The sequence below is a fragment of the Rheinheimera soli genome, assembly GCF_031457405.1.
GTDB classification, from domain to species: domain Bacteria; phylum Pseudomonadota; class Gammaproteobacteria; order Enterobacterales; family Alteromonadaceae; genus Pararheinheimera; species Pararheinheimera soli_A.
Window position 1 is genome coordinate 113,757 of record NZ_JAVDWR010000004.1, and the last position, 115,343, is coordinate 229,099.

Annotated in this window: 109 protein-coding genes (2 of these 109 cut by a window edge); 59 read left to right on the plus strand and 50 right to left on the minus strand. The window is 46.8% G+C overall.

Annotated features, from left to right (window positions below):
• Positions 1-353, minus strand: partial view of an HTH-type transcriptional activator IlvY gene (gene ilvY / locus J2W69_RS08560; protein ID WP_310276741.1) — the beginning only. It extends 565 nt beyond the left edge of the window; only the first 353 of its 918 coding nucleotides appear in the window; its start codon is at positions 351-353; its stop codon lies beyond the left edge, outside the window.
• Positions 354-501: 148 nt separating this feature from the next.
• Between ilvY and ilvC the strand changes: the two genes are divergently transcribed.
• Positions 502-1,977, plus strand: a complete 1,476-nt coding sequence (ilvC, locus tag J2W69_RS08565; protein ID WP_310276744.1) for a ketol-acid reductoisomerase — start codon at positions 502-504, stop codon at positions 1,975-1,977.
• A 94-nt stretch (positions 1,978-2,071) separates the two neighbouring features.
• Here the strand turns inward: ilvC and J2W69_RS08570 are convergent, their stop codons facing one another.
• Entirely contained in the window at positions 2,072-2,551 is a 480-nt protein-coding gene (locus tag J2W69_RS08570) for a hypothetical protein (protein ID WP_310276746.1), read from the minus strand.
• A gap of 129 nt (positions 2,552-2,680) precedes the next feature.
• Positions 2,681-4,189, minus strand: a complete 1,509-nt coding sequence (locus tag J2W69_RS08575) for a tyrosinase family protein (protein ID WP_310276749.1) — start codon at positions 4,187-4,189, stop codon at positions 2,681-2,683.
• Positions 4,190-4,564: 375 nt separating this feature from the next.
• Here J2W69_RS08575 and J2W69_RS08580 point away from each other — a divergent pair, with 375 nt between their 5' ends.
• The 3 genes from J2W69_RS08580 to J2W69_RS08590 all read left to right on the plus strand — a co-directional run bounded on the left by J2W69_RS08580 (position 4,565) and on the right by J2W69_RS08590 (position 7,184).
• Positions 4,565-4,990: a methylglyoxal synthase gene (locus tag J2W69_RS08580; protein WP_310276751.1), complete on the plus strand. Its 426-nt coding sequence runs from the start codon at positions 4,565-4,567 to the stop codon at positions 4,988-4,990.
• Positions 4,991-5,081: 91 nt separating this feature from the next.
• Entirely contained in the window at positions 5,082-6,146 is a 1,065-nt protein-coding gene (locus tag J2W69_RS08585) for a YjgN family protein (RefSeq protein ID WP_310276754.1), read from the plus strand.
• Between the two features lie 6 nt (positions 6,147-6,152).
• A complete protein-coding gene (locus tag J2W69_RS08590) occupies positions 6,153-7,184 on the plus strand; it encodes a M48 family metallopeptidase (protein WP_310276757.1) in 1,032 nt (343 codons plus the stop codon).
• 15 nt (positions 7,185-7,199) lie between these two features.
• On the opposite strand, the gene J2W69_RS08595 is transcribed toward J2W69_RS08590, so the two are convergent.
• Entirely contained in the window at positions 7,200-8,207 is a 1,008-nt protein-coding gene (locus J2W69_RS08595) for a zinc-binding alcohol dehydrogenase family protein (protein ID WP_310276760.1), read from the minus strand.
• 96 nt (positions 8,208-8,303) lie between these two features.
• Here J2W69_RS08595 and J2W69_RS08600 point away from each other — a divergent pair, with 96 nt between their 5' ends.
• Both J2W69_RS08600 and J2W69_RS08605 read left to right on the plus strand, forming a co-directional pair.
• Complete coding sequence (locus J2W69_RS08600; protein WP_310276764.1) at positions 8,304-9,209, plus strand: LysR family transcriptional regulator; 906 nt, start codon at positions 8,304-8,306, stop codon at positions 9,207-9,209.
• Between the two features lie 50 nt (positions 9,210-9,259).
• Positions 9,260-9,847: a GNAT family N-acetyltransferase gene (locus J2W69_RS08605; protein ID WP_310276768.1), complete on the plus strand. Its 588-nt coding sequence runs from the start codon at positions 9,260-9,262 to the stop codon at positions 9,845-9,847.
• Positions 9,848-9,903: 56 nt separating this feature from the next.
• On the opposite strand, the gene J2W69_RS08610 is transcribed toward J2W69_RS08605, so the two are convergent.
• Complete coding sequence (locus J2W69_RS08610) at positions 9,904-10,644, minus strand: DedA family protein (protein ID WP_310276771.1); 741 nt, start codon at positions 10,642-10,644, stop codon at positions 9,904-9,906.
• 271 nt (positions 10,645-10,915) lie between these two features.
• Here J2W69_RS08610 and J2W69_RS08615 point away from each other — a divergent pair, with 271 nt between their 5' ends.
• Both J2W69_RS08615 and J2W69_RS08620 read left to right on the plus strand, forming a co-directional pair.
• Complete coding sequence (locus J2W69_RS08615) at positions 10,916-12,943, plus strand: TonB-dependent siderophore receptor (RefSeq protein ID WP_310276775.1); 2,028 nt, start codon at positions 10,916-10,918, stop codon at positions 12,941-12,943.
• Entirely contained in the window at positions 12,933-14,084 is a 1,152-nt protein-coding gene (locus J2W69_RS08620; RefSeq protein ID WP_310276778.1) for an acetyltransferase domain-containing protein, read from the plus strand. The genes J2W69_RS08615 and J2W69_RS08620 overlap by 11 nt, the downstream gene beginning before the upstream one ends.
• A gap of 1 nt (position 14,085) precedes the next feature.
• Here J2W69_RS08620 and zapE read toward each other — a convergent pair whose 3' ends face one another.
• Both zapE and J2W69_RS08630 read right to left on the minus strand, forming a co-directional pair.
• Positions 14,086-15,213 carry a cell division protein ZapE gene (zapE, locus tag J2W69_RS08625; protein WP_310276781.1) on the minus strand — a complete coding sequence of 376 codons (1,128 nt, stop codon included), beginning with the start codon at positions 15,211-15,213 and terminating at the stop codon, positions 14,086-14,088.
• Positions 15,210-17,243, minus strand: coding sequence for a S9 family peptidase (locus tag J2W69_RS08630; protein ID WP_310276784.1), 2,034 nt, complete (start codon positions 17,241-17,243; stop codon positions 15,210-15,212). Before J2W69_RS08630 ends, zapE begins: the two co-directional genes overlap by 4 nt.
• 195 nt (positions 17,244-17,438) lie before the next feature.
• Between J2W69_RS08630 and J2W69_RS08635 the strand changes: the two genes are divergently transcribed.
• The 9 genes from J2W69_RS08635 to J2W69_RS08675 all read left to right on the plus strand — a co-directional run bounded on the left by J2W69_RS08635 (position 17,439) and on the right by J2W69_RS08675 (position 28,026).
• Positions 17,439-17,924 (plus strand): MarR family winged helix-turn-helix transcriptional regulator, encoded by a 486-nt coding sequence (locus tag J2W69_RS08635; protein WP_310276787.1) that lies wholly within the window; start codon positions 17,439-17,441, stop codon positions 17,922-17,924.
• Between the two features lie 68 nt (positions 17,925-17,992).
• The gene (locus J2W69_RS08640; RefSeq protein ID WP_310276790.1) at positions 17,993-18,502 is read left to right on the plus strand and encodes an arsinothricin resistance N-acetyltransferase ArsN1 family A; all 510 of its coding nucleotides are present in this window, start codon (positions 17,993-17,995) and stop codon (positions 18,500-18,502) included.
• Entirely contained in the window at positions 18,499-19,866 is a 1,368-nt protein-coding gene (locus J2W69_RS08645) for an FAD-dependent oxidoreductase (RefSeq protein WP_310276793.1), read from the plus strand. The genes J2W69_RS08640 and J2W69_RS08645 overlap by 4 nt, the downstream gene beginning before the upstream one ends.
• A gap of 307 nt (positions 19,867-20,173) precedes the next feature.
• On the plus strand, positions 20,174-20,554 hold the full coding sequence (locus tag J2W69_RS08650; RefSeq protein ID WP_310276796.1) for a BlaI/MecI/CopY family transcriptional regulator: 381 nt from the start codon (positions 20,174-20,176) through the stop codon (positions 20,552-20,554).
• Positions 20,547-21,758, plus strand: a complete 1,212-nt coding sequence (locus tag J2W69_RS08655) for a TonB family protein (RefSeq protein WP_310276799.1) — start codon at positions 20,547-20,549, stop codon at positions 21,756-21,758. Before J2W69_RS08650 ends, J2W69_RS08655 begins: the two co-directional genes overlap by 8 nt.
• 341 nt (positions 21,759-22,099) lie before the next feature.
• Complete coding sequence (locus tag J2W69_RS08660; protein WP_310276802.1) at positions 22,100-23,407, plus strand: jacalin-like lectin; 1,308 nt, start codon at positions 22,100-22,102, stop codon at positions 23,405-23,407.
• Between the two features lie 68 nt (positions 23,408-23,475).
• Positions 23,476-23,967: an RNA polymerase sigma factor gene (locus J2W69_RS08665; protein WP_310276805.1), complete on the plus strand. Its 492-nt coding sequence runs from the start codon at positions 23,476-23,478 to the stop codon at positions 23,965-23,967.
• A 24-nt stretch (positions 23,968-23,991) separates the two neighbouring features.
• Positions 23,992-24,999, plus strand: a complete 1,008-nt coding sequence (locus J2W69_RS08670) for a FecR family protein (RefSeq protein WP_310276808.1) — start codon at positions 23,992-23,994, stop codon at positions 24,997-24,999.
• A gap of 15 nt (positions 25,000-25,014) precedes the next feature.
• Positions 25,015-28,026, plus strand: coding sequence for a TonB-dependent receptor (locus tag J2W69_RS08675; RefSeq protein WP_310276811.1), 3,012 nt, complete (start codon positions 25,015-25,017; stop codon positions 28,024-28,026).
• A 243-nt stretch (positions 28,027-28,269) separates the two neighbouring features.
• On the opposite strand, the gene J2W69_RS08680 is transcribed toward J2W69_RS08675, so the two are convergent.
• Positions 28,270-28,542, minus strand: coding sequence for a DUF3297 family protein (locus J2W69_RS08680; protein WP_008899910.1), 273 nt, complete (start codon positions 28,540-28,542; stop codon positions 28,270-28,272).
• Positions 28,543-28,841: 299 nt separating this feature from the next.
• On the opposite strand from J2W69_RS08680, the gene J2W69_RS08685 reads away from it, so the two are divergent.
• From J2W69_RS08685 to J2W69_RS08715, 7 genes are all read left to right on the plus strand, one after another.
• Positions 28,842-29,312, plus strand: a complete 471-nt coding sequence (locus J2W69_RS08685; protein ID WP_310276816.1) for a BamJ family beta-barrel-assembly machinery protein — start codon at positions 28,842-28,844, stop codon at positions 29,310-29,312.
• Between the two features lie 174 nt (positions 29,313-29,486).
• Positions 29,487-30,572, plus strand: coding sequence for a hypothetical protein (locus J2W69_RS08690; RefSeq protein ID WP_310276820.1), 1,086 nt, complete (start codon positions 29,487-29,489; stop codon positions 30,570-30,572).
• Between the two features lie 172 nt (positions 30,573-30,744).
• A complete protein-coding gene (locus J2W69_RS08695; RefSeq protein ID WP_310276823.1) occupies positions 30,745-33,447 on the plus strand; it encodes a TonB-dependent receptor in 2,703 nt (900 codons plus the stop codon).
• Positions 33,448-33,526: 79 nt separating this feature from the next.
• Complete coding sequence (locus J2W69_RS08700) at positions 33,527-34,999, plus strand: CehA/McbA family metallohydrolase domain-containing protein (RefSeq protein ID WP_310276825.1); 1,473 nt, start codon at positions 33,527-33,529, stop codon at positions 34,997-34,999.
• 110 nt (positions 35,000-35,109) lie between these two features.
• The gene (locus tag J2W69_RS08705) at positions 35,110-36,177 is read left to right on the plus strand and encodes a helix-turn-helix domain-containing protein (protein WP_310276828.1); all 1,068 of its coding nucleotides are present in this window, start codon (positions 35,110-35,112) and stop codon (positions 36,175-36,177) included.
• A 123-nt stretch (positions 36,178-36,300) separates the two neighbouring features.
• Positions 36,301-37,680, plus strand: coding sequence for an amidohydrolase family protein (locus J2W69_RS08710; RefSeq protein ID WP_310276833.1), 1,380 nt, complete (start codon positions 36,301-36,303; stop codon positions 37,678-37,680).
• Positions 37,681-37,709: 29 nt separating this feature from the next.
• Positions 37,710-39,464 carry a S41 family peptidase gene (locus tag J2W69_RS08715; protein WP_310276836.1) on the plus strand — a complete coding sequence of 585 codons (1,755 nt, stop codon included), beginning with the start codon at positions 37,710-37,712 and terminating at the stop codon, positions 39,462-39,464.
• Positions 39,465-39,467: 3 nt separating this feature from the next.
• Here the strand turns inward: J2W69_RS08715 and J2W69_RS08720 are convergent, their stop codons facing one another.
• The 5 genes from J2W69_RS08720 to J2W69_RS08740 all read right to left on the minus strand — a co-directional run bounded on the left by J2W69_RS08720 (position 39,468) and on the right by J2W69_RS08740 (position 41,824).
• Positions 39,468-39,827: a VOC family protein gene (locus tag J2W69_RS08720; RefSeq protein ID WP_310276839.1), complete on the minus strand. Its 360-nt coding sequence runs from the start codon at positions 39,825-39,827 to the stop codon at positions 39,468-39,470.
• A gap of 49 nt (positions 39,828-39,876) precedes the next feature.
• Entirely contained in the window at positions 39,877-40,311 is a 435-nt protein-coding gene (locus J2W69_RS08725) for a hypothetical protein (protein WP_310276843.1), read from the minus strand.
• Positions 40,312-40,417: 106 nt separating this feature from the next.
• Positions 40,418-40,969 carry a DinB family protein gene (locus J2W69_RS08730; protein ID WP_310276845.1) on the minus strand — a complete coding sequence of 184 codons (552 nt, stop codon included), beginning with the start codon at positions 40,967-40,969 and terminating at the stop codon, positions 40,418-40,420.
• Between the two features lies 1 nt (position 40,970).
• The gene (locus J2W69_RS08735; RefSeq protein ID WP_310276848.1) at positions 40,971-41,372 is read right to left on the minus strand and encodes a VOC family protein; all 402 of its coding nucleotides are present in this window, start codon (positions 41,370-41,372) and stop codon (positions 40,971-40,973) included.
• Positions 41,369-41,824 carry a hypothetical protein gene (locus J2W69_RS08740; RefSeq protein ID WP_310276851.1) on the minus strand — a complete coding sequence of 152 codons (456 nt, stop codon included), beginning with the start codon at positions 41,822-41,824 and terminating at the stop codon, positions 41,369-41,371. Before J2W69_RS08740 ends, J2W69_RS08735 begins: the two co-directional genes overlap by 4 nt.
• Positions 41,825-41,905: 81 nt before the next feature.
• Between J2W69_RS08740 and J2W69_RS08745 the strand changes: the two genes are divergently transcribed.
• From J2W69_RS08745 to J2W69_RS08755, 3 genes are all read left to right on the plus strand, one after another.
• Positions 41,906-42,238: an iron chaperone gene (locus J2W69_RS08745; RefSeq protein ID WP_310276856.1), complete on the plus strand. Its 333-nt coding sequence runs from the start codon at positions 41,906-41,908 to the stop codon at positions 42,236-42,238.
• Positions 42,239-42,390: 152 nt separating this feature from the next.
• A complete protein-coding gene (locus tag J2W69_RS08750; protein WP_008899898.1) occupies positions 42,391-42,663 on the plus strand; it encodes a type II toxin-antitoxin system TacA family antitoxin in 273 nt (90 codons plus the stop codon).
• Positions 42,663-43,157, plus strand: coding sequence for a GNAT family N-acetyltransferase (locus J2W69_RS08755; RefSeq protein WP_473091923.1), 495 nt, complete (start codon positions 42,663-42,665; stop codon positions 43,155-43,157). Before J2W69_RS08750 ends, J2W69_RS08755 begins: the two co-directional genes overlap by 1 nt.
• Here J2W69_RS08755 and arsJ read toward each other — a convergent pair.
• The 5 genes from arsJ to J2W69_RS08780 are packed head-to-tail and all read right to left on the minus strand — an operon-like array spanning position 43,154 to position 47,381.
• Positions 43,154-44,374, minus strand: a complete 1,221-nt coding sequence (arsJ, locus tag J2W69_RS08760) for an organoarsenical effux MFS transporter ArsJ (RefSeq protein ID WP_310276861.1) — start codon at positions 44,372-44,374, stop codon at positions 43,154-43,156. The two genes, J2W69_RS08755 and arsJ, sit on opposite strands and share 4 nt — an antisense overlap.
• Positions 44,375-44,413: 39 nt before the next feature.
• Positions 44,414-45,427 carry an ArsJ-associated glyceraldehyde-3-phosphate dehydrogenase gene (locus tag J2W69_RS08765; RefSeq protein ID WP_310276864.1) on the minus strand — a complete coding sequence of 338 codons (1,014 nt, stop codon included), beginning with the start codon at positions 45,425-45,427 and terminating at the stop codon, positions 44,414-44,416.
• 35 nt (positions 45,428-45,462) lie between these two features.
• Positions 45,463-45,954 carry a phosphatase domain-containing putative toxin gene (locus J2W69_RS08770; protein WP_310276867.1) on the minus strand — a complete coding sequence of 164 codons (492 nt, stop codon included), beginning with the start codon at positions 45,952-45,954 and terminating at the stop codon, positions 45,463-45,465.
• Complete coding sequence (arsB, locus tag J2W69_RS08775; RefSeq protein ID WP_310276870.1) at positions 45,951-46,997, minus strand: ACR3 family arsenite efflux transporter; 1,047 nt, start codon at positions 46,995-46,997, stop codon at positions 45,951-45,953. The genes J2W69_RS08770 and arsB overlap by 4 nt, the downstream gene beginning before the upstream one ends.
• 33 nt (positions 46,998-47,030) lie before the next feature.
• Positions 47,031-47,381 (minus strand): metalloregulator ArsR/SmtB family transcription factor, encoded by a 351-nt coding sequence (locus tag J2W69_RS08780; protein WP_310276873.1) that lies wholly within the window; start codon positions 47,379-47,381, stop codon positions 47,031-47,033.
• A gap of 146 nt (positions 47,382-47,527) precedes the next feature.
• Between J2W69_RS08780 and J2W69_RS08785 the strand changes: the two genes are divergently transcribed.
• Positions 47,528-48,070, plus strand: coding sequence for a PH domain-containing protein (locus J2W69_RS08785; protein WP_310276876.1), 543 nt, complete (start codon positions 47,528-47,530; stop codon positions 48,068-48,070).
• On the plus strand, positions 48,057-49,529 hold the full coding sequence (locus tag J2W69_RS08790) for a PH domain-containing protein (protein ID WP_310276879.1): 1,473 nt from the start codon (positions 48,057-48,059) through the stop codon (positions 49,527-49,529). Before J2W69_RS08785 ends, J2W69_RS08790 begins: the two co-directional genes overlap by 14 nt.
• Here J2W69_RS08790 and J2W69_RS20635 read toward each other — a convergent pair.
• Positions 49,512-49,598, minus strand: a complete 87-nt coding sequence (locus J2W69_RS20635) for a DUF3303 family protein (protein WP_405047879.1) — start codon at positions 49,596-49,598, stop codon at positions 49,512-49,514. The two genes, J2W69_RS08790 and J2W69_RS20635, sit on opposite strands and share 18 nt — an antisense overlap.
• 62 nt (positions 49,599-49,660) lie before the next feature.
• The gene (locus J2W69_RS08795; RefSeq protein ID WP_310276882.1) at positions 49,661-50,212 is read right to left on the minus strand and encodes a YdeI/OmpD-associated family protein; all 552 of its coding nucleotides are present in this window, start codon (positions 50,210-50,212) and stop codon (positions 49,661-49,663) included.
• A 186-nt stretch (positions 50,213-50,398) separates the two neighbouring features.
• Here J2W69_RS08795 and J2W69_RS08800 point away from each other — a divergent pair, with 186 nt between their 5' ends.
• Positions 50,399-50,581, plus strand: a complete 183-nt coding sequence (locus J2W69_RS08800) for a hypothetical protein (RefSeq protein ID WP_310276885.1) — start codon at positions 50,399-50,401, stop codon at positions 50,579-50,581.
• A 456-nt stretch (positions 50,582-51,037) separates the two neighbouring features.
• Here J2W69_RS08800 and J2W69_RS08805 read toward each other — a convergent pair whose 3' ends face one another.
• The 5 genes from J2W69_RS08805 to J2W69_RS08825 form a co-directional block, all read right to left on the minus strand.
• Entirely contained in the window at positions 51,038-51,310 is a 273-nt protein-coding gene (locus J2W69_RS08805) for a type II toxin-antitoxin system RelE/ParE family toxin (protein WP_310276888.1), read from the minus strand.
• Between the two features lie 29 nt (positions 51,311-51,339).
• Positions 51,340-51,795, minus strand: coding sequence for a DMT family transporter (locus J2W69_RS08810; protein WP_310276891.1), 456 nt, complete (start codon positions 51,793-51,795; stop codon positions 51,340-51,342).
• Positions 51,796-51,872: 77 nt separating this feature from the next.
• Positions 51,873-52,109, minus strand: coding sequence for a DUF3303 domain-containing protein (locus J2W69_RS08815; protein ID WP_310276894.1), 237 nt, complete (start codon positions 52,107-52,109; stop codon positions 51,873-51,875).
• Between the two features lie 45 nt (positions 52,110-52,154).
• Entirely contained in the window at positions 52,155-52,349 is a 195-nt protein-coding gene (locus J2W69_RS08820) for a hypothetical protein (protein ID WP_310276898.1), read from the minus strand.
• Between the two features lie 107 nt (positions 52,350-52,456).
• The gene (locus J2W69_RS08825; RefSeq protein ID WP_310276901.1) at positions 52,457-52,861 is read right to left on the minus strand and encodes a DUF1801 domain-containing protein; all 405 of its coding nucleotides are present in this window, start codon (positions 52,859-52,861) and stop codon (positions 52,457-52,459) included.
• 303 nt (positions 52,862-53,164) lie between these two features.
• Here J2W69_RS08825 and J2W69_RS08830 point away from each other — a divergent pair, with 303 nt between their 5' ends.
• The 3 genes from J2W69_RS08830 to J2W69_RS08840 all read left to right on the plus strand — a co-directional run bounded on the left by J2W69_RS08830 (position 53,165) and on the right by J2W69_RS08840 (position 56,950).
• Positions 53,165-54,172 carry a Fe(3+) ABC transporter substrate-binding protein gene (locus J2W69_RS08830; RefSeq protein ID WP_310276904.1) on the plus strand — a complete coding sequence of 336 codons (1,008 nt, stop codon included), beginning with the start codon at positions 53,165-53,167 and terminating at the stop codon, positions 54,170-54,172.
• A 100-nt stretch (positions 54,173-54,272) separates the two neighbouring features.
• Complete coding sequence (locus J2W69_RS08835) at positions 54,273-55,904, plus strand: ABC transporter permease (protein WP_310276906.1); 1,632 nt, start codon at positions 54,273-54,275, stop codon at positions 55,902-55,904.
• Positions 55,901-56,950, plus strand: coding sequence for an ABC transporter ATP-binding protein (locus J2W69_RS08840; protein ID WP_310276909.1), 1,050 nt, complete (start codon positions 55,901-55,903; stop codon positions 56,948-56,950). The genes J2W69_RS08835 and J2W69_RS08840 overlap by 4 nt, the downstream gene beginning before the upstream one ends.
• Before the next feature lie 16 nt (positions 56,951-56,966).
• Here the strand turns inward: J2W69_RS08840 and J2W69_RS08845 are convergent, their stop codons facing one another.
• The 11 genes from J2W69_RS08845 to J2W69_RS08895 form a co-directional block, all read right to left on the minus strand.
• Positions 56,967-58,586 carry a methyl-accepting chemotaxis protein gene (locus J2W69_RS08845; RefSeq protein ID WP_310276911.1) on the minus strand — a complete coding sequence of 540 codons (1,620 nt, stop codon included), beginning with the start codon at positions 58,584-58,586 and terminating at the stop codon, positions 56,967-56,969.
• 328 nt (positions 58,587-58,914) lie between these two features.
• Complete coding sequence (locus tag J2W69_RS08850; RefSeq protein ID WP_310276914.1) at positions 58,915-59,607, minus strand: CTP synthase C-terminal region-related (seleno)protein; 693 nt, start codon at positions 59,605-59,607, stop codon at positions 58,915-58,917.
• 89 nt (positions 59,608-59,696) lie between these two features.
• Positions 59,697-60,212 carry a peptide deformylase gene (gene def / locus J2W69_RS08855; RefSeq protein WP_310276917.1) on the minus strand — a complete coding sequence of 172 codons (516 nt, stop codon included), beginning with the start codon at positions 60,210-60,212 and terminating at the stop codon, positions 59,697-59,699.
• A gap of 12 nt (positions 60,213-60,224) precedes the next feature.
• A complete protein-coding gene (locus J2W69_RS08860; protein ID WP_310276920.1) occupies positions 60,225-61,082 on the minus strand; it encodes an inositol monophosphatase family protein in 858 nt (285 codons plus the stop codon).
• 114 nt (positions 61,083-61,196) lie between these two features.
• Positions 61,197-61,532: a 5-carboxymethyl-2-hydroxymuconate Delta-isomerase gene (locus J2W69_RS08865; RefSeq protein ID WP_310276924.1), complete on the minus strand. Its 336-nt coding sequence runs from the start codon at positions 61,530-61,532 to the stop codon at positions 61,197-61,199.
• A 314-nt stretch (positions 61,533-61,846) separates the two neighbouring features.
• On the minus strand, positions 61,847-62,260 hold the full coding sequence (locus J2W69_RS08870) for a hypothetical protein (protein ID WP_310276927.1): 414 nt from the start codon (positions 62,258-62,260) through the stop codon (positions 61,847-61,849).
• A 121-nt stretch (positions 62,261-62,381) separates the two neighbouring features.
• The gene (locus tag J2W69_RS08875) at positions 62,382-62,969 is read right to left on the minus strand and encodes a hypothetical protein (protein WP_310276929.1); all 588 of its coding nucleotides are present in this window, start codon (positions 62,967-62,969) and stop codon (positions 62,382-62,384) included.
• A 68-nt stretch (positions 62,970-63,037) separates the two neighbouring features.
• A complete protein-coding gene (locus tag J2W69_RS08880) occupies positions 63,038-63,496 on the minus strand; it encodes a GNAT family N-acetyltransferase (protein WP_310276933.1) in 459 nt (152 codons plus the stop codon).
• Positions 63,497-63,623: 127 nt separating this feature from the next.
• Entirely contained in the window at positions 63,624-63,914 is a 291-nt protein-coding gene (locus tag J2W69_RS08885; protein ID WP_310276935.1) for a hypothetical protein, read from the minus strand.
• Between the two features lie 317 nt (positions 63,915-64,231).
• Entirely contained in the window at positions 64,232-65,380 is a 1,149-nt protein-coding gene (locus tag J2W69_RS08890; RefSeq protein WP_310276939.1) for an E22 family MetX-like putative esterase, read from the minus strand.
• Between the two features lie 26 nt (positions 65,381-65,406).
• Positions 65,407-66,708 (minus strand): GntP family permease, encoded by a 1,302-nt coding sequence (locus J2W69_RS08895; protein ID WP_310276943.1) that lies wholly within the window; start codon positions 66,706-66,708, stop codon positions 65,407-65,409.
• A 212-nt stretch (positions 66,709-66,920) separates the two neighbouring features.
• Here J2W69_RS08895 and J2W69_RS08900 point away from each other — a divergent pair, with 212 nt between their 5' ends.
• Positions 66,921-69,143, plus strand: a complete 2,223-nt coding sequence (locus J2W69_RS08900) for a TonB-dependent receptor (RefSeq protein ID WP_310276946.1) — start codon at positions 66,921-66,923, stop codon at positions 69,141-69,143.
• Positions 69,144-69,363: 220 nt separating this feature from the next.
• Entirely contained in the window at positions 69,364-70,011 is a 648-nt protein-coding gene (locus J2W69_RS08905; protein ID WP_310276949.1) for a response regulator transcription factor, read from the plus strand.
• A 124-nt stretch (positions 70,012-70,135) separates the two neighbouring features.
• Here the strand turns inward: J2W69_RS08905 and J2W69_RS08910 are convergent, their stop codons facing one another.
• On the minus strand, positions 70,136-70,927 hold the full coding sequence (locus J2W69_RS08910) for a glycoside hydrolase family 19 protein (protein WP_310276952.1): 792 nt from the start codon (positions 70,925-70,927) through the stop codon (positions 70,136-70,138).
• A 196-nt stretch (positions 70,928-71,123) separates the two neighbouring features.
• Positions 71,124-71,291: a hypothetical protein gene (locus J2W69_RS08915; protein ID WP_310276955.1), complete on the minus strand. Its 168-nt coding sequence runs from the start codon at positions 71,289-71,291 to the stop codon at positions 71,124-71,126.
• Positions 71,292-71,466: 175 nt separating this feature from the next.
• Between J2W69_RS08915 and J2W69_RS08920 the strand changes: the two genes are divergently transcribed.
• Positions 71,467-72,363: a LysR family transcriptional regulator gene (locus J2W69_RS08920; RefSeq protein ID WP_310276958.1), complete on the plus strand. Its 897-nt coding sequence runs from the start codon at positions 71,467-71,469 to the stop codon at positions 72,361-72,363.
• Here the strand turns inward: J2W69_RS08920 and J2W69_RS08925 are convergent.
• Positions 72,360-72,902 carry an NAD(P)H-dependent oxidoreductase gene (locus J2W69_RS08925; RefSeq protein ID WP_310276961.1) on the minus strand — a complete coding sequence of 181 codons (543 nt, stop codon included), beginning with the start codon at positions 72,900-72,902 and terminating at the stop codon, positions 72,360-72,362. The two genes, J2W69_RS08920 and J2W69_RS08925, sit on opposite strands and share 4 nt — an antisense overlap.
• A gap of 91 nt (positions 72,903-72,993) precedes the next feature.
• On the opposite strand from J2W69_RS08925, the gene J2W69_RS08930 reads away from it, so the two are divergent.
• Positions 72,994-73,911, plus strand: coding sequence for a LysR family transcriptional regulator (locus tag J2W69_RS08930; protein ID WP_310276964.1), 918 nt, complete (start codon positions 72,994-72,996; stop codon positions 73,909-73,911).
• 10 nt (positions 73,912-73,921) lie between these two features.
• Here J2W69_RS08930 and J2W69_RS08935 read toward each other — a convergent pair whose 3' ends face one another.
• Complete coding sequence (locus J2W69_RS08935) at positions 73,922-77,410, minus strand: PAS domain-containing hybrid sensor histidine kinase/response regulator (RefSeq protein ID WP_310276967.1); 3,489 nt, start codon at positions 77,408-77,410, stop codon at positions 73,922-73,924.
• Positions 77,411-77,502: 92 nt separating this feature from the next.
• Positions 77,503-78,252, minus strand: coding sequence for a 3-hydroxybutyrate dehydrogenase (locus tag J2W69_RS08940; protein WP_310276970.1), 750 nt, complete (start codon positions 78,250-78,252; stop codon positions 77,503-77,505).
• Between the two features lie 354 nt (positions 78,253-78,606).
• Between J2W69_RS08940 and J2W69_RS08945 the strand changes: the two genes are divergently transcribed.
• Positions 78,607-79,857, plus strand: coding sequence for a DUF819 family protein (locus J2W69_RS08945; RefSeq protein WP_310276973.1), 1,251 nt, complete (start codon positions 78,607-78,609; stop codon positions 79,855-79,857).
• A 77-nt stretch (positions 79,858-79,934) separates the two neighbouring features.
• On the opposite strand, the gene J2W69_RS08950 is transcribed toward J2W69_RS08945, so the two are convergent.
• Positions 79,935-80,960 (minus strand): LacI family DNA-binding transcriptional regulator, encoded by a 1,026-nt coding sequence (locus tag J2W69_RS08950; RefSeq protein WP_310276975.1) that lies wholly within the window; start codon positions 80,958-80,960, stop codon positions 79,935-79,937.
• A 484-nt stretch (positions 80,961-81,444) separates the two neighbouring features.
• Here J2W69_RS08950 and J2W69_RS08955 point away from each other — a divergent pair, with 484 nt between their 5' ends.
• The 6 genes from J2W69_RS08955 to J2W69_RS08980 all read left to right on the plus strand — a co-directional run bounded on the left by J2W69_RS08955 (position 81,445) and on the right by J2W69_RS08980 (position 90,466).
• Positions 81,445-84,009, plus strand: a complete 2,565-nt coding sequence (locus J2W69_RS08955; RefSeq protein ID WP_310276978.1) for a TonB-dependent receptor — start codon at positions 81,445-81,447, stop codon at positions 84,007-84,009.
• An 85-nt stretch (positions 84,010-84,094) separates the two neighbouring features.
• Entirely contained in the window at positions 84,095-85,642 is a 1,548-nt protein-coding gene (locus J2W69_RS08960) for a tryptophan halogenase family protein (RefSeq protein WP_310276982.1), read from the plus strand.
• Between the two features lie 28 nt (positions 85,643-85,670).
• Positions 85,671-86,366, plus strand: coding sequence for a SapC family protein (locus J2W69_RS08965; RefSeq protein WP_310276984.1), 696 nt, complete (start codon positions 85,671-85,673; stop codon positions 86,364-86,366).
• Between the two features lie 15 nt (positions 86,367-86,381).
• On the plus strand, positions 86,382-87,941 hold the full coding sequence (locus J2W69_RS08970) for a tryptophan halogenase family protein (RefSeq protein WP_310276987.1): 1,560 nt from the start codon (positions 86,382-86,384) through the stop codon (positions 87,939-87,941).
• Positions 87,942-88,195: 254 nt separating this feature from the next.
• Positions 88,196-88,915: a SapC family protein gene (locus J2W69_RS08975; RefSeq protein ID WP_310276990.1), complete on the plus strand. Its 720-nt coding sequence runs from the start codon at positions 88,196-88,198 to the stop codon at positions 88,913-88,915.
• A 564-nt stretch (positions 88,916-89,479) separates the two neighbouring features.
• Positions 89,480-90,466 carry a Gfo/Idh/MocA family protein gene (locus J2W69_RS08980; protein ID WP_310276993.1) on the plus strand — a complete coding sequence of 329 codons (987 nt, stop codon included), beginning with the start codon at positions 89,480-89,482 and terminating at the stop codon, positions 90,464-90,466.
• 29 nt (positions 90,467-90,495) lie between these two features.
• Here the strand turns inward: J2W69_RS08980 and J2W69_RS08985 are convergent, their stop codons facing one another.
• Positions 90,496-93,063, minus strand: a complete 2,568-nt coding sequence (locus J2W69_RS08985; protein ID WP_310276998.1) for a family 20 glycosylhydrolase — start codon at positions 93,061-93,063, stop codon at positions 90,496-90,498.
• A 360-nt stretch (positions 93,064-93,423) separates the two neighbouring features.
• On the opposite strand from J2W69_RS08985, the gene nagK reads away from it, so the two are divergent.
• The 5 genes from nagK to J2W69_RS09010 all read left to right on the plus strand — a co-directional run bounded on the left by nagK (position 93,424) and on the right by J2W69_RS09010 (position 98,982).
• Complete coding sequence (gene nagK, locus J2W69_RS08990; RefSeq protein ID WP_310277001.1) at positions 93,424-94,332, plus strand: N-acetylglucosamine kinase; 909 nt, start codon at positions 93,424-93,426, stop codon at positions 94,330-94,332.
• Positions 94,333-94,376: 44 nt separating this feature from the next.
• Positions 94,377-95,378, plus strand: coding sequence for a glucosamine-6-phosphate deaminase NagB-II (nagB-II, locus tag J2W69_RS08995; RefSeq protein ID WP_310277004.1), 1,002 nt, complete (start codon positions 94,377-94,379; stop codon positions 95,376-95,378).
• Positions 95,379-95,388: 10 nt separating this feature from the next.
• Positions 95,389-96,504 carry an N-acetylglucosamine-6-phosphate deacetylase gene (gene nagA, locus J2W69_RS09000; protein WP_310277008.1) on the plus strand — a complete coding sequence of 372 codons (1,116 nt, stop codon included), beginning with the start codon at positions 95,389-95,391 and terminating at the stop codon, positions 96,502-96,504.
• A gap of 63 nt (positions 96,505-96,567) precedes the next feature.
• The gene (nagP, locus tag J2W69_RS09005; RefSeq protein ID WP_310277011.1) at positions 96,568-97,872 is read left to right on the plus strand and encodes an N-acetylglucosamine MFS transporter NagP; all 1,305 of its coding nucleotides are present in this window, start codon (positions 96,568-96,570) and stop codon (positions 97,870-97,872) included.
• Positions 97,873-97,890: 18 nt separating this feature from the next.
• Positions 97,891-98,982, plus strand: a complete 1,092-nt coding sequence (locus J2W69_RS09010) for an acyltransferase family protein (RefSeq protein WP_310277014.1) — start codon at positions 97,891-97,893, stop codon at positions 98,980-98,982.
• Between the two features lie 132 nt (positions 98,983-99,114).
• Here J2W69_RS09010 and J2W69_RS09015 read toward each other — a convergent pair whose 3' ends face one another.
• Both J2W69_RS09015 and coaD read right to left on the minus strand, forming a co-directional pair.
• A complete protein-coding gene (locus J2W69_RS09015; protein ID WP_310277017.1) occupies positions 99,115-100,530 on the minus strand; it encodes a capsule assembly Wzi family protein in 1,416 nt (471 codons plus the stop codon).
• A gap of 24 nt (positions 100,531-100,554) precedes the next feature.
• Positions 100,555-101,040: a pantetheine-phosphate adenylyltransferase gene (gene coaD, locus J2W69_RS09020; protein WP_300927773.1), complete on the minus strand. Its 486-nt coding sequence runs from the start codon at positions 101,038-101,040 to the stop codon at positions 100,555-100,557.
• Between the two features lie 106 nt (positions 101,041-101,146).
• Here coaD and J2W69_RS09025 point away from each other — a divergent pair, with 106 nt between their 5' ends.
• The 8 genes from J2W69_RS09025 to J2W69_RS09060 all read left to right on the plus strand — a co-directional run bounded on the left by J2W69_RS09025 (position 101,147) and on the right by J2W69_RS09060 (position 110,619).
• A complete protein-coding gene (locus J2W69_RS09025; protein WP_310277020.1) occupies positions 101,147-101,806 on the plus strand; it encodes a TetR/AcrR family transcriptional regulator in 660 nt (219 codons plus the stop codon).
• Between the two features lie 136 nt (positions 101,807-101,942).
• A complete protein-coding gene (locus tag J2W69_RS09030; RefSeq protein WP_310277023.1) occupies positions 101,943-103,139 on the plus strand; it encodes a glycine C-acetyltransferase in 1,197 nt (398 codons plus the stop codon).
• A 7-nt stretch (positions 103,140-103,146) separates the two neighbouring features.
• Positions 103,147-104,172, plus strand: coding sequence for an L-threonine 3-dehydrogenase (tdh, locus tag J2W69_RS09035; RefSeq protein WP_473091924.1), 1,026 nt, complete (start codon positions 103,147-103,149; stop codon positions 104,170-104,172).
• 233 nt (positions 104,173-104,405) lie between these two features.
• Positions 104,406-106,451 (plus strand): TonB-dependent receptor plug domain-containing protein, encoded by a 2,046-nt coding sequence (locus J2W69_RS09040; RefSeq protein ID WP_310277026.1) that lies wholly within the window; start codon positions 104,406-104,408, stop codon positions 106,449-106,451.
• A 15-nt stretch (positions 106,452-106,466) separates the two neighbouring features.
• A complete protein-coding gene (locus tag J2W69_RS09045; RefSeq protein ID WP_310277029.1) occupies positions 106,467-107,090 on the plus strand; it encodes a PepSY domain-containing protein in 624 nt (207 codons plus the stop codon).
• Positions 107,069-108,181, plus strand: coding sequence for a 2Fe-2S iron-sulfur cluster-binding protein (locus J2W69_RS09050; protein WP_310277032.1), 1,113 nt, complete (start codon positions 107,069-107,071; stop codon positions 108,179-108,181). The genes J2W69_RS09045 and J2W69_RS09050 overlap by 22 nt, the downstream gene beginning before the upstream one ends.
• A 792-nt stretch (positions 108,182-108,973) precedes the next feature.
• The gene (locus J2W69_RS09055) at positions 108,974-109,324 is read left to right on the plus strand and encodes a hypothetical protein (protein ID WP_310277034.1); all 351 of its coding nucleotides are present in this window, start codon (positions 108,974-108,976) and stop codon (positions 109,322-109,324) included.
• Positions 109,324-110,619 carry a type II toxin-antitoxin system HipA family toxin gene (locus J2W69_RS09060; protein WP_310277036.1) on the plus strand — a complete coding sequence of 432 codons (1,296 nt, stop codon included), beginning with the start codon at positions 109,324-109,326 and terminating at the stop codon, positions 110,617-110,619. The genes J2W69_RS09055 and J2W69_RS09060 overlap by 1 nt, the downstream gene beginning before the upstream one ends.
• A gap of 322 nt (positions 110,620-110,941) precedes the next feature.
• Here the strand turns inward: J2W69_RS09060 and J2W69_RS09065 are convergent, their stop codons facing one another.
• The 5 genes from J2W69_RS09065 to J2W69_RS09085 all read right to left on the minus strand — a co-directional run bounded on the left by J2W69_RS09065 (position 110,942) and on the right by J2W69_RS09085 (position 114,746).
• Positions 110,942-111,916, minus strand: coding sequence for a tRNA-dihydrouridine synthase (locus tag J2W69_RS09065; protein WP_310277039.1), 975 nt, complete (start codon positions 111,914-111,916; stop codon positions 110,942-110,944).
• A 158-nt stretch (positions 111,917-112,074) separates the two neighbouring features.
• Positions 112,075-112,947, minus strand: coding sequence for an HDOD domain-containing protein (locus J2W69_RS09070; RefSeq protein ID WP_310277042.1), 873 nt, complete (start codon positions 112,945-112,947; stop codon positions 112,075-112,077).
• Between the two features lie 106 nt (positions 112,948-113,053).
• Positions 113,054-114,043, minus strand: coding sequence for a tetratricopeptide repeat protein (locus J2W69_RS09075; RefSeq protein WP_310277044.1), 990 nt, complete (start codon positions 114,041-114,043; stop codon positions 113,054-113,056).
• 55 nt (positions 114,044-114,098) lie between these two features.
• A complete protein-coding gene (locus J2W69_RS09080; protein WP_310277046.1) occupies positions 114,099-114,233 on the minus strand; it encodes a DUF2256 domain-containing protein in 135 nt (44 codons plus the stop codon).
• A 48-nt stretch (positions 114,234-114,281) separates the two neighbouring features.
• Complete coding sequence (locus J2W69_RS09085; protein WP_310277048.1) at positions 114,282-114,746, minus strand: hypothetical protein; 465 nt, start codon at positions 114,744-114,746, stop codon at positions 114,282-114,284.
• Positions 114,747-114,981: 235 nt separating this feature from the next.
• Here J2W69_RS09085 and glpE point away from each other — a divergent pair, with 235 nt between their 5' ends.
• Complete coding sequence (gene glpE / locus J2W69_RS09090) at positions 114,982-115,308, plus strand: thiosulfate sulfurtransferase GlpE (RefSeq protein WP_310277050.1); 327 nt, start codon at positions 114,982-114,984, stop codon at positions 115,306-115,308.
• Positions 115,301-115,343 carry the 5' portion of a rhomboid family intramembrane serine protease gene (locus J2W69_RS09095; protein WP_310277053.1) on the plus strand. 806 nt of this gene lie beyond the right edge of the window, so 43 of the gene's 849 nt are visible here — the first part of the coding sequence; its start codon is at positions 115,301-115,303; the stop codon falls past the right edge of the window. The genes glpE and J2W69_RS09095 overlap by 8 nt, the downstream gene beginning before the upstream one ends.

Consider the following 115,343-nt stretch of genomic DNA (forward strand, 5'->3'; position numbering starts at 1 on the left):
GGCAGATGGCTGAAGCTGGCGGTGACAGTGCAAAACAGCCGGATTTCACCGCTTAGCGACGCACTGGTTTCACTCAGAGCAATTTGCAGCTGATGCCATTGCTCTAAATAATTTTTCACGAAACTCTGCACTTTTTGGCCCGCCAAGGTCAGCCGCACCGATCTGTTATCGCGTTGAAATAATTCGACGCTTAACTCTTCTTCCATTCGCTGGATCACCCGGCTTAAGGTGGAAGGGCTGACATACATTTGTTCGCTGGTGCGGGCGAAGTTCAGGCTGCTGGCCAGATGCAAAAAAAGCTGAGCGTTGCGAATATCCATGTCAGTCTCTGTAGCAAAGAGTTGGTGTTGCATAAAGTGAAATACTGTATTGTGAATATATCACTTCACGCAATCATTGCACTGTTTTATTCTCGGTAGCATCAAAACAGTGCATGACCTCTCTGCCCTGTTACGCTGAGCCCAACAGATAGCCAGCTAAAAGAATTCGTCAGGATTTGTTATGAGTAACTACTTCAATACATTAAATTTGCGTCAGCAGTTAAAACAGTTAGGTAAATGCCGTTTTATGGCCAAAGAAGAGTTTGCTAAAGGCTCTGAGTTATTAAAAGGCTGGAAAGTGGTGATCGTAGGTTGTGGCGCTCAGGGCTTAAACCAGGGCCTGAATATGCGTGACTCAGGCATTGATATCTCTTATGCCTTACGTGCCGAAGCTATTGCCGCCAAACGTAAGTCGTTCCAGAATGCTTCTGACAATGGTTTTAAAGTAGGTACTTACGAAGAGTTAATCCCCACTGCAGATTTAGTATTAAACCTGACACCGGATAAGCAGCATACGTCAGTGGTTAAAGCTGTGATGCCGCTGATGAAACAAGGTGCAACTTTAGCTTATTCGCACGGTTTCAACATTGTTGAAGAAGGCACACAAATTCGTAAAGACATCACAGTAGTGATGGTGGCGCCTAAGTGTCCTGGTACTGAAGTACGTGAAGAATACAAAAGGGGTTTTGGTGTTCCAACATTGATTGCTGTGCACCCTGAAAACGACCCTAAAGGTTTAGGTTTAGAAATTGCCAAGGCCTATGCTTCTGCAACAGGGGGCGACCGTGCCGGTGTTCTGGAATCGTCTTTTGTCGCCGAAGTGAAGTCGGATTTAATGGGCGAACAAACCATTTTATGTGGCATGTTGCAAACCGGCTCTATTCTGGCGTACGACAAGTTAGTCGCCGAAGGTGTGGAAGCAGGTTACGCAGCCAGGTTAATCCAGTTTGGCTGGGAGACTGTGACTGAAGCTTTAAAACACGGTGGTATCACTCATATGATGGACCGTTTGTCGAACCCGGCCAAAATCAAAGCTTATGATTTAGCTGAAGAGTTAAAAGTAACTTTACGTCCGCTGTTTGAAAAACATATGGACGATATCATCAGCGGTGAATTCTCCCGCACTATGATGGCCGACTGGGCCAATGATGATAAGCAACTGTTTGGCTGGCGTGAAGAAACCCGTCAATCTGGTTTTGAGAATGCACCAGTATCCAGTGAACAAATTCCTGAACAGGATTACTTCGACCGCGGTATTTTGTTTGTCGCTATGGTCAAAGCCGGTGTAGAGCTGGCGTTTGAAACCATGGTTGCTGCGGGTATTGTCGAAGAATCGGCTTACTACGAGTCATTGCATGAAACGCCGTTGATCGCCAACACCATAGCGCGTAAACGTTTGTACGAAATGAACGTGGTGATTTCAGACACTGCTGAATACGGTAATTACCTGTTCAGTAACGCTGCAGTGCCGTTGTTACGTGATTTCGTTAACACCTTAAGCACTGACTATGTAGGCAAGGGCTTAAGCTCTGCTGCCAATGGTGTAGACAATATTCGCCTGATTGCTGTGAATGAAGCAATACGCCAGCACCCTGTAGAGCTGGTTGGCAAAAAGTTAAGGGGCTATATGACCGCGATGAAAAAAATCGTCGGTTGATAGATTAACCCCAAGTACCGAGTTTTTACGTGGACCTTGGTTGTTTGCCCGGCTTTGCCGGGCTTTTTTTAACTGATATTTAACAGCTAACGAGTTAACTCCCTGAACTTATCTGAATTGGGTTCCAGCGAATTGCAACATCCTTTGGCACCAGGTGCTCTGCTGACTCCGACACTGATTCCTGAATGAGTTCAAAACAGACCCGACCCTGGCTATCCGGGATCAGTTGCTGGCCCTGCAGTGTCAACTGGACCTGTTGAGGCAATACAGAACCCTGCTCCTGTCTGTCTGGCTGCAGACCAAAGCTGTGCAGCAACAGACGGTCGCCATCTTCCCCCACTAAGAAAAGCTGAAACGCAGAACTGTAACGGTTTGAAGCCTGCTGATTACGTATTTGGATCTGCAGCCGGATATCGCCCTTTGAAACTCCGGCTTCTGTGGCAGGGTCAAGCCCGAGACATAAAGTGGCCGGCAAGCGGGCATTTTGCAATGCTGCGACCTTCTGGTCTGAGGCGGAACAAGAGTTACAGCATGCTACAGCAACCAGAGTGCTGAACAAAAGGCGGGTCATCATGGATCTACTCCAAAGGACAAACAACGGATAGTCTGGGGTAAGTATATACCTGCAGTAGCCTTGCGGTGACAGATAACTACGCCCTTGAACCCTGCAATTGCATGGCTCAAGGGCGTGCGTGAGGTGTGCTCAGACCACGACAATCTCTATGGAGGCCGGGATTATCGTCGCTCCAGCGCCATCTTTTGCTCCTTCGCGTAACACCGGCACTAACTGTACAGAGATGTTGTCTGTGGTTAACAAGCCACGCTTCGCTAAGTCACGTACAGTGTCTGTCAGTTCAATCAGGGCTGATGGTGGCGTTTTCTGATGACCTGCATGCTCGCCCTCAGCGTCTGGATGTGCAAGGAAACCTATTTCTCCCGCAAAATGTGCGCTGTCCAGTGGGGTGGTGGCTGACAATGCAGGTGCATTAACAAAAACCCGCACTGAAGAAACATCTGGCCCTACTGCCATATCACGAATGATGGCGAACACTTCCGCTGCATCCGACTGGGTTGCTGACTCAGTTGCTTGTGCCATCACCTGATTTTGCAGGGAAGCAGAGAACCGGACGCTCTTCACCAGTGGAGCTTTTAATGTCGCGGCATCTTTGTTGGCTGCAGGTAAGACACGCAACACTTCCAGGGTGTCGCTGGTGCTGCCAGCAGCAAGCAAGGATAACAGGCGGGCATCACGCACTGGATCCGCTAATAGATTGTCTGGTTTAGGCAGACCGGGATAAGTGTAGCCAAGAGCTTTGGTGTCCTGCAGATCCCGTGGATAAGCGCTATATAGCTGGCCTGTCGGGGATAAGTAATTATTTTTGAAGTTCATATTCAGCCACAAATTACGATCCGACGGCGTCATATCTGCGGTATTGCTACGACCCAACGCATTCCACACCGCCCAGATCCTATCTATATTGCTGTGGTGCATCATAAATATTGGATCCCGTGGCGAACCCGCCGTTGGCATAAAAGCACCTATCGAGTTGTGGATCAGATTATGAGGGGTAGCTTCCAGAAAACCCTGGGTGCCACCGCCTTTGACCACCCAGCTCATGTCCAGATCGCGTTGATTGGGGTTTTTGCTGGTACCAAACAATTGAAAATTTGTTTCAGCGTAGACTTTTTTCGCCAGAACATCGGGGGCTACCCAGGCATCAGGCAAAGGCCAGTTCTGTGTATTGAGTGTGCGTCCTGATACATAAAGCGGGTTGGGTTTGCCACCGTAACTTTGATCTGTAAAAGCCTTTGGCATCACCCGATCGATACTCCAGTCCCAATACGGCATAGCAAAGTCTTTTTTGCCGGTAAGGGCTATAACTGCATTCTCATACATCATGACAAACTCGCGATGCCAGGGTAAAAAATACCAGTCACCGTGTGGACAGTAACGGTAATTTCCGTTGTAAGCCCCATGCATCAGTGAATACTGCAGCCAGCTTACCGGGTCTTTCTGATTTTTGGCCTGCATCATGCCAACAAAATCGCGATAGGCCGACAGATCCGGATCGTTCAGTGCCATATTATGCAGGCTGCGCCTTACACGCAGAGTGTTTTGTGCGAAGGCGCTTAAACCTCCTATAGCACCTGAAAATACTGCTGCGGCTCCCAGGGCCAGACTTGCTTTAAGAATTGTTCTGCGTGTGACCATCGTACTCTCCATGTGAGTGAATCATCATCAGACGTCCTGTTCTGACAGAAACCGAGCACAACCACCTGGAGCGGGGGAACTCAGACTTTTATATATCAATCAGAAGTTTAACAATGCGAGCGTCTGAATAAGTTTGTTTGTACCTGTTTTTGTAAATTCCCTAAGAGTCTAATCCAGCTTGCATATACCGCAAGTATTTCGAACAAATTAATACCGAAATCAGATAATTTTTTTCTTAAGGTCTGGCGTTCAGCCTGATCCATCTGTTGCGATGCGTAGCCAGAACCAGAGTCTTCATATATCCTCTAGGCAGACCAGAAACCTGATTGGTGCAGGCGTGCTCTGAAGGATTCTGCAAATTAAAAGGGGAAACGGATGAAGACTATTGCCTTGGTTGCACATGATGGAAAAAAGGCTGAATTGCTGGAGTGGGTCAGAGCACATGCTGATTTTTTTCAGGATAAACAATTAGTGGCAACAGGCACTACAGGTCGTTTATTGAATGAAGCCTTAAACAAAGACGTCATGTGCCTCGCCAGTGGTCCTTTGGGTGGTGACCAGCAAATTGGTGCTCTAATTGCCGAACAGAAAATTGACTGGCTGGTGTTTTTTTGGGATCCACTGTCGTCTCAGCCTCATGATCCTGATGTAAAGGCGCTGATCCGTTTAGCTGTGGTCTGGAATATCCCTGTGGCCTGCAATAAAGCAACAGCGGATTTTATTGTGACCTCCAGCCTGACAGGGCAAAACTACCAGCGCACTGTGCCGGACTTTTCTCAACATAATAATAGGTTGGCTTAATCAAAACGACTTCTTCGCAGTTACAGGATATTGACAATAATTACTATTTTGGTTTAACTAGCGGCAATTTTTATTTAAAGGACAATTTCATATGGATATCCAGGATTCTGCTGCTGCATCCGCAGTAGCTGCTGCACGTCGTTCAACTGTCCAATTTTCTGGTCGTGGGGCTGAGTTTTTTGGTATCTGGATAGTGAATATCCTGCTGACTATAGTCACGCTTGGCATCTACAGTGCATGGGCAAAAGTACGAACTACCCAATACTTTTATGGCCATACCAAAGTTGATGGTCATAGTTTCCGTTATTTAGCGACCCCTATTCAAATTCTGAAAGGCCGCATCATTGCTGTTGCTGTTTTTGCATTGATTTCTGTTTTAAGCACTTTTAGTCCTTTCTTCGGTTTGATGGCTGCTTTGGCGTTTTTAATTGCGTTGCCCTGGATACTGGTACAAGGCATGAAATTTAGTTTGCGGATGACCAGCTACCGCAACGTACGTTTTGGTTTTCACGGCACTTATGGTTCTGCCTGTATTTATTACCTGTTATTGCCAATTTTAAGCGTTTTCACTTTGTATCTTGCTATGCCTTGGGCATTGAAGAAGTTGGATCAGTTTATCTTCAGCAATATCAGTTTTGGCGGTAAGCAATTAGAGGTCAGCACCCGAACTTCTACTTACTACAAAGCTGCATTAACCTCTTTTGCTGTGGCTGTTGGTTTAGGCATTGTCTGTGGTATTGCTGCTGCAGTGGCTGGTTTTGCTATGCCAGAGCCTGAAGCGGGTTTCAGTATGGCTCTGTTCCTGTTGTACGTGGCTTTTTTTGGCATCTTTATGCTGGCAGGTGCGGTGTACACCGCTATGATCCGTAATCATTTGCTGAACTCAACCCTTTTACCACAAACAGCTGAACTGCATTCGAATTTAGAGGCCGTTGATTTAGTTTGGGTGACTACGACCAATATGCTGTTGGTGTTGTTTACTTTAGGTTTGGCTTATCCATGGACAAAAGTGCGTATGACCGCTTTACTTGCGGCTGCCACAGAAGTCACAGTTTATCCGGCTATGGATAATCTGACTGATCCGTTGCAACAGAATTCATCTGTTTTTGCTGAACAGGCTGCCGATCTGTTTGACGTTGATTTATCCCTGACTTAACAGCAGATGATCACTGTTAAAGGAAAGCTTCAACAAGCCGCCAGTACTGAACACTGTGCGGCGCTGTTGCATTTAACCGAACAGGGACTTGTTCAGCTGTATGCTGAGCAAGACAACTCACTTTTGATGGAAGTCGCAGCAGACCAGTATCAAATGGCTGAAGTGTTGCCTGGCTTGCCTGCCGAGTTGTTGTTTAATACTGGTGCCGTATTCTCACCGGATGACTCCAACTGGCGTTGGCCTAAAGGGGGGCGTCAGAATGTGACTCTCAAACTGGAAACCAATAAGTCACTTATTGTGTTGTCAGTGATAGCAGTTCCGATACTGATCTGGTGGTTAACTGCAGTAGGTTTGCCCAAAGCAGCCACAGCGATGGTGCCATTCATCCCTGTTGCTGTTGAAGAAAGTATTGGTAAACAAAGTATGCAGGTGTTTGACCGTACTTTGTTATCTGACTCTGAACTCAGCCCGCAATTGCAGCAATCAATCCGCAGCCAGTGGCAACAGGCTGTGGAGCAACTGCAGTTAAACAGCGGCTATCAGTATCAATTGCATTTTCGATCCAGTAAAACGCTGGGAGCCAATGCTTTTGCTTTACCTGGTGGTTACCTGACTATTACCGATGAACTGGTCAGGCGGCTGGAAACAAAACCGGACGCTATTCTGGCTGTTTTACTGCATGAAGTAGGGCATGTAGAGCATCGACATGGTATGACGCTGGCTGCTCAGGCGACTGCCAGTACTATAGTGATGTCAGTGTTATTCAGTGATCTGGAAGGGATCACCGAAGCTGTGTTGGGTACTGGTACTTCACTGGTTCAATCTGCTTTTTCCAGAGATATGGAACGTCAGGCCGATTATTTTTCCACTAAAGCTTTAGTAAAACTCAACAAGTCGCCTCATGCTTTTGTTGAAGCTATGCTGGCTCTGACCAAAGGCCAGCCAAAAGAACAGCTGTCGCCCTGGCTGGAGTATTTAAGTTCGCATCCGGATACCAAAGAGCGGATTGAAAAGGCCAGGCAACAAGCGCAGCCTTAAGCTCTGTTAAGCGGTTTAAAAACCGCTTAACACCAGTTTGCCTATAGTTTGTTGGCTTTCGATCAATTGATGAGCCCTGCGCAGGTTTTCGGCATTAATCTTGCCAAAATCTGAGTTTAAGGTGGTTTTTAACTGGCCTGCATCTACCATATCTGCAACCTGCCGCAATAACTGCTGTTGTGCATTCATATCTTCGGTTTGATACAAAGAACGGGTAAACATCAGTTCCCAGTGCAGAGATATACTTTTTCGTTTCAGTTGTCGCACATCTATAGGTTCCGGATCGTCAATCAAAGCCAGTTTACCCTGAGGTTTGATCAGCTCCAGAATGTCGTTAAAGTGATGATCGGTATGAGTCAGACTGATCACATAATCCACTTCAGCCAGACCCAGCTCTTTTAACTGCGCAGCCATCGGCTTTTTATGATCCAGTACTAAATCTGCACCTAAGGTTTTGATCCATTCGGCGCTTTCTGCTCTGGACGCAGTGCCAATAATGGTTAACTGAGTTTTATGCTTTGCCAGTTGCAGCAGCACTGAACCTACACCCCCTGCAGCACCAATCACCAATAGTGATTTGTGTTTGGTGTTGTGGGCATGCAGTTCCAGCCGGTCGAATAACAGCTCCCATGCAGTAATGGCCGTTAAAGGTAAAGCTGCGGCTTCGCTAAAACTTAAACTCTTTGGTTTGTGGCTGACGATACGTTGGTCCACCAACTGAAACTCGCTGTTTGAGCCTGGTTTATCAATAGCACCTGCGTACCAGACTTCATCACCTGCCTCAAAGCCCGTTACTGCGCTACCCACTGAGACCACAACTCCAGCAGCGTCCCAGCCAAGGACTTTTGGCTGACCCTCTGTATCAACATTACGACGGATTTTGGTATCAACCGGATTTACAGAAACCGCCTCTACTGCGATCAACAAATCGTTCTCACCGGGTGTTGGGGTCGGCAGCTCTGTATCGTATAAAGACAAAGGGTCTGTGGCTGGTAAATTCTGGTTATAGACTATGGCTTTCATCTGGAGGCTCCATTGGATTGATGTCTCTAGTTTAAAGGGACTAACTATCTAGAAAAACATGCTAAATTTGGATTAAGTTTCAAAAAATATTTGATAATGATGCTCAGAACCGACGATTTACAACTTTTTGTGCTGACAGCTGACTTAGGTTCTATCTCCGCTGCTGCGCGTGAACTGGGCCTTTCCCCTGCACTGGCGAGTGTGGCGTTAAAGCGGCTGGAACAGCAGCTTAATACTGTGCTTATTTTACGTTCTACCCGCAGTTTAAGGCTGACCACTGCAGGTATGGTTTATCTGGAGTATGCGCGACAGGCGATCCAGCTGTTAGGACAAGGGCAGCAGTTATTGCAACTGGGCAAAGAGCAATTATCCGGTGAATTGACCTTGTCTGTGCCGTCGGATTTTGGTCGAAATAATCTGGTGTTATGGCTGGCTGAGTTTCAACAGCAACATCCTAAACTTCAGCTGAAAATTCGTATCAGTGACAGGCTGGCAGATTTAGGTCGTCAGCCGGTGGATCTGGTTTTACGTTATGGTGAACCTAAAGATTCGCAGTTGATTGCTATGCCTCTGGTACCGGACAATCACAGGGTACTTTGTGCTTCCCCTGAGTATATTCGCCGTGTTGGTGCACCAGAGCGACCAGAAGATTTAGGTTCTCATCAGGTGTTACAGCTGGTGCTGGGAGATGCTGTGCATAGCAAATGGCAATTCTGGCTGGATGAGCAATTGCAGCAGGTTCAGGTACGTGGCGCTTTAGTGGCAGACGATGGTGATGTAGTGCGGCGCTGGGCTGTGGCGGGCTTAGGTATTGCTTATAAATCCCGTTTAGATATTCTGTCTGACTTGCGCAGTGGCGCTTTGGTGAAATTATTGCCTGATTATCAAACCGAACAGGCGCCTCTGTATTTGCTGGCAGTACAGCGTTTATCTTCATCCCCCATACTCAAAGCCTTGTCAGAGTTTTTAGTGCAAAAGTTGCGGTTGTATTGGCAAGGCTGAAGACAGGATCACTTAAAAGGGAGAAAACTAAAAATGACAGGACTAACAGCATGACATGGTTACACAACGAGGTATTAGAAGGTGAGTTTGTAAAACTGGAGCCTCTGGCCGAACGGCATGTAGCAGATTTGCAACAGGCCGTTGCTGATGGCGAAAGCTGGAAACTCTGGTATGCCATGGTGCCAACAGTCGAAGAGATGCCGGCTTACGTGCAGGCTGCTTTGGCAGGTAAAGCTAAAGGTGATGCACCTTATGTGGTGCGTAGCAAAAACACCGGTCAGATTGTAGGGACCAGTCGTTATTATATGGTCGACGCGGCCAATAAAAGAGCTTTGATTGGTTACACCTGGTATGCAGAGTCTGTGCGGCGCACTCCTATTAATACCGAAGCTAAATTACTGTTATTACAAAATTTATTTGAACGGCATGGTGCTATAGCAGTGGAGTTTCGCACCCACTTTTTTAATCAGACTTCACGCAAAGCCATAGAGCGTTTAGGTGCAAAAATGGATGGTATCTTACGCCAGCATATGATTTTAAAAGACGGCTCAGTGCGTGACACTGTCGTCTATTCCATCATAGCCGCAGAATGGCCGACAGTCAGACGGCATTTATTGTCGAAATTAGGTCGGGACTAAGGCGTCAAAAGTAGGATGCAATCGCCACGTAGTGGCATTGCATCATTCTCATAGGATCAGAACATCAGCCCGGATAACTCTTTTAAGTACAAAGGTGTAGCCGGATGCTGGCTTAATTCAAAAAACAAAAAAGCCGTCAGGAAGATACTGACTAAAGAGCCCCAGAACCAGTGGCGTTTTGGCTGGTCCTGCTCATTGTGTTGTAAGTACTTTTTCAGTAAATAACTGCTCACTACAGCCAATAGCACTGAAGCTGCTAACAGGCTGTAAAACAACGTCAGGTTGGTGCCTTTGAGTTGCCACGCCACACCAGCCAGAATACCCGGCAGGAAATAAACCACTGGCCATAAGACACAAGCCAGAGTGGCCGCAGGGAAATAACGCGAAGCTGGCAGTTTTAACATGCCTGCTAACAGAGGTAATAAAGGCCGGCTTGGGCCAATAAAACGCCCTGCAACTATCGCCAGCCACACATTGTTTTCTAAAGCGCCGCCTATTTTATTCAGCTCGTTTTGCTGGCGGGATAACCAATTCCAGCCCTCCAACTGAGGTCTGAATTTGCGCCCTGCCAGATAAGACAATGAATCTCCAACCAACCCCGCCACTGCTGCAATCAGACAGGCGGTCCAGAACTCCATTTGCTCAGCACCAATCAGTACACCAAAGCTAAACATCAGCGCTGTGCCAGGCACTAACAAACCCAATACAGCCACAGACTCCGCAAAAGTCAGCAGAAATAAAATCAGCAGGGCATAAGCCTGATAGTCAGTCAGCAACTGCTGTAACCATTGTTCCATCTGGCACTCACATCGATTGAGAAAAGCCTTTATTAAGGCAGTATCAGGGCTGAGGCGGGCATATTCAAGCAACTTTGCCGCCAGAACCACAAAGAGATCAGATAAATCTGGTGGTGAATGGAGATGTTATATTGTATCATTTTGGCGCTTTCTTTATCGATTCAGCCCACTTCTTTGTTGCTACCGGACCCAAACCATCATGCCAATGCCAAATTTTAAACCTTGTTTTCTTATGTTATCTCTTGGCTTTATTGCCTGGGTTCCTGTCGTTATGGCGGAAAAGGCGGAAGATATCGAACGTATCGAAGTGCTGTATCGCCAGGCTTATCGTGGCGATATCCCAGCTCAGTCTTTACCTCAATCCATTACCGTCATCGACAAAAGTCTGTTTCAAGATAACGCCTTAACGCGTTTTCAGGATGCACTGGATTTTTCAGCCAGTATTTCCCGGCAGAATAACGGCGGTGGTTTGTGGGATAGCTTTTCGTTACGCGGCTTTCCGGGCAATGAAAATATGCCATCCGGTTATTTAATCAATGGTTTTAACGGCGGTCGCGGTTTTAGTGGTCACCGTGATTTATCCAATGTGGAATATGTGGAAATTTTAAAAGGGCCAGGTTCAGCACTTTATGGTCGTTCAGAACCTGGTGGCACCATCAATGTGGTGACCCGTAAACCGCAAAAGGAGCAGGAGGGTTATCTGCAACTTTCTACTGGTCGTTTTGATCAGCACAGAGTAGAAGCCGATTACAGCAATGGCGTCAGCGATAATGTGGCTGTTCGTATCAATGGTGCAGTGCAGGACTATGGCAGTTTTCGCGATTATGTCAGCAGTAAAAAACAAGTCTTCACCCCTTCAGTGCGTATTGATCTGGATGACCAATCCGCCTTGTTATACGAATTTGAATACCAGAAGCAAGAGCAGTTATTTGACCGGGGTATAGTGGTGTTAAACGGTGATTTTAATACTGTGCCAGGTTCACGTTACTTAGGTGAACCCGACGATGGTCCTACAGAAATCGAAGCGACAGGTCATCAGTTATCTTATGAAACCAGCCTGAACGACGACTGGTCTTTTTTAGCAGGTTTAGGGTATCGCGATTCGTCACTGAACGGCTTTTCTTCGGATGCTGAGTTAGCCGCAGCGCGTCAGTCGTTGTTTGATGATGGGCAAACCCTAACCCGCCAGCGCCGCTACCGCGATTATCAGTCTGAAGATACGTCAGTGCGGTTTGAGCTGAGTGGCCATCTGAATACTGCTGGTATTGTGCATCACCTGCTGATGGGAGCTGACGCCTACGACTATGACTTATATACCTTATTGTCGCGTTTTCGTGGGCCCAAAGGCACTTACGCTGTAGATATTTTTAACCCTGTTTACGGCGGCACTGCGACTGATCCTTCGCCTTTGTATGAAAATAAGGAATCGCAACAAGCCTGGGGTATCTATCTGCAGGATCAAATGGATTTAAGCCAACACTGGAAGTTGCTGCTGGGCTTACGCTTTGACAGTTATCAGCAGGATATTCAGGAGCTGTTAAAAGCGAGCCGGTCTGATAAAAAAGGCTCTCAGCTCAGCCCACGTATCGGTTTGGTCTATGAAGTAAACCCGCAGTTAAGTTTCTACAGTAGCTACTCTGAAGGCTTCCTGCCATTAAGCGGCACCGACTATGCGGGTAATTCCTTTGAGCCTGAGCAAAGCGACTCCTTTGAAGTAGGGGCCAAATTTGTAGCTGCAGGTATCACAGGCACAGTCGCTTTATTTGATGCAAAAAAATCTAATATTCTGACTTCAGATCCAGTCAATGTAGGTTTTGCTGCCACCTTAGGTGAAGCGACCAGCCGTGGTATTGAACTGGATTTACAAGGTCAGCTTACAGAACAGCTATCGGCTCAATTGTCTTATGCCTTTTTAGATACCCAAACCACGACCGATATGATTAACATCGATTGGGCGGTAAATGTGCCTGCGGGCAGCCGTTTGGTGAATATTCCTAAACACAATGCCAGCCTGATGCTGACTCAGGTTCTGGTTTTAGGCGCTGTTGAAAGCCGCTTAGGCCTGCGGGTCAATCATGTGGCGAAACGATTAGGTGATTCAGTCGACAATAGCTATATGCTGCCATCCCATACCTTATTTGCTTTGTCATGGGCTGCTGATCTGGACCAGAACTGGAAAGCCCAGCTGAATGTCGACAACCTGTTTGATAAGTTCTATATCCATAACTCTTATTCGGCGCTGTGGACAGTGCCTGGTGAGCCGCGTTCGTACAAAGTGAGTCTGACCTATGCCTTCTGATCAAGCCTTTATCCGTAGTCGCATCGACAGCATCGATATGATGCGGGGTCTGGTGATGCTGATTATGCTGCTGGACCATGTGCGGGAGCGTTTTTTTTATCATCTGCAGGTGTCTGATCCTATGGATCTCGACATGACCTCTGCGGGCCTGTTTTTCAGCCGTTTTGCTGCGCATTTATGTGCGCCGGTTTTTGTGTTTTTAACAGGTTTGTCGGCCTGGTTGTATGCCAATCCAGCCAACGGCCCTGTGCGTTCCCCGCGCAGCTTTTTGCTAAAAAGAGGGCTCTTCCTGATAGCACTGGAATGGATAGTGTTGCCCCTTGCCTGGATGGGAACCTATGACACTATTTGGTTGCAGGTGATTTGGGCCATTGGCGTGAGTATGGTGGTGTTGGCGCTGGTGAATCAGTGGCCAAAGGTTGTGTTGGCCCTGTTGGGTTTTGGCATAGTCTTTGGGCACAACCTGCTGACGCCTATCAATTTTCAGCCGGATGAATGGGGCTATACGCTCTGGACCATTTTGCATGACCGCAATTACCTGATCAGCGAGGGCGCTATTAAGATCAGAGCAAGTTATCCGGTATTACCCTGGATAGGAGTTATTCTTCTGGGTTATCTGGCGGGGCCTTTATACAGTAAAACTATGTCTGCAGAACGTCGCGGCACTTTATTGCTGCAGATAGGATCAAGCTGTTTAGTGCTTTTTATGCTGCTGCGCGGTTTTAACTTGTACGGTGAAACTTTGGACTGGCAATGGTATCCGGACTTTATCACCAGTCTGATGTCGCTATTGAATCTGACCAAGTATCCGCCTTCGTTAAATTTCCTGCTGGTGACTTTAGGTCTGATGTTTTTACTGCTTTGTGTGCTGGAGAAACGACAAGGTTGGTGGAGCCAAATTCTGGTGAACTTTGGTTCTGCCCCTATGTTTTTCTACATACTGCATTTGTATGTACTGTTGGCGCTGCACTGGGGTTTATTAACGCTGTTTGGCGCTAATCAGGGAGACAGGTTTGGGATGGAGCACATGGGCTGGATCTGGCTGACTAGCGTGCTGTTAGCCGCAGCTTTGTATTACCCAACCAAGCAATTCTCTTTGTATAAAAAACGCAGCCAGCAGGCCTGGATACGTTATTTGTAAACTATGAAAATGCAGCTTCTGCGGTTTGGCTTTGGCCAGCCGCAGCAGCTTGCCACTGCTGCATTTCATATAAACGTGACTCACAGCGGGCAAAAGCAAACTCCAGCTGTTTCGCCTGATACAAGTCGGAAATAGCCACAGCAGAGGTCAGCAGTAACAAGCAGCCTCTGTCATAACATTCATCCACTAAAGCTATAAAACGCCGGGCTTCGTTGTCCAGTTTACTGATATACATATCCTGATGCTCGCGCTGATAGCTGTCTTCCACACCATGCAAAATGGCAGTGTCTGACACAGCGCTGAATTGCGGTACATCAAACACTGCTATGGCTTGGTAACGGCTTGCCAGCTGCATATAATCCAGCTGACTACGTGGCCCGGAGCAGAGCGCCATAAAATCAAAAGCTATGATTTGTTCGTTACTCCACAAGGCCGGAAAACTCCGACCCAAGAGTTCAAAATCGGGCAGGGGCTGTACTTTACCAAACAGCTGCTCTGCTTGCTGTTTTAGCTCAGCTTCAGTACCAGCTTGCTGGTAATACCGCATCGGGCTTTGTTTTAAGCGGCGGTAATCTACACCGTTATCCAGTGCTAAAACCCGGCAGTGTTGGCGCAGCAAATCAATAGTGGGTAAAAAGCGCTGACGTTGCAGACCGTTTTTATACAGATCTTCCGGTACTGCATTAGAAGTGGTGACCAGCACTACTCCGCATTGAAACAAATAACGCCATAAGGTGCCCAATAGCATGGCATCTCCTATGTCGTTGACAAAAAACTCGTCAAAACACAGCACTTTGTACTGCAGCGCCCAATCCCGGGCTATCTGCAATAAGGGGTCGGCTTCGCCCTGATGCTGTTTTAATTCCTGATGCACCCGCGCCATAAAATGATGAAAATGCAGCCGGATTTTGCCATCCACAGGCAACTGCTGATAAAACAAATCCATCAGCATGGTTTTGCCACGACCTACAGGGCCATGCAGATATAAACCCAAAGTTGGCATGCCACAAACTAACTGATCGGCAATCTGCTGCAGTGCTAATACCGCCTGATATTGTGGCTCGTCATACAACAACAGGCCCTGCTGGACCTGTTGCTGATAAAGCGAGGTTAAAGCAGTTGAACTCAATCTGTTGGACCAGCAGGTACATAACGCTTTAACCAACTGGTGAATTCGTTAAACCAGAAAATGGAGTTGTTGGGTTTTAAAATCCAGTGGTTTTCATTCGGGAAATACACCAAACGCGCATCCAGACCTTTGCCTTTGTAGACGCCATAAATTTCCAGCCCCTGAGTCACAGGCACGCGGTAGTCTTGCTCACCATGCATAATCAGCATTGGGGTGACAAACTTATCGGCAAACATAGCCGGGCTCCACTGCAACATAGTGTCCAGCCCACTCCAGGGCGCGCCACCATAAGCATGCACCCGGTGTGATGTGCCATCTGAAGCAAACTGGCCCATCAGGTTATACACACCTGCATGGTTAATCAGCGCTTTATAGCGTTCGGTATGACCTGCAATCCAGCTAACCAGATAACCACCATAACTGCCGCCTGCTGCAGCTAAACGGGTGGCGTCAATAAAACCACGCGAAATCATATAATCCACAGCGGCTTCACTGTCCAGAAAAGGTTTAGTTGGGTGTTCGCCATGAATAGACTCAGCAAAAGCCTGACCAAAGCTGGTTGAACCGTGGAAGTTGGGTTGGATCACCACATAACCAGCAGCAGCAAATACCTGTGAGTTCCAGCGGTAACTAAAGCTGTCGCCTGAGTAACTGTGTGGTCCGCCGTGTAATACGTTCAGCAAAGGCCATTTTTTGCTAGCATCAAAGTTGGGCGGATAGGTAATGTAAGCCTGCACCATTTTGCCATCGGCTCCGGCAAAGCTGATATCTTCGGTTTTACCCCAATGGATGCTTTGCTGCAGTTCCTGATTTAACCTGCTGAGCTGTTTTAAAGTACGGCCTTTGTTATCCAGACTATAGACTTCCGGCATCTGGTTCATGTTGTGTTGCACCATGTACAGCTGCTGCTGTTGACCCACTTGCAGCTGACTGATATCAGCCTGACGCAACAGTTGCTGCACCTGACCACCAGCCAGCGGCATGCTGTACAGCGCTGATTTTGCTTTGTCTGCAGCGCGGAAATACAAAGTGCCGTTTGGACCAAATTCCCAGTCATCTACCGAAATATCCCAGTCTTTGGTTAAATTGGTTTTTTGTTGAGGTTTAAAATCAAAACGGATCAGTTGGTTATTATCTGCGGTAAAAAAGGTGCTGCGCTGGGCGCCATAGACCAGGCTTTTACCGTCCGGGCTGAATTTAGGATTGTTATCACTGGCCGGGTTATCAGCAGTGATATTAACAAACTCACCTGAGCCGTCGGTTTTAACAATCAAAATATCGTGATTAATTTGATCAAAAGGCGGCGCACTGGTCACTGCACTGACGGCAATCTGACGGCCATCCATCGAGATATCAAATTCAGCATCGCCATTTAAGCTAAACCAGCGATCCCAGCCTGGGGTTAAATCAGCAATTTCACCTGTATGAATATTGATACTGAATAAATGCGGATAACTGTCGTCGGTTAACCAGCGATCCCAGTGCCGGTAGACTCTGTTTTCCGTCACTTTGGCTGTTACTTTATTGTCTTTTCGTTGTTTCAGTTGTTCGGCTAAAGCCGCAAAATCACCATTAAAACCTTTAGGCACATTGGCCAGAAACAAAATACGCTGGCCGTCCGGAAACCATTTTGGCTGCTGTACAGCCACAGGTAACTTAGTTAAAGCTTTGGCTTCACCGCCAGTTAAAGGCAATAAAAACAGTTGATTATGTTCATTGCCGCGTTTGGATAAAAACACAAGCTGGCGACCATCCGGGCTCCAGGCTGGTGCACTGTCCGAATCCGGGTGCTGGGTTAAGGCGGTCAGTTGCTGGGTACGGAGATCCAGAATATGAATATCGGCATCGCCTTTATCTGTCGCCAGATCATAACGGGTGACTGTCAGGGCCAGTTGTTGGCCATTTGGAGATAAAGTTAAAGCGCCGGGTCTGGCAACCTGCCATAAATGCTGGGCTGTTAAAGGTTCAGTAGCTGCCTTGGCAGCTCCTGCCGCCACCATCATAATCAGGGCTGAAAAACTAAATTTCATACACACTCGCGTTTGGTCAGTCAAAGCAATAAGTTGACGCTAGCATAGGCCAGTGGCGTTATAAATAAAACCCTGACGAACGGCACTAAACAAAGGATTAATGTATTTAGTTGCAACTAACAACAAATTAAGCTTGATCTTTCGTCAATTGGCTTTTATATTGGTTGCAACTAACAACAAATGAGTTTTTTACTGATGCCACAACAAGATCTGCAACTGCAACAAGATGCAACAGCTTTATACGAAGCAGTAAACCAGTTGGTGCGTTTTTATCAGTTTCGTGACCGTGATCTGATCTGTTGTCATGATGTGTCCGTCACTCAGTGTTATGCGCTGGAGTTTTTGGCAGAACATGGCTCTTTACGTTTGCAGCAGTTAGCAGAGCTGATGTTGCTGGACAAAAGTACCAGCAGCAGGGTCGTGGATAGTCTGGTGAAAAAAGGGTATGTCACCCGTATTGCCGATATCAATGACAGACGTGCTGTGGCCTTAACTGTGACTGATAAAGGTGTGGCTTTGTATCAGCAAATCCGTGCTGAGCTGATAGCGCAGGAGCAGCAACTGATTGCCCATTTAAGTCCGGAAACGCGACAAGCCAGTATTGAAGTGATTAGAGCTTTAACCGCACAAGTGAAGCAAAGAGCCACAAATAGCTGTGGCACCAGACTCTGTTCAGACTAAAAATTTTAAACAATTAGTTGTTACTAACAATAGTTGATTTTAACAAGTAGATGCTAAAGGAGTTGAGTATGCAGATCCGTTTACTACAAGCAGCAGATCTTCCGGCGATTTGCCAGATTTACAATCAGGGCATTGGCTCCGGCAATGCAACCTTTGAAACCCGACTGCGTACCGAAGCTGATCTGCAAAGCTGGCTGGAACAGCTTGATCAGTACCCTGTACTGGTGCTGGAGCAGCAGGGGAGAGTCACTGGCTTTGCGGCTCTGAGCCCCTACCGCAGTCGCGACTGTTACCGGGGTATTGCCGAATTTTCTATCTACCTTGACCCCACAGTGCAGGGCAAAGGCTATGGTTTGCCACTGCTGCAGGCCTTACTGCAACAAGCACAGCAACAAGGCTTTTGGAAAGTATTATCCCGAATTTTCACCTTTAACAAAGCCAGCCGTGCTTTATGCCAAAAAGCTGGTTTTCGCGAGGTGGGTATTTACGAAAAACATGCACAGCTCAAAGGGCAGTGGCTGGATGTAGCCGTTGTTGAATACCTGATCCCAACCAATCAAAACGGAGAACAGCAATGAAAACTCAAGACTTAATTTCGCTTTATCCTGTAGTGGTATTAGGCGCTGGCCCTGTCGGCTTAGCTGCCGCCGCTCAGCTGGCACAACGTGGCTTGTCCTTTTTAGTGCTGGAGGCCGCTGATCAAGTAGCGGCCAATATCAGGCACTGGGGTCATGTCAAAATGTTTTCGCCCTGGCGTTTTAACCTGGACCCTGTCAGCAAGGCTTTTTTAAGCCAACAAGGCTGGGCCATGCCGAATGAAGAACAGTTCCCTCTGGGGGCTGAGCTGGTGCAGAACTACCTTGAACCCCTGGCCGCTTTGCCGCAAATCGCTCCTTATTTGCGCCTGTCGCATAAAGTGATGAGTATCAGCAGGTCAGATACAGATCTGCTGAAAAATCGGCACAGAGCAGAGCAACCTTTTGTCGTGGTTGTGCAAACTCCCTGTGGAGTACAGGAACTAATGGCCTCTGCCGTTATTGATTGCACTGGCACTTATCAAAGCCCTAACCCGGCAGGCAGTCATGGTTTAGCCGCTATGGGCGAGTTGGAACATCAGGCACAGATTTCTTATGGCATTGTCAACCAGCAGAAAGACCAGGCTCGTTATGCCAATCAACGGGTTTTAGTCTTAGGTGCTGGTCACTCAGCCTTTAACAGTTTGCAGGAACTGGTCGCATTAAAACGCCAGTACCCGGATACACAAATTCACTGGGCTATCCGGGGAGCCAATCCAGATAAAATTTTAGGGGGTGGCGCTAACGACCAGTTAAAAGAGCGGGGCGCATTAGGGCTATTAGTGGGCCAATGGTTACAGCAGGGGCTGATTAGCCTGCACTCTGAATTCCGTTTACGCCGTATTGCTGATTCTGCTGAAGGTTTGTTGTTATCGTCGGCTCAGCAGACGTTACCAGCTATTGATCAACTGGTGGTGAACACGGGGTTCAGACCGGATTTGTCTATTTTGTCTGAACTACGCTTAGCGCTGGATCCGGCCACTCAAAGCCCGGTAGCACTGGCACCTATGATTGATCCAAACGAGCATAGTTGTGGCACTGTGCGGCCCCATGGCTATCTGGAGCTGAGCCATCCTGAAACTAACTTTTACAGTGCCGGCATTAAAAGTTATGGCAGAGCTCCCACCTTCTTATTGCTAACGGGTTATGAGCAAGTACGTTCTATAGTGGCGGCTCTGGCTGGTGATATGGAGGCGGCACAAAGGGTTGAACTGAAGTTGCCGGAAACCGGAGTATGCAGCACTGGCTTTGTGGTGCCAGCTGTTGCTTCTTCCTGTTGTGCGACAACAGCGGAAACCGCTCCGGCAACTTGCGCTGACAGCAGTTGTGGTACAAAACCCAAGGTGAAAGCAGCCTGCTGCGGCTAAGCAGCTATACTTAAAGGGCCATAGCAACGCAGTGGAGGTATTTATGTTAAGCCGTGAGTTTTGGCAAACCTTTGTACAACTCTTGAGTTTTAACGGCTATATACTGCCGGACGAGTTACATCATTATCCAACAGAGGATAAAGAGTCGGACCAACAGCCTTAAGTCTTTCTTGTACACAAAGTGAGGGGGAGCCTGGCTCTCCTTCTCCTTCATTTTCCCGCACATTATTTTAACTTTGTACTTGCGCTTATCGATTACAGATGTAATAGTTTGTGTATTACATCTGTAATCGATAGGTGAGCTGCAATGAAAGATATCAGTCAGGCCGAGCTGGAAGTGTTAAAAGTGTTGTGGCAACACAGCCCTGCAACAGCAAATCAGGTGGTTGAAGCTTTGGCCGATGCCAGCCAGTGGCATGAAAAAACAGTCAAAACTCTGTTGAACCGTCTGGTGACTAAAGGAGCTGTGTCTTTTGAAAAAGACGGCAGAGCTTACTTATACAGCCCTGTATTGCAACAAAGCGATTATCAGTTAAAAGAAAGCCAAAGCTTTATTCAGCGGGTTTTTTCAGGCCGCATCGCACCTTTAGTCGCAGGCTTTGCCCAGCATGACAAACTGGCAGAGCAGGATATAGCTGAGTTGAAGCAGTTGATTGCCCGTTGGGAGCTGGAGAATAAAAATGATTAGTCTGCTGCTGGAGTTACTGTTACCGCTGTCGTTGGTCGTGCTGACGTTGCTGGTGCTCCGGCCTTATTTGTTAACGCGGCTTGGAGCCCGCACCTCATACGCCTTGTGGTGTCTGGTACCTTTATTGCTGCTGTGTTTTGTTCTGCCATTGCAGTTAAGCAGCAACTCCACTTCGGCAGTCATGCAGGTGTATCAGGTGGGTTTACAGCAGGCAGAACAGCAGTTTAGTACTGGCTCTTTGTGGCTGTGGTTGTGGCTATGTGGAGTTCTGCTGTTTTCAATTGCTGTACTGCGCAGCCAGTTGCAGCTTCATAAAGAAAAAGCAGCGGCCAAATCTGTTGATCTCAAATCCGTGCAATTGGAATCCGACCTGCCTTGTTTGTTAAGCCACAAAACGCAGGGGCCTTATATCAGCGGGCTGTTTAAAGCAGAAATTCTGTTACCTACCGACTTTTTTCAGCGTTTTTCGCCCACTCAACAGCAACTGATTATTCAGCATGAACTGACACACTGGCGTCGTGGCGATTTGTTGTGCAACCTGCTGGCGCTGGCTTTGTTGATGCTGTTCTGGTTTAACCCTTTGTGCTGGCTGGCGTATCGCGCCTATAGACACGATCAGGAATTAGCTTGTGATGCGCTGGTGTTAGCCAATGCATGCAAAGCCGACAAAATTGCTTACGGTAAAGCTTTACTAAGCAACTCAGAGCCAACGCCAGTCAGCTGGCAGGGGATCACTACTCACTATGGAGATTTAAAACAAATGAAACAACGTTTACAGCAATTACAAAATCAACAGGGTTTTAGCAAAACTACTTTGGTAGCAGCAGTAGCAGCAGTTTTAGTGGCTGGCCTTTGGTTGCAACAACCCGCTCAGGCGGCCAGTGCTACCACTGCGAAAAATGAGCCAGCACCTGTAATGCGGGTTGAGCCTAAGTATCCGGTTCAGGCAGCACAACAACAAATAGAAGGTTATGTACAGGCTAAGTTTGATATCTCAGCTGAAGGCAAAGTCAGTAATGTGCGTATTGTACGTTCAGTACCCCAAGCCACTTTTGACAAAGTCAGTATCACAGCCTTGGAGCAATGGCAGTATGCGGCCACAGGCCATGAGCATAAAGACATGTTGGTGAGGCTGGAGTTTGCTATGGACTTATTAGATGCCAACATAGAAAGAGTGGGCGTGATACCTACAGCAAAACACTAATTAAGCTGCAGTTTTAGTCCAAATAGCAAAGGGGCCACCGGCTCTTTTGCTGTTTGGATTGCGCTTTCAAAGAGCTCAAGTTTAAAAAAGTAAAATGCTTTGAGTCAGCGTTTTCTTGTTTTACAAAACAAGTAGCCAATGATGCTGGTGTTGTATAGCTCAAGCTTAATTAGGCGGAGCTTTACCGGAGCGGCTGAAAAAAATTATAAAATCTCTGTCAGGAATTGGGTTTGAAGTGCTCTTGATATCAGGAAAGTTGAGTGGTTGTCTGGCGAAATGCTCAGCATCAGTTTTCCGGTTCATGAAAGTACTCTTTAACCTGAAAAAATGCGGAGAAGGATATGAATTTCAAATCAGTACTGCTTTGTGTTGGCCTGAGTTGTTGTGTAGCAGCACCTGCTACGGCTCAGCAGTCCGGCACTTTTACTACCTTAAGTTACAATGTCGCTGGCTTACTGGAGCTGTTTTCCAGCGCCGAAAGTGACAGGCAAAGTGCCACAGAGCAGATCAGCTGTTATGTGAATGACTTTGATATTGTTAATGTGCAGGAAGATTTTAACTACCACGCCGCTTTATACGATACCTGCAATACCCATAGCTATCGTTCTGCTACTACTGGCGGCATGGGCTTTGGCAGCGGTTTAAACAGCATGAGCCATTTGCCATTCAGCAGCCTCAAAAGAGTGAAATGGAACCATTGCAATGGCGTCGATTGCCTGACGCCTAAAGGTTTTACACTGATGCAGGTGCGGCTGGCTGAAGGCGTTTATGTCGATATTTACAATATGCATGCTCAGGCTCAGGTCGCAACAGCCGATTTAACCGCCCGCCGTAATAATATTTTGCAGTTAAAACAATACATCAGCACTCAATCTGTGGGGAATGCTGTGATAGTGATGGGGGATACCAACACCCGTTATACCCGCACAGGCGACAATATTAGGGAGTTATTGAGTTTAGGTTTTAGCGATACCTGGGTAGAGTTGTATCGTTCTGGTGATATTCCGGCGCTGGGCGCTGAAGCTTTAGTTTGTGAGCCAAAAATCAGTGCGGCCAATTGTGAAATTGTCGATAAAATACTGTACCGCGACAATGGTTATCTGAACCTGAACTTGCTGGATTATCAGGTACGTCAGGATGATGAAACTCCACAAGGCCTGAAATTATCCGACCATCCGCCAGTGTCAGCGAACTGGAGTTACAGCACCCCGGTTAACCGGAAAATGAGCGATCAGTTTGGCGGTGATGGTGGCCTGTCTTTTAACAACGTCAGCCAGTTACCAACTATGGCCAAAGTAAGTCAAATCAGGTTGCGCAGCGGTACCCGAGTGGATCAGGTTGGGCTGCAATTGAGCAATGGCCAGAACTTTAGCCATGGGGGGAACGGCGGTACGCTGAACAGCTTAACCTTGAATGCCGGTGAGTACCTGAAGTCTGTCTTTTTGTGTCAGGGCAATCGCAATGGCGCTATGCGGATTTTTTACACCAGCATGCAAACCAGTGCTGGCCGCAGTTTAGCCGGAGGCAGTCAGACGTCGAATTGCACCAGCTATCAGGCTCCTGCTGGCTGGCAAATCAGCGGTTTTCATGGTCGTGCCGAAGCTGAACTGGATAAGCTGGGGGTGATCTATAGCCCGGTAGTCCTCTGACATCCTTGTCAACCTACTGTCATATCTATCAGTTATGGTTTGCCCCTAAGTGAAAACATGGGGGCTTTATGTCTACAGCTGAAAAGCCGGAGCAGGATGTGCATCAGGCACTGAAAAATGCTGCGCCTCTGGCACGTTATCTGGAGCGTAATGCCAGTAGTGCGGATGCCGCTGATATTTTTCAGGAGTCTATTGCCCGCGTGCTGGAACAGGCGAAACAACGACCTATTCTGAATCCTCTGGCTTATGCTTTTACTGTGGCCCGCCATATGCTGATGCGGTTAAAACCTGCCCAGGCTGAAGAGCCGGATGAAGTGGTGTGCCAAAGTGCTAACCCGGAAGAAATGGCCAGTATGCAGCAAACCGTTGATCTGTTTAGTCAGGCTTTAGCCGCTATGCCCACATTAAGGCGACAAGTCTTTGTGCTGTTCCGGATGGAAGGCAAAAGCCGCAGCGATATTGCGGCTTTACTGCAAATCAGTGAGGATGCAGTATCTAAGCATGTCAGCAGAGCGCTGGCAGATATTCAGCGTCTGATCGATCAGCGCAATCTTTTATAAATACTGTTTTATCAGCCAGGTTTTGTGAGTCCTATTTTGAGTGAACAAGAAAAGTTGAATGCAAAAGAACAGGCAGAGCAGGATTTGTATCTGCAAGCCGCCAGTTGGGTGGAGAAACTCGCCAGTGGTGAGCTGGACAGCCTGAGTAAAAGGCGCTTCAGTAATTGGCTGGAGGCCGATGCCAGACACCCTGTGCTGCTGCAGTCTATGGTTGAAACCTGGCAGGACCCGGCTTTAACTAAAGCTTTGGCGGCCTATCAGCCTTCGCCATTAAAACGTGTTTTACCTCAACGGCCAAAATTGCAGATGGCTGCTGTCGCTATGGCGTTCAGTTCAGTGCTGGTGATGCTGTTCTATGTTGGCGATAGCCACTTTTTTGCACCTGCTGCTCCTTACGAGCTAAAAACAGCTCAGGCCAATAGCATGCAACAAGGCCTTGATGATGGCTCAGTGGTCGATATGGCGCCAGACAGTCAGCTCACGGTATTTTTTACCGCTGATAAACGTCAGGTGCTGCAAGGCCAGGGCGCGGCTTATTTTGCTGTGACCAAAGACAAACAACGGCCTTTTGAAGTACGGCTGGATCAAGCCAGTGTGGTCGCGGTAGGCACCGAATTTAATATTGACCGCGACCCTGATTTGATTGATATTACAGTGTACGAAGGTGCTGTGCAGGTGCAAGCCACTGCTGCTGGCCCAAGCGTGCTGCTGAAAAGCGGCGAGCGAATTCGTATTCAGCAGCATAAATTATCAGAAGTGCAAAAAGTGGATTTGCAGCAGCTAGTCGACTGGCGCTCTGGCTGGATTGAAATTGAAAACGAAACCTTGGCGTATTTGCTGCATCGGCTCAATCGTTCCGCTCTGGTGCCTGTAAGCGCCAGTGCTGAGGTAGCCAATTTACGGGTTGCTGGCCGTTTTGAACTGGCCAATACCCAACAAACCTTGTCGGCATTGTCTGAAGCTTATGGTTTGACGCTAGAGCAAAACAGCAGTGGCATCCGGCTCAGCCGATCGCCCTCTCAACTTCAATAAGAATGGGGGCGGGTTGTGTGGTTCCGACCTGAACTCTGTCTGGTGTTTTTCTTGCTGCTGTGCTGTTGCCAAAGCCCTATGGCATGGGCTGGTGCTGCACAGCAGAAGCCTGAGCAGAATCAGTTCTACACTCTTCCTACCCAACCTTTATCCGCTGCTTTGCTACAATTTGCCCGCACTGTGAATCAGCCGTTAGTGTACGATCCGGCCCTGCTTGAAGGGCTGGCCGCTCCAGCTGTGGTGGGTGAATTTTCAGCCACAGAGCTATTAAACCAGCTGTTAGCGCAGCACCCTTTAGAGGCCATTCCCCGCGCCAAAGGCTGGCTGATTAAAACCAAAGCTGTGACAGTGAAAGCTGAAGTAGCAGCGCCAATTGCTGTCACTGCAAGCCAGGCCCCTGCAGCACCTGTAGAAGTGATAGCTGTACGCGCCAGCTCACTAGCGCAACAACAGGATTGTGCTACAACGCTGTTACCCTCGGCTAAAACTTTAAAACGCCAAGCCATGGTCCGGCAGGATTCTCTGGTAGCAGAAGACATTACCCACTTTCCCGCCCTGAACTTAGCCAATTCATTACTACGGATCCCAGGTATTACCATCAACAGAGAGTGGGGCGAAGGCCGGCAAATTTCTTTGCGGGGTTTGAGTGCTGATTTTACCCGCGTGCAAGTGAATGGTATGGAAGCTTTAGGCACTTCATCTTCACCTATGGATGCGCGTGGTGCAGTGTCCAGAACCAGGGCTTTTGACTTTAATATTTTTGCCTCTGAGCTGTTTAACCAGATTGATGTGAAAAAGTCTTTTTCTGCGGATCAGGAAGAGGGTGGTATAGCTGGCACTGTTGATTTACACACCGCCAAGCCTTTTGATTATGACGGCGCAAAAACCAGTATTTCTGCTCAGCTGGGCACCAACAGCAACACCCAAAGTACAGATCCTCGTTTTTCTGCCTTGTTCTCGCACCTCTGGTCAGATGTTGGCGCTTTGGTTTCTGTCACGCACAGCATTCGATCCACCAACGAATATGGCAGCAATACCACGCGTTGGCGGCGCGAAAGCGGTAAACAAGCAACAGACAACAGCAATACGGAACTTCAAAGCTTACTGGATTCAGGCGAATTGTGGTTTCCGCGTGGCCAGCGTTTTTCGGTCTGGGAAAATGAGCAAAACCGCTTAGGGATCACGGGCGCTTTGCAATACAAACCCAATCAGGATTTCAGTCTGGTGCTGGACTGGATGCACGGCACACTGAAAAACCAGTTGTCTGAACATCATATGGCGGTGAAAGATAATAACCTGGTGAATCATCTGTTCTGGCGTGAAAGCGCGACAGGAGATAAAGAAGTGGTGTATGCCAGCTACCAAAATGCCAGCTGGCGTAATGAAAACCGCGAAGATTATAACGAGTCAGTGTTTGATCAAATCAGCTTAGCCTCAGAATGGGCGGCAACTGCTGATCTGAGCGTCAAGGCTATGCTGGGGCATAGTGTATCCGACTACCGCCAGCCCCGCCTTTTGAAGCTGAATATCGAAGCAAAACATAAAGCTAACATCATTACCGACTTCACTCAGGACGCATTTTATGGACGTAGTTATTCGCCGGATTTTGACGTAGCGGCTATCGAAGGCTACAGAGTAAGAGATCTGTTTTTTCAATCGAACTTTATCTATTCCAGCTTCGACAATGCCAAGCTGAATGTTGATTACCGCTTAAGCGACAGCAAAGCGCTGCTTTTTGGTGTGCATCATAAAAAGTTCAGCAATTCAGGTTTTGAGCAAGAAGCCAGTGGTTTTCCGTTGAACAGTGCTACACCAGCCAATCAGGGCATTCTAAGCCTGACGCCTGAGCGGGTGCAGCTTTACAGCGGTCATCCGGGCCAAAGCTGGCTGCAAGGCAATATAGCTACAGTGCAGAGTTTTTATGGCCTGAGCGATTTTGTGTTAACAGAGGCTAATACCATCAACAGCTCGGTTTATGATTTAAAAGAACAAACCAATGCAGTTTACCTGCTGTACCACAGTGACTATCAGCTAGCCGGTTCGGCTTTACGCTCCAGCCTTGGCTTGCGTTTTTTCGACACCCAAATGAGCTCAGAAGGTTTTGCTGAAATGCAGCCCACCGGCATCAAGCGGCGGTATTCAGGTTATTTACCCAGCCTGGATTTAGCCTATGAGTTCGCTGACGACCTGATTTGGCGCACAGGCCTGAGTAAAAACATGACTCGCCCGGCTTTAAGCGCTATGGCGTTTTCGGTCAATGTTAGCCAAACCTCGCTCGGCGAAAAGGATATAGGCCAAATTTCAACAGGTAACCCAGAGCTGCAACCCTATGGATCCGACAACTTCGATATGGCGCTGGAGTGGTATTTTGAACAGGCAGGTTTGGCATCTGTAGCTGTGTTTTACAAAAACATTGATCACTTTATTGTGACTAAAACCCAGCAAAGGTTATATAGCGAACTTGGGCTGCCTGCTTCTTTATTGCCAGCGGGAAAAACGGTCAACGATATCTTTAATGTATCGTCGCCGCAAAACTCAGACTCATCCAGTATCCGGGGTTTTGAACTGGCGCTACAACGTGATCTGGATTTCCTGCCTGCGCCTTTTGATCAGCTGGGCGTCATAGCCAACTACACCTGGGCTGATGGCACCACTTTGTATCCAAACGTAGAGAACTCAGGCGAAGATCAGCGAAAAGCTTTTCCGGGCCTGTCGAAACAAAGCTATAACCTGACGTTGTATTACGAAACCCAAGGTTGGGGAGCACGCATAGCGACAGCCTACAGAGACAAGTACATCACAGGAGTGGAAAGTGGCTCGATTGACGATGACGAACGCGGTTATCATGCCACCACCCATCTCGATTTTTCAGCCTATTACCGGCTCAACCAGCATATCAAACTAAACCTTGAAGCCATCAACCTGACCAATGTGCGCGATGAGTTGTACAGCGACTCCAGCAACAGAGCCTACAACAGCACCTACAGCGGCCGCACTTATATGTTTGGGGTTACGGCGGAGTTTTGAGCTGCAGTGGAGCTTAGTGTTTTTTGTTAAATGGACATTATGGTGTCCAAAAACACATAAATTTGGCTGAAATGGACATCAGGGTGTCTATTGTGAGGCTGTTATGTAGCTCTGCTCCAAGCAGTTTTAGCGCAAACCTTATAGGTTGCACTCGCCGCAAAACGTAGGGGCAGGGTTTATCCCTGCCCGTCTCGCGTCCACACGAAAGTCTGAGCGAGCTGTACAGTCAACAAAGCTGCGGTTTTAAGCAGGCTCGGTATAAAAAGCTTCTACTTTGCCTTTTAAAGTCATCAGTAACGGCTGGCCACGACGGTCCAGTGCTTTGGCTGCTGCCACTTTCACCCAACCTTCGCTGATGCAATATTCTTCCACATCAAAACGCTGTTTGCCATTCAGGCGAATACCCACGTCGTGTTCAAAAATGGCCGCTACATAATGCGGGCTACGTGGGTTGGTGCAAAGGCGATCCGGTAAATCCGGGCGTGCTGCTGTGTCTTGAGTGGTAGTGTCTGTCATGGCTCTGGCCTGTAATAAATAAAACGTGCGCCATTGTAGGCAAAGCCAGCAGTGGGCTCAAGAGCGGCGGCCAGAAACAAAGAAAAACAAAAAGAAACAAAGAAAAATGGAAGACTTTTGCCCTAAGGCCGGTTTCTATCGAGGTGTAGTAGCTTGCACTCGCCGCGAAGCGGCAGTGCAACAATCCACAACCCACAACCCACAACCCACAACCCACAATCCAACTTCACCTCATCTTTGACCAAAACCAACATTAACAATAAGATGGCTGTTACCTAGCTTAATTAACCGGACTCACCATGAAAATTGCTTTAATTGTTTTAGTTCTCGCTTGTGTCGCTTATTACTTCTACAACAGCGCCAGTTCTAAAAAAGCCGCTCTGCTGAACCATGAAAAAGGCAGTGCATTTTTAGCTGAAAACTCTAAAAAAGAGGGTGTAAAAACTACAGCTTCAGGCCTGCAGTATGAGGTTTTACAAAGTGGCAATGGCGAAACCCACCCAACCGCCAGCAGCACAGTGCGAGTGCATTACCACGGCACGCTTACCGATGGCTCAGTGTTCGACTCATCAGTTGAGCGCGACGAAACCATCTCTTTCCCACTAAACCGCGTTATCCCTGGCTGGACCGAAGGTTTACAACTGATGAAAGTTGGCGATAAATTCCGCTTTTTTATCCCATCAGGCTTGGGTTACGGCAACCGCAGCGCAGGCAAAATTCCGCCAGGTTCAGTGCTGATTTTTGATGTGGAATTGTTTGAGATCCAGTAAAGATGTGAGGCAGATTTGCCTCACTTTTTCGCTCCTTTAATCTTTATTTGAGTTTGGTTTGAACATGGATTACTTTTTTTGATTGGTTGATTTTTAATCGCAGTCGCTAACGTTAAGCTGTTAGCTCATGGCAGAGTCTGACCCTGAGTCTCTTATATTTTTAAAGGATTTTTCATGGAACGAGAGAAAAGTGTTTCCAGAGCTAAAAAATCTGCGACGACTGTTGCTGAATTACTAGCGAAAGAAGGTATTTCCGTAATCATTCCAGGTGGGGGGCTAATGTATGATGCGGCTAAAGTTTTGGTCGATCACGCGAAGAGCTATTTTTCAGATAGAACGGCTAAGCGGATAGAAGACTTTCATTCTGCGTTACTTTTGGGAAAAACTGATCAAGATGAATGGGAAGACTTCCTCAAAAGCCCATTTGAACCAGATGATTATTACGCAGTGCTGTCTTCTTGCATCCAGGATATTGAAACAGAGAAGGTTGAGATTTATTCGTCGTTAATGAATTACCTTATTGAGTCTGAGCTTGGAAGCGATCTGAGGCGACATTTCATCAAATCGTGCAAAGAGCTTACCTATTCCGATCTCTCTTTCTTACAGACCATTTATATAAATAGTAAGCATGATTTAATGACCGTAGGTGGCACTCACCAACAGCTTAAAACCATATTATCAACCAAAGATCCATTAAAGATTCTCACAATTGAAAAGCTAAAAAATTTTGGTTTCATCTCTGCTAAAGGGAGCGCAGTAACTCCTCTTGCTGAACAATTTGTTCAGGCTATTTTTTCTGCTGAGAAACTTTCACCAGCTGCTATAGAAAGAAAAGAATATACAGGCATAAATATAGTCATAGTGACCTACCAACTCGATGAGCCGGTGCACACATCTATAGCTACCGAAGTGCAAGAAGCATTGTGGTCGCGTCAGATAAAGTCATCGATTCATATCATTGATCGCTCGATGGTGGCAAATAGTATTATGTTTTATGAGGCCGCTTTGCTTATTGTCGGGGATAAAAAAATTGAACCTAACTATGTATCAGCATTATTAAAGTTTTTAGAAAAGCGTCCTATCATCAGACTAAATATCGTTGATTCTATTACTGAAAATGGGCTTGAAAGCATCCAATTTTCTGATGAGTTAAATTACACCCCAGGTAGTGATTTGTCGGTAAGAGGTATAGTTTATGAATACATCGACAAATTATCTTTAAAATCAGCATCTGCTGAAAAAGTAGAAAAAGATCGTTAACTGGCTACCTCAAAGCAGTTGTGTAAAGCAGAGCCACACCCACTGTAAAAAAACCTTCATAAAATTCTCTGTCCATAAATCCCTGGTCGTTGCTCTTTAGGGGGACTGCTGCGCATTTGCGCCTGGCAGATTTACTTAATCAGCTTAACTAACCAGGAATAATGGATTAATTATGAAGACGAATCTTCGCAAGAGTCATCTGGCTTTGGCCGTTCTGGCTGCAATTCCGGCTTTTTACAGCCCTGTATTGCTGGCTCAATCTGCTACGGAAACTGCAGCGGCAGAAACTGAAGTTATTGAAGTCAAAGGTTTTCGCAGCTCCATTATCAAAGCCAAAGATCTAAAGCGTGAAGCCATGATCGCTCAGGATTCGATAGTGGCGGAAGATATTGCGGATTTCCCTGATCTGAACCTGGCTGACTCACTGCAACGTGTGCCCGGTGTCACTATTACCCGTGAAGGTGGCGAAGGCCGGCAGATTTCTTTGCGTGGTTTAGGCCCTGATTTTACCCGTGTTCAGGTCAACGGCATGGAGGCTTTAGGCACGTCGTCTTCGCCTATGGATGCGCGTGGTGCTGTGTCCCGTACCCGGGCTTTTGACTTTAATATTTTTGCTTCTGAGCTGTTTAACCAGATTGATGTGAAAAAATCCTTTTCTGCCGATCAGGAGGAAGGTGGCATAGCTGGTACTGTCAATTTACGTACCGCCAAACCTTTTGATTATGACGGCGCTCAGGCGGCTGTTTCTGCTCAGCTTGGCACCAACAGCAATACCGACAGCACAGACCCTCGTATCGCGGCTTTATTGTCGCAAACCTGGTCGAATTTTGGTGCGCTTGTGTCTGTAGCGTACAGCGACAGAGCCACTAACGAATACGGCACTAATACCACGCGCTGGCGCCGTGAAGGTGGCAAAAAAGCTGCCGATGCCACTAATACTGAACTCCAGGCAGAGCTGGATTCAGGCGAATTATGGTTTCCGCGTGGTCACCGTTATTCGGTTTGGGAAAATGATCAAAATCGTTTAGGTATTACTGCTGCTTTGCAGTACAAACCCAGTCAGGATTTCAGTCTGGTGCTGGATTTGATGCACGGCAAACTGGAAAACCAGTTGTCTGAGCATCATATGGCGGTAAAAGATAACTCTGTAGTCAACAACTTAGTCTGGCGTGAGAAAAACGGCGACAAAGAAGTGATTTATGCCGATTATAAAAATGCGACCTGGCGTAATGAAAACCGTCAGGATCGCAACGAGTCGGTATTTAATCAGCTGAGTTTAACGGCCGACTGGACTTTAACTGACGACTTAACAATGAGCGCTATGCTTGGTCACAGTTCGTCAGATTACGAGCAACCACGAGTCAATAAACTGAATATCGAAGCCAGTAAAAAAGTGAATATTATTACTGATTTCACTCAGGACGCTTTTTATGGTCAGAGTTATTCACCTGACTTTGATGTGGCCGCTCTGGACGGTTACACAGTCAAAGACCTGTACTTTCAGTCGAACTTTATTTACTCCGACTTTGACAATGCCAAGCTGGATTTTGAGTATCACTTAACTGACAACTCGAGCCTGCATTTTGGTGTGAATCATAAGAAATTTACGAACTCAGGTTTTGAACGGGTGGCGCAGGATTTCCCGACCAATAAAGCCACACCACAAAATCAGGGCGTAAAAACACTGACGGCAGAGCAGGTGCAGGTATTTAGCGGTCATCCGGATCAAAGCTGGTTACAAGGTGATATGGCGGCTTTGCAGGCATTTTATGGCCTGACGAATTTTGCCTTAACGGATGAGCATACAATAGAAAGCTCAGCCTATGATATAGCGGAAGAAACCCAGGCCGCTTATCTGGTGTACGACACCGAATATGATGTGGCAGGTATGCCGCTTCGTGCCAATATAGGCGTGCGTTACTTCACTACAGAGCTAAGCTCAAAAGGTTTGTCGAAAGGCATTCCAACGGAGATGGTGCGTGATTACTCAGACTATTTGCCTAGCCTGAACATTGCCTACGAATTTGCTGAAGATGTCATTTGGCGTACTGGCCTGAGCAAAAACATGACCCGTCCTTCGTTAGGCGCTATGGCGTTTTCGGCCAACGTCAGCCAAACCTCTTTAGGCGAAAATGATATAGGCCGGATTTCAGTGGGTAACCCACATCTGAAGCCTTTTGAATCCAATAACTTTGATACAGCAGTTGAATGGTATTTTGAAGACATAGGTCTGGCCTCAGTGGCGCTGTTTTACAAAGACATTGATAATTTTATCGTGACTGAAACTCAGCAAATTGTGTACAGCGAATTAGGTCTGCCTGCACAGTTATTGCCTGTAGGTAAAACTGTGGATGATATTTTTAACGTATCGTCGCCACAAAACTCTGACTCATCCAGCATCAAAGGTTTTGAACTGGCGATGCAACGCGACCTGGATTTCCTGCCTGCGCCCTTTAATAACCTGGGCGTGATCGCTAACTACACCTGGGCAGATGGCAATACTTTGTATCGCAACGTAGAAAACTCAGGTGAAGATCAAGTCAAACCTTTTGCTGGTTTGTCGAAGCAGAGCTACAACTTCACGCTGTATTATGAAACAGAACAGTGGGGTGGCCGTGTGGCAGCGGCGTATCGCAGCGATTACATCACAGGTGTGGAAAGTGGTTCTATCGACGATGACGAACGGGGTTACCATGCCACAACTCACGTGGACTTCTCGGCGTTTTACCGCTTAAGCGAGCATGTAAAACTGAATATTGAAGCCATGAACCTGACCAATGTGCGTGACGAGTTGTACAGCGATTCCAACGACAGAGCGTACAACACCACCTTTAGTGGCCGGACTTATATGGCGGGGGTGACTGTACAGTTCTGATCTAGTTAGAAAAAAGCCCTGATTCTGTTGAGTCAGGGTTTTGCTTTACCCCGGGTTTCTTAGTAGTAAGGTGTAGTGAGTGAAAACTTTTGTCGTAAATAAAAAGCAGATTGGCCTGGCTGCTGTAGTGACTTTGCTCATGGCGTCATGCCAGCAGATTCAACTGGAACAAAAACCAGAGCAAGGCAAAAGCTGGCTGGCCGGTGATCACCATGTGCATACCCATTACAGCGTGAAATGGGATAACTCTGTGTTTCCGCCCACGCCCATCATTGGAGGAGATGCCAAATATTCAACAGCATTGAATGCGCAAATGGCCGCACATTATGGTTTAAGCTGGATGGTGGTGACAGACCACGGCGGGCCAAATCGTGCCAAGTTGGCGCTGGAGCAGGCTTACCCTGAGCTTGTAGCTTCGCGTAAAGCTTTACCGCAGATTCTGCAATTTTACGGTATGGAGTTTGATGTACCTGGCAATAGCCCAGGTGGTCGTCATGCCAGTTTTATTATGCCGCACAGCCCAACAGAAGCAGAGCAGCTGTACCAGATAGAAAGCCGCTACAACGGCCGTCAGGGTGTGCCACCAGGGCCGGAAAAAGCTGAAGATGCTTTTATGCTGCAGGCGCTGAAAGCCATGAACGAACTACCGGATAAACCTCTGCTGTTGGTCAATCATCCGGCGCGTTTAGCCACTGGTTTTCGGCAGTACAACAAAGTGACTCCAGAGCAACTACGAGACTGGCAGGACACAGCTCCGGATGTAGTCATTGGTATGACAGGGGCCGAAGGCCATCAGGCAGCGACCTTAAATCCGGATGGCAGCACAGATGCAAATGCCATTCGAGGTGAATACCCCCATTATCCGACTATGGGCGGCTACGACCAGATGACAGCCCGTTTAGGTGGGGTTTGGGATAGTTTATTAAGCGAAGGCCGGCACTGGTGGGTGACAGGCGTATCAGACAGTCATGGTCATTACACTGATGGTTGGGCTGATTTCTGGCCTGGCCAATACGCCAAAACTTATGTCTACGCCGATAAAAACTACGACAGTATTTTTGCAGCACTGAAAGCAGGGCAAGTTTTTGTCACCACTGGTGATTTAATAGATGCATTGTTTGTTGAAGTCGCAGTCAAAAACTCTACTAAAACCGCCACAGCGGGCCAGACGCTAACTGTAAAACCTGACGACGAGCTGGTGCTGCGCGTGCGTTTTCGTGACCCCAATAGCAACAACGGCGGTGGTTTTAACCCCCAAGTGCAACGAGTGGATGTGATTCAGGGGCTTATCACAGGCCCTGTACAAAACCGTAACAACGACGAAGCACCAGATACAAAAGTCACCAAGCGTTTTTACGCAACCGACTGGGCTAACAAAGACGGCTACAGCCAGTTTGAGCTGCCACTGGGTAAAGTAAGCAAAAGCCAGTATTTACGTTTGCGTGGCACCAACAATAAAAACGAGTTGGAGCCAGAAGCCGATGCCAAAGGCGAAAACCCATGGTTTGATTTGTGGTTTTACAGTAATCCGGTGTTTATTAAGCTGCAATGACCTTCGCTTATCGGTAGTGAGCTGAGGTTTTTGATAGCGACAGTTGGGGCTAAGTCGTATTATCTGCTCTGTTTATTTTTGTATGCTACATCTGAAAGAGAGCAGACGTTGTGATTTCAGTGGTGAATTTAATTCAGGCCGCTTTACTGGCCGTGGCTTTATTAGGCCTGTGTTTGCTCAGTGGCAAAAAACAGCATCAGGGCTTTATCTGCTTATTGCTGCTGGTTGTATTGCTCTGTGTTTTTAATCTGCTGGAAGAAACCAACCTGACTCGTGATTTTTATTTGGTCACGCCGGTTTTTGTTTTAGGTTTAGCACCAGCCTTTTATCTGGCGGTTAAATCGGCTTTTACCAGCAGGCTTGAATGGCAAGAGGCCCTGCATTTTTTACCTATGCTGGCGTTATTGCCTTTAGCTCAACAGCAACCCCAATGGGTGATTGCCATTGGTACTGCATGGCGTTTGGGCTATGCGCTGCTAACCTTCCGCCTTGTCTGGCAATTTAACCAATTGCTCAGACAGCAACGCTCCGACGCAGAGGAGTTATCTTTTGGCTGGTTTGCTTGGGTATTAGCTGTGCAGACCCTGGTCAGTATGCTGGATTTGCTGCGTCTTAATATGCAACCCGCTTTGGGCCAGCTGTTGAACCAGATTGGGCAGGGGCTAAGTACTGCTATCACTCTGGTTTTATTGGCTTATCTGATTGTGAAGCTGGTCAAAACCCCGGTGGATTTAGCCAGTTTAAGTCTGGTTTGGCAAAGTGAACACAGTTCAGACGAGCAAAGCCCGGCAGGTTCTGGAGCAGAGCCTTCTCTGATTCGCAGTGAAAATGCTGCGGACTACAGCGGTATTTTTACTGAACTGGATCAGCAAATTCGCCAGCAGCAATGGTATACCCAGCCTCGTTTAAGTTTGGAGCAGTTATCCGAATTGACAGGTTTGAACCCAAGAGATATCTCCCGTGCTATTAATCTGGTGGCAGGGCTTAACTTTAATGACTACATTAACCAACTCAGAATTAAGCAGGTGCAACGGCAAATGTTGCAACAGCCTGATACGCCTTTACTTACTCTGGCGCTGAACGCTGGTTTTAACTCTAAATCCAGTTTTAATACCAGCTTCAGGCAGTGGGTTGGTTTAACCCCTTCGGCTTATCGGCAGCAACAGTTGAATACCTGACTTCAGGTGCAGGATCTTGTTTTCACAAGGATAAAAACAAGATCCTGTACGACCTTCAGCGAAAAAAACATCAGCATCAACAGACCCGAATTACAGAGCTGAGCTGTGATGTTAAGAAACCTTGTGATAACCAAAACTGCTTTGTTTACCTTGGCCTTGAGCCTTCTCGTATTTTGTTTTTTATTCCCGGGTTGCAGCAGTATCAAACCTTTACCTGTGGCCGGTATGGTGGTGATTGATCAGATCAATCTGATTGATGTTAAAAACCGGCAGGTGCTCAGGCAGCAACAAGTCGAGCTGAAAAACGGCAGAATCTCTGCTATTCGCCCAGCCGGAACCGTCATTGAAGATGCAAATGCTGTGGTCATTGATGGTTTAAATGGCTACCTGACGCCAGGCCTTTTTGATATGCATGTGCATCTGTCTGATCCAGCAGCGCTGCAGCTGTCTTTATCGCATGGAGTCACTCATCTGCGTGTGATGCATGGCCTGCCGCAGCTTTTAAAGTGGCGGGACTCTATAGAGAAAAATGAAATGCTTGGCAGCAGTATGACGGTCAGTAGCCCTATTCTGAGCGCCACTAAAAGACCCACTACCATCTCAGTTACAGATGCAACAGAGGCTAAAGCCGCTGTGCGTGCTGCTTATGCTGAAGGTTACGACTTGATCAAAGCTTATGGCGATTTATCGGCACAAAGCCTGAATGCTGTTGTAACAGAAGCTGCTGTGTTGAGAATGCCTGTAGCCAAACATGGCCCGAATCCGTCAGGTGCTCTGCCCTGGCAGGAATTGGCTGCTATGCAATCTTTGGATCATGTGGAAGATATTTATCAGGGGCCTTTGCACTACCAACAGGACTTAGCTGCGCTACAAGAGGTTATAGAACAACTGAAACTACTTCAGGTACCTGTTACTCCAACCCTGAATATCTTCTGGCAGTTGACCGCTATCAGCCGTGATAAAGAGGCATTTTTAGCTACTTTACCTCAGGGCTATATTTCTCCACTGATCGCTTTTGAAGAGCGGCATAATCAGGTTGCTCGTTGGCTACAAAGCACAGATAAGATGGCGGTACATAATCGTCAGACGTTGCAGTTTTTAGTACAAATCACCCGTCAGTTGCATGAAAAAGGAGTGCCATTGCTGGTTGGTTCTGATGCCGGAGCCTTGTTGTCTCCCCATGGTTTGGCCACTCATACCGAAATGCAGTTGCTGCAACAAGCTGGTCTGGATAGCTTTGCTGTATTGCATGCAGCCACCATAGCACCAGCAAAAGCGCTTGGTTTGGCAGAGCAGGCAGGCCAAATTCGTCCGGGCTATAAAGCAGATTTTATCTACAGCAAAGAAAACCCAATCATTGAGTTATCAGTATTGCGTGAGCCTGATGCGGTGATGAAATCTGGTCGCTGGTATAACGAAGAACAGCTGAAAGAGCTGCGCCAGCAAGCCATTAACGGGCGCAGTCTGGGACAAGAGTTGTGGTTGATCCTGAGCAATTATTAATAACCAATACAGCAATAAAGAGTGAGTCGATGAAATTTTTTTATGCCTTTTTACTGTCGTTCTTGTGTTGCCAGGTAGCTCTGGCTCAGGCTTTTTCTAAAGCAGCAAGCACCACAAATACAGCTATCGGCTTTTATCCTGGCCAGAATTACCCGGCTGATCCAGTCAGTTATTGGAAGATGAGAGATCAGGCTATTCAGGGAGCTAAAAAGGGTGAATGGTCTGCCGTTTTACCACTTTTAGAAAAAGTAACACTGCAGTACAACGATGATGGCGATAGCTGGTTTTTATTGGGTCATGCTTATTTGCAGACAAAACAGTACCAGCAAGCGATCCCTGCTTTTAAACAGGCTTTACAATTAGGCACTATTTTGACAGGCGTAAAATCGGCTTCGGCCCCTTCAAACGATATTATGGTGAAAATTGCAGAAAGTTATGCAGCACTGAAGGATTCGGCCAATGCGATGCTGTGGCTGAATAAGGCTTTGCAGGCGCGCTGGGATGATCGTAAATCGCTGATCAATAACGCTGCTTTTGCAAATCTGTCTGGCCTGACCGAATTCCACAAAATTACAGGGGAGTTTACGCAGTCGAATCTCGCATCAGCAGAGCGATGGCAGGCTGACCTGGATTTCCTGTTAAGTGAAATCGAACGCTTGCATGTGAACCCGTATCACCATATCAGCAAAGACCAGCTGCAACAGCATGTGAATTTGATTAAAAAAGACATACCTCAACTTAGCGGTCCACAAGTGGTGTTTCGTTTTATGCAGTTGTTGGGTTCTTTGGGCAATGGCCATAATTTTATACTGCCTACCGGCGCCAAAACAGCCTCTTTAGTCAGGCTGCCTCTGCAGTTTTATTGGTTTCATGATGGTGTGTATGTAGTGCAGGCGACTGAGCCGTATCAGCATTTAGTTGGGCAGCAATTGCTTAAAGTAGCTGAAACCCCTGTTGATCAGGTGTTGGCGAAACTTGCCAGTGTCAATGCCAGAGATAATGAAATGCAGCAGTTATGGTTGGGCCCTTATTACCTGGGTTTACCAGACGTGCTGGCTGGGATAGGCGTGGTTGAAAATGCAGAAAATGTTCCGCTAACTTTTACCACAACAACAGGTCAACATAGCAGTGTCAACCTTACAGGTGAGCCTTTTAGCTTCAGCGGTTTTCCTACCTTACCGCAGTTAGAACAAGCAGATAATCCATTGTATTTGCAAAACAAAAACCGCAACTACTGGTATAAAACTGACAAGGAAAACAACTATTTATATCTGCAATTTAATGCTGTGGCGCAAGACAAATCACAATCGCTTGAAGCTTTTAGTACTGAAGTTCGGCAGCAACTGGCGAAAAGCGAAGTCGATAATCTGGTGCTTGATCTACGACATAATAGTGGTGGCAATGGCTCTATTTTGCCGCCATTAACCCGGGCTTTAATTCATTTTAAAGAGCAGCGTGCAGAGGCAAAACTGTTTGTGATTGTCGGCAGAAACACCTTTTCTGCCGCCCATTTATTGCTGGCTGATTTAAATCGGCTCACTGACGCTATTATTGTTGGCGAACCCAGTGGCAGCAGGCCTAATCATTTGGGGGAAGCAGGCTGGTTTCAATTGCCATACAGCGGTGTAGTTGGAATTATCTCTTCTCAATACCATCAGGCGTCAAAAGCTGAGGACCATAGAATTTGGGTGGCTCCTCAGCTGCCAGTCACTTTAGATTCTAAGCGGTATTTTTCGGGTAAGGACCCGGCTATGGAAGCTATTGTGAAGCTGATTAAATCCTGAGCGTTACACCTGACCTTCAGACCAAACCGCAAATTCATTGCCGCTGGGTTCGGTAAAGTGGAAACGGCAGCCGCCCGGGAAGTCAAAAATAGCTTTAATCACAGTGCCGCCATGCTGTTGTACTTTGGCTAAAGTGGCCTTGATATCTGCACTATAAAGCACCAATAAAGCCGCACCTGTTGCCGTGCTGGAGCTTTGTTCTGAACGGAAAAATCCGCCATCCAGGCCTTGATCGGAAAAGGCAATATAATCCGGGCCATAGTCGGTAAAACTCCAGTCAAAAGCCGCACCAAAAAATGCTTTGGTGGCTGCTAAGTCTGTGGCCGGGAATTCGACGTAGTTTAGTTTTCCATCCTGATTCATTGGTGCTTTCCTTTGAAATAACTCACTAAAATTCTTTATTACTGCCGCTTCAGCTTCCGATAGAGGGTTTTGGCTGCAACTTATTACCAAGCAGGATACCAAGCCAGGCCATCGGCAGATAAGCCAGCAGCAGATCCAGGCTGATAAACCAGACAGGAGCCGAGATCATATAACTTGCGGCAATACCACCGCAGAGGAAAAACACCCCAATACCATAAGCAAAACGGTTTTTATGACTGGCCGCAATCAGATAAGCCACTAAAGCGCCAACCAGAGTACCAAGGGCATGCGCCAGAAAAGGCATAATAAAATGCTGGGGTTCAAACAGATGTATGCCAAGGCTCAGGCTTTCAGCGTTATTCACATCAACACCAGCAGGAGGCGGAATAAGCATAGGGCTGATGCTGACCAGCAGCATATTGGCCGCTGCACCTGCCACAATACCTACAAAGATCGCGAGCAAGTTTCGGAGTAGTTTAAGCATATAGAGGTTCTGCAAAGGCTTGTTTAGCATTTAAGGTAGATGAGTTCTGACCACTGAGCAATATCAAGGTTGGTTCGGCGCATAGTGCTTCACTTGAATTTATGCCTTAGAGAGCAGCATCAGCTGGTTCGTTATCAATCAGCATCAACAGATCTGTCACGCCAACCTCTATGCCCATCTGGGAAAATAAAGTGGTTAACTGGCCGCGGTGGTGAGTTTGGTGATTAAACAAATGCTGCAGTAAAGACGAAAACCTCTTTTGCATCAGCTCGCCTTTCATATTGGTGTAAGGCAACACCTGCTGCAGGTGCTGTTCATCCAGTTCGGCACACAAGGTTAAAAGCAGACTGTCCAGTTGTTGGCGGCTCTCATACAGCTGATTAAAATCCGGATACAACATCTGGTCAAGGGCCGCAGGGGCAGGGAAATTGCTGAGCTGTTGCAGTACCCTGGGTGGGTTAGCAAGTTGCTGATATCTGTTCAGCCAGATTAAATCGGCCACCAGCAAATGGTTCAGAGTACCGGCGACAGAGCCAAAAAATGCGCCTCTGTGCTGAAACCACTCGTCGGCGCTTAGTGCTGACGCCAGCTGATACAAAGTGGCATTCATCCGTTGATTGTAAGATGCAAGCAAACAGAAGTTGTGTAGCAGTGACATACTATTCCTTAGAAAAAACCTGTTCGCGTTTTTCTTCCATTAAACCCACTAAATTGCCATCCGGGTCGCGGACAAAACCAGTCCAGAGCTGATGATCCGGCATTTGTGCCGCCAATGCAGGTGAGCGTTCGGCTGTAGCACCACGACTAAGAATACTGGTATACACAGTTTCAATATCCGACACTTTAAAATACAAAATAGAATTGGCACCGACAGTTCCGGCGCCTTGTGCTGTGCTCAGCATCAGGCGAACCCCGCCGGCATTCAGAAACGCCAATTGCGGGCCTGCTGAGAACAAAAACTCCAGGCCAAGGCTATCACGGTAAAACGACAGCGCTTTTTCAACATCGCTGACGGTAATAGCAATTTGGCCAATAGTGGATAAATGGGTGGTTGTTGTCATGTATTGTCTGCCTCTTCGCTTACTATGGCAGTAAATATCTCAAATAAAGCAAGAGATGCAAAGCCAATAACACAAGCTGTGATGGGGAAATGGATAAAATCTAAAACTGAGGTGGAAGAGGAAGCGACAGTATATTCTCTTCTGACAAACCAGGGATAAAAAGCAAAAAAGAAGAACAGCAGCGAAGGTAAGCTAAATGCCACTATTCGTGCCGGTTGTGTTGAAAAGCCGGATGACAAAGACAACAAAAGTGCTGTCAGAAAAGGCGATAAGGTTAGCAACAAAATGACAGGTTCTGTAATTTTAAGTTTTAAGCCAATCACAGTAAAAATTAACAGGGCTAAAATAAGGGTTCGGTAAATACTGATCTTTTTCATCTGCCATCCTTGGGTGAGCCGAAGCAAAATCTGTGTTTCATATCCAACACTAGAGCAGTTTTCCTGCTTTGGCAACGATTGCCAGAGCAAGCCTTAGCTTGTAGTTTGTAAGCTAAGGTTTAACCCATAGATGCAAAAGCACAAAGGAGTATGACTATGGACCTGGCTGATTATCTGGCCGCTTTACCTGAACAGCGCAGGCTCAGGCTGGAGGTGCTGATCACTGAAATCAAGCGGCTCTATCCGGACGCGCAGGAAAGCTTGTTGTATAGCATGCCCACTTACCAGTGGCAACAAGGTTGGGTGGCTGTGGCCAACCAAAAAGGTTATGTTTCCCTGTATACCTGCTCGCCTGAGCATTTACTGCAGTTTCAGCAAAAACACCCAGGTATCAAATGTGGCAAAGGCTGTATTAATTTTAAAGATAAAGACCCGCTGCCACTGCAGGATCTGCAACAGGTGATCACCAGTGCGATGACGGCCTCTTAGCCTGGTCATTGGTCGACGTAGAAAGAGCGCAATGTTTCCGCTAATTATGTAGATTCTGTCATACAAGGTGCCACTTTGACACGCCGCTTGATCTTTCATCAGGAGAGGCAGATAATTTATCAAAGTGCCACTTTGGCACGGGAGATTAAATAATGGCGACTACACCACCTCGTATTACAGCAAGAGTTGATAGTGAAACCCAAAACTTGCTAGCTAAAGCTGCGGCTATCACAGGAGTATCAAGCATAAATTCTTTTGTGCTGAGCGCAGCAGTTGAGAAAGCCAAACAAATTATTGAGCGTGAGCAAAAGCTGAAGCTTTCCGAACGCGACGCCTTACTGTTGATGGAAGCGCTTGATAACCCGGCTAGTGTTCATACTCATCTGGCGGCTGCATTTGCCCGTTATGAAGGCAAAGTTCAATAATGCAAAGCCTGTTGCTGGATAAATCGAAACACGACAGAAATCGATTTAATTGTGGCATCGATGCTTTAAACAATTACTTAAAAGTCATGGCAAGCCAGCAAAGTAAAAAAGACAATACCCGTACTTTTGTGCTTGAAGATAAAACCAATTCCCAACACATTGTCGGTTTTTATACCCTGAGCATGACTCCGGTAGATATGCAGAGTCTTCCGGCGGCACTGCAGAAAAAGCACCATTCTGCAACATCGGGTGGCCTGATAGCACGGCTTGCAGTGGATGAAAGATACAAAGGTCAGAAATTAGGTGAGTGGTTGTTGATTGACGCACTTAAAAAACTACTGCAAGCCAGTGATGCAGTAGGTTTCCCTGTCATTATTGTGGATGCAAAAGACGGAGCCAAAGGTTTTTATCAAAAGTATGGCTTTCGCTCCTTTGAGGATGCTGAACATAAGCTTTTTATCACCATAGCTGATGTGCGTGCCAGCTTTGGCTAAATGGCATCATTGTTTTTCTGTTCAGCTTTCGCCTTAGGCAAAAAGCAGGACAACAGCACAGTTGCCAGAATAAAGCCGCTGGACCAATACAGGCAGGCTTCTAAGCCTTGGGTTTGATACAAGTAGCCCGACAACAGAGTGCCAATTAAGCGGCCCATGGCGTTGGCCATATAATAAAAACCAACATCCAGCGATACGCCATCAGATTTGGCATAGCTGACAATCAGATAGCTGTGAAGCGATGAGTTGATGGCAAATACAGCACCAAATAGCAGCAGTACTGACACTAACAAGGTTTCAGTTGGGAAAGGCAAGGGCAATAATTTCGCCAGCACAGCTGGAATCAGACAAAGCCCAAAAGCCCAGCCCACAGCAGCCCAACGGCCCGGTACTTTGCCTGCTTTTTTACCTGTAATGAATGGCGCCATGCTTTGCACCACTCCATAACCAATAATCCACAAGGCCAGAAAAGTGCCTATGGCCTGTTGGCTCCAGGCCAGTTGCTGAGCTAAAAACAGCGGCAGCGCTATAACAAACCATAAATCCCGCGCGCCAAATAAAAATAACCGGGCGGCGGATAACAAATTAATAGGGCCACTTTTCGACAGCATGTCTTTAAATTTCGGTTTGTAACTGCTTTTACCTAAGTCCTTTTTCAACAGCACTAAACTTAGCAACCAAACCAAAGCTAAAGCAGCAGCCATCACAGCTACAGCGCCCTGAAAACCTAATTGAGTTAATAAAAAGCCGCCGATAAAAAAGCCAACCCCTTTTAGTGCATTTTTCGAACCTGTCAGCACTGCAACCCATTGATAAAGTTTGCTTTGGGAGTCCTGCGGCACCAATAATTTAATTGAGCTTTTGGCGCTCATTTTATTTAAATCTTTGGCGACACCAGACATCGCCTGAGCGGCCATTACCCAGGGTACTATTAACCACTCTGCAGGAACCAATAACATCGACAGCGCTGCTATTTGTAAAAACAGCCCTATATTCATGGTTTTATTCAAACCAATACGAGCGCCCAGCCAGCCACCAAAGAGGTTAGTGATCACACCAAACAGCTCGTAAAACACAAATAACGAGGCAATTTCTAAAGGGCTGTAACCAAGTTTATAAAAATGCAGCAGCACCAGCATACGCAAAGCGCCGTCTGTCAGGGTAAAAGCCCAGTAGTTGCCTGTGACAACCATATATTGCTTCAGTGCCGTCTGCATTTTACTTTTCCTATTTGCTAAGAACCCAAGTACCCTTGTTTAAGCTTTGTCGGATAAACCAACTAGTTTTGCTAGTTCCACAGTGCGGTTAGCGTAGCCCCATTCGTTATCGTACCAGGCATAAATTTTTACCTGGGTGCCGTTAATCACCATAGTCGACAACGCATCGATAATGCTGGAACGTGGGTCGGTTTTATAGTCAACAGAGACCAGAGGCCGTTCTTCATAACCCAGAATATCTTTTAATTCCTGTTCAGAAGCTGCTTTTAATAAGGCGTTTACTTCTTCAGCAGTGGTGGCACGTTCTACTTCAAAGACGCAGTCGGTAAGTGAGGCATTGGCCAAAGGTACCCGCACTGCATGACCATTTAAGCGGCCTTTGAGTTCAGGGAATATTTCAGTAATAGCAGTGGCTGAACCTGTGGTGGTTGGGATTAAGCTGCTGCCACAAGCGCGGGCGCGGCGTAAATCCTTATGCGGTGTGTCCAGAATAGACTGGGTATTAGTTAAGTCGTGAATAGTGGTGATAGAGCCGTGTTTAATACCCAGCTTTTCGTGGATCACTTTCACCACAGGAGCCAGGCAGTTGGTGGTGCAGCTGGCCGCTGTGACTATCTTATGTGTCAGAGCATTAAACAGATGATGATTGACACCCATCACCACGTTTAATACGCCTGCTTCTTTGACTGGAGCGCTGACGACAACACGTTTTACGCCTTGATCTAAATAGCCCTGCAGCTGGGCTGAGTTTTTCATTTTGCCCGAACATTCAATGACTATATCGCAACCCGACCAATCGGTGTCTGCAATAGCTTTATTGTGCGTGACTGCAATACGCTGGCCTTTGATCATGACTGTATTAGCTTCAGATTCAGCCTGATTTAACCAGCGACCATGCACTGAGTCGAAATTCAGTAAATGGGCAAAAGTAGCGGCATCACCGGCCGGGTCGTTGATTTGCACAAACTCAAATTCAGGCCAGTCAAAAGAAGCACGTAACGCCAAACGACCAATACGGCCAAAGCCATTAATACCAACTTTAATTTTTTGCATCTTGTTTGTCTCCGCTAAAAATTCGTTTAGGCCGATTATTCGGCAAGGCTTTGAAAATACGCCTGATGGGGGGCTAAGGTCAGTGCGTAAGGCCGCAAAGCCTGCACTAAAGCCAATGTTTCAGCTTTGCTATAACCCAGTTCCAGCAACAGCTGAGCAGCAACTAAACCAGTACGGCCCGAACCCCCTTTGCAATGAATAGCCACTGTGCCACCTGCGTGTAACAGCGGCAGTACCACTGCGGAGGCTGCTGGCCAGTTCTGCTGAAAGTCTTGCTCTGGCGCATGATCATCGGCAATAGGCAGTTGAAACCACTGAATGCCAGCCTCTGCACAAAGCTCTGGCAGTTGTTCTGCATTATTCAGTTGCATTTCAGTTGTTGGCATCAGGGTCAATAGCACCTGGGTACCAGCTGCTTTTAATTGCTGTACTGAGCTGGCTAAATCCACGCCTTTAGTACCAGGGCAAGGTGTAAAGATGATGCCGCCGCCTTGGGCCAGCGGTAATAAATCAAATGGGTGTGTCATGCTTGAGTGTCCTTCGATAAGTCTGAATTTGGAAAATAACGGCGGGTTTTATTGGCATACCACACCAGAGATAACATCACTGGCACTTCCACCAGCACACCAACCACTGTGGCTAAAGCAGCACCTGAGTGCAGGCCAAATAAGGAAATAGCCACAGCAACCGCCAGTTCAAAAAAGTTAGAAGCGCCTATCATGCTGGCTGGTGCAGCTATGTTGTGAGGCAATTTCAGCCGACAGGCACTGTAATAACTTAAAGCAAAAATGCCGTAAGTTTGCAGCAACAGCGGTATAGCTATCAGCACTATAGCGACAGGTTGGCTTAAAATAGTCGGCGCCTGTAAACCAAACAGCAGCACTACTGTGGCCAGTAAACCCAGTACAGACCAGGGTTTAATACGAGCCAAAAATTGCGGCAAAGCATCTGTATTGAGGTTTTGTTGCAGTTTTTTTCGGGTCAATACACCTGCCACTAAAGGCAGTACCACATACAGAAGTACAGATAACACTAAGGTGGGCCAAGGCACGCTGATATCTGATACGCCCAACAGCAGCGCCGTAATAGGAGCAAAAGCAAACACCATGATCAGATCGTTCACCGACACTTGCACTAAGGTGTAGTTGGCATCCCCTTTGGTCAGTTGGCTCCAGACAAACACCATGGCGGTGCAGGGCGCAACACCAAGTAAAATCATACCCGCTATATATTCAGTGGCCGTTTGAGCATCCACCCAGTCAGCAAATAACACGCGGAAAAATAACCAGCCAAGTAAGGCCATGCTAAAAGGTTTAATCAGCCAGTTTATGACTAAAGTCAGCACTAAACCTTTAGGTTCGCGGCCCACTTGTTTGATGGCAGAAAAATCAATTTGCACCATCATGGGGTAAATCATTACCCAGATAAACAGGGCTATCACCAGATTTACATTGGCATATTCTAAAGCGGCGACGGCATTAAACAGCTCTGGGATCAGTGAGCCCAAAGCCACACCCAACAGAATACAAAGCCCAACCCAAACCGATAAATAGCGTTCAAATAATCCCATTCACGTCGCTCCGTTTTGATGCTGTAGTTTGAGTTAACAACAGCCTTTTTGCCGCTCTGGCCTGTCACCCATCTGACAAAGTTGTTGCTGGTTTAATGCCAGCCAACCAGAATTTGCGGCTGCTGTCTGTTGCAGACACAACAGAGCCCAGTCTGGTAATTGTGGATTTAAACGGTAATAGACCCACAAGCCTTGTTTGCGGTCGAGCAGAATGCCATCGCGGCGCAACTGGGCTAAATGACGGGATATTTTGGGCTGGTTATCGGCTAAAGCAGCCACCAGCTCGCACACACAAAGCTCTTGTTCCTGCTGAATAAGCAGCAAACAACGTAATCTGGTTTCGTCTGATAAGGCTTTAAAAAAGGTGACAGGCTCAAGTAGCATGATTGAAATTCGTATATATGGAAAACCATATGCACTAGTTTATATGTGTTTTTCCATATGTAAACTTAAATTTAGTCAGAACCGGGATTAGCCTTGCTTGACGCCTTTGCGTTATGCTGGCGTTTTGAAAATCAGGAGGCTTTGCCATGAGCAATCAGTTGCTTGATACCGGATTTCTGCACGACCAGTGCTTGTCCGGCCCATTACCCGACCAGTGGTTGTTGTTACCAGCGCAGGCTTTAATCAAAAGACGTTGCAACTGGCTGCTGACTTTGCTGGTGGTGGTGGCCGTATTGCTTATTGGGCAGTGGTGGTGGGGCTCAGACTGGGCATCTTGGCTGTTTCCACTCTGTTGGGCTCTAACCGCATTATTTTTTCTGACCAGTTGGTTCTGGTTACCCCTGGAAATCAGGCACAGCAGATTTTTACTCCGTACTCAGGATTTTCTGCTGCAATCCGGCGTGCTCTGGCGCAAAGCTGTGCTGATCCCTTTGCATAGAGTGCAACATGTCACTATTAGCCAGGGGCCACTGCAAAAACGCTTTGGGCTGGCCACTCTCAAAGTCTATACAGCCGGTGGCATGGAAGCGGAAGCTGCGCTGGCTGATATTGACTATGCCGTAGCACAGGTGCTGAGTGAGCAGCTTAGTTTGTTGATCCCGCGTGGAGATAGTGATGCCGGACACTGAGATACCAGCACAGCAGGTACTATCTGAAGATTGGCAGCGCAGCTCTGTTTGGGCACTGTTGCCGCTGCTGGTAAAAGCCGTGGTGCAATGGATTGGTGTGATCATTGGTGGCGCTTATTTGTCTTTCAGTAGCAACTTTCAGGCTTATGCTCCCTATTGGATTACAGGGGTGATTCTGTTGGTTCTTGGCAGTGCTTTGTTGAACTGGCGCTACACCCTGTTTCGGGTGTCAACCCAGGGCGTAGAGTTACGGCGCGGCGTGCTGCAAAAAGAACATCTGCTATTGGCAAAATCACGCATTCAGGAGCTGCAAGTTCAGCAACCCTTCTACTTCCGGCCGTTGCGGTTATTTACTGTTAGTCTTGATAGTGCTGGCAGCCAACAACAAGAGTTTTATCTGACCGGCGTGACGTCAGAGCAACTGGTTTTGTTGCAGGGTGGTGTGCAGCTTGAGCAGGAATTGCCTTCGACGCCATTTGTGCGGGTTTGGCTCGCTACTTTATACAACAAACATTTGTGGTTGCCCTTAGTGGCAGTTTTAGGAGCGGCGCAGTCGCAGCTGGATGGTAAGTTGTTTGACCACTTATTTGCACAAGGCCGTGAAGTGCTGCAAGAGTCAGGGTTGCAGCAAAGTTTTGCGCTGCAACTAGCGGCAAGCCTGAGCGTATTGCTGATGGTTGGCTTGGTGTTGCTGCTGATGACCTTGATTTGGCTCTATCCACAGCGTTTTTTACGTGATGAGCGACAACTGCAATTGACCCAGGGCGTTGTATTAAAAAAATCCCAACGGATCCATGCAAAACGGGTGCAGATGATGACTGTTAACCAGCCGTGGCTGGCGCGGATTTTTGGTCATTTTTCACTTATTTTCCATGGTTTTACCAATGCTCAGGTACAGAGAAGTAAGTTTATATTGTTAGGGCAAACCGGTGAGGACATTAATCAGCAATTAAAGGCGCAACAGCTTTTAGCGCTGTCTGAGATCCAGCGACTCCCTTTACAGCGTTATGTGCCCGCTTATTTCCAACGCTTGTTGCTGATCAGGGGCATCATTGCTGTATTACTTAGTCTGCTGTGTGTAGTTCTGTGGCAAACTGAAGTGGTTGCTTTCAGTACGGGCGCTCTGGTGCTGTTGGTTGCAGTACTTTGGCTGTTGGCCGATCTGTGGGCCTACCGTCGTTGGCATGGATTCTGTGTGCAGGATCAGGTGTTGTACTTGTGGCATGGTGGCCTTGGTCAGTTCTGGCAGGTACTGCCGCTGCAGCAAGTACAAAAAGTACAGCTGCTGCAATCCTTGTTTTTTCGCCGGCAACAGCTGGTGCAGGTGAAATTCAGTACGGCCAATGGCACAGTCACACTGGCAGCACTACCCAATCAGCAAGCTCAGGATTTATATCGGCTGGTGCTGGAGTTAAGGCCTGAGTTAGTTTCAACCCCTGAATTAATCGAGCGGCACTAATTCAAAATCAACAAAGTCGTCCCATTTTTTAAACCACTGATAAAAAAGCTCACTGTCATTGGATTCCATAAGCTGATAACACAGATCCAGCTCTTTATTCTTACCCGATCCGAATTCAAACAAAAGTTTACTTAATCAGCCGGTTTGGGGGCGCTGAAGGCTTTACTGTAATAGCCTGATGGATCAAAACAACAAACCCTGCTTTTGCCTGACGCAAGCATGTCGCAGGCATTAATGATCCGCTTGATCCGGGTTTTAGACTGCCTGGCTGAAGTAATCCAATGTATCCAGTCCAGGCGCGCTATGGTGGTTGTGTTGTCCCAAACGGCCCGAGCCTCTGGAGCCGCCTGCAAGGCTTCATGCAGATCGGCTGGAATTTCAGGTTCAGGTTCTGCCTCCACAGCCATAATTTCAATGCTAACAATGTCGCCTGTGTTCAGGCCTGCGGTTTCGAGTAGTTCCTCGTTTAGCCGCAACCAATGACTCAACTGGCCATCCGGCTCAAGCGTGGCCTGAAAGCTATGACCGTTGACTGAACCTTTTACCGTAGTTCTTCCTCGTCTGGGAAGCTTTGCGCTTGCGCTTTTAGGCAGAACTACAAAAGCCCACTGAGTATCACCACCCGGGGTGGCAGGTTTACACAGTTTTTCTTTGAACTGGGATTTAGTGTCGCTTTGGTTCATTGCTAATCAGCCCTTAGATGTGCCTGACATTTGTATGTTGTGCGGGCAGCTTACTAGTGTTGTGCTCTTGCCGTCTTAAGAGTCTAAATTAAAACAGGTTTCCTTCTTTGGCAACAAGCCGCAGTTCTTCTTTTTTAGTGAGCTGCGGCTTAGCCTCCATGCAGCAATCTGCTGCAGCATCACCTGATGATCCGTAACACCATCTTCCTGATGGAAGATGTGGCCAGTGAGGTGGATTTGACTGGTGGGCGGGTTGAGCTGCAGTATCTGCCTTGTACCTGGAAAGAAGTAGTGCAGGCGGCAGAGTGGGCCGGACAGGCACGGGCGCTGGGCACAGGTATTGCCGCGGCCGGATGCAACAGCGGGTAAGAATGCGTTTTTTGTACCACAAAATTGAGCTGCTTTCAGCTACCTCGTTCAGCATATTACAGCGCCAGATGACAAGACACCCGGAAGCGCTCAATCTGGACTTAGCCAGAAGCCAGCAGGTGGTTCGGAACTTTCTGCTGTGCATTGAACAAGAATTGTTGGGGAGTGAGAATCCCTGTATAGCTGCAATACGTATTTTAAAAAAGCCACAGCAGCTATTGCTGGCGCTGGTAGACGCAAGCCTGAACCATTTGCAACTTGTACATTAGCTTCCGGGAGATCCATGATGCAGATATGCTTTTGAATTTACAGGCCAATGGCACAGTCACACTGGCAGCACTACCCAATCAGCAAGCGCAGGATGTATATCGGCTGGTGCTGAAGTTGCGGCCTGAGTAATTGTTGCCACAACGACTGCATGCTGTGTGGTATTTATAGAGCCCGCGATGGTGTTTGTTAGTCGTTTTTGCTATTCAACATAAACTTACGTAAATCCCGCTCTTCACACATAACATACAAAACAAAGACTTTTTCACCAAGGTGTTTATAAAAAATGAGGTAAGGATTAGCTAGTACTTCACGATAGTTAAGATGTTCAAGCTCTGCCGGAATTCGACCAGAATCAGGGAGCATTTCCAGACATTCAACTTTAGCAAAAACGGATTGAACCAAATGTTTCGCTGCAGCAGGGTTTTCAACAGCAATGAAAATCGTACTCAGCTGGCACACAGAGCCGGATCGGATCTATGTGCAACACGCTATTTTTTCGACACCATAATGACCCCAATAATTAAAAACACTGCACCTATAATGCGGTTGGTTGAGATTTCAATTTTAGGATAGCCAAGCAAACCCTGTTGATCGTAAAAAATTGAGGCTATAACCTGACCACAGACGACTGAGATTGCCAGTGCTACAGCCCCCACTTTTGGTGCAAGATAAATGGACATGACAATATTAAAGGCACCAAAAAAGCCACCTAGCCAGGCCCACCATGGAATGTTGAGTGCTTCTGCCGGAGAAAACCAGTTATCGTTTTGGATCAGAATAATGGCACCCAGCACCAGTGTGCCGATCAGGAATGACAGAAATGCAGCTTGTACAGGGGAGGCTAAAGCTGTTCTTAATTGAGCATTCACACCGGCCTGAGAAGCCAAAGAAACACCAACAACAATAGCGGACAAAAACAAAATAGAACTACCAATGTCTTTCAACAACATTCTCCAATATCTGGCTGGTTTTCATAACCCTGCCTGCAGCAGCTTGGGTTGGATCACTTCCGGGATCTGAATTAATCGAGCGGCACTAATTCAAAATCAACAAAGTCGTCCCATTTCTTAAACCACTGATAAAAAAGCTCACTGTCATTGGACTCCATCAGTTGGTAGCAGACATTCAGCTCTTTATTGACCCAGGAATTCAGATAATGCAAGCCCTCAGGGAACATACGACCCAGGCTGTTATATCTTTGATAATTAGCCTCAATACAACCGGGTTTAAACTTCTCAATAACCATGTATTTTTTCATTTCTCAGGTCCTGTATGGCCAAACAAAAGGGGTTATGTTGGTTAATTAGTTATCAGTATCGGTGCAGTTCTGTTTTTTCTTTTGCAAAACACCAATAACAACGCCTGCCAGTATGCCAGCACCTATACCTAAGGCGAAATGTCCGACAGCGACACCTAATCCGGAGCCTGTAGCAACACCTATGCATAACCAAAATCCAATTGGGTTTGCCAGTTCAGTTTTGTTTTTCCATGTACTCAATGTGTTTTGTCCTGAATAACCAACCCAGCCATCAAATGCGGGCAACTTGTTGCGAATTCAGCGCTGATGGCTTGTTGTAATGCTGATTGTGATAGCTTTTTACCTGATCAGGCCCCAAGGAGAGGAAGGTGTTTCAGGCTATGGTATTTTAATGCCAACTGCAGGCAATGGCTTAATGGCCCCTGCTTTATAGCCGTATTTAACGGCAGCACTAGTGCTCTGTTTCCTTCATAGCTAAATTCATCCCGGTATATCTCTCTGAAGGTTTCAACCAGGCTGGTTTGGCAATGAAAATAGATGTGGATCACAGCCGGGTTTTTTGCTTTCCAGTCTATTCGGATTGTGCTGCCACCTTTGACCAGGTAGCTGGCTTCTCCCCATTTCAGAGTTTCTTCCACTGTACCCAGGGCATTTTCTGCTGCGACAGTAAAAATCAGGCCGCGAACATATTCAAGCTGCCTTTGAGCCTCTAAAGGATAGGTGGCAAATTTGGCTTGTATTTCAGGTGCCATACCAGCTCCGGATGAATGATAAATAACAGCAGTTTGTCTGGCCTTGCCAGCTGAAGCGCCTAAATTAGAATAGTTTTCCTGCATCAGCAACAAATCACAGCTCAACTTTTAACAATTAATGTTACAAGCTGTGTCTGCTTAAAGTCCGCTCTTTGTAACCCCACGTATACATGTCGGATCCAGTGACCACGCTTTAACCTTTTAAAGCGACAATTTGCAGCAAAATTGCTTTTGTTATTTGAGAATAGTTCTTGTTTGTGGCTATACTGCGGCAACTTTCAGTGAACCTCAACGGAGTATCCGATGAAATTGTGGCAAAAATCTTTAGTTGCAGTGGCTTTGTCTGCAGCTGCTTTGGCTCAGGCAGCAGAAGTGAATGTGTATTCTGGCCGTCAGGAAGAACTGATCAAGCCAATGCTGGATAAATTCAGCAAAGAAACCGGCATTAAAGTAAACCTGATCACCGGTAAACCGGATGAACTGATCAGCCGGATGCAAAGTGAAGGCCGTAACAGCCCGGCCGATTTGTTGATCAGTACGGACGTAGGCCGTCTATACCGTGCTGAAACTCAGGGCTTATTGCAGGCGGTGGATTCTAAAGTACTGACCGACGCTATTCCAGCCAGCTTACGCGATCCACAGCAGCAGTGGTTTGGTTTAACTATGCGCGCGCGCCCTGTGATCTATGTGCCGGGAAAAATAAAACCAGAGCAGTTAAGCACAGTTGAAGATTTGGCTGATCCAAAATGGAAAGGAAAAATTTGCATCCGCTCTTCTGATCATATTTATAACCAATCGATGGTTGCCTCTTTATTAGCTCAGTTAGGTGAAGAAAAAACTCAGGCCTGGGCCAATGGTTTTGTCAAAAACTTCGCTCAGCCACCTAAAGGCGGTGACCGCGATCAGATCAAAGCAGCAGCTGCTGGTGTTTGTGATATTGCCATTGCCAACACTTATTATTTAGGTGGCATGTTTGATGAGGCGGGTGACAAAGCTGCAGCTGAAGCTGTGAAGGTATTCTGGCCAAATCAGCAGGACCGTGGCGCTCATATCAATATCTCAGGCGCTGGTGTGGCTAAATATGCGCCTAACAAAGCCGAAGCGGTTAAACTGCTGGAATATATGATAAAACCTGAAGCTCAGAGCTGGTACGCAGAAGTGAACCACGAGTATCCTGTAGTGCAGGGCGTAAAATGGAGCCAACGACTTGAATCTTTTGGGCAATTTAAGGCAGACCAGTTACAATTGTCGACCTTAGGCGAATTGAACGCCAAAGCTATCACCGTAATGGACAAAGCTGGCTGGAAATAATTCCCCCGCGTATTCAGTGTTATAGCTATAGAAGGGCGACCATCAAGGTCGCCCCTGCGTTTTCTTAGAGTCGCGTTTTTTTGAGAAGGACACCTTTCGTTTGACGAGCCCGTTGTTTAGCCGGACTGTAACAGTTTTTGCCTTGCTATTGGCTGTGCCCGTGCTGGTGGTGCTTGGGTCTTTGCTCACTCCTCAGCCCGAACTATGGGCACACTTGTTTGATACTGTGCTGGCCGATTATGTCACTAACTCTTTGCTATTGGCTTTGGGTGTGGGTGTGCTGAGCGCTGGCATCGGCACTTTAATGGCCTGGACTGTGGCGCGTTATCAGTTTGTCGGGCGCTCTGTAGTGCAGTGGTTATTGCTGCTGCCTATGGCTATTCCGGCATATATCATGGCGTACAGTTATACCGGTTTACTGGATTTTGCCGGGCCTGTGCAAAGCCAGCTGCGGTTGTGGTTTGACTGGTCGTACGGCGATTATTATTTCCCTGAAATCCGCTCTTTGCCCGGCGCTATTCTGATGCTGTCGCTGGTGCTTTATCCTTATGTTTATATGCTGGCCCGTACTGCCTTTCGCCAGCAATCCGGCTCATTACTTGAAGCCAGCCGCACTTTAGGTTTAACTCCACGTCAGCATTTCTGGAAAGTAGCTTTGCCTGTGGCTCGCCCAGCCATATTAACCGGAGCTGCGCTGGCGATGATGGAAGCTCTGGCCGACTATGGCACAGTGCAGTATTTTGGCGTCACCACTTTTACTACTGGTATTTTCCGCACCTGGTTTGGTATGGGCAATCAGTTAGGGGCGGCGCAATTGTCGGCGCTGTTGTGTAGTTTTGTGTTGTTGCTGCTCTATCTGGAGCAGTGGTCCAGACGCAAACTGAAGTTTTATCAGCAAGGCCAAAAGCAGCAGGAACCCACTCGTCAGCCGCTGACAGGTGTGGCTGGATTAGCTTTGTTGTTGCTGTGTTTATTGCCTGTGCTGTTGGGTTTTGTCTTGCCTGGGTTGCAGCTGCTGGGCTGGGCCAGTGACAGGTTAAATCAGTTGTTCTCGCCTGACTTTATTCAGCTTCTTATCAATAGTTTTTCTTTGGCGGCCTTAACAGCGCTGGTCACTGCCAGTCTGGCTTTGTGTTTTGCTTATGCCAAACGATTATCTGGCCACTGGTCCTTGGCCTTACCTGTACGTATTGCTTCTATGGGTTACGCCTTGCCGGGCACAGTGATAGCTATAGGTGTGATGTTGCCGCTGGCGGCTGTGGATAACTCGATAGATTTATGGGCCGAAAAGCAATTTGGCATTCGTACTGGTTTATTGTTGTCCGGCACTTTAGTGGCGCTGGTGCTGGCTTATACGGTACGTTTTATTGCTGTGGCTTTGCATAGTGTGGAGGCTGGTCTGATGCAAATTACGCCTTCAATGGACAACGCCGCCCGCAGTTTAGGCGAAAGCCCGGTTGGGGTGTTAAAACGTGTTCACCTGCCGTTATTGCGCGCGTCGGTACTCAGTGCTTTATTGCTGGTGTTTGTTGATGTATTAAAAGAGTTGCCCGCCACTTTATTGCTGCGGCCTTTTAACTTTAATACCTTGTCGGTACGTACTTACGAGCTGGCTTCAGACGAGCGGCTGGCCGACGCGGCTTTGCCAGCCCTTGCCATAGTACTGATAGGTTTAATTCCGGTGATCCTGCTGTCCCGTGCTTTGGATCGTTCAAACAGAGGTGCCCAATGACGCTGGTATTACAACAGCTTTCAATAGCTTATGGCCCGGCCACTGTGGTCAAAGATGTCAGCTTAACTTTGCAACAAGGCCAGATAGGCTGTTTGTTAGGGCCATCCGGCTGCGGTAAAACCAGTTTATTACGTGCTATTGCGGGTTTTGAACCTGTGCAAACAGGCTCTGTTCTGTTGGCCGGTGTGGCTCTGTCAAAACCTGACCAGTTGATCAATCCCGAACAGCGCCGTATTGGTATGGTATTTCAGGATTTCGCGCTCTTTCCACACCTGACTGTGGCGCAAAATATAGCTTTTGGTGTAAAGAAAAAACCAAAAGCACAGCAACAACAAATAGTGGCTGATCTGTTGGCTTTGGTCGGTTTGCCCACTTTAGGTGAGCGTTATGTGCATCAGCTCTCTGGTGGTCAGCAGCAGCGGGTGGCGTTAGCCCGGGCATTAGCGCCAGAACCTGAAGTCTTGCTGCTGGATGAGCCTTTTTCCGGCCTGGATGCCGACTTACGTGAAGCTTTGGCACAGGATATTCGTGGCATTATCAAACAGCGTGGCATCAGTGCTTTAATGGTGACTCATGATCAGTTTGAAGCTTTTGCCATGGCTGATCAGATAGGCGTGATGCAACATGGCAAACTACAGCAGTGGGGCAGTGCCTACGAGTTGTACCATCAGCCTGCTAACAGGTTTGTCGCTGACTTTGTTGGCCACGGCGCTTTGTTAAAAGGCGAAGTGCTGGCGGATGGTCAGGTGTGCACAGCTTTAGGTATATTTACCCAAACAGAATCGGAATTTACATCGGGTGCAACTGTGGATCTGTTGGTCAGGCCGGACGATATAGTGCATGACGACGAAAGTGGTTTTACCGCCAAAGTGGTAGGGAAGTCGTTTCGGGGTTCGCATATTTTGTATAGTCTGGAATTAGAAGGTGCAGAGCAGGTGTATTGTTTAGCACCGAGCCACCATAATCATCAATTGCAAAGCCGCATTGGTATTAAGCTGGAGCTGGATCATTTGGTGTTGTTTCAGGCCCAGAGTCATTCACTCTGAGCCTGACAGTTCCGTTTTACAAAGTAAAACGGGCCACAGCGTTGTTCAGCCCGTTAGATAAAGTGCGAAGTTCATGTGCCACTTCGCTGTTATGACGGGTGGCTTCACTGTTTTGCGCTGACATAGTGGCAATACGTTCAATATGGCCTGCCACTTCGTTACTGGCTGAGTTTTGCTCGTGTAACGACTGTGAAATAGACTCAATCACGCTGACCACCTGCTGGAAACTGCGCTGGATAATATCAATAGCCTGACCTGCCTGGCCCGCCAGTTCAACCCCCATATTCACCTGTTCCACACCCGTACTCATCTGGCCTACTGCATCAACAGTTCCGTTCAGTATGACGTCAATCATGCCGGAAATTTCAGTAGTGGACTGAGTGGTGCGCTGCGCCAGTAAACGCACTTCGTCTGCGACCACCGCAAAACCACGGCCTTGTTCACCAGCCCGTGCTGCCTCAATAGCTGCATTGAGTGCCAATAAGTTGGTTTGATCAGCTATACCTTTGATCACATTGACAATAGAAGATATTTGCTCGGACTGTTTACCCAGTTCCTCAATACGGCCTGAAGCTGAGCGCACGACCTGGGCAATACGTTCCATACTGGCCACTGTGTCGTTAATTACTTTGCTGCTTTGTTGCGCCTGCTGGCCTGATTTACCTGCAATGGTCTGAGCTTCGCTGGCATTGGCTGAAACAGAATCGATACTGACACTTAATTCTTCCACTGCAGCAGCTATGGATGAAGAGGCCCGTGATTGTTCTTCTGCAGAAGCCGACAGTTGTTCTGTGGTGCTGGCAACGGTTGAGCTTGCACCGCTTAACTCTGCAGCTGCAGATTTGATTTGGCTCATCAACTGATGCAACTGAGTTTGCATTTTGCCCAAAGCCTGCAGCAATGCCGCCACTTCATCGCCACCACTGCTGTCAATCTGGTTATTTAATTTGCCGCTGGCCACCGAAGAGACTAAATCTTTGGCCACTTGCAGACGGCTTTGTAAGGTACTTTTTAAATACAAGGCGATCAGAACGCTGAACACTAAAATAACCAAACCGCCGGTAATTGATGTCGCGAAAACAAAACTTTTGGCTTCTGCTGCATCCTTGCTTCTGCTGTCCAGCAACTCACGTTCACGTTGCTGCAAAGTGTCCATTTGCAGACGAAGTTTATCCATATAGTCCCGACCTATACCCTGGCGTTCAAACTCGCGCACTGCCAAGCGAGCTGCAGCATCAGTGCCTGCAGCTTTCATCTGGCTAATACTGGGGTCAATGGCTTTTGTCAGCCAATCGTTATACAGGCTCTGAATGGTTTTTAAGCTTTGCTGTTGTAACGGATTATCAGCGGTTTTTTGTAGCAGTTCTTTTATATCTTTTTCGGCTTCAGCTTTACCCAGATGGTAAGGTTGCAATGAACTGTCATCACCGGTAATCACAAAACCGCGCTGACCCGTTTCCACGTTCACTAAAGCTTCTGACAATCTGTTGGTAGTGCGGATCACTTCAAAGGTATGGTTATTCAGCTCTACAGCTTGCTGCATTTTAGTCAGCTGATTTAAGGTAATTAAGGTAGATAAAGTGACCAAAGCCACAATAGCAGCAAAAGCAAAAACAAGTTTTCTAACCAAAGTCATGGTTCACCTCAGTGCGGTTTGTAGTGGAAAAAGTGGAACGCAGGTACGCTGCTGTACAAGGTCATTTACAGATATACGTTGAGCATGCGAATGCGATCAGCGGTATTTAAGTAAAATTTATACAGGAATGACACACAAGCGGCAAGACTTAATCGGTTTAGAAAAAGCAGCTAAAACACAGATTTTAACCGCAACCAGATAAAGAGAGCATACAAAGCCTGAGAGTTCATCATTTGATTAAATTGTCTATTTTCTCTCTATGTTCGGTTTGAACACCAGGACTTCAATGAAGGGGAAAGTATCCATTTTTGATAGCGATTGTCAGAACTCATTCTATACATGCCTGAACAAAGGCTGTAACCAAAGGTGATACTGTCCCCTTCAGTGCAGCTCGTTCCGGCTGGAAAAGAGTGGCAAAGAAAAAAGGATGCCCGCTGAGTTCTACAGCACGTATCTCACCAGTCGAGTCATCGGCAGCGCCCCTCAAGGGACCTTTCAGAAGCGCTTGGCTGAATTCTGGATTCAGTCCATACCGGCAACGATATCCTTCAACTATTTCAAGGGTGCCGTAAATTTCGGCAAGGTTACTGCCCTGGAAAATAGTTACTTTTTCGGTGGTTTCAACCAGTGAGCAGGCAAGTGGTGAAATTACCGGGAGTGTTGTGTCCGGAGATGATTCCGCATGATCGGCGTTGGCCCAGCCAAGAACATTGCGGGCATACTCGATGATAGCGTGCTGAAACCCGCCACATGTACCAAGGAAAGGCAGCTGTTTTTCTCTGGCGTATTGAATCGCACGAAGTGCGCCGTCCATGCTTCGATAAGGCGTAGCAGGCACACACCAGATACCATTGAATCCGCTAAGTGAATCAACACTGAGGATCTGGTCGGTTGGAAGCCATTCAAAAGCAATAGAAACACCTAATGATTTTGCTGCTCCATGCAGTGAAAGAGGGATACCTTGATGCGCAGGAACAGTATCATCACGCTCACCTATCAGGCCAACTTTAATGTTTTGCACAGATTTTCCTTTGAGTTCTGACGCACGCAGCAAAACCCGCGCTGCGGTTGAGATCCAGGCCACGCATTGGCCGTGTGTGACAGCGCTTGTTATAAGCGTTGTTTTGTGCCCAGATTGGCATGTTTTTTCAATTTTTTTAGTGCTATTTGCCGCTTTAAGGGAGACAAATGATCGATAAACAGATTCCCTGCCAAGTGGTCAATTTCATGTTGCATGACGATCGCAAGGAAATCATTATTTTCAATTTTTATCGCTTGCCCCTGTCTATCTAAAGCAGAAACAACAACCGAAGTATATCGCTCTACATCCGCGTAATAATCAGGTACTGATAAACAACCTTCTTGCCCTATAGCTTTATTGTCGCCACTGACAATTTCTGGATTTATAAGCACTAAAGGCTCGTCTCTGTTTTCAGAAATATCAATAACAACTATTGCTTCTTTTCTGCCAACTTGTGGCGCGGCCAGACCAATGCCGTTACTTGTTGAGTACATTGTTTCGAGCATATCTTCAATAAATAATTGAACTGCACCGATGTTTGTGACAGGTCGTGCTTTTACTTTAAGCCTCGGATCGGGTGCCGTTATAATGTCTAAAACTGCCATAGGTCCCTTAAATTAATAAAAGCTTATAACGCCGCCAGCATGATCGGTTTTGCAGTGAAGGCGGGTTTCCCGCACAAGGGCTGCAACCTCGCTATGCAATTGAGGCGCACCTGCGAGTACTGCGTATTCTTTGTCTGCAGCCGATTCAGATATGTCTAAGTCGAGTTGCTGTCCGGTCAGATCTGTATAGAGCCCTCCAGCTTCTTGGACTATGAGCATGGGGGCGGCGATATCCCAAAGCCGTGTGCTTTGATTCAGCATGCCGCCAAGACGACCTTCCGCTGTGTAAGCAGGGTCCATCAGGCTGTTGGTCGCCCGGATATTTCTTACGCGGCGAAGCAGTTTGGACAGAAGGTATGTATTTCGTTCTGCCTCCTCGTCTGTAGATCCACCATCCATGCCGTAAGCCCAAAGAACATCTGCCAGCATATCGTTGTGAGCCACAAAAATAGGTTCGTCATTCTTAAAAGCGCCACGTCCAGCTTGCGCCGAATAGACATCTCCTGTTGACGGAATATGAATGACGGCTGCCACTGGTTTTTTACCTTGCAGCACGGCTATCAGTACACCAAACCAGGGGATTCCGGCCGCATAATTTGAGGTTCCGTCCAGCGGATCTATAACCCAGGTGAATTCGGATCCCCGCAGATCACAGCCAGTTTCTTCCGCAATGATGGAATGATCAGGATACTTTTGACGGACCCCATGCACAATAATTGCCTCAGACGCAGCATCAGCTGCGGTAACAATATTGCTATTGTCACCTTTCTTCGACAGAACCTGCACATCGCCATTAGATTCCAGAAGAGTTAATCCGGCCTTCCTGGCAAGTGCTATGGCGGTATTCAATATTTCGTTTTCAAGGTTCATATACATGGCCCAGTGAAAATTGTAAGGCCTGGCACAAAGCACAGGGGCGGAAAAATGTGTCAGCAGCTTTGAATTCCTGTCGCCAAAAGTCGCGACAGGCACGCCTTGTTATGTTTAACTTACACTTTTTGAATAACTGCTGCGATCAATATCCATCACCTCGACTGTTAATGAGCAGTTTTGCAGCTCAAGCTTTTGAAGTGCAGATAAGACTGATTTTGAAAGCATTTTTTTCTGCTCAGGCGTTCTACCCGAGAGGATTTTCAAAACAACATGCACAAAATCAGATTTTTCCAGCCCTGTCAGATAACTTTGATAGGCAATTGCTCTCACTTTTATATCCATGCCATCAGCTTCAAATAGCTCTGACTTCAAAGCTCCTGAAAAGACCAGCGGCACTAGAATTTCACTGTTTAATGATGATGAATGTTCAACTATGCAATGTGGCATGTACTACTCCAAAAACGTAACTACCTTCTCTTAGCTTAAAATCGAAGCGATATCTGCCGGAGATTCTGGGATAGTTTTTAGCTAGCAAAAGATGCCACCATTTGCTCAATGTATTCCGCGAAGCATAAATTATAAATGCAGCGAACAACGACGATGCTGAACCTAAAACGAAATTTTCCATGTTAAAAGATTCCTAAACAGCTGACTGAAAAGAGTACCGGTCTAACGCCCAAATTTAGCGCGGAAAGCTGTGCAGTGTGTTGACGTCGCAGCCAGCGCCTGTTTGCTGGCGACAAAATTTGCTTGTTATGTGCTTACTCATGGACACCAAGTAAAACATTTTGAAGCTCAATATTATTTGCGCACACTTCGCTGCCAGAGTCAGTGCGCATGATAGAGACCATATTTGTAAAAGCATCACGCTGCTCTTTGGAACCCATTGACGCACCTAATTCCTCAAATCGAGAGAACGCAGCAACGGCTTGTTTTGAACCGTACAGACAGATCCTTGCTTTTGCGTCCCCTGTTCGGGAGAACAGTTCCTTTTGCTCTTGCGTTCCAATTTTGGGCCGGAACTGAGCCTGCTCACAGACACATTTCAAATAGTCCATGTAAGCTTTTGACCGTAAATCTCGCAGATGACGCTGACTTTCAATATGTCGGGTAAAGAAATACTGGAGTGATGCACCGATGACAACGCCCAGAAACGATAAGAATGCAGTTAGCAATTTCTAAACTCCTTGGCTACTTCGTAGCTGGGTTGGCACATAACGCTGCCAGCAACGGCGAGCGAAGTGAGTCCAGCCCACTTTTTTTGTGGGCGTTGTTGGCTGGCCTTGTTATATTTTATTACGCTGAACACTCGGCCTCCACTTTTAGAGGTTTAATATAATCTTTATAAGATTTGTAACCAGCCAAAGATATTTTTGCATCAGGATTCCGGCTCATAAAAGTTACATTAGCCTCTAGGCTTTTATCGTAATACTTACATGCATTTATCTTGTCATCTGCGGCCATTGAGGTAAAAGCCATATGGAGATAAGTATTTGTTAGGTCATCGTATTCACCCAAGAGTTGATAAATACTCTCAGATTTACGCAGATACTCCATAGATTTAAAAAATCTGTTTTGATAAGTAACAGACTTATCAATAAAGCCGTTATCTTCATAATTGTCTCGGTACCTTGAAACAGCACCCGAGCGCAGAAATATAGCATATGCTGTATAGCCTTCTGCCAGTCCAGCTTTATTGTTATTTTCTTGATATATAGCTATCGCTTCATGGATAAGCTTTTCGGCAGGTAACGCCCTTGACTGTTCATCAAATAGCCAATAAGCATCCGCTATTTTTTGCTTTGGATCGCTTGTATATGGAACGAGTGCAGCTGCGCAGCCAGCAAGTGAAATTAACGTTAGAGTAATTATGATATGACGCAAAGCCTTCCTCCGTGAAAATATAACGCTGCCAGCAACGGCCGTTGCTGACTGGCCTTTGTTATGTGAATTTAACGTTTAATCATATATATACAATTATCTATCGGTAACTTATCAGGATAATCACTCTCTGAGAACCCAAATTTTTCGTAAGCTTTGATTGCAGATTTATTGTGCTTTAGAACAAATAGAGAACAAGCATTAACTTTTAATTCAGCAGTACCTACTTCACTAAGCCTCATCATTAATTCTTTGGCGATCCCTTTTCCTCGACAACTGGGGTTTACTGCCAGCCGAGCCAAATGGCACCTATTTAACCGTAGATAATATTGACCAAATGCTAACAGATTGGATTTATCATCTACGAGCGAGAATGCCTTCAATGAATCCAAATTAAGATCAGCACTAAATGAAGCTAAATCGTAAGGATACCTAAAGTTAGGCCCAGTCCAATCTTTGAGTTCTTGTTCACAAGAAAACCATTTCATTAAATTTTCGATATGGCTCGAGCAAGGCTTGATTAATTCCATCTTAGTTAAATACTCAGACATTCACATAAGGTTTTGCTAATTGGCTGCCGCAGCGTAGGCAGTCCAGTGGAGGCCACGCTGTTTGTGGCCGGAACGAAATCAAGCAACTTGTTATAAGTTTCTACCATTACCAGCCTTCCAAATGTGTGCCAAGTTCCTTACCCCTGGCAGCTTCATCTTTGCTCAAGAAGGCTTCGAGAGCTTCTGGCTTTCTTAAACTAAGCCTATGAAATAACACGTTCGTCAGAAAGTATATAAGCCACAGAAAAACAAGAAAAAATGCAAACAAGCCAACTTTTTCGCTTAATTGAAGATCTTTGTCAAAGTAGAGCATTGGCACACCGATAATTGAGACAAGCCAAGTCATATGAATGAAAGAAACTTTAGCAGCAAGCAGCAATACTTTCGTAGAGTACATCGTGTTCCTCTGATCTTCCGTGAGACTTCTAACATTTGTATATTGCGCTGGCACGCTTTGCCTGGTTCTGCCAGCTGGCACGCGATTCCCTTTTGGCTACCTGTTATTGACTGGCTCTGTCATTGTAAGCCTCTAAATTAGATTGTTTTTCCTTCTTCAGCAACAAATAACTGTGCCATCCAGAGGTGAGCGTAGTTTCAGCGGAGCAACAAGATCCTGGCCAGTTCTGCACGGAAAAAAACAGCTAAAGCATAAGCTTTAGCTGAACCAGAGGAAGGCAAACCTCAACAGGGTGGATAGAAATAGTGATGGAAGAATTACTGCGCTAAAAACAGCCGGATTTGTTCTGCTTTACTCTGAATATTTAATAGCCCGTCTAAATGCCCGGCCTGACCGGAAATTTCTTCATACAACGCATTGGGCATCTGGTCTTTGCTTTGTTTTGCCATAGCCGGAGTCAGCAATAAATCCCCTGTGGCCGGTAACCAGAGGGTTTTGGCTTTTACGCTTTTCAGCTTTTGCTGCCAGTTGTCGCCCATACCAGCGCGCCATAACTGCGAAGCCCTGACCAGGTACAGCAACGAATTGGCATCCATTTGAGCTGAACGTTGTGTAGCCGCTTTCATCAACTGATCCCAGGCAGGTAATTCGTTTTGAATATCCTGATGAATGGCTTTATCCAAAGCAGGCGCCGGGTAGCTTTGGTTAAATAAATCCGGGTGCAGGGCGTCCTGAATCACATAAGCCAAAGCTCGTGTTAAACCTTGAGGTTGTTCTGTTGATGGATAAGCGCCTTTATTCCACTCCGGGTCCTGTTTGATAGGCTGAGCCCAGCGTTCCAGCCGCACCGCACTGAAACTGTCGATATAAGCTGTGCCTATCACCGGCAGTAAACGCTCTACTTTATCCGGATAACTGACAGCCCATTCAATAGCCTGAAAAGAACCCATGGAAGGGCCAATCACCGCATACAATTTTTCAATGCCGAGTTGATCCAGCAAAGCTTTTTGCACTTCCACAAAATCACGAATGGTAACGATTGGAAAAGTTAAGCCATAAGCCTTGCCTGTGTCGGGGTTGATGCTGGCAGGGCCTGTGGTAATCACATCAGGTGAAAAGGCATTCAGATTAGCCAGACTATCGACACTTACTACATAAAATGTGTTGGTATCTATGGCTTTGCCGGGGCCAATAATGCTGTCCCAGTAGCCTGGTGCTGCATCTGTAGCGCGGTATTTGCCTGCGGCATGGGATGTGCCGGAAAAGAAATGAGTAATTAAAATGACATTGGATTTATCAGCATTAAGCTTGCCATAAGCTTCCCAACCGGCTTTCACCTGTCTTAATACCACACCGCTTTGGGTGGTAAAACTTTCCAGCTCCAACTGCTGTTTTTGTACTAAAGGCAGCTCTGTCGCAGCTAAAAAGCTGCTGAACAGCAACATAAATCCAAACCATAATTTCATCAGTGTGTCCTTCTAAATGCCTTTGCTCAGAGCCATTGGAACAGGAAAATAGCCATGATCACACCCAAAGTGGGGACCACTACTGTGACAGCAGCGACAGGCCAGTAGGCATTTTGATGGCTTTCACCACAGATAGCACGAATGGTAGTGACCACATAACCATTGTGCGGCAATGAGTCTAAAGCGCCGGATGAAATAGCAACGACACGGTGCAGTTGTTCAGCGTCCACGCCTCGTTCTAAATACACAGGGGCTATTTCCGGCAAGGCTATGGCCTGACCGCCTGATGCTGAACCTGTTAAACCGGCAATAATACTGACCGCTACCGCAGCACCTATCAGTTCAGAGCCTGGTAAATGGGTCATGGTGTCTACTACAGCGGCAAAAGCTGGCGTTAACTTAGCGACAGAACCAAAACCTACCACAGCAGCTGTGTTGCCTATGGCTATTAAAGCCCCTGTTGCGCCTTGATCCAGCGTCTGGCCCAAAGAGGTTAAAAATTTTCGATTTAACAAATACAAAGTAGTGACACCACCGGTCAGCGCCACAATCAAGGCGGCTTGTTGCATGGAATCGTGCAGCAGGTAAGACAAAATTAACACCACCAGCAAAGGCAAAATGCCCATCATTGGATGAGGTAAAGCTTTGTTTCCTACTACAGGGTCCGAGTCGCGGCCTTCAAATTTTTCTCCTTTGGCCATAGCGCTTTTTATCATCTTCATCAGCCAGCAGTAGCCGATGATGGCCATAAAAATGGCGACTATGATACTGACTTCCCAGCCAGCATAAGGGCTGGTGCCCAGGTATTGAATGGGGATCCAGTTCTGGATTTCCGGTGAACCTGCTGATGTCATAGTAAAAGTGACAGAGCCTAAACCTAAAGTGGCAGGAATAAAGCGCCGTGGCAGGTTAGCGTCTTTAAATAAACTCACCGCCATGGGGTAAGCAGAAAAAGCCACCACAAAAATACTGACGCCACCATAAGTCAGCACGGCACAAGCCAGTACCACAGCTAAAACAGCCCTTTGTTTGCCAATACGTTTCACTATAGCCAAAGCCACAGCGTCAGCTGCTCCGGTGTGTTCCATCAGCTTGCCAAAAAGTGCACCCAACAAAAACATTAAAAACCAGCTCGAGACAAAACCAGCAAAACCTGACATATAACCCTGGACAAAATTGGCTGGATTGTCGGCGAGCCAAAATGGGATGCCATTAAATAAAGCGACAAACAAAGCGCAGAGTGGCGCCAGAATAAACAGGTTCACGCCACGCATGGTCAGCACTATCAATAACACCAGTCCCGCCAACAGACCAAATAAACTCAGCATAGAAACAACCTTGTGGTTTTTTTTCCAGTCTGGTGGAAAGTACAGCAGCAAACCATAGTACTAAGGTACAGTCTGTAAGGCGTGATGTTGGTTAATTCTTTTATTTTCATGTGCTTGAGTGTAGTTTGTGGCGGGTATAGTACTAAGGTACAGCTTAACATTTCAGCAGGACAGCCTAGAGTGGTACTGGACAAATTAGCAGGAGAAGGCACATGGCCCATAACAATAAGAAGACGAAGACTGTATTCCAACCGACTTTATTAGCGCTGCTGATAGGCTCAGCTTTATTTAATCCGGCACTGGCAGAACAGGCCAGCGAAGACAGCGCAGAACAAGAAGAAGCAACGCTGGAAGTGATTCAGGTCACGGCCCGTAAAACTGCAGAAAACCTGCAGCAGGTTCCTGTTGCTGTGACTTCTATAGGCGCTGAAGCTTTAGCTCAACGTGGTATTGAAAACATCACTGCGGTACAGGCGTATTCGCCCAACACCACTTTGCAGGTGTCCCGTGGCACCAACAGTACTTTAACTGCTTATATCCGTGGTATAGGCCAGCAGGATCCGCTGTGGGGTTTTGAATCCGGGGTCGGTATTTATATTGACGACGTCTATATGGCTCGCCCTCAAGGTGCAGCTCTGGACGTCTACGATGTAGAACGTATTGAAGTATTACGTGGCCCGCAGGGCACTTTGTATGGACGTAACACTATAGGCGGTGCGGTTAAATACATCACTAAACCTTTAAGTGGTGATACAGAGCTGAGTTTACGGGGGACTGTGGGCAACTACGGGCAAAAAGATTTCAAAATTGCAGGCCAGACGGCATTAACGGACAAACTGTTTTTTGGTGCAGCATTAGCCACCTTAAACAGAGATGGTTTTGGTACTTACCTCAATACCGGCGCTGAAAACTACAATAAAGAGATCCTGTCCGGTCGTGTGAGTTTGCAGTATCAGGCCACAGACAATTTACGTTTCAGTTTTGCGGCTGACCGCACTGAAGATGATTCCAACTCGAAAGGTGGTCATCGTTTAACACCAAGTTTAGTGACTGGCGATACACCACCAGAAAGCGTTTTTGATTCCAATACCAGTATGCCGGCGGATAACTCTGTGGTGACTGAAGGTCAATCACTGACTATTGCCTGGGATGTCAATGATCACTGGACCTTAAAATCCATTACAGCTAAACGTGAAGGTGTAACAGACACTAATATCGACTTTGACGCCACAGCCTTACCTTCGTTAGACGTCCCCGCCTTTTATGAAGACGAACAGACATCGCAGGAACTGCAACTGTTGTTTAACGGCGACAAACTGAAGATGGCATCAGGTTTGTATTATTTCAAAGGGGATGCCTGTGGTGCTTTTGGTACTGTGCTGGTGCAAGGCTTGGGGCTGACTATTGAAAACGGTGGTTGTGTAGAAACGGACAGCGTGGCCGCTTATGTGCAGGGCAGTTACCAGTTTACAGATAAGCTGTCTTTTACCTTAGGTGGTCGTTATACCGAAGATGACAAAGACGCTGATGTGTATCGTTTTGTTTATCTGGGGTATAAATTACCTCGTGCTGATGGCACACCCATTGCGGTGCAATCTGATTTTGATGGTAGCGAAAGCTTCAGTCATTTCTCTCCCCGTTTAGGTTTTGAATATCAAAGTTCCGACAATTTTATGTGGTATGGCTCTTACACCGACGGTTTTAAATCCGGTGGCTTTGATATGCGTGGCAACCAGTCTATTAACCCGAATGCTGGTGATCCGTATCAGGAAGAAACAGTAGATACCTTTGAAATTGGCTTTAAGAGTGAATGGAACAATCGCACTATACGTTTAAATGCTGCCGCTTTTAGTTCCAGCTATAACGATATGCAGGTGACAGTACAGCGTGCGGTAAATAATACAGTGGCTTCTCAGGTATTGAATGCCGCCAGTGCAGATATCCGTGGTTTTGAAGTTGAAATGATTTCTGTGGTGACCAGTAACTTAGAATTTATCGGTATTCTCGGCTACACAGATGCCAAGTTTAACGAAGTGGTATTTTTTGACCCTGTATCACAAACCAATACAGATGTGTCTGATATCTGGTCTTTTGCCAATACACCGGAATGGACTGGTACTTTAGGTCTGAAATACACTCAAAGTGCAGGTATAGGTGAAATTGTTTATAACGTTATGGGCTCGTACCGTGCTGACACTCAAATTTTTGAAGTGCCTTCTGTGCTGGATTTTGGTGGTTACACCATCTTTAACGCTGGCGCGATCTGGTACTCCAATGATGGTCACTGGGATCTATCGGCTCAGGTGCGTAATATAGGTGATAAAGAAACCCGTATTGCCGGTTACAACTTCCCGCTGTTGGCCGGTGAGCAAACCATTACGGCCTATTACGGCGACCCAAGAACCTACAGCTTAACTTTGGGTTATCGTTTCTAAGCAGCTAAAGGTGTAAAAGATTAGCCAAAGTAATTGGAGTTGCAGCGAGGCGACAAGTGATTGAGACCCCAGGAGCATAGTTCACCTATGTGACTGGGGCGAGAACTCACAGTCAACAAAGCTGCGGCTTCAAGTACGAAGGCTAAAAATTACTTGCCGGGGCGAAAGCCCTGGTTCAGTATGTTTAAAAGAGGTTTTAAAGAGTTGATACTGCGCTGTTATGATTGCAATTATTGCTGATGATCATCCGTTATTCCGTGTCGCTCTGGCACAGGCTTCCCAACAAATTCTTGGCACTGATGCTGTGCTGCTGCAAGCCAACAGCATGGCGCAGTTATGGGCTTTATTACTGCAACACCCTGATGCTGAACTGATCTTCCTGGATTTAAAATTGCCGGACGCCGAAGGTTTTGCCGGTTTAACCTCACTTCGTACTGAATACCCTGATATTGCCATTTTAATGGTGTCTGCTATTGAAGATCCTGCGGTGATTAAACAGGCGTTGCAACTGGGGGCTTCGGCTTATATTCCTAAATCAGCGCCTTTGGATTTGTTATCTGAAGCTGTGGCACAAGTAGTGGCTGGAGAAACCTGGGTGCCAGCTGAGCTGGTGAACGACGTGGAAAAAGCCAGAGATCTGATTGATCAGGATTTCGCCCGTCGACTGGAACAACTGACACCTCAGCAATTTCGTGTGCTGAAAATGATTGCCGACGGTTTACTGAATAAACAAATTGCCTTTGAAATGCAGGTGCAGGAAACCACTATCAAGCAGCATGTGTCGGCAATATTACGCAAACTGAATGTGAATAACCGCACTTTGGCCGGTATTTTGTTTGAAAAGCTAAAACTACCGGATGAGTTTTAATTGATCCCCGTTATTCCTTGAATGGTATTGAAATCGTAGGGGCGACCTTTATGGTCGCCCGCTCAGCCTCTCTATTAATTGCAGAGAGCTGGGCGGGTATTTCAACCTAATGGACAGGCAGTGGTTAATTTAGTCCCATTTGTTGTTTGGCAATGCCCAATAAATGCGCTCTGTCCTCAATGCCGTTGGTGCCGCCATTAATCAGTTTGGTGACTTTGGTTAAGTCATCCGCTTGTGCGGCGGCATTAATATTGTGACGTTGCCAATACCAACAACCCGACGCCACGGCCAGCACTGGATCTGCGGCAACCAGATCGGGTTGATTCACCACATCGATACCCCAGTCCCTGCTAAAAGCCTGATAGTTGGCTTTGCCCGTCAGTTGAATAATGCCGCGGCCTCTGTAAGCCCAGCCATCGCCACTTTGTTCATCACCATTGCCCATCCGATTGGCATAAATACGGTTAGCGATTTTTTCCGGCTGGCGGGCGTAATTATTCACATCAGCACCAACAAAATATTTTGAAAACAAAGAGGTGAGTGCTGAGGCACTGTAGTTCAGGTTCTCTCTGAGCTGGGAAAAGCCTGCACTTTCATGGGCAGTTTGCGCCATAAAATGCGCCACACATAAAGGTGGGGTAATTTGAGCTTTGGGCAAATCCAGATCCAAGGCTTTGCAGAAATAGCTCAGATCACTGGCGTTTAAAGCAGGGCACAAGGCTGACAGCAAAGCCGGACTGACTAATGTTGCTTCTTTGGCTGGCAGGTCCGGCAATTCCAGTTGTTGACCCGGATAAATGAGATTGGCATTTGCCAACTGATTCTGGTTGGCTATCCAGCTTGCTTTACTGCTGTCACCATAAAAACGAGCGGCAATGGCGTTTAACGTATCTCCGGTTTTGACCTGATAAAGCATGATGCTCTCCCTGTCGTTGAAAAATAACAGGTACAAAGTATGGTGCAGTTTTTATGTTTTAACAGTGGTTCGACAATAGACTCAGCAACATTGTGCGTCACCGAAAATATGCTCCTGCATTTTCGGTGTACCGTACCTCCTGTACATAAAAAAGCCCACCTCTTGGGTGGGCAAAAGAGGCGGCAACGCCTTTTAGCTAGGAACTGGTGACACTAATGCATGAATTCGGTGGTACAGCAGCTGGTTTTACCGGGCAGGTTGTTGCGGCCTGGTTAGATTCAGTCTGCTGTACAGGGGCTGTTGGTACATAACCATGAAACTCAGCTAAGCCTTTAAACACCTGAACTAAACTTTGGCTAAACATAAGACTTCCCCCTTTTTAATCTGAATTCTGCTGTCTGAATGCTGAGCAGTGTAAACACTGGCTATGGCTTTGATTAGCGGGGCGAACAAAGACAGACAGTTTCCTAAAAGAAACAGTCAGAGTGAAAAAATCCGGTTAAAATCAAGCATAAAACAGCATAAAAAAAGGTGCAGGGATGTCGTTGTTACAACGTTTAAGTGATATGGCTACATTTGCCAAAGTAGTGGAAAGTCGTAGTTTTACTCAGGCTGCTGTGGCGCTGGATATGTCCAAAGGTGCTGTCAGTAAAGCCATCAGTCGTTTAGAGCAACATTTAAACGTGCGTTTATTGCAACGTTCCACCCGTCAGTTGAGTTTAACCTCGGAAGGCGAAGCCTTTTTTGAGTATTGTCAGCGGGTGGTCGTGCAGGCCGATCAGGCTGAACATCATTTATCTGAATTGCGCGATGAACCCTCAGGTTTAATTCGTATCAGTGTGCCTGTCACTTTTGGTACTTTGCGAATTGCCCCTTTGTTGCCAGAGTTGTTGAAACAGTACCCTAAGCTGAGCATTGAGCTGGATTTAAACGACAAAGTGATTGATTTGATTGCCGAGAAAATGGACTTAGGCATCCGATTTGGTCAACTGGCCAATTCAAGTTTAATAGCCCGTTCTTTACCGGGTTTACCTATCACACTGGCGGCTTCCCCAGGTTATTTACAAGCCTTTGGTACACCACAAAGCCCTGCTGATTTATGCCATCACCAATGTTTGAGTTCTGGTTCATCTGTGGCCGATCGCACCTGGTTTTTTCGTTACCAGGATCAACGCATTGAAGTGCTGACCACTGGCCGGGTCTTGTGTAACAGCAACAGGGCGCTGAAACATGCGGCTTTGGCCGATATGGGCTTGTTGTTTGTCACCCGTTATCAGGTGGAAAAGGAGCTGCAAAACGGCAATCTGGTGGAACTGATGCAGGACTATATGCCAGAGCCTCTGCCGCTGCATCTGGTGTACCCCAACCGCCATCATATGAAGGCAGGTTTAAAAGTAGTGATCCAGTTTTTGCAGCAGCAGTTTGCGACAGGCTAAACTGCGTTGTGCCACTGCCGCAGGTAATCAAGATAACGCTCACCTTCTCCAGCCAATATTGCGGGGGTGGTTTTAAGGGCATGATACAACACAAAAGGGCTGTGCCAGACCCAGCCGCAGCGATGGGCTGTGGCCTGCAGCGGAATAAATAATTCCTCCAGCGGATATCTGTTACTGCCTTGTGGGCTGTAGGCGTCAATAGTATTGCCCGCTGTAGCCGCCAGCAGCACAGGAAGGCCCTGCAGTAACGCTCCTTCAGTCGCATAATTCAGATAATACATAGGCGTCAGTACCGCATCCTGCCATGCTTTTAACAGCGGTGGCGTGGAATACCAGAACACCGGAAATTGCAGTACCAGGTGGCTGCATGACAATAATCTTTGAGTTTCTGTCGCCACATCAACAATGCCATCCGGATACAGCTGATACATATCAATAATCTGATAGTCACTTTGCTGCTGAAGATGTTTTACCAAATGCTGATTGGCTTTGGATTGAGCTAAGTTCGGGTGAAATACTAAAACTAAGGTGTTTTGCATTGCTGGGCTCCTGTTGAAATCGACAGCCTTAGTTTTCCATTTCATGCTATATAGATCTAATGGATACTTTGTATAGCTGATTATTGATTTCATGAATTTACGTGCTGTGGATTTAAATCTGCTGGTGATACTGGATGCCCTGCTGGATGAAGCTCATGTGACCCGGGCTGCTACCCGATTAGGTTTATCTCAGCCGGCTATGTCGAATGCGCTGGAACGCTGTCGTATCCTATTTGCTGATCCTTTGCTGGAACGCAGTAAAGAAGGCATGAGACTCAGCCCTAAAGCCCAGTTATTGCGGCCTTTGCTCAAAAACAATCTGGCTCAAATTCAGCAGTTGGTGTTACCAGAACAGCCGGATCTGACAGTACTGAAACAACAGGTGAAGTTGGGTATGTCGGATGCGGTGGCCAGTTTGATCTGCAGCAGCTTGTATCAGCGAGTGGCTGAGCAGGCTCCGGGACTGGATCTGCTTATTTTGCCCTGGCATGGCTCGGAACAGACACTGGATGCATTGCGACAGGGCGATTTGGATCTGGCTGTTTCGGTATTTACAGACCTGAGTCCTTCTTTTACCTCTGTTGAACTGATGCAACAGCAGTATCTTGTGGTGATGTGTAAAGACCACCCGGCCGCAATACATTTTGATCTGCAGCAGTGGCTGTGTTATCCGCACCTGATGGTGTCAGGTCGTGGTCAGGCTTACAGCAGTCTGGATCAAAAACTGGCTGAACAGGGATTAAAACGCCGTGTTGCTGTGGTGGTGCCAAGCTTTTTACTGATCCCGGACTTATTGCGTCATTCAGAACTAATTTCATTGTTGCCGGAGAGTAGTTTGCCAGCCAATTGGCAGCAGGACTTTGTGTGTTTTACTCCTCCTCTTGCATTAGATCCTTTTCCTTTGCATCTGGCCAGCCATGTCCGGCGTCAGCATGATCCGGCCGTACAGTTGGTTAGCCAGTTAATACGGCAGATTGTGAGCAATCAATTGCAGTCTTCGGGGGCTTGATCCAAATCCGTCAGTTCAATAAACGCTGCAACAGCCGCTTTAGCGACACTTCTTTCAGTGGCTTGAGCATAAAATGAAAACCCGCATTCAGGGCGTGCTGGCGAATATCACCACTTTGGTCGGCTGAGTTAATCACAACAGGAGCGCTGATGCCAAAATGTTCCGCCAGTTGTATCGCCACTTCAACTCCGGTCGCGCCATGATCCAGATGGTAATCAAATAACATCAAATCAGGTTTAAAGCCTTGTTGCACAGCGGCCAGCGCTTCATTGGGTGAATTGACGGCCTGCACTTCACAATCCCAGCTTTGCAGCAATTGCGACACGGCTTGTAGCAATACGGCTTCGTTATCCATCAGCAGAATACGTTGCCCGGCAAAACCACTGGGCTGGCTGGATTTAAGCTGTGGCGATACCCTCTGACTGACTCTGGCCAGCGGAACTTTGATATAAAAACAGCTGCCTGTGCCGACAGCAGAACGGAAACCAACTTCATGGCCTAACAAGCTGCAAATACGCTGACTGATCGCCAGGCCAATGCCTAAACCTTTTTGATCGGCCTGACTGCCTTGCTGGAATTCATCAAAGATTTTCTGTTGATCCAATTCACTGATACCTATACCTGTATCGCAGACACAAATTTGTAGCTGATTGCCTTGTCGTTTTACTCCCAACAGAATTTTGCCGCTGAGGGTGTAACGTAAGGCATTGGCTAATAAATTCTGGATCACCCGTTTTAACAGTTTGGCATCGCTTAAGGTACCAAGACGGGTTGGAATATAACTGAAGCTTAAGCCTTTGTTCTGCGCCAATACAGCGGCTTCGCGGGCGCTTTGGTCTAATAATTCAGCTAAGGCAAAAGGTTCTGGCTGCGCTTTGACGACACCAGCATCCAGTTTGGTCAGCTCCAGTATGGCAGCCAGTAATTCCTCCGCAGAATTCAGGGAGTGGCTTAAATTTTGTGCCAGTTGTTTTACTTCATCCTGTTGGCTTTGCTGGCGGATCAGGCCACAAAACAAGGCGGCGGCATTAAAAGGTTGCATTAAATCATGACTGGCGGCGGCAAAAAAACGGGTTTTGGCAGCTGTATTGGCTTCCAGCTGCTGTTTGGTGTGCTCCAGTTGGCGGTTCAATTCTTCAAGCTCTGCGGTACGGCTTTTGACGCGTTGTTCCAGCGTATCATTGCTTTGTTCCAGCTCACGCTGCACTTCAATAAAGGAGCTGACATCGCTGTACGTCGTGACAAAACCACCACCGGGCAAAGGGTTGCCCAGCATTTCAAAAATACGGCCATCCTGCTGCTGGCGCTGAAATTTATAGCTGCTGCCCTGACGTAAATAATTCAGCCGCTTTTGTATTTCCTGGCTGAGTTCCACCTGGGATAAAGGCTGACCTGCCAGACCCCGCTGCAGGTTATAACGAATGAGTTCTTCCACCGGCCTGCCAACTTCGACTAAACCCAGAGGGTAGTCAAACAGCTCAAGGTAACGCTGATTCCAGGCTATAACCCGCATATCTGCGTCCACCACACTGATGCCCATACTGATATTGTCGATGGTGGCGTGCAGTAAAGCCTGATTAAACTGAAACACCTGACTGGCTTCGTCAACAAAACGCGCGACAGATTCAATAGGTAACTGGGCATGTTTGCCTGAAGCTTGCAGCAACAGTCGCATAGAAGCGCCGCCTACTACAGCGGCCAGACTGCGTTCTACCGCCTGCATAAACTGCGGTTTGGCCCATTGTTCAGGTTCCACCGTCGTTTTGCTGTAGCGTTGCAGTAGTTTTTTGGCTTCTTTTTCTCCGGCAAAACGCCTTACTAATAAATAACCATCCTGCACGCTCAGAACCGGGTTTTGGCTGCTTGCACTTTGCTGGCTCGGGCGACGTAAAAAACGGTAACTTTCCAGCCATTCGCCTAATCTGGTTTGGCTGAAGTGACTGACCAGCAGTAACATCAGGGTATTGACTGTTAAGCTCAGCACTACCCCTACACTGACTGAGTCGAGATGCCCACCAAACAGCTGAGTAGGAGCAAGCCAGCTCAGACCCAAAGGCCCTTCAGTCAGCCAATCGCCGCTGATAAAACCGGCTCTGGCGACTTCAGGCAGCAATAAAATATAAGCCCAGATCGCAAGACCACTGCAAAGCGCCGCTACTGTGCCCTGACGGTTAATACGCTGACTGAATAAGCCTAAAATCAGCGGTGGTGCCAGTTGGGCTATTAAGGCAAAAGCCATTAAACCCAGCTGAGCCAAACCAGTACCAGTGCCTATCCAGCGGTAATACAAATAGCCCAGAAACAGCACGGCCAGCATAGACCAGCGTCGTAAGGTGACTACTTTGATTTTTTGCTGGCCCGGGCTTTCGTTGTGTTGTTTGCGGTAAATCAGCGGAGTGAGTAAGTCGTTGGTGACCATAATACCAAGCACCACAGTGGCCACTATCACCATACTGGTGGCGGCAGAGAATCCGCCTAAATAGGCCAGCAAAGCAATGTCGGTGCGGTTAGCAGCCAGTGGCAGTTGCAGCACCACTAAATCCACATTAGCTTGTGGCCCCAGCATCATAATGCCGGCTAAAGCTAAGGGCAGGGTAAAAAAGCTCATCAGCAGTAAATAGCCAGGGAAAATCCAGCGGGCCTGATGCAGGTGACTTAGCTGCTGGTTTTCGACAAAACTGACATGGAACTGGCGGGGTAAACATAAAGTGGCGACAAAACCCAATAACACATGCACCCAATACACATAAGAAGGTTGGCCTTGCTGCTGCAGATCTTGCACAGCCTGGTGTTCAGCCGCTTTGTTAAAAATATCAGTGATGCCATCAAACATGCCCCAACAGACAAAAATACCTATGGCGATCAGCGCCAGTAATTTCACCAGAGATTCAAAAGCTATAGCCGCCATTAAACCCGGATTCGGCTGATGCGCTTTGGCGCTGCGTCCGGAAAACAAAAGAGCAAAAACTGCCAGCCAAAGCGTGACATAAAGCCCTGTATCCTGATACCAGGGCCTGTTGTCCTGCATCACCACCAGCGCCTGAATGCTGGTGCTGATGGCCTGCAACTGCAGTGAAATATAAGGAATAATAGCGATCAGCACTATCACTGTGGTGAGTATCGCCAGTAAGCGGGAATGACCATAACGGGTGGCAATAAAGTCGGCGACTGAGGTAATACGGTAGCGACGGCAGGCAATGGCAATACGGCCTATTAAACCAAAAGCAAACCAGAATAAAATCAGTGAGCCAATGTAAGTGGGGGGGATCCACCAGCCATTCACTGCAGCCTGAGCTGTAACACCATAAAAAGCCCATGAGGTGCAATAAATGGATAAAGCAAAGCTGAAAATCCAGGGCGACAGTGGATGACGGCGCTGCAGCCTGCGGCCTACAGCACCAACGCCCAATAACACCAGTAAATACAGCAAAGACAAAGCAGCAATGGTGCCCAAACCAATGGTGCTGGCAGGTAAGGTCATAATCACTTCAACGGCCACAGCATATTTTTATTCTGCCCTGATGTTGGATCAGCTGTCCAGTATTTGCACCTTTGCGCTTTTTGCACCTTTGTACTTTTGCAGAGGCGCATTTATCGTGCCGTCCAGCCGCCATCCAGTACCAGAGTTTGAGCTGTAATATGCCGGGCCGCAGGTTCACACAAAAAAGCTGCTGTGCTGGCAATTTCATCCACACCAATAAAAGCTTTTTGTGGCATAGGTGCCAGCATGATTTGGTCTATCACTTGCTGTTCGGTCAGGTTATGTTCTTTGCTCTGGGCTGCTATTTGTTGATCGACCAAAGGGGTACGGACATAAGCTGGGCAAATGGTGTTTATCGTAAAATCAAAGTTAGCGTTTTCTAACGCCACTACTTTACTAAAACCCAATAAACCATGTTTGGCTGCCACATAAGCGGATTTAAAAGGCGATGCCACCAGCGCATGGATAGAGCCTATATTAATGACCCGGCCAAAACCTTGCTGCTGCATACGAGGTAACACAGCTTTGGTCAGCATAGCCGGCCCTGTCAGCATCACCTGTAGTAATTGCTGCCATTTTTCTTCAGGAAAGTCTTCCAGCCGCGCTACATGCTGTACTCCGGCATTATTGATCAGGATATCGATTTGATAGGCCTGGGCGCAGGCTTCAATGGACGCTTGTTCGGTTAAATTCAGCAGTATGCTGCTTGCGTTATAGCCTGCGGCTGTTAATTCTTGCTGGCGGATGTCTAACTGGGCTGCGTTGATATCAGCCAGAATGACATGATGGCCCATAGCACCAAAATGTTCGGCTACCGCAAACCCAATACCCCCTGTGCCACCTGTGATTAGTACATTCATTGCCAACTCCGCCGCTAAAACTGTTCTGTCTGGCAGGTTAAGAGTTTTGATTTTTTACCACAACGGTACTTTAGTGCTATAGCCTGACAATTTTGTGTGTGAGGGGATTTAGTCGTTATTTTTTGCTGAACTATGGCATAGCAAGCAACTTTGTTTTGACCGTCCCGCCAGCTGTGATAGATTTAGGCTTCACGTAAAAAATAACTATAAAGTTCTGTTAGTGGAATGGCACGGATAACTGATGTATTTATCTGTTATCACAAATAAATAGCATTAACGCTGAAAATAATAGCCATTAGTAAAAACCGCTCAGAACTATACCCGCTGTAATAAGGGTAGAACCAAGGAAAAATTATGGAACAATCTACTGCGCTGATCACCAACGATGCAGTCGTGCTGGGTTTATTGGTGCTGATACTGGGTTTTGTTTTTCATACTAGCCACAGTGCATCGCCTTTCTGGCAAAAATTCTATCGCTATGTGCCGTCTGTACTGTTGTGCTACTTCATTCCGTCATTGTTCAACAGTTTCGGCATTATTGATGGCGAGCATTCGCAGTTATATCAAATGGCATCCCGTTATCTGTTACCTGCCTGTTTAGTGCTGCTTACTTTGAGTGTCGATTTTCGCGCTATTCTGGGTTTAGGGCCTAAAGCTCTTATTATGTTTCTGACTGGAACAGTTGGCATTATGTTAGGTGGGCCTTTAGCACTAGCACTGGTTGGACCGTTTTTTCCGGAGCAGCTTGGTGGAGAAGGAGCCAACGCAGCCTGGCGTGGTATGTCGACTATTGCTGGCAGCTGGATTGGTGGCAGTGCCAACCAGGCCGCGATGAAAGAAGTATTCGAAGTAGGCGGCGATATTTTTTCTGTGATGATTACAGTGGACGTTCTAGTGGCTAATATCTGGACGGCAGCTTTGTTATGGATGGCAGCTAACGCGGCCCGCATCGATAAAAGTACAGGTGCTGACACCAGAGCCTTACAGCATTTACAAAGTAAAATAGAAACCTATCAGGCAGAAAACTCACGTAATCCAAAAACTCATGACTTGATGATGGTGATCGCCATTGGTTTTGGTGTGGCTGGTGCTGCACATTTTCTGGCGAATATTATTGCCCCCTGGCTTGAACAACATGCGCCACAACTGGCAATGTATAGCCTGACCAGCACTTTTTTCTGGCTTGTAGTTCTGGCAACTACTTTCGGTTTATTGTTGTCTGGCACTAAAGTTCGACATTTGGAAGCCACTGGTGCTTCCAAAGTTGGTTCTGTGATGGTGTATATCCTGGTGGCTACTATTGGCATGCATATGGATGTAACTGCTGTAATGGATTATCCAGTGATGTTTTTGGTAGGTTTGGTATGGATTTCCATTCATGCTGCTTTGATGTTACTTGTGATGAAACTAATTAAAGCGCCGGTATTTTATATGGCGGTAGGCAGTCAAGCCAATGTGGGGGGGGCGGCTTCAGCTCCTGTAGTAGCTGCAGCTTTTCATCCGTCACTCGCTCCTGTGGGGGTGTTACTGGCTGTGCTGGGCTATGCACTGGGTACCTATGGTGCCTATTTATCGACTTTAATGATGCAGTACGTAGCACCTTAATGTTACGACTCCAACTTAAGTAGTAGCTTTGGGCTCAGGCTTTACAAATTGAAATTGGTAAAGCCTGAGCCCAATTTTTAACTGTTAACCACAGCTGTTGACTCCCGAACCAAAAGCTCGGGGATAAACACAGGCTGATCTTCGGTCTGGCTATGGCTGCCAGGTCTGGTGTGTTTAAACAATAATTCTGCTGCGCTTTGCGCTATGGTGCTGTTCGGCTGGTGCGCTGTGGTTAATGGTGGCCAGGTTTGACGCGAAAACGGGCTGTTTTCAAAGCCAACTATAGAAAGCTGCTGAGGAATTTCAATATGTTGCAAGCGCGCGCTAAATAAAGCACCTGCTGCAATTTCATCATTACAGGCAAAAATAGCAGTTGGCTTGTTGGGTAAAGCCAGCAACTGAGTCGCACCTTTCACGCCAGATTCAAACGAATAACTACCAGGCACAATAAACTTCGGATTGGCATTGATGCCTCTTTTGGTTAATGCCGCCTTAAAGCCTGCCAAACGTTCGCCACTTGAACTGTGTTCGTCATCTCCACATAAAAATGCGATCTGGCTATGACCCAACTCCAACAGATGATTGGTGATTTTGAATGCCGCCGTGAAATCGTCGACCAATACACAGTTGGTTTGTTTGGGGGATGGCGTAGAGCCGGAAATAATACGGACAAAATCAACATTAATGCTGCTTAGCGCTTCAGCTATTTCCGGCATTTCGGAAAAGGGCGGCGTTAATACTAAACCTGCCAACCGGGAATGCTGCACTAAATCAATCACTTCCTGTACTATGCCAGGTGATTTTGCGTTGGTAGGATGGATCAGCAATTCATAACCGTGACGGCGGCACGCATCCAACAAGCCTCTTTGCATATCAATCACATAATAGGCATTTGGATTGTCGTAGATGTAGCCTATGCTGTACGACTTAGTACTGGCAAGATTACGGGCAGCAGCACTTGGCTGATAATGCAGCTCTTGCATCGCCTGATTCACTTTATCAATCGTCGCTTGTTTTACCGACGGCTCATTGTTCATCACCCGCGACACTGTCTTGATTGACACACCGGCTCTGGCGGCTACGTCATGAATGGTCACTTTCATTGCTGGATCCCAAAAAGCACAACACCAAATGGCCTTATGCTGAAAATAAATAAGCTAATTTTTTTACCGATCCAGCTAACTTTATGACAGCGCTGGTCATTTTGTAACAAAGATTGAGTTAAGGGATAACTCTTTTTTGCCTAAACGGCAAACATTTATTCCAGATTTTTTGATTAAAAAATGATCTTTTTTTAATTTCAAAAAACAAAATTAAATTTTATTGATATTAATCAGATAGATAGATTCTTGCTTTCCTCAATGTCTGTGACTGGTCTGAACAGCTCGTTATAAAAAACAGTTCTAACGAGACATTTCTGACTTTTTAAATTCGTTTAAATTTTCATCTAAAGGAGTTTGCAAAGCTGATTTTTTTTGTGTATGTTAAATTTCAATGACAGCGTTGTCATGATGGAATCATGAAAATCTGTTGTTTCAGGACAATAAAATCATCGCACAAAAAAAATCAGGAATGGGAGAGAAGCTTATGCTGCACAATAAAATGAATAAGTGCGCCGTAGCGGTCAAATTAGGTTTAATGGTAGGAACTGCTGTATTAGCATTTCCAACTATGGCTGATCAGGCTGCAGAAGAAAGCGCAAAAAAAGAACAACAGGTTGAAGTGATCCAGATCCGTGGTATTAAAGCCTCGCAGGAAGCTTCGTTAAATGTGAAGCGTTATGCGGTTGCCACTGTCGACGCTATTACATCGGAAGATATAGGTAAGTTTCCGGATAAAAATATCGCTGAGTCCTTACAGCGTATAGCCGGTGTTGCTATTAACCGCGGTTTTGTTGGTGAAGGTGCCGAAGTATCTATTCGTGGTGTGGACCCGACACTGACTCAGGTACAAATGAACGGCCAGTTTGTTGCCTCTACATCCTGGTTTTCTCAGGGAGCCAACAAACGTAGTTTTAATATGGATTTGATGCCATCAGAGATGATTTCAGATCTTGAAGTTTATAAATCGCCAGTGGCTTCACTGGATGAAGGTGGTGTGGGTGGTACAGTCATTCTGCATACCCGCAAGCCGCTGGATTTAGACAGCAACACTTTATTTGCTTCTGTCGAGGCGAATCAGAACTCTCTGGCAGATGAGACAGGCCTGGGTGCTTCTGCTTTATATAGCTGGAAAAATGACGACGAGACCTTTGGTTTGCTCGGAATGATTTCGACGCTGGAGCAGATTGGTCGTGGTCGTAAAGCTGAAAACTATTGGGAAGAGGGCTGGTCAGCTGCTGGTATTGCGGGTTTTGACCAGGACCGTAAACGCGATGCTTACGACATCACAGCTCAGTTCCAGGCAACAGAGCAGTTAGGTTTCACTTTACATGCGTTCCGTACCAAATTGGATGCATTTAATACCAACCAGAACTTTTTGGTGATAGGTGCAGATCCTGCCTTTATGACCAATACCAGTGGTCGCGTAGCGCCTAACGGCTTACCTTTAACTGGCACTGTTACAAGAGCTGGCTGGCTGGCACAGGATACCAACACCCGTAATGCGGTCATGACCAGTGATGTGCTGGACCTTCGTGTTGACTATGAAGCGTCGAACTACACTTTATCTGGTGTTATTGGTACCACTTCATCGGATGGCGGCAATGGTGGCAATGCCAACGGTTTATGGGGCCAACCTATAAATGGTACCAACGGCATCACTGTTGATGTCAATATGGATCTTGCCAATGCCATGTTGCTTGCACCTAAGGGCGTAAGTTTGAGTGACACCTCCTGGCAAGATTTCCAGGATGGTGCCTTAGCCCGGACCAAGCTGAAAGACGAAGAAACCTATGCTCAGGCCGATTTGAAACTGGAAGTGGATTACGGTGCCATCCAGAGTATCGAAACGGGTGTTAAAGTTCGTTCTCACGAATTTACTTACAATTCTTATGGTGCTGTATTAGGTGCTCATGGCATTACCAATATCAGCCAGTTTGAAGATGGCTTATTAAAAGATTTTGATGGCGTATTAGCGTCAGGTTCACCAACCAGTTTTGTCAAAATTGATGGTAAAGCGTATTGGAATGCGTTGAACAACTCAGTAACGGCCTGGAATGAGCAACGTGCTAATTTCAGTTCGGTCACTGAAGATGTGTATGCCGCTTATGTTCAGGGCAATTTCTCTGGCGACAACTACCGCGGTAATGTGGGCGTGCGCTATGTAAAAACTGAAACGGATGGTCGTGCTTATAACGGCAACCTGACTGGTATTGACTCCTTTAAGGGCGATTACAGTGACTTCCTGCCATCGTTAAACCTAGCGATTGATTTGTCAGACGATCTTATTTTACGGATGTCTGCCGCTAAAGTAATGACCCGTGCCGGTTACAGTCAATTGGCTCCGGGCTATAAGGGCTTACCTGATACTCCGCCAAGCAGCGGCCGTTTGCAGGCTGCTCGTGGTAACCCTGCTATAGATCCTTTCCGTGCTTCACAGACGGATATTGGTCTGGAGTGGTATTACAACGAATCATCCTTACTGTCTTTTGCCGTATTCAATAAAGATATTGCGTCTTTTATCAGCACGAAAAAAATTATTGAAAATTTAGTCGATGTGCCAGTGCCAGGCGAGTATGAAGTGTCTGTGCCAGATCAGGGCCGTGGCGGTAAAATTGAAGGGGCTGAGTTCCAGTGGCAAACCAACTTTGGTAATGGTTTTGGTGCCTTGTTTAACTATACCTACGTGGATGCAACTGGCGAGACGGATAACGGCGAGAAAATTATTCTGCCGGGTTCATCCCGCAATCAGTTTAACGTTACAGGTTATTATGAGCATGATATGTTCTCTGCTCGTTTAGCCTATACCAACCGCAGTCAATTCTTCGCAGAAGGTACAGCTTTGGGGAATAGCAGTGACTCTTTTGATGCCCAGGATTTCCTTGATGCCTCATTAGTGTTCAAAGTAACTGACCAGTTGGATGTATCGTTAGAAGGCACTAATCTGAATAACGAGATCACTTATCAGCGCCACAGTACTGGTGCTGAAACAGTGCGGGTTATTACAGAAAATGGCCGTCGCTATGCGTTGAAAGCGTCTTATCGCTTCTGATCCATAGCTAAAAAGGAAGGCATCTGCCTTCCTTTTTTTCTGCTTTGTAGTAACGTAAAACAGTTCCGTTTTTAAAGGTTGCAGTATGCAAACAGAAGCAATTCGTTCAGTGCTGGTGGTTGGCGGTGGTACTGCCGGCTGGCTTACTGCGGCTAATCTGGCGCAGTCGTTTCACAGTGCCGGGCAAGGCGCTATCCGTGTTACCTTAATAGAATCTCCGGATATTCCTACAATTGGGGTGGGTGAAGGCACCTGGCCCACTATGCGGGCAACATTACAAAAGCTGGGTATAAAAGAAGAAGACTTTTTACGCAGTTGCAATGCCACTTTTAAACAAGGCACCAAATTTGTGAACTGGCAGCACAGTGAGTTGCCAGCCAGTTATCATCATTTGTTTACCTCTGTCAGCGACCCGACACAATTTAATCTGGCCCCTTATTGGTTGCAGGGCAGTGCTGGCGACGCTATACCTTATGCCAGCGCGGTAAGCGCCCAGGGGGTCATTGCAGAGCTTGGCCTGGCGCCGAAAAAGATCACCAATAAAGCGTATGAAGGTGTACTTAACTACGCCTATCACCTGGATGCAGGTAAATTTGCGGAGCTGTTGAAAAACCATGCACAGCAAAAGCTGGGCGTGCAGTTTATCAGTGCCAATGTGCTTGATGTCAGTCTGGCGACTGATGGCAGCATAGCTGCAATTGTTACCGACAGAGCTGGCACACAGCAGGCCGACTTTTATGTGGATTGCACAGGTTTCCAGAGTGTATTGCTGGGTAAGGCGATGGGCGTGGGCTTTTGCTCTGTAGCTGATACCCTGCTGACTGATCATGCTGTGACTATTCAGGTGCCGCACCCGGCCCCCGACTCGCCTGTCAACGCCTGCACCCACTCTACTGCTCAGGCCGCTGGTTGGATTTGGGATATAGGCTTAACTAATCGCCGTGGTGTGGGTTATGTCTACAGCAGCGACTATGTGTCTCACGATGAAGCAGAACAATGCTTGCGGCGTTATATTGGCCCGGCAGCGGATGCACTGGCTGCCAGAAAACTTGCGATGCAGGTCGGCTATCGCGAAAAGTTCTGGCATAAAAACTGTGTTGCAATAGGCTTGTCTGCGGCTTTTGTTGAGCCCCTGGAAGCATCGGCGATTTTTCTGATTGAAGCGGCGGCTAATATGCTGGCCGATCAGCTGCCAGCCTTGAAGCAGAACCTGCCACTGGCAGAGCATAAGTTTAATACGTCTTTTTTGTTCCGCTGGCAAAAGACCATCGATTTCATTAAGTTGCATTATGCTTTATCCGGCCGGACAGAACCCTTCTGGCAAGCTGCCAGGGCAAAGCAATTGATACCCCAATCGCTTCAGGATGTATTGCAAAGCTGGCAAACTCAGCCCGTCAGCGCTTATGACTTTGCTCATGTGTACGAACCCTTCCCAATGGAAAGTTACCAATATGTATTGTATGGCATGGGCTTTAAACAGCAATTGGCAGACCCGCAACGTTACCGGCAAGGCGACAAGGCTGCTATGTATTTTCAGCGGGTGCAGCAGTTGACTAAGCAGCTGCAACAGGAACTGCCGGCTCAGCGGGAGCTGCTGGCAAAAATTTATCAGTATGGTTTTTCTGCGCTCTAGATGCAGATGTGAAGCGGAAATAATAACAATGACTCAACTTATAGCGCTGGACAGCCAGCAACATCAGCACTACAAACTGCAAGAAGATACGCTGTTTTCGCATATGAAATCTGCCCATATAGTACCGCTGGAGGTCAATGAATTTGCCGCAGCTGCAGCACATCTCCCCATTGTTTTTGTCAAAGACAGCAATACAGGTCAGTTTCGCGCCTGCGTGATGACTGGCATCAGGCCCGGACAAAATTTGTATTGGCATGAAACAGGCTGGCAGGCTGGTTATACACCTCAGGCGTTACGTAATTATCCGCTGCTGGCGGTGCAGGCTGATAAGCCGTCAGCTGAATATATTATTGTGGTTGATGCCCAAAGCAGCTTGTTTAACCAGCAATCGGGTCATCCATTGTTTGACGCTGATAAAGGGACTGACTACCTTCAGCAAAGAGCGCGCTCCGCCATAGCTCAGGCCCAAAGTGTCAACCTTACGCAGCAGTTTATTCAGCGTCTGCTTGAGCTTGAGTTGCTGGTTGCCAGAACTCTGACTTTGACGCCGCAAGGCGCTGAAGCTTATGACCTGACCGGACTCTATGTGATTAATGAGCAACGACTGGCGCAATTAACTGATCAACAATGGTTGTCTCTGCGGGCGAATAACAGCTTGCTGGCAGTGCATGCAGTATTGATGTCGATGAACCAGTTGTCGCCTTTGGTTGCGCGCTCACAATGATAAAGGAATAGCCTTATGTTGAAGTCAACTCTGGACGACATTGTTATTGTAGGTGGCGGCACTGCAGGTTGGTTAACGGCGGCTATTCTGGCGAAAAAGCTGAATGCCGGCAAGGAGGGCAGCGTGCAGATCACAGTGATTGAATCGCCGGATATTCCTATTATCGGCGTTGGCGAAGGCACCTGGCCAACCATGCGGACTACGTTGCAGAGTGTTGGCGTGGATGAAGGTGAATTTATGCGTGAATGCGACGCCACCTTCAAACAGGGCGCTGAGTTTGTGAACTGGCAACACACACCAGCTGCTGGCGAAAAACACAGCTATTTTCATCCGCTTAGTGCAGTTTTTCACTCATCTTATGACTTTAATCTGGCGCCTTACTGGCTGCAGGGGGCTTCAGAATTACCTTATGATTTAGCTGTGGCATCGCAAAGCCGTATTTGTCAGCTTGGACTGGCACCAAAAAAAATTACCACTCCTGCTTATGCGGCACTACAAAATTACGCTTATCACTTTAATGCGGTGAAGTTTGCCGCTTTTATGAAAAAGCATTGCACAGAGAAACTGTCAGTAGGTTTTATTTCTGCCAATGTGCAGCAGGTGCGTATGCATACTTGTGGTGCCATTGCCAGTGTACTAACCGACAGCATGGGTGAGATCAAGGGAGACTTTTTTGTTGATTGCACTGGTAGTAAAGCACTGTTATTAGGTGAAGCCCTGGGTGTGGGCTGGCATGGCATTAACGACATTATTTTTAATGACACCGCCCTGGCGATGCAAGTGCCTTATCCAGCGGCAGATTGGCCAATAGCCACCCATACCATAGCTACAGCACATGAAGCAGGTTGGACCTGGGATATAGGTTTACATAACAGACGTGGTGTGGGTTACGTTTACTCCAGCGCGCACAGCACAGATGAGCGTGCTGAGCAGATACTGCGACAGCATGTAGGTGAGCAGGCAGAGGGGCTTGAGGCCAGAAAAATAAAACTGAACCTGGGTTATCGGCAGCAGTTTTGGCGCAAAAACTGTGTGGCTATTGGTATGTCCGCTGCCTTTATAGAACCACTGGAAGCGTCAGCTATTTTTTTGATTGAAGCCGCGGCAAATATGCTGGCAGATCAGTTTCCTCGCAGCAGTGCTGCACTGGGTTACGTCGAGAAAAAATTCAACGACACCTTTAAGTTACGCTGGGATAAAAGCATCGATTTTATCAAACTGCACTATTGTATCAGTCAGCGCCGTGATACGGCTTATTGGGTGGATAACTGTGCAGACAGCTCAATTCCTCAATCCTTACAGCAGCGCCTGGCTCATTGGCGACTGCACCCGCCTGGCAAGTATGATTTTGATTATGCGTTTGAACCTTTTGTACTCGACAGCTATTTGTTTGTTTTGTATGGCATGAAGTTTAATACCGACATCAGCCATAACCTGAGCAGTTATCCGGATAAACACAGCGCACAACAGTTATTTGCTGAAATTGATCGCACCACTGCGGTACTGCGACAACAATTACCTACACATAGGGAATTGATTGATAAGGTCTATCAGTACGGCATGCCAAAACTATAACTGTGGCTCATTTGCATAAGATGAGCTTTGCTAACCGCTGCCTTTTCGGTTTGTCTGGTTTCTTTATTTGTTACTGTTGTGGTGCAGTGCGAATTGCAGCGGTGAAAGTTTTTTGTGGAGATGCCAGATGGATCTGGTATCGGGTGGATTTCTGAGGTAAGTTGAGGCCTCAGTTTTACACGCACTCATTGCGGTAAATTTATCACGGCCTCATGTCAGGCTTTTATTGTTGAATGTGTTAAGAGGTTTCATTCATGTCACTGCAAATTGCTCCGCTACAAAAAGAAAAACACGCCCAAACAAAAATCAACATTGCCAATGCTTTCGCCTTTGCACAAGATCAGCATATTGTGCCTGTAGTAGTTCAGGAATTCGTCCGTATTGGCGCGGAAATGCCGATTGTTTTTATTAAAGATTCTGCGTCTGAGCGTTTCGATGTTGTGGCTATGCTGGGACTCAAAACAGGCGAAAACCTGATGGTTGCAGAAGGTCAATGGCAAGGTTTTTATGTACCAAAAGTGTTGTGGAATCACCCGTTAATTCTGGCTGACGATCCAAGCAAAGAAGGGCAGTTACTTGTTGCTTTGGTTGAATCCAACCCAATGGTTAATACTGAAACAGGCCATGCTTTATTTAACGAAGACGGCACCGAGTCCGATTTCCTTAAATCCCGTGTTGATTCGATGCGCGAATTTTTTATGCAGTCCCAAAACACCAGAGCTTTTAACAAAGTTTTGGCTGATATGGAATTGTTAGTTCCTCAGACTTTAACTATCACGCTTGAAGGCAAGCCACGTGAAATATCTGGGATCTATATTGTCGACGAGAAAAAATTAAATTCATTGTCTGATGAGCAGTTACTTGATTTAAACAAACGTGGTCTGATGCCAGCAATTTATGCACATTTAATGTCATTGCAGCAAGTGCAGCGTTTAGGTGAACGAGCCAACAAAGCCGTAGCTAAAACAGCCTGATCCTGCCCCATTGAACAAGCAGCACAGTAGGTGCTGCTTGTTGTTTACCTGAACTCCCCCTTTAATTGTCGTTAGTTTATCTGCTGACTATTTTTCTGTTTATCCACATTTCAGTTTTTTACTATTAATGTTGTTTTTGTGTAAAAAACGCTTGATTCGGCGAAAAAAAGTACATAATATGATTATGACAGCGTTGTCATATTTGTGAAGAGTTACTTTTCTGTGGTCTTTGTCTGACGGCAGTAAGTTGTAAGGAACGGGGCAATCAGAAGCTTGCTGGGGTCTGATTGTTGTTTTCTCCCTCGTCAGAGTCATGTTGATTGGTAGTTGGTCAACAGGGTTCACCAGCAGACATGGAGGTTGTGTTTTATTTGCCAATCCTTATCCAAGGGATCTTTGAGGATACTGCCTGCAGTATCCTCTTTTTTTTTGTATGCAGTCTGTGCAGATCACCATCTGGGTTGTGACCTGGTGTTTTTTAGCTTTGTGTCGGAGCATGTTGCACTGGAAATAGCTTGATGGCTTCTTTAAAGTGCGTTAAATGCAGTGGAAGGACAGGTAAAGATGAAACAAATCCGTTGGGGAATTATTGGTTGTGGCAATGTCACTGAGCTAAAAAGTGGCCCGGCTTTTAATAAAGCAGGGCACTCCAGTCTGGTTGCTGTGATGCGTCGCGATGCGGCCAAGGCTGAAGACTATGCCAAACGTCATCAGGTGCCACGCTGGTATGACGATGCAATACAGCTCATCAACGACCCCGAAGTGGATGCTGTGTATATTGCTACTCCACCTGATAGCCACAAAGACTATGCTTTGCTGGTAGCTGAGGCAGGGAAAATTTGTTGTGTTGAAAAACCTATGGCTTTAAATACTGCAGAATGTATTGAAATGACCCATGTTTTTGAACAAAAACAACTGCCTTTGTATGTGGCTTATTACCGTCGTTCTTTGCCACGTTTTTTAAAAATCAAAGAATGGCTGGAGCAGGACCTGATTGGCACACCCCGTCAGGTGCAATGGAGTTTCAGCCGTATGCCAAATGCGGCTGATTTAGCAGGGCAGTACAACTGGCGAACCGATCCGGCAAAAGCTGGTGGTGGTTATTTTATTGATTTAGCCAGTCATGGCCTGGATTTATTGCTGTACCTGCTGGGTGATGTGTCGGATGTACGAGGTATCAGTACAAATCAGCAAAAGCTTTATGCTGCAGAAGATGCAGTCGCTGCCGTCTGGCAATTTCAATCGGGTTGTTTAGGCACTGGGTTCTGGAACTTTGCCGCATCTGAGCGCAATGATAAAGTCGTGATTTATGGCAGCAAAGGCCGGATTGAGTTTTCGGTGTTTGAACATGAGCCAGTACAGCTGTTTAGCACAGAGCAGCAGTTAAGTTTGGATATACCGCATCCGGAAAATATCCAGTTTTACCATATTCAGGCTATGGTGCAGGATCTGCTGCATGGTACAGGTCATCCTTCTACAGGAAACACGGCGCTAAAAACCAGCTGGATGATGGAACAAATATTGGGGTCAGATCACATTGTTAACTGTTAACAATGTGATCTGACCCCTTTTTCAGGTAGCTAATCCAGCTGAGTTACTCTGCTGGTGGCACCATTTTTCGCTTTAGTCCGCAGCAGTAAGTTGCTGCTAACCTTGACTGCTTCAGTATAAGGCAACCAGCTTTGGCCCTGATCTTCGCTGTATTCAATGACTAAACCAGGCCAGGCGCTGTTGGCAAGCAATAAGCCATCCTGCAGCACTGCACCTGGTGGTGGCAGATACAAAGCCACACCGGCTTCTGCTAAACGGGGTAATTCCTTTTGGGTTAAGGTCCAGCCGAAGCGTTGCCAGTCTTGTTGTCTGGCTTTTGTGTCAGGCTTTTCAGCTTCCCACTTTGCTTTGTGCCAGGCCCGCTCAGCCAGTGCCAGCAAGCGTGGATACAGCATTTGTTCTAATTGTTCTGCTGTCCTGATCGTTTCAGTCCAGATCTGGCCCTGAATACCCAGAATATTTTCTGGTTTTTCCAAGCCTGGCAGTTCCTGACCTAGCAAAACCTCTAAATTTTCAATGACCTGGCCCTCACGGGTTTTATCGGCATTGGCGTATAAGTGATCTGGCATATAACCAAATACCTTGGCCACATCAGTAAAGCGGGAGGCCCAGTAGTAACCACGTTCCTCCGGATGCACTTCGTAAGGGTGGTCAAAATACAAATGGGTACCGTGTGACAACACCACCTGATAACCAGCATTGGCTAAACGGTGGGCGCGATCACCTACACCCCATTCCCAGATATTATCCCAGACATTGGCATACACATTTTCGTTGGCAAATTGCTGACGGTTAAAGGGATTTTTAGCGTCATACATTAAACCATCTTCCCAGCCACCTAAGGTCAGCTGTCTGTTGGCTGCCAGCTGCGCTACTTTAGCCACAAAATAAGGTTTTAAATCGGCAACACCTGCAACCCCACTGTCTGGTGTGGCTATCAGCTGAGCACAGGCAGGAGAAGCAGTCCATGAACCTGCACCAGTTTCATCTCCACCCATATGAAAGGTGCTGAGTTTTAAACCGGCCTGACGGTACATTTGTTGCAGCTCATAAATGACTTTGTCTACAAAAGCGTAAGTGGAGGGCAGGCAGACATTGATAGAGTTGTCGTTGTAGTACTGCACCGTCATGTATTTCGACTGATCCTGCGGATCGGACAACAAATACTGTGTCGCTTCAGCTTCTTTACCTTGTTCTTTCAGTGTCAGATAACGGGCCTGCATAGCTTTTACCGCAGCTCTGGCATGTCCTGGCATATCAATTTCCGGAATGATTTCGATATGGCGCTCTGCTGCGTATTTTAAGATCTCAATAAAGTCTGCCGTGCTGTAATAGCCATTGCCGTTGCCTGATGTAAAAGGGCCAGTACCCAACTGAGTCAGCAGACAGTTGCGCTCGGATAAATCAAAACAGCGATTTGCACCTATCTGAGTCAGTTCAGGCAAGCCCGGGATCTCGATGCGCCAGCCTTCATCTTCAGTTAAATGCAGATGCAGCTTATTTAACTTATAACGCGCCAGCTGATCGATCATACGTAATGTCACTTCTTTACCGTGGAAATTACGCGCCATATCGTAATGCAAACCACGCCAGCCAAAACGTGGCCAGTCGGTGATAGTCAGATTCGGTAAAACAGTACGTTCACCCTCTACCGGCAGCAATGCCAGCAAGCTTTGCACTGCATAAAAAGCTCCTGCATTATCATTGCCACTTAAGCTTATTTGTTTATCGTCGATCACCAACTGGTAACCTTCAGCTTTGTCTTTCACCGCCTTCACACCTAACGCTATATGAGGCTGATTTTTGGCTGGCGCCTTGGTGGTTAAACTAAGTGATAAGCCTGAAATTTTCTGCAGTTGTTGCTGTAAATAAGTCGCTTCAGAGGTTAAACGGCCACTGTGATAAATCACCCAGTCAGCACTAAGTTTTGTTTGGCCGCGCTGATAGCTGATTTGTTGTGGGCTGGGCACTATAGATAATTGTTCTGGTTTTTTAAAAGCCGACAGTTGCTGCTGATTCGCCACAAAACGGCTTTGGCTGGTGGCTACAGGGTATAAATCCGGCGAGGGGTTATTAAAACGCTGCAACTGCTCTGGTTTGGTATAAGCTTCAACAAAACGGCTGAAATCTTCGGTATCTGTATTGGCAAAGATTTCGGGTTTTAAGCCTTTGGCGGTAATAAAAGCCCGTGGCATCCAGTCGCTGTAACTGACCATAAAAGAAGACGGAGAAAAAGTAAGGCGTAACTGTTCACCCGGTTTTAAACCTTTAAAGTTTTTGCCAGGGCTCAGGCTATGTAAGTCGCCTTGCACATGCTGCAGTATCAAACCATGCTGCTCAGCGCCTTCCTGTTTTCGGATGGCATGAAAATACAGTGCCCAATTGCCAGCTCCTGCACTCAAAGTCTGGGATGACTTATTACTCAGAATCAGTTCAACCTGACTTTTTTGCACTGTAGCTGACGTAAAATTGCTTTTGACCGCAAACTTTAGTTCAGTATTTTTGGCAAATTCTGCAAGTTCAGCCTGAGTAAAAGCCTGAACTTGTCCGCTAAAAAAGTAACTAATACAAAGCCATAGTAGTAAAAAATACTTCATCGCACGCTCCCCTAAACAGCGGTACACTATCACCGCGGGCTATTCCCTGATGGATTTTATGTAAATGACTCTGGCATCTGGTGTCTTTCCGACGCGCAAAGTGACAGAACAATGACAAGATGGACCTCTTCTAATTGATTGATTTTAAATATAAATATATTTCATTTCTTGCTTATTTCGAAAAATTAAGCTCGATTTTTAAACAAGGGTCTTGTTATTTGTCAAAATTATTATATGCTGAATTGAAAAAATGACAACGCTGTCAATTCGGTTTTTGATGAAATAATGGACAGCAACAGGTGAAAGCTTAATCGGATCGGATTAAAGCTGACCAGCGGACAATGCAACGAGGTTGGTAGGATGACTACAGCAGTAGGCTATGATGGCCCGTTTTATTTAGGTGTAGATGGTGGAGGCAGTAAATGTCGGGTCATCATAGTCACAGAAGACAATCAGGTAATAGGTGAGGGCTTATCTGGCCCGGCCAATCCGTTACGTGGCATGAAAGTCGCAACCGACTCTATTCTGGCCGCGACCCAACAAGCTTTGACTTGTGCTGGTATGGCTTTTAAAGATATGTCCAAACTTATTGTTGGTGCCGGCTTGGCTGGCGTCAATATGCCTGAATATTATCGTATTTTCTCAGAATGGCAGCATCCTTTTGCACAGTTGCATTTAACCAGCGATTTGCATGTGGCCTGTATTGGTGCTCATCAGGGCGGTGATGGTGCTGTGATTATTGCTGGCACAGGCTCTTGTGGTCTGGCTGATGTCAAAGGCCAGTTGGTTGAAGTGGGTGGCCACGGTTTTCCTTATGGCGATAACGGCAGTGGTGCCTGGATAGGTTTGCAAATGGTGCATCATGTGCTGTTAGCCAAAGACTTATTAGGCCCACAAACACTGCTGACTGATTTGTTATGCAGTGAATTAAAGCTCAGTCAGACCCTGGCTCTGGTCGATTTCTTTATGCATGCCACTCCAACTACTTATGCCAAATATGCTCCTCTGGTATTTACTGCCGCTGATCAGGGCGATGTTTTGGCGCAGCAAATAGTGCAGCAAGCAGCGGCTCATATCAGCGCTATAGCCCAACGTTTGTTAGGTATCAATCCACCCCGTTTATCCCTGATTGGTGGTTTGGCGCATAAGTTACAGCCTTATCTGGCGGCAGAAGTGCAGCAAAAAGTGACACCGGCTTTGGCTACGCCAGAATTTGGTGCCGTCTGGTTTGCTAAACAGCGCCAGCAAAAAGCTCAACGTATTTCTTAGCTATTTATTAACAAATATTTTAACTTTAAGCAGTGAGTAACCCAATGATGACCCAAACTATTATGGCGCAGGAAGCTGCGGAAGCACCAAGCCGGATCCGTGAACAATTAGCGGCCAACGCCAGTCGCATTGCCGACATAGTAAGGTTGATCAAGCAAAAGCAGCCACGTTATGTCTATATGGTAGGTCGTGGTTCATCTGATCATGCCGGTGTCTTTGCCAAGTATCTGATTGAAATTGAAATAGGTTTACCTGTTGCAGCTGCTGCTCCTTCTATTGCCAGCGTATACAACAAACAACTGGATTTAACAGGTGCTCTGGTACTGGTGATTTCACAATCAGGCAGAAGCCCGGATATTCTGGCTCAGGTCGCCATGGCTAAGGCGGCTGGTGCTTTAGTCATTGCATTGGTGAATGATGAAACTTCACCTTTAGCTGAACAAGCCGATCAGGTGATTCCACTGAATGTGGGTGCTGAAAAAGCTGTTGCAGCGACAAAAAGTTATTTAGCTACTTTAAGTGCTTTATTGCAGTTGGTTGCCGCATGGTCTGGCAATAACCAGTTGCAGGATGCCGTAGTGAGCCTGCCTGAATTACTGGAACGGGCTATCGAATTACCTGCTCAGTTAACCGCAGAATCTCTGGACGGAGTGAAACATCTGGTGGTGTTAGGCCGTGGCCCTGGTTATGCCATCAGCCGTGAAATTGCGCTGAAACTCAAAGAAGTCTGTGGCATTCATGCTGAAGCCTTTTCCAGCGCTGAGTTCCTGCATGGTCCTGTGACTTTAGTGAAAGATCAGTTTGCTATTGTTGACGTCAGCGTAGCAGATGAAGCCAATGCCGCTCATCAGGCACAAATTGCTGAAGTGCGTAGCCGTGGTGCCCGTATTGTGCATTTGCATCATGCCGATTTGTTATCTAATCCGCGGGTATTACCACTGGCCTTATTACAGCGTTTTTATCTGGATGTTGAAGCCGTGGCACGCAGCCGTGGTGTCAATCCGGATGCGCCTCCTGGCCTGAACAAAGTCACTAAAACGGTCTGATGAGGTGTTGATGCAGCAGATTTCAGTAGCCCGGCTATTTGATGGTCAGAACTGGCAACAAAATGTCACTTTAACTATCGAAGCTGGCCGCATTCACTCGATTCAACCAGCCAATGGTGCCGTACTGCAAGGTGCTCTGGTGCCGGGTTTTATTGATGTGCAGGTCAATGGTGGCGGTGGTGCTTTATTTAATACGAATACCAGTCTCGAAGCGCTGCGCATTATGGTTAAAGCCCATGCTCAGTTTGGCAGCACAACACTTTTACCTACAGTAATCACTGATTCAGTTGCTGTGATGCAACAAGCTGCTGATGTGATAGCTCAGGCTATCGCCACTAAAGAGCCTGGTATTTTAGGGGTGCATTTTGAAGGCCCGCATTTATCTGTTCCTAAAAAAGGTGTGCACCCTGAACCTCATATCCGGCCTTTATCAGAAGCTGAGCTGGCGATTTACCGCCGCACTGATCTGGGTATTAAGCTGGTCACTGTGGCACCTGAGAACATCAGTCCTGAACAAATTAAAGAGTTAGTGAAAGCTGATGTGATTGTATGTTTAGGTCACAGCAACGCAGATGCTGCCACAGTGCAAGCCGCTCTTGCGGCAGGAGCAACTGGTTTTACTCATTTATACAATGCAATGTCGCCTTTAACTTCGCGTGAGCCGGGAGTAGTAGGGGCGGCTCTTGCCGATCCTCACAGCTGGTGTGGCATTATTTTAGATGGTTTTCATGTGCATCCGCTGGCGGTCAAAGTGGCCTTAGCGGCTAAACCCAAAGGCAAATTACTGATAGTGACAGATGCGATGTCGCCTGTGGGCACCAGTCAGACCGAATTTGATTTTTTTGACGGCAAAGTTATACGTGACGGCAATAAATTAACCAATTTAAACGGCAATTTAGCCGGGTCAGTACTGGATATGGCCAGTGCTGTGGCTTATGCCATCCAAGAGTTAGGTCTGGAACAAGGTGAAGCTGTGCGTATGGCGTCTTTATACCCAGCCGAGTTTTTAGGCATCAGCTCTGAACGTGGATTCATTCAAGTTGGAGCCAAAGCTGATCTGGTACTGCTCAATGAACAAGGGCTGGTGCAGCAGTGCTGGCTGGAAGGTCAGGCTTTTATCGAATAGAAGCTACAAATATACCCAATAAATTCAACACAATAATAATTATTAAAGCAACAGGAAGGAATTATGGAAATGACAGTCGATACCCCCAAGGCGCGTAGTGGCGTTTTGCCTATGGTCATAGTGGCCATGCTGTTTTTTGTGCTGGGTTTTGCCACCTGGCTTAATGGCTCTTTAATGCCCTATTTAAAACAAATGCTGCAGTTAACGCCATTACAGGCATCCCTGGTGCTGTTTTCCTTTTATATTGCCGTTACTTTTACCGCTTTGCCATCAGCCTGGCTGATCCGCAAAGTAGGTTATAAAAATGGTATGGCATTGGGTATGGCTATAATGATGCTGGCGGGCCTTTTGTATATTCCTGCCGCCCAAACTCAAACCTTTGCTTTGTTTTTGCTGGCTCAATTGGTGATTGGTACAGGCCAAACCTTATTACAAACAGCGGTGAATCCCTATGTAGTCAAAATTGGCCCTGAAGAAACTGCAGCTGTTCGTATCAGTATTATGGGGATTCTGAACAAAACTGCTGGTGTGGCGGCTCCTTTGGTGTTTACGGCTTTGATTGTCAGTGGTTTTACCGCTCCTGTAGATACAGCTCTGACCCCGGAACAAATTGACGCTATGGCCGCCAGCCTGGTGTTTCCTTATTTAGGATTGGCTGCCTTCTTAGGCTTATTGGGTTTGGCTGTAAAATACTCACCTTTGCCTGAACTGGAAAAAGAGTCAGGCACAGGAACTGGTGTCGAGCAGTTAAAAGCTGTTTTGGCTAAACCAGCCTTAGTGCTGGGTGTACTGTCGTTATTTGTTTATGTGGCCGTTGAAGTGATAGCGGGCGACACCATAGGTTTGTTTGCCTTGTCGCTTGGTGTTGAACGTTACACTGTGATGACTTCTTATACTATGGCTTGTATGGTCGTGGGTTACATTTTGGGTATTCTTCTTATTCCCCGGGTGTTATCCCAGCAAAAAGCTTTGGCAGTTTCCGCCGTCTTAGGCTTAGTTTTAACTCTGGCTATAGTCTTTGGCGATACCAACTCTTACTTTATTGCGAATGCGCTGCTGGTGCCTTTTGGCGGCACAGCTTTGCCAGACGCCTTGTTATTTATCGCCATTCTGGGTTTAGCCAATGCCATTGTCTGGCCTGCGGTCTGGCCTCTGGCTTTATCAGGTCTTGGCACTTTAACCAGTATTGGTTCGGCTTTACTGATTATGGGCATTGCTGGCGGCGCTTTTGGTCCATTGTTTTGGGGCCTTGCCAGCGGCACAGCTTTAGGGCAGCAGGGCGCTTATCTGGTGATGTTGCCTTGTTATGCCTTTATCCTGTTTTATGCGTTGAAGGGGCATAAGCTCACCAGCTGGAAAAGCTCTTAATTTGTTAAAGGCGCCTTTATGTCTTCACCACGTTTTTATGCGCTGGATGCGTTAAGAGGCTTAGCCATTGCCTTGATGATCCTGGTCAATACTCCAGGATCCTGGCAGCATGTCTATACACCACTTTTGCATGCTCCCTGGGATGGTTTTACCTTTGCAGATATCGTCTTCCCCACCTTTTTGTTTGTGGTGGGGGCAGCGATGTTTTATTCGCTGAAAACTGCAGTCTTATCCAAACAAAGCCTGTGGCGGGTCAGCAGCAGGGCCTTAAAGTTAATTGGTATTGGTGTGTTGCTGAACTACGTGCCTTTTAGTGTGGATCTGGCCGAATTACGTTTGCCCGGTGTATTGCAACGTATAGGTTTAGCCTATTGGCTGGCTGCCCTGTTGATATTGACGGTAAAACGCAGTTATCTGCCTTTTGTTGCTGTGGCTTTAGTGTTGTTGTATTGGTTAGCGCTGGTGCTGGGTGGTGGTGAATTGCCTTATAGCCTGGAGCACAATCTGGTGCGGCAATGGGATTTAGCCATTTTTGGTGCTGCTCATTTGTATCAGGGTTTTGGTGTGGCTTTTGATCCTGAAGGCTTCTTAAACACTCTGCCTTGTGTGGTGGCTGTCTTGATTGGTTTTGGTACAGCCTCGTTTTTACAGGGCAAACAGCAGCACCACGCCTTGCGTCTGTTATTACTGGCTGGTCTGGTTCTGGTGGTTCTGGCTTTGCTTTGGCATTGGCTTTGGCCCATCAATAAAGCCTTATGGTCCGGCAGTTATCTGGCGCTGAGCAGTGGTTTAATTTTGTTGCTGTTAGCAGCTTTGGTCTGGTGTATTGATATCAAAGGCTGGACTGGCATGGCTGAACCTTTAAAAGTCTACGGCACTAATCCACTCTTTATTTATATTTTGTCCTGGCTCTGGGCTGTGCTTATTGGCCAGTTGATTTTTATACAGGCAGAGGCTGGTTCAGTCTCTTTGTATCAGTGGGGTTTTGAGCAATTAGCTTTAGTGTTCCCAGCCAGGCTGGCGTCTTTTGTGTTTGCGCTGCTGCATGTGATTGGCTTCTGGTATCTGTCACTGCTGCTGTATAAACGCAATATAATCATTAAGTTATAAAAAACATTGTCAGGAACAATGTTTAACAATGCGAAGCATTGGCCCGTGAGGGTGAGCACCAGGGATGGTTGCGAATAAATCGGGGTCAGATCACATTGTTAACTGTTAACAATGTGATCTGACCCCATTTGACTAAAACCTGTATTCCCAGGTAGTGGCTGCAGCCACTTCGTCAGCACCTTCCGGCAATACGGGTGATTGATCCAGATAACGTAACTGCAGACTCAGCAAACCATTAAAAAATGGCCGTCTGTGTTCAGCTTTGGCTTGCCAGCTTTGTTCGCTGTTGCCCGCATCGTCATAATAATTGGCCAGATACAGATGGCCTGACCAACTGATGCCGTCATACGTCTGGTAATGATAACCAGCACTTAATACGCGAGCGTCTTTGCCATAACCGCTGCCAATCACACGGCCGTATCTGCTGTAACCCTGAGGGTATAACTCGCCCTGATAAGCACAATTACCTTTCACTACTGTATCCGGACAATCAATATAAGTATCTGAATACTCCATATTTACGGTGTGGATGCCTGAGCTATTGCCCCAGTAACTGCGAATGCCAGCCAGCAGCAAAGGGTTATCCGGTAAACCTTTTGCGTTATCATCATCGGCCAGTTCAATATAAGCCGTCAGCGGCAGATTTAGCAGATTAAAGTGGTAACTTAAGTCTAGCGCGGCTCTTTGATCAGAGTTTGCGGCAGCTTCGTCTTTATTGATAAGCATATCCCACCAGTCACCAAAGCCATTGTTTTTTCCCTGGCCACCCCATTGACTGACTCGTGATATACCCAATTCCAGAGCCGCAGCAGGTCTGAAGTTAAAACGGCCACCCCAGTAGCGGGTTTGACTGATCGGACTTTGGTGTTCACCTAAGCCGATAAAAGTAGTGAAACTCCATGGCCCTAACCAGTTCAATACTGGCAAATCTATAGGGTCCCAACCATGGCGACTTAAACGTATTGAAGGTAATGGCCTGGCGTTGTTGCTTTGCAACAAGGCGCTTTGTTGGCCTGGTCCCCACCAGGTACTGATCTGATCGACCGACAATACCCAGTTTCCTAACAAGGCCGCCAGATAGCTGTTGTCGTAGGTTAAATCCTGTTCTGTGCTGCCATCATGGCGTTTGCGGTAACGTACTTCAGAGCGGCCAGCAAAGATATCATTCTGAAACTCGCTGAACGCTGTGATACTGGCTTGGTCCTGATAGGTTTCACCAAAACTCTGAATACCCATTTGCTCTGAATTGGCTTTAAGTTTAATACCTGCAGTTTTATCACTTTCGTTGACATTCAGAGCTTTACGCACATGAGCAAGTGCAAAAGTCACTTCTTCGCTGTAGCGGCGGTTCGGAGCTTGTGCTAAATCTTTGGCAATATTCTTCCACATCAAAGGATAGGTATTAACCGGGCCGCTGATTAAACCTGCGTGAGACAAAGTTTGCAGTGACTGGCGCAGGTAGTTGTCCTGAGTATCCATCCAGGGGGTTGCTTGTGCTGACAAAGCCAGAAAAGCCAGAGTAAAAGTGCTGTACTTAAGTTTTTTCATGAGGACCAGAATCCGTATATCAAATTAAACTGCGGTAAACTTTTGCTTTAATGCCTGTTCAACATGAGAGGCGACAAAACGGCTGACATCGCCACCATGGCGGGCTACTTCTTTCACTAAAGTGGAAGAGATAAAGGTGTTTTTTTCTGAAGGTGTCATAAATAAACTGTCTAAATCCGGGTTGAGCTGACGGTTCATGCTGGCGAGCTGAAACTCATATTCAAAGTCGGCCACAGCCCGTACACCACGCAACAGCACCTGAGCCTGATTCTGTTTAGCAAAATCGGCCAGTAAACCGGAAAAACCCACTACTGCTACATTCGGCAGATCGGCAAAACATTGTTGTGCCAGTTGAACCCGTTCTGCGAGCGTAAACAGCGGTTGCTTGCTGGGGTTAGCAGCTACAGCCACTATGACCTGATCAAACAAAAGTGCAGCCCTTTGTACTAAGTCACTGTGCCCATTCGTTAAAGGGTCAAAAGTGCCGGGATAAATCGCTTTGGTTTTCATTGTTTTATGGTCATCCCTGTGCTGCTTAAATACACGACTAGAGTTTTTAATCGAATTGGCGTTACTATAGCAAATTAATAAAAAATAAATAAAAAGAAATACGCGGATGGATAAGAAGCTAAGAACCAAAGACAAGATACTGCAGGCGAGTATCGAGTTATTTAATCAGCAGGGTGAACGTTGTATCACCACCAATCATATAGCGGCGCATTTGGGTATCAGCCCTGGTAATCTGTATTACCACTTTCGTAACAAAGAAGACATAGTGCGGAATATTTTCCGCGAATACGCCAAGTTACTGGATAGCAGGCTACAACCGCCCAGTCAGCCATCAGAGGCCCTGGATTCGTTGGCCCAGTATCTGGATGTGGTATTTGAGCTGATGTGGCGTTTTCATTTTTTTTACGCCAACCTGCCAGATATTTTGTCGCGGGACCAAGCCTTGCAGCAGGATTACCTGGCAGTGCAAAAGGCGGTGTTAGCAAAAGTGATTTCTGTACTCAGTGCATTAAAAAAGGCAGATGTGATTGCGATAGATGATGCCGATATTGCCAATTTCGCTCATACCATCAAGCTCGTGGTGACCTTCTGGATCAGTTACTTAAAAACCCAGGAGCCGCAGACTGTGATGAGTAAAGAACAGGCTTATCTTGGGGTATTAAAAGTGCTGCTGTTATTTAAGCCTTATGCCACAGCTCAGGCTCTGCCTCGTATCGAAAAACTGCAGCAGCACTATCAGGCTTTGTCTGGTGATCAGACTATTTAACGGTCCGCTGGCAACTATTTGCTACGCAACTAATCCGATCTGCAGCCTTTTCTGACAGAAAAGCGCTGCATCGCCCCGACATAGTGATTACAATACGGCGGATTTTACCAAGCCCTCAGCCTTTCTGGAGAAAGTTATGCGAACGACTCCTTTCCTTGCACACTTACAACAACAAATAGAAGACGTAAAAGTGCAAGGCCTGTACAAAGCCGAACGAGTGATCAGCTCGCAGCAACAAGCAACAGTGACCGTAGGTCATGAACAAGTCTTAAATTTTTGTGCCAACAACTACTTAGGTTTAGCCAATAACCCGGAGCTGATTAAAGCCGCCCAGCAAGGTCTGGATTCCCACGGTTTTGGTGTGGCTTCTGTACGTTTTATCTGTGGTACTCAGGATATTCACAAAGAACTGGAACAAAAAATCAGCGGCTTTTTAGGCACTGAAGACACTATTTTGTATTCCTCTTGCTTTGATGCCAACGGTGGTTTGTTCGAAACCATTTTAGGTGCTGAAGACGCGGTGATTTCCGATTCGTTAAACCATGCCTCTATTATCGACGGTGTGCGTTTATGTAAAGCCAAACGTTACCGTTATGCCAATAACGATATGGCCGAATTAGAAGCTCAGTTGAAACAAGCAGACGCAGATGGCGCCCGTTTTAAACTGATAGCCACAGACGGCGTGTTTTCTATGGATGGCGTGATTGCTGACTTAAAATCCATTTGTGATTTAGCCGATAAATACAATGCGCTGGTGATGGTCGATGACAGCCATGCTGTAGGTTTTGTTGGTAAAAATGGCCGTGGCACTCACGAATACTGCGATGTGCTGGACCGTGTTGATATTATTACCGGCACTTTAGGCAAAGCTTTAGGTGGTGCATCAGGTGGTTACACCTCAGGCAAAAAAGAAGTGATTGAATGGTTACGCCAGCGTTCACGTCCTTATTTATTCTCTAATTCTTTAGCGCCTTCTATTGTCACAGCGTCCATCAAAGTACTGGATTTACTGGCAAACGGTGACGCCCTGCGCGCTAAATTGTGGGACAACGTCAGTTACTTCCGCGAAAAAATGTCAGCCGCTGGTTTTACGCTGGCAGGCAAAGATCACGCTATTATTCCTGTGATGTTAGGTGATGCCAAAGTAGCAGCTGAAATGGCGCGTCGAATGCTCGCTGAAGGTATTTATGTGGTGGGATTCTCTTTCCCTGTAGTGCCAAAAGATCAGGCGCGTATCCGCACTCAGATCTCTGCTGCTCACGACAAAGTACATCTGGATAAAGCCATCAGCGCCTTTATCCGTATTGGTAAAGAAATGGGCGTAATTGCCTGAGGACGCCATGATGAAAGCATTAGCAAAATTAAAAGCAGAACCTGGCATTTGGCAAACCGAAGTCGAAATGCCAAAAGTAGGCCCGAATGATGTTCTGATCAAAATCAAAAAAACCGCTATTTGTGGCACAGACGTGCATATCTACAAATGGGATGAATGGGCACAAAACACTATTCCTCATGGCATGGTGGTGGGTCACGAATATGTCGGTGAAGTAGTAGATATGGGCTCTGAAGTGCGTGGTTTTGCCAAAGGCGACCGTGTATCAGGTGAGGGCCATTTAGTTTGTGGTTTCTGCCGTAATTGCCGCGCTGGTCGGGTGCATTTATGTCGCAACACCATAGGTGTGGGCGTAAACCGTGAAGGTTCTTTTGCTGAATACCTGTCTATCCCGGCTTTTAACGTCTTTAAAATTCCGGACAATATTCCGGATAATATCGCTGCCATCTTCGACCCATTTGGCAACGCAGTGCACACAGCTTTGTCTTTTGACTTAGTAGGTGAAGACGTATTAATCACTGGCGCTGGCCCTATCGGTATTATGGCCGTCGCAGTCGCGCGCCATGTCGGTGCCCGTCATATTGTGATCACTGATGTGAACCCATACCGCTTAGAGCTGGCCCGTAAAATGGGTGCTACCCGTGCAGTGGACGTCAGCAAAGAAGATTTAAAAGACGTGATGAAAGAGCTTGGTATGACCGAAGGTTTTGACGTAGGTCTGGAAATGTCCGGTGTGCCTTCGGCCTTTCGTAGCATGTTAGACACCATCAACCACGGTGGCAAAATTGCCATGCTGGGTATTCCACCTTCAGATATGGCGGTGGACTGGAACAAAGTGATTTTTAAAGGCCTGGTGATCAAGGGTATTTATGGTCGCGAAATGTTTGAAACCTGGTACAAAATGGCCAGCTTAATTCAGTCAGGCCTGGATTTAAGCCCAATAGTCACCCACGAAATGCCAATGGAAAACTACAAGGAAGGTTTTGAGATTATGTGCTCAGGTCAGTCCGGCAAAGTGATCCTGAACTGGTAATTTTACAGGGTCAGAGCTTTGCTCTGACCCTCTACAGTCTTCATCTTAGCTCAACCTCTTGTTTTAACTCCTGTATGGCCTCTGTTTCTCTTTATTGTTCCTGTTATCAGTGTTTTACACACAAATGCTAGCGTAATTGCCAGTCATTTTATAAATAGGAATAGATCTCATTTTAAAATGATAATACGATCTGTTATCATTCGCTTCATTATCTAGCCAGCCGTAGAATTGTGATGTTAAGCGTACTTTTTTTATCTTCTGCTTCATTAATGTCTGTTGTTGACGGTCATGAAGTAATGACAGTATTGGGCAAGCAACAGGAATATCAGCTAACGCAGCAGCCTGATGTGCGTGTGATTTCCCGTGATGATTTAGTGCGTTATGGTGATCAGTCCCTGGCTGAAGCTTTATCCCGTCAACCAGGTATTTTGCTGAGCGGCCCACCAGGCAAAGGCAAAGATCTGCGTTTAAAAGGTCTGGATAAAGGCTATTCGCAAATTCTGATTAATGGTAAGCCAGTGCCAGGCAATGGTGAAAAACGCGAATTTGATTTAAGCAGTATTCCTCTGGCATGGGTTGAGCGCGTCGAAGTATTACACGCGTCTGATGCCACTGTGTCTGGTGCAGGTATAGGCGGGACTCTGAATATAGTTTTAAAAGATCACAGATCCAACAGCGAAGTGCAACTCAGTGCCCGTCGTTTGGATGGTAATGATGTGCTGCCTGCCGGCTCATTAAGCCATGCGTTTCAGTTGGACCAGTTGTCGGGTCGTGTTGGTATTGATTATCTGGAAGGTGATGCAGATAAATTTAAGTTAAAACAGAGTATTAATGCCAAAGGTGAACAAAGTGCCACTGAAGAAAACGAAGATCGTACAGATAAAAGAACAGCTTTAACGACCGACTTGCAATACAACTTCGCCGATGATTCCCAATTCAAAGTTCAGGGACGCTACAGCAAAAAGAACGAAGCCAAAGACAAAACCAATGTTACCTATAAGCTGACTGCTATAGATAAAACAACAGTGGAATTGGAAGATAAAGACAATGTGGCCCAATGGTTTGATAGCAGCTATAGCAGAGCATTGGGGGAGGCTTTAATTAGCCTTGAGACCAGTTATCGGGATCAGCAGGAAGACAAAAATAAACTAAAAACCGAAACGGACAGTAAAGGCAAAGAAAAACGTGACACCGAGCTGGAAGAAAAGCGCGAGCAACTGCGCACTGTTGGCCTGAAGTATGGTGCCAAGGAGCTACAGCTTGGTGTAGAACAGCAATGGCGTAACAGATACCGACTGAAGTATAAAAATGATGTATTAAGTGGCAACAAAGACAGCTATGACTTTGATGAGCAGCAGTTATCCTTGTACGGTCGCTACAATCTGAAAACTGACTTTGGTAAATGGAGCATGGGTTTACGTGCGGAAAAACAGCAACGTGACGCCTTCTTAAATGAACAGGATTTCAGTTCAGACTCAGGCTGGGATCTGTTGCCTAATCTGAAATACCAACTTGGGCTGGGCAACGGTTTCCAGCTCAGAGCATCAGGTAGCCGCACTGTACGCTGGCCAAAATTTGACGATATGGTGCCTTTTGTGGAATCTAAATCTGGCACTTTGACCGATCCTGACAAAATGGGAAATCCGGATTTGCAACCAGAGCAAGCCTGGGGCGCTGACTTAGCTTTGGTCTGGCGCGAAGAGCAAAAAGAGCTGGAGATCTACGCCAACAAAAGATGGGTGGATGATTTGATCATCAGCAATACAGCTCTGGATGAAGTCTCTGGTCGTTATGTGCAAAAGCCAACGAATTTAGAATCAGGCCAGACCCAGGGCTGGGGTAGCCGTGTGGCTGTGCCACTGATTAGCGAGTTCTGGGTAGCTGTCAGTGTAGACTGGCAACAAATAGATGCCAGCAGCAGTGGCAGTGAGTTTAAACAAGTTCCTCAAATGTATGGGAAAATGACCTTAGACTGGCGGCCTGAAACCAGTTGGCAGGCCGGTTTGTCTTTAGGATTCCAGGACAAAACAGAAAAAACTGAACTGACTGCAACACAAAAAAGCATTGAAATGGAAAAAGCCATGACGACTTTAGATGCTTATGTCAGCTATCAGTTTGAAAATGGTGCACGGGTCAATTTGTCGGCTTTAGGGCTGAATGACCCGGAAAAACGCAAAACTAAAAGCACTTATAATCTGGCTGGTGCAATTACACAGCAGGATTCTGAGTGGGAACAAAGTGCCCGTGAGTGGGTGCTTAATGTCAGTATGCCGTTCTAATTAAAAGGAAAAACTATGTGGCGTAAATTACATTTGTGGGGCGGCATTTTATTAGCTTTGCCTATGTTGATTGTGGGTGTCAGTACTTTATTTATTGCTCATGGTGAGGCATGGGGTGCTAAGGAAATCAAGTTTGGCGAGCCATCTGCACAGATGGATTACAAGGCTCTGTTGCCTGTTACCGATGGCTATTGGCTTGCTGGCAAATATGGGTTGACCTTGTTTAACAGTGCAGGTGAAAAACAACAGCATGTATTGCCAGACATCGATGTCAGAGCGGTGCGCCAGCTGGATGGTCAGCTTTATGCCGCCACCAAAATGGGTTTGTATCAGCTGCAAGGCAGTGACTGGACTCAGTTGTACAGTGAAGATATCAGTGATGTCGCCAGCCAGGATGGACAATTATGGCTGTTAGCAAAAGATCAAGGTGTGTTGGTGCAGCAGGGGGGGCAGTGGCAAATGAAGCTTGCGCTGGAAAAAGGCAAAAGCGCTTATGATCTGAACAAGCTGATGAAACATTTGCACACAGGCGAGGCCTTATTGGGAAAATATGACTGGATCTGGATGGATCTGCTGGGTTTTTATTTGATTGTGTTTTCAGTAACAGGAATATGGCTGTGGTGGCGTCGTTCGGCCTGATAGGGCTTACTCTTGTGTTAGCCGCTATGGTGATTTATTTCACCGCAAGCGGCTTCTGGCGTATTTATCTGCAGCAGCAACAACAAAAGCGGTTGCAGCTTAAACTTGCGCGGGTGAAACGGCAGGGCCAGTATCTGAAGTTATGGCTGCAACACCCTGATGGCTTGTTATTACCCAAAGCCAAAGCAGGTCAGCATATCTTGCTTTATGGCAAAGATTTACAGGGCAAACCTGTCAGTCGGGCTTATTCGTTGGCGCAGGATTGCAGTCAGCAACGTTATTACCAACTGGTGATTAAAGCTGAAACGGATGGCCGTTTGAGTCAGGCATTATTTCAGCATTTAAAAGTGGGGGATCTGGTTGAAAGCTCTTATCCACGTGGCCATTTTTTATTAAACCGCTCGCGCCAGCCATTGGTTCTGGTGGCCGGCGGCGTAGGTATTACCCCTATGCTGGCTATGGCTTATGCCGCTATCCGGCAAAAACGTCAGGTGTTTCTGGTGTACCAGGCGCGCCGTCTGGAAGATATCGTATTTTACCCTTTACTGCGGCGTTTACCCCGTTTACAACTTCGTATTGCACTCACTCAACCGCCAGTCGATTGGCAAGGCTTTAAAGGCCGTATTGATGCCGGATATTTATACAAGCTGGCAGGCCCGCAGGCTCAGTATTACTTCTGTGCTTCTGCCAAAATGACAGAGCAGCTGATTTATGATTTAGGCATTTTAGGTGCGCAGTATTGCTATGCTGAGCTCTTTAGTGCATCTGCAAGTGAACAAAGTTTCCCTATTGAAATCAATGGTGTATTTGCTGACAGTCAGGGCCATAAATCAGTACTGGATGCTATTCTTGCCGCTCGTGTGCCGCTGAATTATGACTGCAAAGGTGGCTCTTGTGGCCTTTGTAAAGTTCGGGTTGTCAAAGGGGAATACCAGCAGGTGCTGGAACCCAGTATCAGCTGCAGTGCCGACGAAGTATTGGCTTGTTGCATTCAGCCGACTTCGGCTTTGGTGCTGAGTGCGGATATTCAATCTGAAGAGTCATCACCAGAGCAGTCGACAGGTCTGGAACCTGCTGCAAGCAGCCATTGATGTATACCGCAAAACCTTTCCCTGCTGGCTGTTCTCTCTACCTTGAGATTTAAAGCTTTCGCTTTTGGCGAGCCACTTTCTTTTGCTTCGCCAAAGGCGATCCCAGGTCGCAGCGACAACGCTTGCGTTGAACAGCTTTAGCTGGCCCCGAAGGGGTACGAACGAAGTGAGTATAAAGCCCAGCCCAAAATCGTGTGTCCAGGGCGGCTGGGTAACTTGCTCGTCGCTAACGACTCCTCATTCAAACAGTCCCAGCCTTAAAACCTTGGACCCCCAATTTTTTCTGGGTTCATTCGGGCTTTCGGTAAGCCAACAATTTGGCTTGCCGCCGAATGGACGTACTGAGCTCAGCGAAGTACCGGAACCGCCCCCTAATGGGGGACTGGTGCCATTAGTTGGTATAGGCTTTTCTGATTGGCAGCTAAGAGCGAATTGCACTTGTCCAGAACAGAGGGTCTCAAAAAAACGAATGTCGGCTTTGCTCTTTTTGCAAACATTCGTTTTTTTGAGCTTCGAAGGTTAAAGGATGTTTTACCAAACCAACATCAGTTAACCAGGCATTAAGGGGAGAACACTGCAGAAAATCCGCTGTTGGCCAGCTAAAATTGCGCGTTAAAATCGTCAGGACATCAGACCTTTCGCCTCAGTTATTTATCTATAGATTAATTTTTTAAAATTTATAACTTCCAGTTTATCTGTAAAGTTAATTTAATTAGAATGTTGTTCTGTGAATTAAATAAGTAAGCTAAAATGTGATAATGTCTTTTATGAATGAGTTTATGAGGCGTTAATATGTCAAAAAATAATATAAATTCCCTCGCAGCATCACTGCCAGAGCTCGTTCAAGAGCGCATCAGGCTTCAGCAGCTAATGGCTCATTTGGACGAAAGCATACAGGCAAAATTGCAGCAGTCAGCAATAGACGGGTATAGACCGGTGAGCAGCGAGTCAGTGCAATCCAGCATAGAGGCGCACAGAGGTGATCTTTCTATCTCTGATTTGGTAGCTTTTGCTGGTGTATCGATGCAAACCTATTACAACTCGATACAGCGGGTGGATGTGGTATCTGTAGGCAAGCTCAACAGTCTGATCGGTGCTGTTGGTTTGCAGCTTTTTATTGGCAAGCGTCAGGGGAATAAATAATGGACGCCCCCACAAGAATAGGTTTTGTGTACTGCAATGATAGATTGGCGGGGACTATCACTGAGTATTCGGTTCAGGCTGGTTACGAATATGAATTTCGTTATGATACGAATTACTTGCAAATCGGACTCGCCAGGATAGGCAACAACCTCCCACTGACTGACGCACCATTGCGCAAAAACCATCTCCCGGCATTTTTCACCAATTTAATGAGCGAGGGGTGGGTAAAGCGCCATCAGGCACAGCTGGCCAGACTCGATGTAGATGATAAATTTGGCCTTCTGCTTGCGCATGGTGCAGAGCTTATCGGACCGATCAGGGTGCTTCCGGGTCTGCTGAAAAATGAAGAAGCAGGCCGTATACCAGAGCAACCACAGAAAAACCTAAAAGGTTTCACCATCGACTTTGCCAGAGATGAATTTAATGAAGTGGCCATCAGGTCGTTAGGCAGAGCTTCCATTTCAGGTGTTCAGCCTAAAATGTTTCTCACTCATAAAGCTGGCGCCAGGAAAACATTGACAGCAAGTGTAGGTATGGGTCCGTACATAGTGAAACCATCTCCACGAGATTTGCCCCATTTAGCGGTCAATGAATTTATCATTATGCGGCTATGCCAGTTGGTTGGGTTCAATGTAGCAGATCATGCTCTTGTCCCCTTTTCCTGTGGTGAACTGGCCTACGTGACAGGTCGGTTTGATTTGGACACTGCTGGCAGAAACATCGGATTCATCGAAGATTTGGCCTCTGTTATGGATGTTTCGCCCGGGAATAAAAGTAGCGAGGCATTATCCTACGAATACGCATTGAAAGTTGCCCATGCAAGCTGCGGTTACCACGCTCAAGTGCTTCGGGATGGTTTTTTGCAGGTGCTCATGGCGTACCTGGTTGGGAATAACGATTTACACCTGAAAAACCTGAGCCTGGTCAGGCCGCTCGATAGTGATACTGCGACCGGATTTTCAAAAATCTATGACATGGTATCAGTAGCGCCATACAAAGAGTACGACGGATCAGAGCTAAGTATCTGGCTCATGGAAACTGAGGTAAAAGACGCCAAAAGCACCAGTTCATACGACAACTACGGCTATTACACTGAACATGACTTTGTTGCGTTTGCCGCTCAACTGGGGCTGGACCAAAAGGCCGCTAAGAAATTGATCCATTCTTTGGTTAAAAAGATGTTGCAAAATTTGGACAAGGCTTTTGAAAGTGTGGCTGGTTTTGAAGACCTAAAGCTCGTCATGTTCAAACGCATTCAAGCGCGAATGGAAACGATGTCACGTCCTTGGTTGTAATGTGTCAACCGACGTTTAGATTGATAAGGCATGAATGTCAGCAACGGATCAAAAGCTAATTTTTGAAAACTACAATGCAAATGTTAGCTATTGGCACAAAGTGACGATACAGACGAACTGATGAAACGACAGGACAACTGCATTAGCAGACGCTGTCCAGCAGGGGGAAGGCGGGATTTCAGCAAGTCAGTCGTCCGACTTGCTGCCGAATGAACGGGTTTTGCTCTGCAAAACCCCGGTAGCGTGCAGGAGCCTATAGGGATGTATCTACGGCGTGTCTGCGTTGCAGTTGACCGAGCTGTTAGAGTTGAATCTTTGCAGGTCAATGTTCGGAGATGCCTGAAATGTGATCTAAAGCCCCACGCAAAGTCGCTACTAAATCCGGTGCTTTTTGCTGTAAACGTAGTTGCTGGAATAAGACTTCAGCTTCAACGTATTGCAGTTTCAGGTAACTAAACCATTGTTTAATACGGTTGGAATAATACAGTCCTTTGTCGCCTGCTATTTCATAGTCCGAGTACTGCAACAGTAGTTCCAGCACTTGTGGCCATGGCATTTTTTGATGAGTAGCAGTAGCAAAATGCTGCTTGATATCACGGGCTAAACCCGGGCTGGCTAAAGCGCCACGGCCGAGCATTAAATCAGTGCTGCCGGATTGTTCCAAGCACAAGGTCGCGTCTTCCGGTGTCCAGATTTCGCCATTAGCCACGACATTCAGAGGAATAGTCTGGCGGATTTGTTTGATCCATGGCCAGTAAGCTGGCGGTCTGTAACCATCACTTTTGGTGCGGGCATGCACTGTCAGTTCAGTTGCTCCTGCTTCATAAATAGCGCGGGCGTTGTCCAGAGTTAAGCTGGTATCGTCAAAACCTAAGCGTATTTTTGCTGTGACCGGAAATTGTGCTGGCACAGCGTCACGCACCGCTTTAATGATTTGGTACAGGGTTTCGGTTTCTTTTAAAAGTACAGCGCCACCACGGCTTTTATTGACTGCTTTGGCCGGACAGCCAAAATTCAAATCCACACCAGGAGAGCCCAATTGCACTGCACGCACTGCGTTTTCGGCAAGCCAATGCGGTTCCTGGCCTAATAGCTGCACCCGAACCGGCACACCGGCTGGAGTCACCCCACCTTGTTTTAACTCAGGACAAATACGGGTAAAAACCCGACTTGGCAGCAGTTGGTCCACGACCCGGACAAATTCAGTGATGCATAAATCAAAACCACCAATACGGGTTAACATATCCCGCATTAAATGGTCCACCACGCCCTCCATTGGGGCTAAAACAATACGCATCTTGATAAATTCCTCTGAATAAATAGCTGCTTATACCCAAAGTAATTGAATTCGCAGGGAGGCGACAAGCGAGCGAGACCCCAGGAGCATAGTAGTCCTATGTGACTGGGGCGAGTGGCGCAGTCAACAAAGCTGCGGTTTCAAGTACGAAGGGGATATTAAGCATGGTATCTATTCGGCACACCTTGTTGTTGCAGGTAGTCGCCTAAGTCGTGCAGCGTCAGTTCATCCAGTTCCAGAATATCCAGAATGGTGGCTTTATACTGATCCCATTCCGGATCCATATCTAAATCCAGCAATATTTTGCTTTCATCTGTCATATGCTCAGCCAGTTTCAGCAGCGCAAATAAACGTTTTTCGTAAAGATCATCAGAGGCCAGGATCAAGGCATGGCTATGGTGATACGCAATCACATTGGTTAGTTCAGGCGCCAGGCCCCAGGACTGAGCAATCATATAACCCAGTAATTCGTGAGTGGTCTGAAAATTCTGATCTTCAGCGTCTGACATGCTGTAACCTGCCAAATGAGCTTGTTTCAGCACTTTGGCATAATCTTTAAACTGACTGCTGATCAGCAGCATGCCAGCGTTATGGAATAAACCTAAGCTGTAGGCATCGTCAGCGCAATCTGTGCCATAACGCAGTTGTTGAGCTAACAAAGTGGCTGCGTTGGCTACATTCGCCGCGCTTTGCCACAGGCTTTCAGTAAATCTGTCCGTCCGGCCTTCACTTAAGGTAAAACGCAGCACGACTGAGCTGACTAATTTAATCACCCGGTTTAAGCCTAAAAACTTACAGGCATGTTCTACTGAACTGATTTTACGGCGTAAACCAAAATACACCGAGTTCACCACTTTGAGGGTAAAGCCAGCTATGCCTACATCTTGATTGATCAGTTCAGCAATACGTTTGATATTGGGATCATCACTTTCAATTTCTGCTTTGATACTAAGTAAAACAGTGGGCTGAGGAGGAATAGTAAAGCCGCTTAATGCTTTTTCTACCTCGGCCATATTAATTGCTTTTGCCATGCTGCGGTTCCGGCGTATTGAGTGATGGAATAAAGTGCATATAGTAAGAGGCCTGTGCGTAAAAAGCAAAACGGGATCCGCAGATCCCGCTCAGGCAGAGCAGGGATCAGCTCTTTTTCAGTTGTTTTTCCAGATCTTTTAATTCATTTTTCAACCGTTTATCAGTTTGTGACTGATTCTTGATATGCGGCAGCAGTTCCCGGGCTTTAGCTTGCTGCTTTTGCAGCAGATAAATTTGCGCCAAACGTAGCTGAGCCCAGCCCGTTTTCGCATGATCACTGTCTTGATAAAAAGCTAAATAACCCTCTAACGCCTGCTGGCCAGTTTGTGGGTTTTGTTGCTCTGTTGCAGCTAAACGGCCCAGATGATAGAGGTAACTTTGTTGCTCCGCTAAATCCGTCGTGGCCGCTGCAGCTTTTTGGTATTGAACAAAAGCTTTGGCCGGTTCCTTGTTTATGCTGAGCAAATTGCCATAGGCAGCTAATAAAGCCGGGTGGTCCGGATACTGTTGCAGCTGTTGTTCGCTGAGTTTCAGGGCTTCTGGTAGTTTATCGTCATCCATCAATACTTCAATGCTCGCCAATGCGCCGTCTGGCTGATGTTTTTCTGCCATAGCTTTGGCCAGTTTTTTTGCTTCTTTGGTATCACCACCAGCTATCGAAGGGGCCTGCAGATAAAAGCCAATCAGGATGTGTTGGATTTCTAAATTTTCTGGTGCTGCAGCCATGGCTTCTTTCAGCAAAGCTAAACCTTCTTTGGCGTAAGAGGCTGCGGAAAAAATACTGCTGTCCTGTGCCAGATTAAACTGATTTAACGCCGCAAGACGCAGCAGTTCCGCATCTTTTGGATAGTGCTTTAACGCCTGATTGGCCAGTTGCTCTGCTTGTTCAGATTGCCGTAACCCCAACATAGTTTGCAGCTGCAAAACCAGCAATTCTTTGTTCGCCAACTGAGGGGCCTGACCCAGTTGCTGTTGTAGCTGGCTGAATTTATCTCGCTCCAGTAATAGATCATAGGAACTGACATCGCTGGCAAATAAGGGGAAGCTGCTTAAAGCGGCAATTAAATACAAGGCTTTCATAAAAATTCCTGTCATAAAGATTAACCCTTATTTAACAGGAGTTGAGTATGCATTTACAATAGGCCGAAGGTCACTTTTTCCGGCGGCAGCGCTCTGAGCAATATTTCACTTCAGGCCAGTTTTTTTGCCATGATTGAAGCCAACTGAAGGCTAAGCCACAGCAAGCGCAGATTTTATGGGGCAGATGTAATTTATGGTGGGTCATACAAGCTCCGTTTTAGCAGACTACGGAGCTGACAGAGAAAAGGATCGGTTAGGAATCCAGATAAGGCCGGCCTGACATCATTTGTGTCGCCAGCTGTGATTCTGCGTCATCGTCCTTTAATTCCAGTGTGGCAAACTGTACATCAAACTGAATTAAATCATCGTCCGGCAATAACTGAGCTATCAGTTTATCCGGCACCTGACCCACCTGACGGTAAGCGTTGATAGCCACCTGAGCCGCCTGTTCCATCAACTGGAAAAATTGACCCAAAGGAAACTGCTGGAAGATTTCCGCATCCAGTTGTGCCCAACCTAATAAATCACCGCTGATACTGCCATCTGCATGATCGGTAAATAACATAGAGACAGCCGGAAAAGGCGGGTTTTCACCGGATTGGTAGTTGTCCAGATCCTGCTCGTCAAACACCAGTATAAAACCAAATCCCGGGCAGCCTTCGGCGTCCATATCATCAAAAGCAGGATCATAAATTAAATACAAGGGACTATCTGACATGGGTATTCTGTTTCCAAACCAACAAGGCGCGCTATTTTACCTAAGCTTGGGCTGGAGCTAAAGCTGTAATTGTTAACTTGGTGTTTTAATGCGGTATTTAGCTGCTTTGGCTGATTGTTTCTTCGTCAAATACCTGCAGTTCGGCGGATCCGGCATAAGCTATGGTACTCAAGGCGTGTCAGCTGGGCTACTATAGCGGCATCAATCTGAAGTTTGAGCAGTAACGGAGTGACCCATGAGTGAATTCAGTCGTATTTCAGTAGCCACAGCGCTGCAGCAGATAGAACAGCATAAAGCTGTAGTGGTAGATATTCGTGATGAGCAAAGTTATGCCTCTGGCCATATTGCCGACTCCTTCCATTTAACCAACGGCAGTCTGAATCAGTTTATCCAACAAACTGAGTTTGAAACTCCTGTGGTGGTGGTTTGTTATCACGGCAATTCCAGTCAGGGTGCTGCTCAGTACTTAGCACAACAAGGTTTTGAAACTGTATTCAGTATGGATGGCGGTTTTGAAGCCTGGCGTCAGCAACTGCCTTTTGTTACAGATTCCCATGATTAAGATTGGTGACTTTGCCTCTTCCGCTGCGGCTTTGA

Excerpts from the sequence above, each read along its gene's own strand:
- J2W69_RS08720 (WP_310276839.1), bottom strand. The coding sequence starts at position 39,827 with ATGAATCAGGATGGAAAACTAAACTACGTCGAATTCCCGGCCACAGAC.
- J2W69_RS20635 (WP_405047879.1), bottom strand. The coding sequence starts at position 49,598 with ATGGAATCCAATGACAGTGAGCTTTTTTATCAGTGGTTTAAAAAATGG.
- J2W69_RS09065 (WP_310277039.1), bottom strand. The coding sequence starts at position 111,916 with ATGCGTATTGTTTTAGCCCCAATGGAGGGCGTGGTGGACCATTTAATG.
- J2W69_RS08615 (WP_310276775.1), top strand. The coding sequence starts at position 10,916 with ATGGCGGAAAAGGCGGAAGATATCGAACGTATCGAAGTGCTGTATCGC.
- J2W69_RS08800 (WP_310276885.1), top strand. The coding sequence starts at position 50,399 with ATGATCCGTAACACCATCTTCCTGATGGAAGATGTGGCCAGTGAGGTG.
- J2W69_RS09030 (WP_310277023.1), top strand. The coding sequence starts at position 101,943 with ATGCGAACGACTCCTTTCCTTGCACACTTACAACAACAAATAGAAGAC.
- J2W69_RS08920 (WP_310276958.1), top strand. The coding sequence starts at position 71,467 with ATGTCGTTGTTACAACGTTTAAGTGATATGGCTACATTTGCCAAAGTA.
- J2W69_RS08595 (WP_310276760.1), bottom strand. The coding sequence starts at position 8,207 with ATGAAAGCCATAGTCTATAACCAGAATTTACCAGCCACAGACCCTTTG.
- J2W69_RS08825 (WP_310276901.1), bottom strand. The coding sequence starts at position 52,861 with ATGGCACCTGAAATACAAGCCAAATTTGCCACCTATCCTTTAGAGGCT.
- J2W69_RS08985 (WP_310276998.1), bottom strand. The coding sequence starts at position 93,063 with ATGAAGTATTTTTTACTACTATGGCTTTGTATTAGTTACTTTTTTAGC.
- J2W69_RS08795 (WP_310276882.1), bottom strand. The coding sequence starts at position 50,212 with ATGAACCAAAGCGACACTAAATCCCAGTTCAAAGAAAAACTGTGTAAA.
- J2W69_RS09085 (WP_310277048.1), bottom strand. The coding sequence starts at position 114,746 with ATGTCAGATAGTCCCTTGTATTTAATTTATGATCCTGCTTTTGATGAT.
- J2W69_RS08950 (WP_310276975.1), bottom strand. The coding sequence starts at position 80,960 with ATGAAAGTGACCATTCATGACGTAGCCGCCAGAGCCGGTGTGTCAATC.
- J2W69_RS08585 (WP_310276754.1), top strand. The coding sequence starts at position 5,082 with ATGGATATCCAGGATTCTGCTGCTGCATCCGCAGTAGCTGCTGCACGT.
- J2W69_RS08640 (WP_310276790.1), top strand. The coding sequence starts at position 17,993 with ATGCAGATCCGTTTACTACAAGCAGCAGATCTTCCGGCGATTTGCCAG.
- J2W69_RS08645 (WP_310276793.1), top strand. The coding sequence starts at position 18,499 with ATGAAAACTCAAGACTTAATTTCGCTTTATCCTGTAGTGGTATTAGGC.
- J2W69_RS09055 (WP_310277034.1), top strand. The coding sequence starts at position 108,974 with ATGTCAAAAAATAATATAAATTCCCTCGCAGCATCACTGCCAGAGCTC.
- J2W69_RS08830 (WP_310276904.1), top strand. The coding sequence starts at position 53,165 with ATGAAATTGTGGCAAAAATCTTTAGTTGCAGTGGCTTTGTCTGCAGCT.
- J2W69_RS08730 (WP_310276845.1), bottom strand. The coding sequence starts at position 40,969 with ATGTCACTGCTACACAACTTCTGTTTGCTTGCATCTTACAATCAACGG.
- J2W69_RS09080 (WP_310277046.1), bottom strand. The coding sequence starts at position 114,233 with ATGACCCACCATAAATTACATCTGCCCCATAAAATCTGCGCTTGCTGT.
- J2W69_RS08895 (WP_310276943.1), bottom strand. The coding sequence starts at position 66,708 with ATGCTGAGTTTATTTGGTCTGTTGGCGGGACTGGTGTTATTGATAGTG.
- J2W69_RS08815 (WP_310276894.1), bottom strand. The coding sequence starts at position 52,109 with ATGAAAAAATACATGGTTATTGAGAAGTTTAAACCCGGTTGTATTGAG.
- J2W69_RS08755 (WP_473091923.1), top strand. The coding sequence starts at position 42,663 with ATGCAAAGCCTGTTGCTGGATAAATCGAAACACGACAGAAATCGATTT.
- nagK (WP_310277001.1), top strand. The coding sequence starts at position 93,424 with ATGACTACAGCAGTAGGCTATGATGGCCCGTTTTATTTAGGTGTAGAT.
- J2W69_RS08650 (WP_310276796.1), top strand. The coding sequence starts at position 20,174 with ATGAAAGATATCAGTCAGGCCGAGCTGGAAGTGTTAAAAGTGTTGTGG.
- arsJ (WP_310276861.1), bottom strand. The coding sequence starts at position 44,374 with ATGCAGACGGCACTGAAGCAATATATGGTTGTCACAGGCAACTACTGG.
- J2W69_RS08790 (WP_310276879.1), top strand. The coding sequence starts at position 48,057 with ATGCCGGACACTGAGATACCAGCACAGCAGGTACTATCTGAAGATTGG.
- J2W69_RS08970 (WP_310276987.1), top strand. The coding sequence starts at position 86,382 with ATGTTGAAGTCAACTCTGGACGACATTGTTATTGTAGGTGGCGGCACT.
- arsB (WP_310276870.1), bottom strand. The coding sequence starts at position 46,997 with ATGGGATTATTTGAACGCTATTTATCGGTTTGGGTTGGGCTTTGTATT.
- J2W69_RS08865 (WP_310276924.1), bottom strand. The coding sequence starts at position 61,532 with ATGCCACATTGCATAGTTGAACATTCATCATCATTAAACAGTGAAATT.
- J2W69_RS08945 (WP_310276973.1), top strand. The coding sequence starts at position 78,607 with ATGGAACAATCTACTGCGCTGATCACCAACGATGCAGTCGTGCTGGGT.
- J2W69_RS08665 (WP_310276805.1), top strand. The coding sequence starts at position 23,476 with ATGTCTACAGCTGAAAAGCCGGAGCAGGATGTGCATCAGGCACTGAAA.
- tdh (WP_473091924.1), top strand. The coding sequence starts at position 103,147 with ATGATGAAAGCATTAGCAAAATTAAAAGCAGAACCTGGCATTTGGCAA.
- J2W69_RS08975 (WP_310276990.1), top strand. The coding sequence starts at position 88,196 with ATGTCACTGCAAATTGCTCCGCTACAAAAAGAAAAACACGCCCAAACA.
- J2W69_RS08620 (WP_310276778.1), top strand. The coding sequence starts at position 12,933 with ATGCCTTCTGATCAAGCCTTTATCCGTAGTCGCATCGACAGCATCGAT.
- J2W69_RS09060 (WP_310277036.1), top strand. The coding sequence starts at position 109,324 with ATGGACGCCCCCACAAGAATAGGTTTTGTGTACTGCAATGATAGATTG.
- J2W69_RS09015 (WP_310277017.1), bottom strand. The coding sequence starts at position 100,530 with ATGAAAAAACTTAAGTACAGCACTTTTACTCTGGCTTTTCTGGCTTTG.
- ilvC (WP_310276744.1), top strand. The coding sequence starts at position 502 with ATGAGTAACTACTTCAATACATTAAATTTGCGTCAGCAGTTAAAACAG.
- J2W69_RS08930 (WP_310276964.1), top strand. The coding sequence starts at position 72,994 with ATGAATTTACGTGCTGTGGATTTAAATCTGCTGGTGATACTGGATGCC.
- J2W69_RS08765 (WP_310276864.1), bottom strand. The coding sequence starts at position 45,427 with ATGCAAAAAATTAAAGTTGGTATTAATGGCTTTGGCCGTATTGGTCGT.
- J2W69_RS08685 (WP_310276816.1), top strand. The coding sequence starts at position 28,842 with ATGAAAATTGCTTTAATTGTTTTAGTTCTCGCTTGTGTCGCTTATTAC.
- J2W69_RS09070 (WP_310277042.1), bottom strand. The coding sequence starts at position 112,947 with ATGGCAAAAGCAATTAATATGGCCGAGGTAGAAAAAGCATTAAGCGGC.
- J2W69_RS09025 (WP_310277020.1), top strand. The coding sequence starts at position 101,147 with ATGGATAAGAAGCTAAGAACCAAAGACAAGATACTGCAGGCGAGTATC.
- J2W69_RS08845 (WP_310276911.1), bottom strand. The coding sequence starts at position 58,586 with ATGACTTTGGTTAGAAAACTTGTTTTTGCTTTTGCTGCTATTGTGGCT.
- J2W69_RS08690 (WP_310276820.1), top strand. The coding sequence starts at position 29,487 with ATGGAACGAGAGAAAAGTGTTTCCAGAGCTAAAAAATCTGCGACGACT.
- J2W69_RS08955 (WP_310276978.1), top strand. The coding sequence starts at position 81,445 with ATGCTGCACAATAAAATGAATAAGTGCGCCGTAGCGGTCAAATTAGGT.
- J2W69_RS08680 (WP_008899910.1), bottom strand. The coding sequence starts at position 28,542 with ATGACAGACACTACCACTCAAGACACAGCAGCACGCCCGGATTTACCG.
- J2W69_RS08915 (WP_310276955.1), bottom strand. The coding sequence starts at position 71,291 with ATGTTTAGCCAAAGTTTAGTTCAGGTGTTTAAAGGCTTAGCTGAGTTT.
- J2W69_RS08695 (WP_310276823.1), top strand. The coding sequence starts at position 30,745 with ATGAAGACGAATCTTCGCAAGAGTCATCTGGCTTTGGCCGTTCTGGCT.
- J2W69_RS08660 (WP_310276802.1), top strand. The coding sequence starts at position 22,100 with ATGAATTTCAAATCAGTACTGCTTTGTGTTGGCCTGAGTTGTTGTGTA.
- J2W69_RS08630 (WP_310276784.1), bottom strand. The coding sequence starts at position 17,243 with ATGAAATTTAGTTTTTCAGCCCTGATTATGATGGTGGCGGCAGGAGCT.
- J2W69_RS08910 (WP_310276952.1), bottom strand. The coding sequence starts at position 70,927 with ATGCTTTATCAGGTCAAAACCGGAGATACGTTAAACGCCATTGCCGCT.
- J2W69_RS08880 (WP_310276933.1), bottom strand. The coding sequence starts at position 63,496 with ATGGAATTAATCAAGCCTTGCTCGAGCCATATCGAAAATTTAATGAAA.
- J2W69_RS08890 (WP_310276939.1), bottom strand. The coding sequence starts at position 65,380 with ATGAAATTATGGTTTGGATTTATGTTGCTGTTCAGCAGCTTTTTAGCT.
- J2W69_RS09010 (WP_310277014.1), top strand. The coding sequence starts at position 97,891 with ATGTCTTCACCACGTTTTTATGCGCTGGATGCGTTAAGAGGCTTAGCC.
- J2W69_RS08590 (WP_310276757.1), top strand. The coding sequence starts at position 6,153 with ATGATCACTGTTAAAGGAAAGCTTCAACAAGCCGCCAGTACTGAACAC.
- J2W69_RS08580 (WP_310276751.1), top strand. The coding sequence starts at position 4,565 with ATGAAGACTATTGCCTTGGTTGCACATGATGGAAAAAAGGCTGAATTG.
- J2W69_RS08600 (WP_310276764.1), top strand. The coding sequence starts at position 8,304 with ATGATGCTCAGAACCGACGATTTACAACTTTTTGTGCTGACAGCTGAC.
- J2W69_RS08965 (WP_310276984.1), top strand. The coding sequence starts at position 85,671 with ATGACTCAACTTATAGCGCTGGACAGCCAGCAACATCAGCACTACAAA.
- nagA (WP_310277008.1), top strand. The coding sequence starts at position 95,389 with ATGCAGCAGATTTCAGTAGCCCGGCTATTTGATGGTCAGAACTGGCAA.
- J2W69_RS08900 (WP_310276946.1), top strand. The coding sequence starts at position 66,921 with ATGGCCCATAACAATAAGAAGACGAAGACTGTATTCCAACCGACTTTA.
- glpE (WP_310277050.1), top strand. The coding sequence starts at position 114,982 with ATGAGTGAATTCAGTCGTATTTCAGTAGCCACAGCGCTGCAGCAGATA.
- J2W69_RS08715 (WP_310276836.1), top strand. The coding sequence starts at position 37,710 with ATGAAATTTTTTTATGCCTTTTTACTGTCGTTCTTGTGTTGCCAGGTA.
- J2W69_RS08745 (WP_310276856.1), top strand. The coding sequence starts at position 41,906 with ATGGACCTGGCTGATTATCTGGCCGCTTTACCTGAACAGCGCAGGCTC.
- J2W69_RS09040 (WP_310277026.1), top strand. The coding sequence starts at position 104,406 with ATGTTAAGCGTACTTTTTTTATCTTCTGCTTCATTAATGTCTGTTGTT.
- J2W69_RS08980 (WP_310276993.1), top strand. The coding sequence starts at position 89,480 with ATGAAACAAATCCGTTGGGGAATTATTGGTTGTGGCAATGTCACTGAG.
- J2W69_RS09045 (WP_310277029.1), top strand. The coding sequence starts at position 106,467 with ATGTGGCGTAAATTACATTTGTGGGGCGGCATTTTATTAGCTTTGCCT.
- J2W69_RS08860 (WP_310276920.1), bottom strand. The coding sequence starts at position 61,082 with ATGAACCTTGAAAACGAAATATTGAATACCGCCATAGCACTTGCCAGG.
- J2W69_RS08570 (WP_310276746.1), bottom strand. The coding sequence starts at position 2,551 with ATGATGACCCGCCTTTTGTTCAGCACTCTGGTTGCTGTAGCATGCTGT.
- J2W69_RS08605 (WP_310276768.1), top strand. The coding sequence starts at position 9,260 with ATGACATGGTTACACAACGAGGTATTAGAAGGTGAGTTTGTAAAACTG.
- J2W69_RS08940 (WP_310276970.1), bottom strand. The coding sequence starts at position 78,252 with ATGAATGTACTAATCACAGGTGGCACAGGGGGTATTGGGTTTGCGGTA.
- nagB-II (WP_310277004.1), top strand. The coding sequence starts at position 94,377 with ATGATGACCCAAACTATTATGGCGCAGGAAGCTGCGGAAGCACCAAGC.
- J2W69_RS08780 (WP_310276873.1), bottom strand. The coding sequence starts at position 47,381 with ATGCTACTTGAGCCTGTCACCTTTTTTAAAGCCTTATCAGACGAAACC.
- J2W69_RS09075 (WP_310277044.1), bottom strand. The coding sequence starts at position 114,043 with ATGACAGGAATTTTTATGAAAGCCTTGTATTTAATTGCCGCTTTAAGC.
- J2W69_RS08885 (WP_310276935.1), bottom strand. The coding sequence starts at position 63,914 with ATGTACTCTACGAAAGTATTGCTGCTTGCTGCTAAAGTTTCTTTCATT.
- J2W69_RS08925 (WP_310276961.1), bottom strand. The coding sequence starts at position 72,902 with ATGCAAAACACCTTAGTTTTAGTATTTCACCCGAACTTAGCTCAATCC.
- J2W69_RS08750 (WP_008899898.1), top strand. The coding sequence starts at position 42,391 with ATGGCGACTACACCACCTCGTATTACAGCAAGAGTTGATAGTGAAACC.
- J2W69_RS08960 (WP_310276982.1), top strand. The coding sequence starts at position 84,095 with ATGCAAACAGAAGCAATTCGTTCAGTGCTGGTGGTTGGCGGTGGTACT.
- J2W69_RS08635 (WP_310276787.1), top strand. The coding sequence starts at position 17,439 with ATGCCACAACAAGATCTGCAACTGCAACAAGATGCAACAGCTTTATAC.
- J2W69_RS08610 (WP_310276771.1), bottom strand. The coding sequence starts at position 10,644 with ATGGAACAATGGTTACAGCAGTTGCTGACTGACTATCAGGCTTATGCC.
- J2W69_RS08840 (WP_310276909.1), top strand. The coding sequence starts at position 55,901 with ATGACGCTGGTATTACAACAGCTTTCAATAGCTTATGGCCCGGCCACT.
- J2W69_RS08770 (WP_310276867.1), bottom strand. The coding sequence starts at position 45,954 with ATGACACACCCATTTGATTTATTACCGCTGGCCCAAGGCGGCGGCATC.
- J2W69_RS08725 (WP_310276843.1), bottom strand. The coding sequence starts at position 40,311 with ATGCTTAAACTACTCCGAAACTTGCTCGCGATCTTTGTAGGTATTGTG.
- nagP (WP_310277011.1), top strand. The coding sequence starts at position 96,568 with ATGGAAATGACAGTCGATACCCCCAAGGCGCGTAGTGGCGTTTTGCCT.
- J2W69_RS08575 (WP_310276749.1), bottom strand. The coding sequence starts at position 4,189 with ATGGTCACACGCAGAACAATTCTTAAAGCAAGTCTGGCCCTGGGAGCC.
- J2W69_RS08785 (WP_310276876.1), top strand. The coding sequence starts at position 47,528 with ATGAGCAATCAGTTGCTTGATACCGGATTTCTGCACGACCAGTGCTTG.
- J2W69_RS08655 (WP_310276799.1), top strand. The coding sequence starts at position 20,547 with ATGATTAGTCTGCTGCTGGAGTTACTGTTACCGCTGTCGTTGGTCGTG.
- coaD (WP_300927773.1), bottom strand. The coding sequence starts at position 101,040 with ATGAAAACCAAAGCGATTTATCCCGGCACTTTTGACCCTTTAACGAAT.
- J2W69_RS08905 (WP_310276949.1), top strand. The coding sequence starts at position 69,364 with ATGATTGCAATTATTGCTGATGATCATCCGTTATTCCGTGTCGCTCTG.
- J2W69_RS08735 (WP_310276848.1), bottom strand. The coding sequence starts at position 41,372 with ATGACAACAACCACCCATTTATCCACTATTGGCCAAATTGCTATTACC.
- def (WP_310276917.1), bottom strand. The coding sequence starts at position 60,212 with ATGGCAGTTTTAGACATTATAACGGCACCCGATCCGAGGCTTAAAGTA.